General features: G+C 51.3%; 125 protein-coding genes, 1 tRNA gene and 2 riboswitches. Of the genes, 102 read left to right on the top strand and 24 right to left on the bottom strand.

The window, feature by feature from the left end; genetic code table 11:
• The first annotated feature begins 873 nt into the window (after positions 1-873).
• Entirely contained in the window at positions 874-1,326 is a 453-nt protein-coding gene (locus AN477_RS11615; RefSeq protein ID WP_245631804.1) for a GNAT family N-acetyltransferase, read from the top strand.
• Positions 1,327-1,508: 182 nt separating this feature from the next.
• Here the strand turns inward: AN477_RS11615 and AN477_RS11620 are convergent, their stop codons facing one another.
• Positions 1,509-2,459: a GNAT family N-acetyltransferase gene (locus AN477_RS11620; protein WP_157061930.1), complete on the bottom strand. Its 951-nt coding sequence runs from the start codon at positions 2,457-2,459 to the stop codon at positions 1,509-1,511.
• 682 nt (positions 2,460-3,141) lie between these two features.
• Between AN477_RS11620 and AN477_RS25245 the strand changes: the two genes are divergently transcribed.
• The 7 genes from AN477_RS25245 to AN477_RS11650 all read left to right on the top strand — a co-directional run bounded on the left by AN477_RS25245 (position 3,142) and on the right by AN477_RS11650 (position 7,477).
• Positions 3,142-3,735: a reverse transcriptase domain-containing protein gene (locus tag AN477_RS25245; protein WP_211266002.1), complete on the top strand. Its 594-nt coding sequence runs from the start codon at positions 3,142-3,144 to the stop codon at positions 3,733-3,735.
• Entirely contained in the window at positions 3,656-4,465 is an 810-nt protein-coding gene (locus AN477_RS25250; RefSeq protein WP_211266003.1) for a reverse transcriptase domain-containing protein, read from the top strand. Before AN477_RS25245 ends, AN477_RS25250 begins: the two co-directional genes overlap by 80 nt.
• Before the next feature lie 213 nt (positions 4,466-4,678).
• Positions 4,679-5,491, top strand: coding sequence for a GNAT family N-acetyltransferase (locus tag AN477_RS11635; protein ID WP_054969336.1), 813 nt, complete (start codon positions 4,679-4,681; stop codon positions 5,489-5,491).
• A 171-nt stretch (positions 5,492-5,662) separates the two neighbouring features.
• The gene (locus AN477_RS11640; protein WP_054969337.1) at positions 5,663-5,878 is read left to right on the top strand and encodes a hypothetical protein; all 216 of its coding nucleotides are present in this window, start codon (positions 5,663-5,665) and stop codon (positions 5,876-5,878) included.
• Between the two features lie 141 nt (positions 5,879-6,019).
• Entirely contained in the window at positions 6,020-6,481 is a 462-nt protein-coding gene (locus AN477_RS11645) for an NUDIX hydrolase (RefSeq protein WP_054969338.1), read from the top strand.
• Between the two features lie 156 nt (positions 6,482-6,637).
• Positions 6,638-6,793 carry a hypothetical protein gene (locus AN477_RS24510; RefSeq protein WP_157061931.1) on the top strand — a complete coding sequence of 52 codons (156 nt, stop codon included), beginning with the start codon at positions 6,638-6,640 and terminating at the stop codon, positions 6,791-6,793.
• A gap of 204 nt (positions 6,794-6,997) precedes the next feature.
• Positions 6,998-7,477, top strand: coding sequence for a DnaJ family domain-containing protein (locus AN477_RS11650; RefSeq protein ID WP_054969339.1), 480 nt, complete (start codon positions 6,998-7,000; stop codon positions 7,475-7,477).
• 194 nt (positions 7,478-7,671) lie between these two features.
• Here the strand turns inward: AN477_RS11650 and AN477_RS11655 are convergent, their stop codons facing one another.
• Positions 7,672-8,076 carry a MerR family transcriptional regulator gene (locus tag AN477_RS11655; protein WP_054969340.1) on the bottom strand — a complete coding sequence of 135 codons (405 nt, stop codon included), beginning with the start codon at positions 8,074-8,076 and terminating at the stop codon, positions 7,672-7,674.
• A gap of 103 nt (positions 8,077-8,179) precedes the next feature.
• On the opposite strand from AN477_RS11655, the gene AN477_RS11660 reads away from it, so the two are divergent.
• Complete coding sequence (locus tag AN477_RS11660; protein ID WP_054969341.1) at positions 8,180-9,004, top strand: SDR family oxidoreductase; 825 nt, start codon at positions 8,180-8,182, stop codon at positions 9,002-9,004.
• Positions 9,005-9,336: 332 nt separating this feature from the next.
• Here the strand turns inward: AN477_RS11660 and AN477_RS25895 are convergent, their stop codons facing one another.
• The 4 genes from AN477_RS25895 to AN477_RS11680 all read right to left on the bottom strand — a co-directional run bounded on the left by AN477_RS25895 (position 9,337) and on the right by AN477_RS11680 (position 15,059).
• Complete coding sequence (locus tag AN477_RS25895; RefSeq protein ID WP_054969342.1) at positions 9,337-9,594, bottom strand: hypothetical protein; 258 nt, start codon at positions 9,592-9,594, stop codon at positions 9,337-9,339.
• 258 nt (positions 9,595-9,852) lie between these two features.
• Entirely contained in the window at positions 9,853-10,320 is a 468-nt protein-coding gene (locus tag AN477_RS25900) for a tyrosine-type recombinase/integrase (RefSeq protein ID WP_425388168.1), read from the bottom strand.
• A gap of 673 nt (positions 10,321-10,993) precedes the next feature.
• Positions 10,994-13,072 carry a peptidoglycan D,D-transpeptidase FtsI family protein gene (locus AN477_RS11675; protein ID WP_083486211.1) on the bottom strand — a complete coding sequence of 693 codons (2,079 nt, stop codon included), beginning with the start codon at positions 13,070-13,072 and terminating at the stop codon, positions 10,994-10,996.
• 265 nt (positions 13,073-13,337) lie between these two features.
• Positions 13,338-15,059, bottom strand: a complete 1,722-nt coding sequence (locus tag AN477_RS11680; RefSeq protein WP_054969344.1) for an ATP-binding protein — start codon at positions 15,057-15,059, stop codon at positions 13,338-13,340.
• A gap of 157 nt (positions 15,060-15,216) precedes the next feature.
• On the opposite strand from AN477_RS11680, the gene AN477_RS11685 reads away from it, so the two are divergent.
• On the top strand, positions 15,217-15,648 hold the full coding sequence (locus AN477_RS11685) for an SRPBCC family protein (RefSeq protein ID WP_425388166.1): 432 nt from the start codon (positions 15,217-15,219) through the stop codon (positions 15,646-15,648).
• Between the two features lie 264 nt (positions 15,649-15,912).
• Here AN477_RS11685 and AN477_RS11690 read toward each other — a convergent pair whose 3' ends face one another.
• Positions 15,913-17,583: a S53 family peptidase gene (locus AN477_RS11690; RefSeq protein WP_054969345.1), complete on the bottom strand. Its 1,671-nt coding sequence runs from the start codon at positions 17,581-17,583 to the stop codon at positions 15,913-15,915.
• Positions 17,584-17,704: 121 nt separating this feature from the next.
• On the opposite strand from AN477_RS11690, the gene AN477_RS25025 reads away from it, so the two are divergent.
• Both AN477_RS25025 and AN477_RS11700 read left to right on the top strand, forming a co-directional pair.
• Positions 17,705-18,727 carry a GNAT family N-acetyltransferase gene (locus tag AN477_RS25025; RefSeq protein ID WP_169787881.1) on the top strand — a complete coding sequence of 341 codons (1,023 nt, stop codon included), beginning with the start codon at positions 17,705-17,707 and terminating at the stop codon, positions 18,725-18,727.
• A gap of 393 nt (positions 18,728-19,120) precedes the next feature.
• The gene (locus AN477_RS11700) at positions 19,121-19,738 is read left to right on the top strand and encodes a hypothetical protein (RefSeq protein ID WP_054969346.1); all 618 of its coding nucleotides are present in this window, start codon (positions 19,121-19,123) and stop codon (positions 19,736-19,738) included.
• Positions 19,739-19,876: 138 nt separating this feature from the next.
• Here the strand turns inward: AN477_RS11700 and AN477_RS11705 are convergent, their stop codons facing one another.
• From AN477_RS11705 to AN477_RS11715, 3 genes are all read right to left on the bottom strand, one after another.
• Entirely contained in the window at positions 19,877-20,494 is a 618-nt protein-coding gene (locus AN477_RS11705; protein WP_054969347.1) for a SpoIID/LytB domain-containing protein, read from the bottom strand.
• 19 nt (positions 20,495-20,513) lie between these two features.
• Positions 20,514-21,035: a hypothetical protein gene (locus AN477_RS11710; RefSeq protein WP_054969348.1), complete on the bottom strand. Its 522-nt coding sequence runs from the start codon at positions 21,033-21,035 to the stop codon at positions 20,514-20,516.
• 243 nt (positions 21,036-21,278) lie between these two features.
• On the bottom strand, positions 21,279-21,884 hold the full coding sequence (locus AN477_RS11715; RefSeq protein ID WP_054969438.1) for a class I SAM-dependent methyltransferase: 606 nt from the start codon (positions 21,882-21,884) through the stop codon (positions 21,279-21,281).
• Positions 21,885-22,057: 173 nt separating this feature from the next.
• Positions 22,058-22,138: riboswitch (cyclic di-GMP riboswitch) on the top strand.
• Positions 22,139-22,193: 55 nt separating this feature from the next.
• On the opposite strand from AN477_RS11715, the gene AN477_RS11720 reads away from it, so the two are divergent.
• From AN477_RS11720 to AN477_RS11730, 3 genes are all read left to right on the top strand, one after another.
• The gene (locus AN477_RS11720; RefSeq protein ID WP_157061933.1) at positions 22,194-22,529 is read left to right on the top strand and encodes a hypothetical protein; all 336 of its coding nucleotides are present in this window, start codon (positions 22,194-22,196) and stop codon (positions 22,527-22,529) included.
• Between the two features lie 98 nt (positions 22,530-22,627).
• On the top strand, positions 22,628-23,089 hold the full coding sequence (locus AN477_RS11725) for a GGDEF domain-containing protein (RefSeq protein ID WP_281176336.1): 462 nt from the start codon (positions 22,628-22,630) through the stop codon (positions 23,087-23,089).
• Complete coding sequence (locus AN477_RS11730; protein ID WP_054969351.1) at positions 23,086-23,985, top strand: DMT family transporter; 900 nt, start codon at positions 23,086-23,088, stop codon at positions 23,983-23,985. The genes AN477_RS11725 and AN477_RS11730 overlap by 4 nt, the downstream gene beginning before the upstream one ends.
• A 5-nt stretch (positions 23,986-23,990) precedes the next feature.
• On the opposite strand, the gene AN477_RS11735 is transcribed toward AN477_RS11730, so the two are convergent.
• Entirely contained in the window at positions 23,991-24,767 is a 777-nt protein-coding gene (locus tag AN477_RS11735) for an SDR family NAD(P)-dependent oxidoreductase (protein ID WP_083486236.1), read from the bottom strand.
• Positions 24,768-24,970: 203 nt separating this feature from the next.
• A riboswitch (ZMP/ZTP riboswitch) is annotated at positions 24,971-25,051 on the top strand.
• Between the two features lie 61 nt (positions 25,052-25,112).
• Here AN477_RS11735 and purT point away from each other — a divergent pair.
• From purT to AN477_RS11755, 4 genes are all read left to right on the top strand, one after another.
• Positions 25,113-26,285: a formate-dependent phosphoribosylglycinamide formyltransferase gene (gene purT, locus AN477_RS11740; RefSeq protein ID WP_054969353.1), complete on the top strand. Its 1,173-nt coding sequence runs from the start codon at positions 25,113-25,115 to the stop codon at positions 26,283-26,285.
• Positions 26,286-26,455: 170 nt separating this feature from the next.
• Positions 26,456-26,839, top strand: a complete 384-nt coding sequence (locus AN477_RS11745; protein ID WP_054969354.1) for a PaaI family thioesterase — start codon at positions 26,456-26,458, stop codon at positions 26,837-26,839.
• A gap of 50 nt (positions 26,840-26,889) precedes the next feature.
• Positions 26,890-27,843, top strand: coding sequence for a DMT family transporter (locus AN477_RS11750; protein WP_342668555.1), 954 nt, complete (start codon positions 26,890-26,892; stop codon positions 27,841-27,843).
• 134 nt (positions 27,844-27,977) lie between these two features.
• Positions 27,978-28,415, top strand: a complete 438-nt coding sequence (locus tag AN477_RS11755; RefSeq protein ID WP_157061934.1) for a hypothetical protein — start codon at positions 27,978-27,980, stop codon at positions 28,413-28,415.
• Here the strand turns inward: AN477_RS11755 and AN477_RS11760 are convergent.
• Entirely contained in the window at positions 28,377-29,198 is an 822-nt protein-coding gene (locus tag AN477_RS11760; RefSeq protein ID WP_083486214.1) for a Dam family site-specific DNA-(adenine-N6)-methyltransferase, read from the bottom strand. The two genes, AN477_RS11755 and AN477_RS11760, sit on opposite strands and share 39 nt — an antisense overlap.
• 282 nt (positions 29,199-29,480) lie before the next feature.
• Between AN477_RS11760 and AN477_RS11765 the strand changes: the two genes are divergently transcribed.
• The 5 genes from AN477_RS11765 (at position 29,481) to AN477_RS11785 (ending at position 35,654) form a co-directional block, all read left to right on the top strand.
• Complete coding sequence (locus AN477_RS11765; RefSeq protein ID WP_054969357.1) at positions 29,481-30,884, top strand: PAS domain-containing protein; 1,404 nt, start codon at positions 29,481-29,483, stop codon at positions 30,882-30,884.
• 80 nt (positions 30,885-30,964) lie between these two features.
• Positions 30,965-31,609 (top strand): hypothetical protein, encoded by a 645-nt coding sequence (locus tag AN477_RS11770; protein WP_157061935.1) that lies wholly within the window; start codon positions 30,965-30,967, stop codon positions 31,607-31,609.
• 168 nt (positions 31,610-31,777) lie between these two features.
• On the top strand, positions 31,778-33,568 hold the full coding sequence (locus AN477_RS11775) for a glycosyl hydrolase family 18 protein (protein WP_054969359.1): 1,791 nt from the start codon (positions 31,778-31,780) through the stop codon (positions 33,566-33,568).
• Positions 33,569-33,844: 276 nt separating this feature from the next.
• Positions 33,845-34,645, top strand: coding sequence for an SDR family NAD(P)-dependent oxidoreductase (locus AN477_RS11780; protein WP_054969360.1), 801 nt, complete (start codon positions 33,845-33,847; stop codon positions 34,643-34,645).
• 97 nt (positions 34,646-34,742) lie between these two features.
• Positions 34,743-35,654 (top strand): FAD:protein FMN transferase, encoded by a 912-nt coding sequence (locus AN477_RS11785; protein WP_054969361.1) that lies wholly within the window; start codon positions 34,743-34,745, stop codon positions 35,652-35,654.
• A 65-nt stretch (positions 35,655-35,719) separates the two neighbouring features.
• Here the strand turns inward: AN477_RS11785 and AN477_RS11790 are convergent, their stop codons facing one another.
• The gene (locus AN477_RS11790; RefSeq protein ID WP_054969440.1) at positions 35,720-35,944 is read right to left on the bottom strand and encodes an alpha/beta-type small acid-soluble spore protein; all 225 of its coding nucleotides are present in this window, start codon (positions 35,942-35,944) and stop codon (positions 35,720-35,722) included.
• Positions 35,945-36,146: 202 nt separating this feature from the next.
• Between AN477_RS11790 and AN477_RS11795 the strand changes: the two genes are divergently transcribed.
• Genes AN477_RS11795 through AN477_RS11810 form a run of 4 tightly spaced genes read left to right on the top strand, consistent with a single transcriptional unit; the run spans position 36,147 to position 37,639 of the window.
• Positions 36,147-36,590: a hypothetical protein gene (locus tag AN477_RS11795; RefSeq protein WP_054969362.1), complete on the top strand. Its 444-nt coding sequence runs from the start codon at positions 36,147-36,149 to the stop codon at positions 36,588-36,590.
• Positions 36,591-36,621: 31 nt separating this feature from the next.
• Complete coding sequence (locus AN477_RS11800; protein ID WP_054969363.1) at positions 36,622-36,939, top strand: hypothetical protein; 318 nt, start codon at positions 36,622-36,624, stop codon at positions 36,937-36,939.
• Positions 36,936-37,169 (top strand): hypothetical protein, encoded by a 234-nt coding sequence (locus AN477_RS11805; RefSeq protein ID WP_054969364.1) that lies wholly within the window; start codon positions 36,936-36,938, stop codon positions 37,167-37,169. The genes AN477_RS11800 and AN477_RS11805 overlap by 4 nt, the downstream gene beginning before the upstream one ends.
• Complete coding sequence (locus AN477_RS11810) at positions 37,145-37,639, top strand: Hsp20/alpha crystallin family protein (protein ID WP_054969365.1); 495 nt, start codon at positions 37,145-37,147, stop codon at positions 37,637-37,639. Before AN477_RS11805 ends, AN477_RS11810 begins: the two co-directional genes overlap by 25 nt.
• Positions 37,640-37,679: 40 nt before the next feature.
• Here the strand turns inward: AN477_RS11810 and AN477_RS11815 are convergent, their stop codons facing one another.
• Complete coding sequence (locus tag AN477_RS11815; RefSeq protein ID WP_211266005.1) at positions 37,680-38,417, bottom strand: endonuclease III domain-containing protein; 738 nt, start codon at positions 38,415-38,417, stop codon at positions 37,680-37,682.
• 267 nt (positions 38,418-38,684) lie between these two features.
• Between AN477_RS11815 and AN477_RS11820 the strand changes: the two genes are divergently transcribed.
• On the top strand, positions 38,685-39,257 hold the full coding sequence (locus AN477_RS11820; RefSeq protein WP_054969366.1) for an Hsp20/alpha crystallin family protein: 573 nt from the start codon (positions 38,685-38,687) through the stop codon (positions 39,255-39,257).
• Between the two features lie 44 nt (positions 39,258-39,301).
• Here AN477_RS11820 and AN477_RS11825 read toward each other — a convergent pair whose 3' ends face one another.
• Together AN477_RS11825 and AN477_RS11830 are read right to left on the bottom strand one after the other, a co-directional pair.
• Entirely contained in the window at positions 39,302-39,787 is a 486-nt protein-coding gene (locus tag AN477_RS11825; protein ID WP_054969367.1) for a permease, read from the bottom strand.
• A 30-nt stretch (positions 39,788-39,817) separates the two neighbouring features.
• Complete coding sequence (locus AN477_RS11830) at positions 39,818-41,140, bottom strand: glycosyl hydrolase family 18 protein (RefSeq protein WP_054969368.1); 1,323 nt, start codon at positions 41,138-41,140, stop codon at positions 39,818-39,820.
• A gap of 173 nt (positions 41,141-41,313) precedes the next feature.
• Here AN477_RS11830 and corA point away from each other — a divergent pair, with 173 nt between their 5' ends.
• Both corA and AN477_RS11840 read left to right on the top strand, forming a co-directional pair.
• On the top strand, positions 41,314-42,243 hold the full coding sequence (gene corA / locus AN477_RS11835; protein WP_245631805.1) for a magnesium/cobalt transporter CorA: 930 nt from the start codon (positions 41,314-41,316) through the stop codon (positions 42,241-42,243).
• Between the two features lies 1 nt (position 42,244).
• Positions 42,245-43,249 carry an MBL fold metallo-hydrolase gene (locus AN477_RS11840; protein ID WP_054969370.1) on the top strand — a complete coding sequence of 335 codons (1,005 nt, stop codon included), beginning with the start codon at positions 42,245-42,247 and terminating at the stop codon, positions 43,247-43,249.
• A gap of 20 nt (positions 43,250-43,269) precedes the next feature.
• Here the strand turns inward: AN477_RS11840 and AN477_RS11845 are convergent, their stop codons facing one another.
• On the bottom strand, positions 43,270-43,974 hold the full coding sequence (locus AN477_RS11845) for a molybdenum cofactor biosynthesis protein (RefSeq protein ID WP_157061936.1): 705 nt from the start codon (positions 43,972-43,974) through the stop codon (positions 43,270-43,272).
• Positions 43,975-44,042: 68 nt separating this feature from the next.
• Here AN477_RS11845 and moaC point away from each other — a divergent pair, with 68 nt between their 5' ends.
• Entirely contained in the window at positions 44,043-44,555 is a 513-nt protein-coding gene (moaC, locus tag AN477_RS11850) for a cyclic pyranopterin monophosphate synthase MoaC (protein WP_083486221.1), read from the top strand.
• An 8-nt stretch (positions 44,556-44,563) separates the two neighbouring features.
• Here moaC and AN477_RS11855 read toward each other — a convergent pair whose 3' ends face one another.
• Positions 44,564-44,842 carry a DUF2627 family protein gene (locus AN477_RS11855; protein ID WP_054969372.1) on the bottom strand — a complete coding sequence of 93 codons (279 nt, stop codon included), beginning with the start codon at positions 44,840-44,842 and terminating at the stop codon, positions 44,564-44,566.
• 151 nt (positions 44,843-44,993) lie between these two features.
• On the opposite strand from AN477_RS11855, the gene AN477_RS11860 reads away from it, so the two are divergent.
• The 41 genes from AN477_RS11860 to AN477_RS25035 all read left to right on the top strand — a co-directional run bounded on the left by AN477_RS11860 (position 44,994) and on the right by AN477_RS25035 (position 82,754).
• Positions 44,994-46,754, top strand: a complete 1,761-nt coding sequence (locus AN477_RS11860) for a sigma-54 interaction domain-containing protein (RefSeq protein WP_054969373.1) — start codon at positions 44,994-44,996, stop codon at positions 46,752-46,754.
• A gap of 404 nt (positions 46,755-47,158) precedes the next feature.
• Complete coding sequence (locus AN477_RS11865; RefSeq protein ID WP_281176337.1) at positions 47,159-48,241, top strand: Glu/Leu/Phe/Val family dehydrogenase; 1,083 nt, start codon at positions 47,159-47,161, stop codon at positions 48,239-48,241.
• A 146-nt stretch (positions 48,242-48,387) separates the two neighbouring features.
• Positions 48,388-49,815 (top strand): dihydrolipoyl dehydrogenase, encoded by a 1,428-nt coding sequence (gene lpdA / locus AN477_RS11870; protein ID WP_245631800.1) that lies wholly within the window; start codon positions 48,388-48,390, stop codon positions 49,813-49,815.
• A gap of 29 nt (positions 49,816-49,844) precedes the next feature.
• Positions 49,845-50,870, top strand: coding sequence for a thiamine pyrophosphate-dependent dehydrogenase E1 component subunit alpha (locus tag AN477_RS11875; protein ID WP_157061937.1), 1,026 nt, complete (start codon positions 49,845-49,847; stop codon positions 50,868-50,870).
• Positions 50,848-51,831: an alpha-ketoacid dehydrogenase subunit beta gene (locus tag AN477_RS11880; protein ID WP_054969376.1), complete on the top strand. Its 984-nt coding sequence runs from the start codon at positions 50,848-50,850 to the stop codon at positions 51,829-51,831. The genes AN477_RS11875 and AN477_RS11880 overlap by 23 nt, the downstream gene beginning before the upstream one ends.
• A gap of 74 nt (positions 51,832-51,905) precedes the next feature.
• Positions 51,906-53,261 carry a dihydrolipoamide acetyltransferase family protein gene (locus AN477_RS11885; protein ID WP_054969377.1) on the top strand — a complete coding sequence of 452 codons (1,356 nt, stop codon included), beginning with the start codon at positions 51,906-51,908 and terminating at the stop codon, positions 53,259-53,261.
• 128 nt (positions 53,262-53,389) lie between these two features.
• Positions 53,390-54,370 (top strand): lipoyl synthase, encoded by a 981-nt coding sequence (gene lipA / locus AN477_RS11890; protein ID WP_083486223.1) that lies wholly within the window; start codon positions 53,390-53,392, stop codon positions 54,368-54,370.
• A complete protein-coding gene (gene lipB / locus AN477_RS11895) occupies positions 54,367-55,071 on the top strand; it encodes a lipoyl(octanoyl) transferase LipB (protein WP_083486224.1) in 705 nt (234 codons plus the stop codon). Before lipA ends, lipB begins: the two co-directional genes overlap by 4 nt.
• 237 nt (positions 55,072-55,308) lie before the next feature.
• A complete protein-coding gene (locus tag AN477_RS11900; protein ID WP_083486225.1) occupies positions 55,309-56,967 on the top strand; it encodes an acyl-CoA mutase large subunit family protein in 1,659 nt (552 codons plus the stop codon).
• A 41-nt stretch (positions 56,968-57,008) separates the two neighbouring features.
• On the top strand, positions 57,009-57,869 hold the full coding sequence (gene mce, locus AN477_RS11905) for a methylmalonyl-CoA epimerase (RefSeq protein WP_054969380.1): 861 nt from the start codon (positions 57,009-57,011) through the stop codon (positions 57,867-57,869).
• On the top strand, positions 57,869-59,410 hold the full coding sequence (locus AN477_RS11910) for an acyl-CoA carboxylase subunit beta (protein ID WP_054969445.1): 1,542 nt from the start codon (positions 57,869-57,871) through the stop codon (positions 59,408-59,410). The genes mce and AN477_RS11910 overlap by 1 nt, the downstream gene beginning before the upstream one ends.
• A 131-nt stretch (positions 59,411-59,541) precedes the next feature.
• Complete coding sequence (locus AN477_RS11915) at positions 59,542-60,666, top strand: M20/M25/M40 family metallo-hydrolase (RefSeq protein WP_054969381.1); 1,125 nt, start codon at positions 59,542-59,544, stop codon at positions 60,664-60,666.
• Between the two features lie 125 nt (positions 60,667-60,791).
• Positions 60,792-62,207, top strand: a complete 1,416-nt coding sequence (locus AN477_RS11920) for an amino acid permease (RefSeq protein ID WP_054969382.1) — start codon at positions 60,792-60,794, stop codon at positions 62,205-62,207.
• A 94-nt stretch (positions 62,208-62,301) separates the two neighbouring features.
• Complete coding sequence (locus AN477_RS11925; protein ID WP_054969383.1) at positions 62,302-62,886, top strand: NUDIX hydrolase; 585 nt, start codon at positions 62,302-62,304, stop codon at positions 62,884-62,886.
• A 6-nt stretch (positions 62,887-62,892) separates the two neighbouring features.
• Positions 62,893-64,053: an endonuclease Q family protein gene (locus AN477_RS11930; protein ID WP_054969384.1), complete on the top strand. Its 1,161-nt coding sequence runs from the start codon at positions 62,893-62,895 to the stop codon at positions 64,051-64,053.
• A gap of 181 nt (positions 64,054-64,234) precedes the next feature.
• Positions 64,235-64,891: a stage II sporulation protein M gene (locus AN477_RS11935; protein WP_054969385.1), complete on the top strand. Its 657-nt coding sequence runs from the start codon at positions 64,235-64,237 to the stop codon at positions 64,889-64,891.
• Between the two features lie 79 nt (positions 64,892-64,970).
• The gene (locus tag AN477_RS11940; RefSeq protein WP_054969386.1) at positions 64,971-65,303 is read left to right on the top strand and encodes an RNHCP domain-containing protein; all 333 of its coding nucleotides are present in this window, start codon (positions 64,971-64,973) and stop codon (positions 65,301-65,303) included.
• A gap of 9 nt (positions 65,304-65,312) precedes the next feature.
• Positions 65,313-65,582 carry a hypothetical protein gene (locus AN477_RS11945; RefSeq protein WP_211266006.1) on the top strand — a complete coding sequence of 90 codons (270 nt, stop codon included), beginning with the start codon at positions 65,313-65,315 and terminating at the stop codon, positions 65,580-65,582.
• Between the two features lie 167 nt (positions 65,583-65,749).
• The gene (gene xerD / locus AN477_RS11950; protein WP_054969388.1) at positions 65,750-66,631 is read left to right on the top strand and encodes a site-specific tyrosine recombinase XerD; all 882 of its coding nucleotides are present in this window, start codon (positions 65,750-65,752) and stop codon (positions 66,629-66,631) included.
• A gap of 154 nt (positions 66,632-66,785) precedes the next feature.
• A complete protein-coding gene (locus AN477_RS11955) occupies positions 66,786-67,958 on the top strand; it encodes a phosphopentomutase (RefSeq protein ID WP_054969389.1) in 1,173 nt (390 codons plus the stop codon).
• A gap of 86 nt (positions 67,959-68,044) precedes the next feature.
• Positions 68,045-68,263, top strand: a complete 219-nt coding sequence (locus AN477_RS11960) for a DUF1540 domain-containing protein (RefSeq protein ID WP_054969390.1) — start codon at positions 68,045-68,047, stop codon at positions 68,261-68,263.
• A gap of 214 nt (positions 68,264-68,477) precedes the next feature.
• On the top strand, positions 68,478-69,764 hold the full coding sequence (locus AN477_RS11965; RefSeq protein WP_245631801.1) for a D-alanyl-D-alanine carboxypeptidase family protein: 1,287 nt from the start codon (positions 68,478-68,480) through the stop codon (positions 69,762-69,764).
• 211 nt (positions 69,765-69,975) lie between these two features.
• Positions 69,976-70,320, top strand: a complete 345-nt coding sequence (gene spoIIAA / locus AN477_RS11970; protein WP_054969391.1) for an anti-sigma F factor antagonist — start codon at positions 69,976-69,978, stop codon at positions 70,318-70,320.
• 3 nt (positions 70,321-70,323) lie between these two features.
• A complete protein-coding gene (gene spoIIAB, locus AN477_RS11975; RefSeq protein ID WP_054969392.1) occupies positions 70,324-70,788 on the top strand; it encodes an anti-sigma F factor in 465 nt (154 codons plus the stop codon).
• 15 nt (positions 70,789-70,803) lie between these two features.
• The gene (gene sigF / locus AN477_RS11980) at positions 70,804-71,556 is read left to right on the top strand and encodes an RNA polymerase sporulation sigma factor SigF (protein WP_054969393.1); all 753 of its coding nucleotides are present in this window, start codon (positions 70,804-70,806) and stop codon (positions 71,554-71,556) included.
• Between the two features lie 132 nt (positions 71,557-71,688).
• On the top strand, positions 71,689-72,150 hold the full coding sequence (spoVAC, locus tag AN477_RS11985) for a stage V sporulation protein AC (RefSeq protein ID WP_054969394.1): 462 nt from the start codon (positions 71,689-71,691) through the stop codon (positions 72,148-72,150).
• A 45-nt stretch (positions 72,151-72,195) separates the two neighbouring features.
• The gene (gene spoVAD / locus AN477_RS11990; protein WP_054969395.1) at positions 72,196-73,215 is read left to right on the top strand and encodes a stage V sporulation protein AD; all 1,020 of its coding nucleotides are present in this window, start codon (positions 72,196-72,198) and stop codon (positions 73,213-73,215) included.
• An 11-nt stretch (positions 73,216-73,226) separates the two neighbouring features.
• Positions 73,227-73,577 carry a stage V sporulation protein AE gene (gene spoVAE / locus AN477_RS11995; RefSeq protein ID WP_054969447.1) on the top strand — a complete coding sequence of 117 codons (351 nt, stop codon included), beginning with the start codon at positions 73,227-73,229 and terminating at the stop codon, positions 73,575-73,577.
• Between the two features lie 2 nt (positions 73,578-73,579).
• The gene (locus AN477_RS12000; RefSeq protein WP_054969396.1) at positions 73,580-74,179 is read left to right on the top strand and encodes a stage V sporulation protein AE; all 600 of its coding nucleotides are present in this window, start codon (positions 73,580-73,582) and stop codon (positions 74,177-74,179) included.
• A 46-nt stretch (positions 74,180-74,225) separates the two neighbouring features.
• Positions 74,226-74,366: a hypothetical protein gene (locus AN477_RS25030; protein WP_169787882.1), complete on the top strand. Its 141-nt coding sequence runs from the start codon at positions 74,226-74,228 to the stop codon at positions 74,364-74,366.
• Positions 74,367-74,545: 179 nt separating this feature from the next.
• On the top strand, positions 74,546-75,181 hold the full coding sequence (locus AN477_RS12005) for a site-2 protease family protein (protein WP_054969397.1): 636 nt from the start codon (positions 74,546-74,548) through the stop codon (positions 75,179-75,181).
• Between the two features lie 25 nt (positions 75,182-75,206).
• Positions 75,207-75,941, top strand: coding sequence for a segregation and condensation protein A (locus tag AN477_RS12010; RefSeq protein ID WP_054969398.1), 735 nt, complete (start codon positions 75,207-75,209; stop codon positions 75,939-75,941).
• The gene (scpB, locus tag AN477_RS12015; RefSeq protein WP_054969399.1) at positions 75,938-76,507 is read left to right on the top strand and encodes an SMC-Scp complex subunit ScpB; all 570 of its coding nucleotides are present in this window, start codon (positions 75,938-75,940) and stop codon (positions 76,505-76,507) included. The genes AN477_RS12010 and scpB overlap by 4 nt, the downstream gene beginning before the upstream one ends.
• Positions 76,508-76,610: 103 nt before the next feature.
• Entirely contained in the window at positions 76,611-77,309 is a 699-nt protein-coding gene (locus AN477_RS12020) for a DUF2953 domain-containing protein (protein ID WP_054969400.1), read from the top strand.
• On the top strand, positions 77,285-77,704 hold the full coding sequence (ytfJ, locus tag AN477_RS12025; protein WP_054969401.1) for a GerW family sporulation protein: 420 nt from the start codon (positions 77,285-77,287) through the stop codon (positions 77,702-77,704). The genes AN477_RS12020 and ytfJ overlap by 25 nt, the downstream gene beginning before the upstream one ends.
• A gap of 72 nt (positions 77,705-77,776) precedes the next feature.
• The gene (locus AN477_RS12030) at positions 77,777-78,364 is read left to right on the top strand and encodes a nucleoside recognition domain-containing protein (RefSeq protein WP_054969402.1); all 588 of its coding nucleotides are present in this window, start codon (positions 77,777-77,779) and stop codon (positions 78,362-78,364) included.
• A 2-nt stretch (positions 78,365-78,366) separates the two neighbouring features.
• On the top strand, positions 78,367-78,912 hold the full coding sequence (locus AN477_RS12035; RefSeq protein ID WP_054969403.1) for a spore maturation protein: 546 nt from the start codon (positions 78,367-78,369) through the stop codon (positions 78,910-78,912).
• Positions 78,913-79,067: 155 nt separating this feature from the next.
• Positions 79,068-79,970 carry a pseudouridine synthase gene (locus AN477_RS12040; protein ID WP_083486228.1) on the top strand — a complete coding sequence of 301 codons (903 nt, stop codon included), beginning with the start codon at positions 79,068-79,070 and terminating at the stop codon, positions 79,968-79,970.
• A gap of 119 nt (positions 79,971-80,089) precedes the next feature.
• Positions 80,090-80,797 (top strand): response regulator transcription factor, encoded by a 708-nt coding sequence (locus AN477_RS12045; protein ID WP_054969404.1) that lies wholly within the window; start codon positions 80,090-80,092, stop codon positions 80,795-80,797.
• Entirely contained in the window at positions 80,794-82,545 is a 1,752-nt protein-coding gene (locus AN477_RS12050) for an ATP-binding protein (protein ID WP_054969405.1), read from the top strand. The genes AN477_RS12045 and AN477_RS12050 overlap by 4 nt, the downstream gene beginning before the upstream one ends.
• A gap of 44 nt (positions 82,546-82,589) precedes the next feature.
• Positions 82,590-82,754: a hypothetical protein gene (locus AN477_RS25035; protein ID WP_169787883.1), complete on the top strand. Its 165-nt coding sequence runs from the start codon at positions 82,590-82,592 to the stop codon at positions 82,752-82,754.
• Here AN477_RS25035 and AN477_RS12055 read toward each other — a convergent pair.
• Positions 82,751-83,164 carry a helix-turn-helix transcriptional regulator gene (locus AN477_RS12055; RefSeq protein ID WP_054969406.1) on the bottom strand — a complete coding sequence of 138 codons (414 nt, stop codon included), beginning with the start codon at positions 83,162-83,164 and terminating at the stop codon, positions 82,751-82,753. The genes AN477_RS25035 and AN477_RS12055 overlap by 4 nt on opposite strands.
• A 124-nt stretch (positions 83,165-83,288) precedes the next feature.
• Here AN477_RS12055 and AN477_RS12060 point away from each other — a divergent pair, with 124 nt between their 5' ends.
• Positions 83,289-83,978 carry an SIR2 family NAD-dependent protein deacylase gene (locus tag AN477_RS12060; protein ID WP_169787884.1) on the top strand — a complete coding sequence of 230 codons (690 nt, stop codon included), beginning with the start codon at positions 83,289-83,291 and terminating at the stop codon, positions 83,976-83,978.
• A 15-nt stretch (positions 83,979-83,993) separates the two neighbouring features.
• Here the strand turns inward: AN477_RS12060 and AN477_RS25040 are convergent, their stop codons facing one another.
• A complete protein-coding gene (locus AN477_RS25040; RefSeq protein ID WP_169787885.1) occupies positions 83,994-84,158 on the bottom strand; it encodes a hypothetical protein in 165 nt (54 codons plus the stop codon).
• Between the two features lie 395 nt (positions 84,159-84,553).
• Between AN477_RS25040 and AN477_RS12065 the strand changes: the two genes are divergently transcribed.
• Positions 84,554-84,919, top strand: a complete 366-nt coding sequence (locus tag AN477_RS12065) for a hypothetical protein (RefSeq protein WP_054969408.1) — start codon at positions 84,554-84,556, stop codon at positions 84,917-84,919.
• On the opposite strand, the gene AN477_RS12070 is transcribed toward AN477_RS12065, so the two are convergent.
• Complete coding sequence (locus AN477_RS12070) at positions 84,904-85,581, bottom strand: PrsW family glutamic-type intramembrane protease (RefSeq protein WP_054969448.1); 678 nt, start codon at positions 85,579-85,581, stop codon at positions 84,904-84,906. The genes AN477_RS12065 and AN477_RS12070 overlap by 16 nt on opposite strands.
• A 108-nt stretch (positions 85,582-85,689) precedes the next feature.
• Between AN477_RS12070 and AN477_RS12075 the strand changes: the two genes are divergently transcribed.
• Complete coding sequence (locus AN477_RS12075) at positions 85,690-86,526, top strand: DUF2797 domain-containing protein (protein ID WP_054969409.1); 837 nt, start codon at positions 85,690-85,692, stop codon at positions 86,524-86,526.
• Here the strand turns inward: AN477_RS12075 and AN477_RS12080 are convergent.
• Positions 86,490-86,750 carry a DUF1450 domain-containing protein gene (locus tag AN477_RS12080; protein ID WP_054969410.1) on the bottom strand — a complete coding sequence of 87 codons (261 nt, stop codon included), beginning with the start codon at positions 86,748-86,750 and terminating at the stop codon, positions 86,490-86,492. The genes AN477_RS12075 and AN477_RS12080 overlap by 37 nt on opposite strands.
• A gap of 427 nt (positions 86,751-87,177) precedes the next feature.
• On the opposite strand from AN477_RS12080, the gene AN477_RS12090 reads away from it, so the two are divergent.
• The 5 genes from AN477_RS12090 to AN477_RS12110 all read left to right on the top strand — a co-directional run bounded on the left by AN477_RS12090 (position 87,178) and on the right by AN477_RS12110 (position 93,335).
• Positions 87,178-87,492, top strand: a complete 315-nt coding sequence (locus tag AN477_RS12090; RefSeq protein ID WP_245631802.1) for a DUF1450 domain-containing protein — start codon at positions 87,178-87,180, stop codon at positions 87,490-87,492.
• A gap of 142 nt (positions 87,493-87,634) precedes the next feature.
• Entirely contained in the window at positions 87,635-88,348 is a 714-nt protein-coding gene (locus AN477_RS12095; protein WP_245631803.1) for a S1C family serine protease, read from the top strand.
• Positions 88,349-88,611: 263 nt separating this feature from the next.
• Positions 88,612-91,449 (top strand): 2-oxoglutarate dehydrogenase E1 component, encoded by a 2,838-nt coding sequence (locus AN477_RS12100; RefSeq protein ID WP_054969412.1) that lies wholly within the window; start codon positions 88,612-88,614, stop codon positions 91,447-91,449.
• Positions 91,450-91,516: 67 nt separating this feature from the next.
• Complete coding sequence (gene odhB, locus AN477_RS12105) at positions 91,517-92,836, top strand: 2-oxoglutarate dehydrogenase complex dihydrolipoyllysine-residue succinyltransferase (RefSeq protein ID WP_054969413.1); 1,320 nt, start codon at positions 91,517-91,519, stop codon at positions 92,834-92,836.
• A 169-nt stretch (positions 92,837-93,005) separates the two neighbouring features.
• Positions 93,006-93,335: a rhodanese-like domain-containing protein gene (locus AN477_RS12110; protein WP_054969414.1), complete on the top strand. Its 330-nt coding sequence runs from the start codon at positions 93,006-93,008 to the stop codon at positions 93,333-93,335.
• A gap of 7 nt (positions 93,336-93,342) precedes the next feature.
• On the opposite strand, the gene AN477_RS12115 is transcribed toward AN477_RS12110, so the two are convergent.
• Entirely contained in the window at positions 93,343-93,693 is a 351-nt protein-coding gene (locus AN477_RS12115) for a hypothetical protein (protein WP_054969415.1), read from the bottom strand.
• Positions 93,694-93,824: 131 nt separating this feature from the next.
• Here AN477_RS12115 and AN477_RS12120 point away from each other — a divergent pair, with 131 nt between their 5' ends.
• Positions 93,825-94,568 carry a class I SAM-dependent methyltransferase gene (locus tag AN477_RS12120; RefSeq protein ID WP_054969416.1) on the top strand — a complete coding sequence of 248 codons (744 nt, stop codon included), beginning with the start codon at positions 93,825-93,827 and terminating at the stop codon, positions 94,566-94,568.
• An 83-nt stretch (positions 94,569-94,651) separates the two neighbouring features.
• Here AN477_RS12120 and AN477_RS12125 read toward each other — a convergent pair whose 3' ends face one another.
• Complete coding sequence (locus tag AN477_RS12125; protein WP_083486231.1) at positions 94,652-95,341, bottom strand: metallophosphoesterase; 690 nt, start codon at positions 95,339-95,341, stop codon at positions 94,652-94,654.
• A 160-nt stretch (positions 95,342-95,501) separates the two neighbouring features.
• Between AN477_RS12125 and AN477_RS12130 the strand changes: the two genes are divergently transcribed.
• The 20 genes from AN477_RS12130 to gcvH all read left to right on the top strand — a co-directional run bounded on the left by AN477_RS12130 (position 95,502) and on the right by gcvH (position 114,506).
• Entirely contained in the window at positions 95,502-96,830 is a 1,329-nt protein-coding gene (locus AN477_RS12130) for a UvrD-helicase domain-containing protein (protein WP_054969417.1), read from the top strand.
• Between the two features lie 73 nt (positions 96,831-96,903).
• Positions 96,904-96,983 (top strand) — tRNA-Leu (locus AN477_RS12135).
• A gap of 177 nt (positions 96,984-97,160) precedes the next feature.
• Positions 97,161-98,141 (top strand): substrate-binding domain-containing protein, encoded by a 981-nt coding sequence (locus AN477_RS12140; RefSeq protein ID WP_054969418.1) that lies wholly within the window; start codon positions 97,161-97,163, stop codon positions 98,139-98,141.
• A 66-nt stretch (positions 98,142-98,207) separates the two neighbouring features.
• Positions 98,208-99,587, top strand: a complete 1,380-nt coding sequence (gene pepV, locus AN477_RS12145; RefSeq protein WP_054969419.1) for a dipeptidase PepV — start codon at positions 98,208-98,210, stop codon at positions 99,585-99,587.
• Between the two features lie 86 nt (positions 99,588-99,673).
• Positions 99,674-100,273 carry an adaptor protein MecA gene (locus tag AN477_RS12150; RefSeq protein WP_054969420.1) on the top strand — a complete coding sequence of 200 codons (600 nt, stop codon included), beginning with the start codon at positions 99,674-99,676 and terminating at the stop codon, positions 100,271-100,273.
• Between the two features lie 226 nt (positions 100,274-100,499).
• Positions 100,500-101,777, top strand: a complete 1,278-nt coding sequence (locus tag AN477_RS12155) for a Glu/Leu/Phe/Val family dehydrogenase (RefSeq protein WP_054969421.1) — start codon at positions 100,500-100,502, stop codon at positions 101,775-101,777.
• A 125-nt stretch (positions 101,778-101,902) separates the two neighbouring features.
• A complete protein-coding gene (locus AN477_RS12160; protein ID WP_054969422.1) occupies positions 101,903-102,109 on the top strand; it encodes a hypothetical protein in 207 nt (68 codons plus the stop codon).
• A gap of 181 nt (positions 102,110-102,290) precedes the next feature.
• Positions 102,291-103,124: a spore cortex-lytic enzyme gene (gene sleB / locus AN477_RS12165; protein ID WP_054969423.1), complete on the top strand. Its 834-nt coding sequence runs from the start codon at positions 102,291-102,293 to the stop codon at positions 103,122-103,124.
• Between the two features lie 19 nt (positions 103,125-103,143).
• Positions 103,144-104,463 (top strand): PepSY1/2 domain-containing protein, encoded by a 1,320-nt coding sequence (locus tag AN477_RS12170; protein ID WP_054969424.1) that lies wholly within the window; start codon positions 103,144-103,146, stop codon positions 104,461-104,463.
• A gap of 113 nt (positions 104,464-104,576) precedes the next feature.
• Entirely contained in the window at positions 104,577-105,239 is a 663-nt protein-coding gene (locus AN477_RS12175) for a flagellar brake protein (protein ID WP_054969425.1), read from the top strand.
• 100 nt (positions 105,240-105,339) lie between these two features.
• Positions 105,340-105,834, top strand: coding sequence for a hypothetical protein (locus AN477_RS12180; RefSeq protein WP_054969426.1), 495 nt, complete (start codon positions 105,340-105,342; stop codon positions 105,832-105,834).
• A gap of 229 nt (positions 105,835-106,063) precedes the next feature.
• The gene (cmk, locus tag AN477_RS12185) at positions 106,064-106,744 is read left to right on the top strand and encodes a (d)CMP kinase (protein WP_054969427.1); all 681 of its coding nucleotides are present in this window, start codon (positions 106,064-106,066) and stop codon (positions 106,742-106,744) included.
• Positions 106,741-107,343 carry a lysophospholipid acyltransferase family protein gene (locus tag AN477_RS12190; RefSeq protein WP_054969428.1) on the top strand — a complete coding sequence of 201 codons (603 nt, stop codon included), beginning with the start codon at positions 106,741-106,743 and terminating at the stop codon, positions 107,341-107,343. Before cmk ends, AN477_RS12190 begins: the two co-directional genes overlap by 4 nt.
• 96 nt (positions 107,344-107,439) lie before the next feature.
• Positions 107,440-108,606, top strand: a complete 1,167-nt coding sequence (rpsA, locus tag AN477_RS12195) for a 30S ribosomal protein S1 (protein WP_054969429.1) — start codon at positions 107,440-107,442, stop codon at positions 108,604-108,606.
• Between the two features lie 431 nt (positions 108,607-109,037).
• Positions 109,038-109,355 carry a hypothetical protein gene (locus AN477_RS24515; RefSeq protein WP_157061939.1) on the top strand — a complete coding sequence of 106 codons (318 nt, stop codon included), beginning with the start codon at positions 109,038-109,040 and terminating at the stop codon, positions 109,353-109,355.
• 134 nt (positions 109,356-109,489) lie between these two features.
• Positions 109,490-110,878 (top strand): DUF512 domain-containing protein, encoded by a 1,389-nt coding sequence (locus AN477_RS12205; protein ID WP_054969431.1) that lies wholly within the window; start codon positions 109,490-109,492, stop codon positions 110,876-110,878.
• A gap of 99 nt (positions 110,879-110,977) precedes the next feature.
• Positions 110,978-112,294: a ribosome biogenesis GTPase Der gene (gene der / locus AN477_RS12210; protein WP_054969432.1), complete on the top strand. Its 1,317-nt coding sequence runs from the start codon at positions 110,978-110,980 to the stop codon at positions 112,292-112,294.
• Between the two features lie 32 nt (positions 112,295-112,326).
• The gene (gene plsY, locus AN477_RS12215; protein WP_054969433.1) at positions 112,327-112,914 is read left to right on the top strand and encodes a glycerol-3-phosphate 1-O-acyltransferase PlsY; all 588 of its coding nucleotides are present in this window, start codon (positions 112,327-112,329) and stop codon (positions 112,912-112,914) included.
• A 39-nt stretch (positions 112,915-112,953) separates the two neighbouring features.
• The gene (locus tag AN477_RS12220) at positions 112,954-113,988 is read left to right on the top strand and encodes an NAD(P)H-dependent glycerol-3-phosphate dehydrogenase (protein ID WP_054969434.1); all 1,035 of its coding nucleotides are present in this window, start codon (positions 112,954-112,956) and stop codon (positions 113,986-113,988) included.
• A gap of 134 nt (positions 113,989-114,122) precedes the next feature.
• Positions 114,123-114,506: a glycine cleavage system protein GcvH gene (gene gcvH / locus AN477_RS12225; protein ID WP_054969435.1), complete on the top strand. Its 384-nt coding sequence runs from the start codon at positions 114,123-114,125 to the stop codon at positions 114,504-114,506.
• Positions 114,507-114,683: the final 177 nt, after the last annotated feature.

Below are 114,683 nucleotides of genomic sequence, written 5' to 3' on the forward strand. Positions count from 1 at the left end.
ATCTTGTCTGTAGAAGCCATCGACGTGCCTCCTCTACTATTTGCTCGTCACCTTTAGTAGATTGCACTCGATGGCTTTCTCGTCAAGATCCAGCCTTGGAATTTACACCACTACATGAGACTCTAACTAAGGAAAAGGATGGATATACTCACGTCACATTTCGGCTTTACAAAGGTCTCACTGATCTTATTTCGCTCTTGTTCATTTTCGTTGTTTCCTTTGTAATTTTATCGGTCCGATTTTATGAATTGAATGTGTTCTCTCGGGCAGTATTATCGCTCCTGTGTACCTTTTTTGCAGCGTCAATTACATTTTGCTTTACCTGGCTTTCAGAGGATGGGCAAGACGGGGAAGTCCAACTTGTGGAGTTCGTGAAGCGGATTCTTGAGCTGCGGCGACTGAGCCAATAAAAGGTCTATATCCTGATTAGTGAACACGTGTGTATAAATATGCAGTAGGTACCAACTGCTGTCCTTGAACATCAGGGCAGAAGAACTGAGTGCGCCATGAGGCGCTATGTATTGAAGCCACCGACTCCAGTGGTTGGCGAGTACCTCATCCCGCCAAGGCTAGGATGGCATGCGTTGGGTCTGAGCAGAGCCAGGGTTTGAAGCCATCTGACAATGCACCCGTGAGGGGGAACCAACCTCCCAAGATGCGGGGCTAGCCTCGAAGAACTGCTGCGGAGGAATCGTAGTAGTGTGAGATAGGGAAAGCCTGTCACATGGCGAAGGGTTCCAGTTTAAGGTGCATGCGCGTTGACAAAGTAGGGCTCCTCGAAGAGTCCGAGCGCCAAACTGCCCCTTCGGTGGTGGGTCGGCTCGGGCTTATTCTACAGAAGGAAGAGAATATGGGGGGACTGATTTGGTAGACGTGTTTGTCACAAGGGTTAAAGATTTAAACGTCGATGACGTGTACCCCCTGGTGCTTGAAAGCGAAAAGGAAGGGTTTCGTTTTGTAAGGCGACTCTACGATGAGTATATGAGTGGAGCAAATCGGTTCGGCTGTGACGGAGAGGCACTGTTCGTTGCCCGGCAATTGAATCAGATGGTCGGTATATGCGGACTGAATCGAGATCCATATAGACCATTCGGTAACGTAGGTAGAGTTCGCAGGCTATACGTGCACACTGATTTTCGGAAATATGGTGTCGGCAGACAATTGGTTTCCAACGTTATTATGGAAGCAAGACGGTTTTATACGACCTTGAGCCTAAGAACAGATAATCCCATGGCAGACCAGTTCTATCGAGCGATAGGATTTTCCACGGATCATGCGCCTGATAATGCAACTCACTGGCTTTCACTGAATCCAGAAAGCGATTAGTAGTCGTCTCGTGTTAACAGAGGCGATACTGTGGCACAGGATCGTCTGTCGTATTGCATGGATATACAGTGGCAGTTCGGCCACTGTTCCGTCGCAATCGGGCAGGAAACACGCAATATGAAATCTAGCGGATTTAAACGTATAATCCGAATGATGTACGAGCCCCTGATGACATGCACGGTTCAGAGCCACTTTTCAAGCATGTAAAACCCAGGAGAAGGTTGATATCCAAGTCGTTGATTCAATGCAATTATGGATGTATTTGTTGCTTCATTGTTGGTAACCGCATAGGTGAACCCTGCGGATTTAGCCCAACGCAATGAGGCGATTTTCAACGCGAAGGCGATAGATTGTCCACGGTATGCTCTATCCACAACCGTGCCACCATTGTACACTGTGTTGTCTGGTCTTCCATACAAACTCGCGCTGGCCACCCATACTTCGTCATGTAATGCGAACCACATGCCCTCCGGCTCGAAAAGTCCGCGTTGCTCTAGTATCTCTTGCTTCCACACCCCGAATTCCGGTAGTGTTCCCCCTGAACTGACAGGCTCATCTTCCAACAGCTTCATCTCTAAAACATAAAAATTCTGCATATTTTCATCGGTTGTACCCCCTAGCTCCCGGAGGTTAGCGAGACGAACACCTCGTCTATTAACCTGTTCCAATGTCGCGGAAAACGATTCTGGCTGCCATGCGGACAAATCCAATCGTGACTCAAATGCATGATGCGCGACTTGGAATCCTCTATTTGTTGCGAAAGACAGGCTAGCATCATCATTATCACGTATGTTTGTGTTCACATGAATAGCGTGGTTCTGTGTTAGCCAAGCATCTAATTGTCTATACAATAAGGTACCGATTCCTCGGTGTCTCTCATGAGTCGACGATGTGATGCGCAGGTTAAAATATCCGCTCTTGCTCGCCAATTGGTCAGGAAAACATCGACCAAATCCGACCACTGACTCTGTGCCGTCTACTACCACATAATAGGTCGTCGGTCCGGCTTGGTCGTCATGAGCTATTTGTCTTCGAAACACCTCTAAGTCCACCGACTTACTTCCGCTGCGATTTAACATTGATACAACATGTGGCATATCCTCGTAATCACAAGAACGAATTGTGTAATCCATTTGCGTGTCCGCCTTTCTGAATTTAAATCCCCCAATCGCAAGCTGGAGATGTATATTGACCACTCTACCATACCACCGCTAATGTAACGTTATGTCGGAGTTATCAAACTACCAGCCACAAACGAGGGCTTACTGCATCAACGACCAGTATGGTTCCTGTGCATAAACATTCAGCGTGCCCAGCCAAGCTGGGCATGACTAGTCGGTGAAAGTCCGACCGAGGTAGGGGCCAGACCGCCTCGTAGCTAGCAGACGCCTGGTGGTGAGAGCCTAAGGGTGGAGCATCTGTGAAAAGCCCGTCAGGGTGAAGCAAACTTGCAGGCCGTAACGTGAAGTGAATCCTGCCGCATCGTTAAATCGGACCCGCAAGGGACAAGAGAGAGCCGAGCGCCGTGAATAGTTGCGAAGGCCATGGGACGCGTGAAGACTCTGGAAGTGCAGCGCGGAAGAACTCTCCGGTGTAGAGGGATCGGCATGTAAGGAAAGTTGTGTTCGGAACTGGGGAGACCCTCCTCCGCACGGCGGAAGCCGTAACGAGCGAACCTATAAGCCAAGCGGTGAAATGGCAAGCTGCGGAAAGGGAGTCGGAGGGGGCCGTAGTACCAATGAAGCGAGGACAACACAACCTCGCGGAGGAAAGGGCCCACACTTTGTTCACGGGTATCAATGGAGGTAAGAGCGAGTGAATGCAGTGAAATCTGCTAACGACACCAAAGTGAAAGTTCGAGAACTCCAAAGAACCCTCTACCTTGCAGCGAAGGCGAAACGTAGTCGCAGGTTTCATGCTCTGTACGACAAGATTTACAGGGAAGATGTCATGTGGGAGGCTTGGCGACGAGTCAAAGCAAACCGGGGCAGCGCGGGAGTAGATGGAATCACGATTCTACACATCGTGGAGATGTATGGGGAAGGGAGATTCGTTCAGGAGACCCGAGAGCAACTAGTCAGTGGGAAATACCGCCCGATGCCAGTTCGGAGGAAAGACATACCCAAGGGAGATGGCAAAAGCACGAGGCCTTTAGGTATTTCCGTTATCCGGGATAGATTAGTGCAAATGGCCACGAAAATCGTGTTGGAGTCCATCTTTGAGGCGGACTTCAAGGACTGTTCATTCGGATTTCGACCGAAGCGCAGCGCGAAGCAGGCTGTTGAGCGGATACGCCAGACTGCGAATCGCGGAGCGGTAAATTGGGTCGTTGACGTGGATATTACCGGCTACTTCAACAAACATTCCACACGACAAACTGCTCACGCTCGTGAAGCAGAGGGTCAGTGACCGGAGAACCCTTAAACTCATCAGACAGTGGCTGACAGCCGGGTACATGGAAGAAGGCCTGTTTCATGAAACGGCTATCGGGAGTCCTCAGGGTGGTGTCATTTCACCGCTACTGGCGAACATCTACCTAAACTACTTGGACACGGTGTGGGAGAAACAATATTCTCATCTCGGTACCCTGGTGCGTTATGCTGATGACTTTGTCATCTTGTGCAAAACAGAAATAGACGCTTTGGAGACCATTCAAGTGCTCAAAGCTGTCTTCAGGAAGCTAGAACTCAGTATGAACAGAGAGAAGTCTAAGCTCGTTCATCTTGATAGAGGCAAAGCGGGATTCGACTTTCTGGGGTTCCACCATCGGCGGATGCCGGTGTTGAAGAAGCGAAGGCGTGTGGACTACCCACTACGCAGTCACCCATCCATGAAAGCAATGACAAAGATGAGAGCCAGGGTGACGAAGGAGACCTCTCCACGCAACAGGCTCTACTGGAGTCCCGAGCAGATGCTAGAGAATCTAAAACCTATCATACAAGGATGGCGGAATTACTACGCCAGCGTCGATCGCTCCGTCAGCCTCAGATACTTGGCGAAGGTGGATTATCATATATACCGACGGCTGTATCTGTATTGGCGAAAGAAGCACAAGAAGAGCAAGCTCACTCCCACACAAGTCTTTGAACTGTATCGTCGTAAGGGATTAAAGAAACTCAGCCGATACGGACCGCTATAAGGCACAAGGTGAAGAACATCGGAAAGCCGTATGCGGGAAAACCGCCTGTACGGTTTGATGAGGGGGGGCTGGGCAACCAGTCCTCCACTCTACCTTGTGCCGACGGCACAGGAATGTCACTAAAGGGCAGCATTCCTGAAGAAGATAGACCCCACCGAGGACTTTAGCGCACCGTCGACATTCTGAACATAAGTAGAGCTAGGAGGAAGCAATTTGGAATTATCTTTGAACATTGAATTGGCTCGCAAACTGGAAGGAGACCTGCTTGCGGGCAACAAGGAGCTCATGCAAGTCTGGAACGAAATAGATCACAAGTCAGAGCTGAAGGTTTTAGAGTTGGAGAACATTTCCGCCGTTTATGGTGGTCCTGATTGCCCGATTAACGAAGCAGTAGGTCTAGGGATGTACGGTCCCGTTCAAGAGGAAATTATTGAAGCAATTGAGGAATTCTATCGTTCGAACAATCATGACACAGAAATTCGAGTTTGTCCCCTTGCACATGAATCCCTGGTGGAACTGACCCGGAAACGAGGGTATGTTCTTAGTGGCTTTTCCTACCGCTGGATTCTTACTTTAGAGTCATGGACATCCCCTTTAATGGTACCCGACTCCAGAACCCGTCTTGCCATGCCTCAAGATGAAGACAATTGGTCAAAGGCTGTAGCTAGCGGATTTGCTGATCAAGACAACATGTCAGAAACGACTGATTTAACTCTTGAGCATGCTTTCTTTCGGATGAAGAGTAGCATTCCGTTCATTGCTGAAGAAAAGGGTAAAGTTGCTGCCGGTGGCGTTCTTGCGCTGAGCGACGACGTCGCCTCTTTGTTCGCAACGAGCACTTTGCCTTCTTATCGCGGGAGAGGTCTTCAAACAGGCTTGTTGGATTCGCGGTTGCGGTACGCCAAGGACCGCGGAGCACGCATTGCAACGATTGAAACAGATCCAGGGTCGGGGTCACAGCGCAATGTGGAGAGGGTGGGATTTCAGTTAGCAGACGTTACGGCAGAGTTAGTAAAACACTATTAAAGATTTTTTAATCTATCTGCTACGGTGTCAATCACAAAACCGGCTCCCATCCGTACATAAATATTAACGAGGAATTTTCTGGGTTATGTCGCTCTTGGGCAGCATTCCTGAAGAAGCTTTACATGCGAATGGATGAAATTGGTATGATTCCCATGCTGGGAGGTGGCGCTCATGTCACGCACGGGTGGGTTTTTATTTTATCTTGGTACTGTTGTTATGGTCGTGGAATTAATAGCGAACATTGTGAGCATTGTGCGTCTCAGTTCCATTCACGCAGTAGGAATGAACTGGGGTTCTACCATTGTCGTGTTGTTCGGCTCTTTCTATCAAGGTGGAACGTTAATGGGGATAGGTAAAATAATCGAGCTGTTGGAACGGAAACGATGACAAGCGGTTGAACGGGGCTTGAGTTGAACAGCAATGGGGGGAATCTCCATCGCATGATTATACGGGGGAAGTCGGCGGATGCTTATGGGACATAGGAGCAGAAGAACGCAACAAGGGTCACCAGACAAAGGAGTTATGAGAATGACAGGATATATCATGGAGTTGCGCAAGGCAATCGGGACTAAGCCGATTATCCTTGCAGGTGCTGGAGTAATACTGGAGGACCAAATGGGACGAATTTTACTTCAACACAGAACTGACAACCATACTTGGGGCATCCCAGGCGGTTCAATGGAACTAGGTGAAAGTTACGAAGAAACCGCAAGAAGAGAGGTATTCGAAGAAACGGGTCTGGTTGTTGGTGAACTCGACCTTTTCTACTTGAATTCAGGTCAACACACATTTTATAAGTATCCAAATGGTGACGAGGTTTATATGGCTTGCGTGATTTTTACTACAATTGACTTCACGGGAGAAATCCAAATGCAGGACGATGAAACGGCGGATTTGAGGTGGTTTCATCTTCAGGAAATCCCAGATAACATCAATCCAAATGACTATCGTCCAATAAAGGATTTCGTCGCTACACGTTCTCGTTCTTGAACAAGCGGCTGCAGCATATCTTCAGCAACGCTGTACGTAGGTCAACGCATGAAAATGCACTGTTGATTGTCCATTCGTTGCGGGACAAACGGGCAGTAGAGCTGAAGAAGGACTGGAGATCGGACTTGACAACTCAGTTGTAAGGAGGACACGTGTTTGCACGGAAACGGAAGAAGAGCACTTTTTGCTGGTGTCATCGCCTTACTGTACACCTTAATCAGCGTTTCGGTAGGGCAGGCACAAAATTTGACTATTCCCCTCGAACTTGGAGCGATTATTGGATTGCTACTATATCTGTGCATTCGCAATTGATTCTGTGGGGATGCAGCGCCTGCGGAAACGCAACAAGGCGACGTCAAATTGTATCAATATGCAGCAAGCGAAGTTTGGCAGTTCTGGGACTCTCGGGCAGTTATCCTGAGTTACCGTTGAGAATTGTGGATTTTGAGGTGAATGAATGTATCTTAGAGGCAAACCGTTCCGAGCTAACACTAAGGTCGTGTAGGGGGAGATTGAATGTCCTTTCTGTGGAGAAGACGTAGGCGACTTCAACGTGACCAAATTGTAAAAGAGCAGCCTAACAACACTGAGGCGTCAACCGAGACACCAGAAGAGCCTACTGCTCCGACACTGCCCCGTGTCCACGGCGGGAATTGGATGGATGCAGTGATGGAACAACATGCAAAAGACGGCGGGTTCGATAACCTGCCAGGCAAAGGGAAACCTCTGAATATAGATCTGAAGTCTGATGTATTTGACGGAATTCTTAAAAATGCAGGTGCTGTCCCACCGTGGATTGCACTGCAGCAAGAAATCCGACAAGACATACAAAAGGCAGTCTTATTAAAGGAAACCGAGCTGAATGTCGATCTAGACAGTACCATCGCTGAAATCAACACCAAGATACGACGATTCAATACGCAATGTCCCACGCCACTACTTCAAAAGCGAAGCGTATCCGCAGAAAATATTGCTGAACGGCTATCGGACTGGTGATTGTCGTGTGGGAACAAATATTGGAAGAAAGCTAATGTACTAAAAGGGGTTCCTGCTCGACCAGATCGTCATCTGGGGGCATATCTCTCACACGGGTAATCCACCGATTCTGCATATACATGCGGTGAGCGGCACATAAGGTCTTGCTGCACAAACGGTATGTTGAAGACAGGTATGTTGAATAAGAGGACGACTTAATCAGAACGGCGAATCGTTAACATATCGTGAGCTCGTTGCGGATCGTTCATTAATGCCATCTTGTATTCCAACATCCAGTTAAGTGTCTCAAGGATCTGATCCAATTCGTCCTTCTTACGTTCAACCTCACTCATCTTTTGGCGAATCCATTCAATCACTTCGAGATTGGAGCTCATATTTGTATCTTGATTTTTCAAGATTTCTTTGAGTTCGGTTAATGAACAACCCAACCCCTGAAACTTCTTGACCAGTTTCAGACGTTCGATAGCCTCATCTGAATAGTTGCGGTAGTTATTTTCCTCTCTTCGGACATGCCGACTGTCCAACAAGCCTTCCTTTTCATAAAAGCGAATTGTGTAGGCTGTTAACCCTGTCTTGTCGGCTAACTCTTGAATCTTCATGTAAATCTCTCCTCAAGATGACTTGCCTTAGAGTCCACTCTATAGTTTAGACTGCAATTGTTCAAATGATAATACAACCTAACGGTTTAAGGAGGATATCAAGATGCGTGTTTTCGTAACAGGAGCAACAGGTTACATCGGTTCCGCTGTCGTTCGGGAACTCATCCATGCCGGTCATAAGGTCGTCGGACTTACCCGGTCGGACAATGGTGCCGCCATACTGAAGGAAGCTGGTGCCGAGGTACATCACGGTGCCCTTGACGACCTTGATAGCCTTCAAAGCGGAGCCGTTGCTGCGGACGGTGTCATTCACCTGGCGTTTAAAAACGACTTCTCAGACTTCGTCGGATCGCTAGCAACCGATCTACGCGTTGTCGAGACCATAGGAACGGCACTCAAGGGCTCTGGCAAGCCTTTCGTGATCACCGCTCACGCGAACGGGGAGGCTTCGGAGAACGCGGCGTTTGCGCTGGCTGGAGTGCGATCATCGGTCGTTACTCTCGCACCGTCCGTGCACGATGAGACAAAAGCTGGCCTCGTCTCATTGTTGATCAACATCGCCCGCGACAAGGGCGTCTCGGCCTATGTGGGAGACGGGTCAAACCGCTGGCCGGCCGTACATCGCCTCGATGCGGCGCGATTGTTCCGCTTGGCGCTGGAAGCCGCCCCGGCAGGGTCACGGCTTGATGGGGTCGGCGATGAGGGCGTACCATTCCGCGATATCGCCGGTGTCATAGGTAAACACCTGAACATGCCGGTGGTCAGCATTTCCCCCGAAGAGGCAGAGGCCCACTTCGGCTTTCTCGCCGCCTTCGCGTCGCTCGACACGCCGAGGTCGAGTGTACAGACTCAGGAACTCTTGGGATGGCGGCCTGTGCACCCCGGGATAATCGCGGATCTTGAACAAGGGTACCATTTCAACAGTTGATGCAAGATTTAGCGTTACTACTCGTGACAACCAAAAAGTGTGGGCAGGACAATCGTAACTGGGGCGCTGAAGTGGACACTAATCCGGCGCAACACATGTTAAATTCACTAAGCAGGTCTCGCGTATATGCCTGACCTGCTATTTTACCGACAACCTAGTTGCAAATCTACTTGAATTAACAGGGGGGGGGGAGACGCTGTGAAGAACAGTCGACGATATGTCATCAGTGGAATTACCATCATTCTTGCATTGATACTTTATTACGTGATTGATTACGCAGTTGTTGCTAATAACGTGCGAAGCCATGTCAAATCAGCATTGTCGACAACGATTCAATCAGTTGGGCAGTTGACGCCATCTCTGCTGACCATGAGGTCGTGGTCTGCCTTAGTCCAGGGCTTGTCCTTATGCTTCACGATTCCCTTGCATGCGCAATCGGTTGATGTCATTGCGTCACTGGACACTGTCACTTCGCTAACCAACTGCGGGTCGCCATTGAGGATCTCGACTATTTCCTCCACGGTGTGAGTTGCGTACAGATCAAGAATTCGCTGTTGGAAGTATGCTTTGTCCGGACGTCGCTGCGCCATGTGCAACACTCCTTTTGAGTCGAATTGTTACGCCTAAAGGTCGGATAGTACGAAAGTACCGTTAGTACAGGAGACTCAAGTTCGTTGTACTTATGCCCTGGGCGATAGCACTGACATAGGAAACTTACCGCTTGCGGATTGATATCTCGTTCCAACACGATGAACGAGTCACCGACATTCACGCCACCGGTTTGTACACCGTTGAGATCTTCAGGAAGTTGACCGAGGATGTGTTGAAGTGCAATTGGGCCCCCACCGTTACGTAAGAATTTTGTGGCAAAGTAGTGCCGAAAGGTGTGAGGTGATACACGAACGTTGTTGATCCCTGCTTTCTTGGCATAGCATTTTGGCAAATATTTCTCCTGTGTATCTCTCTCCGAACTGTGATACCCATAGAAAGTCATCTCGTTCCAAATTGCAGTACAAAATGAGTTCCCGGAGTTCTCGACTGGTAAGGGGAGAGATCTGGGCAATACGAGTGCGGCAATTGTTCGTAATGGCGCCTGGGAGAACGATTTGGTTAAGCGAAAAATCCACATCAGAGACCCGGACAGACATCAGTTCACCAATTCTGAGGCCCGTATCGGCGAGGTAGAGGGTCGCACATTGGTCCCTCATTCCGATGAAGGTTTTCCGATTCGGCTGTTGCAGTAACTTTGTGACTTGCTCGTCAGAAAACACGTTGCTATGCTCGGTATCGTCCGGCTGATAACTGATGTTGTTCATGGGTGAGACAGATAGGTAACCTTCTCGGACGCACCAATTGAAGAGGATTTTTAAGTTGCGAATGGCGTTGTTCACGGTTCGAGCCGACAACCCGACACCACCGTTCGGATTGGTAGGATGATCGTCCCATTTCACCTTTTCGTAAGGTGATGGATGTAACTCTTAATCACATGGGAATCTACCTCGGACGTTCAGGTGGAGTTTTCTGTCGAAAGGGAGAAGTTGTCACATTTGTCCGCCTCCATTGCGCTAAACTCAAGAAGCGGGATTCCAAAACTCTGCGTGGCAGTATGGGGAGAACATGATCAAGGGAAAGTTTTGAGGAGCTCCTGAAAAACCTTATGTAGCAGGGGATTTTGAGACCAACTCCTGTTGCCGTCATGCCATCCATTCAGCCATTTCATCGCCACAAACAGCGAATTCATTCCGATGATTGCAGACAAGCTGCGGATGGAACACAAGGTCGGCTGAGGATTAGCGCGGCTTCGAATTTCAGGTTTGACTCGCGAAATCACCATTGGAAACAAGGACTGAACAAGGGACTACGCCGCCCCACGGTCGTAGTCCCCTTTTCTGAGGCCTCTTTACGTTCTAAACGCCTTGCGGGTACTGAGAAGATATCGCCTTGGGAGCGTTCATCCCAGGACATTTTCCCCGACAGAGTGGGTGTTGGTCAGGGACTTTGCTCAGGCACTACGTAAGCCAACGACTTTACCCATGTATTTGGGATGTTTGGACTTTGCCATTGGCTTTTAGGAAAGAACTCATGATGTTGTTTAAAGTAGTCGTCCATCAATTTCCGCGCCAGCGGCACAGCAGTCTGAGCACCGTAACCCGCCCCAGGAATCATTACCGCAACGGCAATTTGAGGATTGTTGTACGGCGCATAACCGATGAAGACGGAATTGTATTCCGCTTTCCCATTCATGTAAATTTGAGCGGTCCCCGTTTTTCCAGCGGCTTGATAGGGGGCATTCATGAAGCTTCCTGCAGCCGTGCCGTACGGCAGGTTGCACACGCCCCACATTCCCTGTTGTGCCAAGTGCAAGTACGTAGGATTGATGTTGAGGTTTTTCTGAACCACTGGTTGGAACACCTTGATAGGTTTCACTTTTGCGTTGGTTCCCAGCTGGGCTTCCGGAGGAAATACTGCTTTTAATAAATGGGGCTGCAGGCGTTTTCCCCCATTGGCTATCGTGGCCACGTACTGTGCCAATTCGATGGGCGTGAATTCCTGGGACTGTCCGGTTGCAGCGAAAGCCAGATCCACCGGCGTACCATGGTTAACGTATCGACCTGTTTTTTGCAACGACTGCGCTGCCGTTTGAGGGTTAATGGGAACTTGAATATATTGCTTTAACGAATCTTCAATGTAGAAAATGCCCTTTTGCTCCCCAGGCAGATCGATGCCCGTCAGTTGTCCTAACCCAAAACTCTCCTCGCCTTGGAACAACCTTGTAATACCTGTTGCAAAATCTGTGTTCAACCAATGGGTGTAGCTCATACCTGCGGGAGGACTACCGCCTGTGGTTGCCGTAGATCCAACCCATTTCCCCAGGTTGAGTCCAAGGTGGTAGAAAAACGTTTCATCGGAAATTGCAACGGCCTTCAAAACACCGGTGAGCCCTGCCGCTCCATCACCGTGAAAAAAGCCGGTTCCAATCTGCGTCCAGTTCGTGTCAAAAATCGTCGTGGATGGCGTAATGGCACCGTATTTCAAAGCTGTGAGGAGGTTCGCTAGTTTCACCGTGGAACCTGGATACAGTGGTCCTTGGATGGCATAGTTCATCTGCGCCCCGGATGTCTGCAGGTATTGTGCATGTTTGACAAACGATCCATTCGTATACCAGTTGGGGTCCAGGTACGGGTAGCTCAACATCGCCAGCACGCCTCCGGTATGCACGTTTAAAACCACCGCGGCGCCTTGCTTGATTTGACTGCCGAACGCTGAAGTTTTGATTAAGTTCATCATTTGCTCTTGGGCATCTGCCTGTAACCTGCCATCCAACGTCAGCTGAAGAGTGTCCCCTGACGTTGGGGCGGGAGAGTACCCGACTGATGTGGCACCCTGATTACCTTCCATGACCTGGTATCCAACTTTTCCTTGAAGGAGGGACTCGTATTCAGCTTCGAGACCCGTCTCGCCGACTGATTGTAACGGAAGGTAGTTCGGATATTGTTTCTGGTTTTGTGGTGTAATGGGCCCCACATAACCGAGTATCTGTCCTGCGAGGTCCCCATTTGGATAAGCGCGTTGAGAGTCGACTACGACGTTGATACCGGGTAAACTGCCATGGTTCTCTTCGATTAATGCGAGTTGTTTAGGCGTAATGTCCTTAAACAATGTAATGGTTGAGTAGCCCTGCTGCGCTTGCATGAGCTGCATCACGTGGGCTGGCGTCGTGTTAAACCACGGGGCCAATTCGTTTGCCATGAATTGGTCATTTTGATTCTTCATGCGTGTCAGGTAGACACTGTAGATGGGTTGATCGTAGGCTAGCAGATCGCCGCTGCGGTCGTATATCCATCCACGGGCAGGCATGACAGGAATTTTAGTCAATGATGTCGTCGTAGCTTCTTTCCGAAACGTGCTGCCTTGGGCAATTTGAAGGTAGCCCAGACGCAGTATCAAGGTCGTGAAGGAAAGAAACACCAAGCTGTAGACAACTCCAATACGAGGAGTAAATACTCGCTTTTTCGGTTTGGCTCGCAGTTTAGACGGTTGCCTCTGCTGACGTCGTTTGTGTTTCACTGTGCTCCCTCATTTCGACACTTGCTGTGAAGGTTCGACCAAGTAGATGAAGATTAGTAGCTCATCCCGTTAAAGACATGGGGGGTTTAGCCGACACCACTCGGCAGCGGTAATCTTTCACAACCGTGATGTTACTAGGGAAATTTCAGCGTCATGTTAAGTGAACATGGAAATTCCGTGGAGTTGATATTTTTGTTTGAGAAATACTCTGTGAAAAGTGACGAAGAGCGCTGTGTTTTTATTCACGTGGCCCAATCTTTCGCAGTCAGTTCGTTGTTGCAAGTGGAAGACAGACCGTCATGCGCGTCCCGTGTCCCGGTTCGCTTTGAACATCCAAATGTCCTTGATAATCTGCAATGATCCGTTGACTTATAGTCAGTCCGAGCCCGGTTCCCTCGGCCTTTGTTGTATAAAAAGGTGAGCCCATCATAGCTAACGACTCAGACGATAGCCCTTTACCTTGGTCTTCGATCTCGACGTAAATGTTTGTTGCGTCTGCCAGCAGTCGAATCGTTAGGTCTCCTTGTTCCATCGATTCAATTCCGTTTTTCGCAATATTGATAAAAACCTGCTTCAATTGATTTTCGTCACATCTCAATAACGGAATATCCTCTGGAAAAACGGTAAGAATTTGAACGTTGCGCATGACAGCAAAGGTGCTTAACAAGTCAACGACATCGACGAGTGTCTTTCGCAAATCAACATATTTTAGATTTATGGCCTGTGGCTTTCCAAGAGCAAGCAACTCACCGGCAATATGCTCAATATGGGTTAACTCCTGTTTCATAATGCCTAAGTATTTTTGACGTTTCTCCCTTGGTGTCTCAGAGTCCATCAGTTCCACAAATCCCTGCAGTGCAGTCAGTGGATTTCGAATTTCGTGGGCGACGCCTGCAGCCAACTGTCCGACTGTACTTAATTTTTCATGCTGTCTGACATACGCCTCAGCACGTTTTTGGGGGCCGATGTCCTTAACGATGACGTACAGCCCAATTCGATGTCCCCTTACAATCATTGGAACACTGGTACATCTTGAGATGATGGTATGACCATGGTGATGCCGTAACGTCAATTCCACTTCCTGATTGATTTCCCCCGAAAGGGGGAGGCGATTTGCCGAGTCTTCGGTCCCATTGTAAATTAATTCATCAAAGTGCTTCTGGAGCAGCAACTCTTCTGGATAACCCAACAGTTTTTGAAAGGCAGGGTTCTGATCAACACACTTCCCTTTATGGTCGAGCGAACAGATCCCATCTGGATGGTGCTGTATCAGGGACCGATAACGCTCCTCACTCTCTTGAAGTAATTGATAGTATGACATCATTTTGTACAAACCTAATTGGATGCTTGCATTCAGGCAAACAGCAAACCAGACGTCTTCGAGGGATAACAATGCGGTGAAGATGAGTACCAGATAAGATGTGTAGTAGCCCCAATGCAGTTCCCTGGCTACTAACCCTAATTGTCTGCGTAACGGTACGTTGCGCTTGTTCGCTACAATGACTGCTGAGAGACTACGGTTTGCAATGAGGTGAACAAGTAAGGCCAGTATCACTGCTGCGAGAGCATGTTCAAACCATCCGAACGCGATCAGGAGAGAGGAACTAAGTACGGACTTAAAGACGATAGAGCCAAGGGAAAGCCCGATGGCCACGTGTGCAAACGTCGTAGGGTAATGACGCCAAGTCCACTGGAACCGTGGTGTTAAGACAATGAGTCCTGGAATCGCCACAAGAGGAATCGTCGAGAGTGGCAACACAAATATACTTGCGATGAGTATCAGTAATCCGGGACGCCAGTTTGCCCCGCTTGGCAGCAAAATGGAGAGTCTCGAAGACAAGGCGAAGAGAAGTGCAATAAAGACGAACAAACCAAAGTGAGTGGGAAAGTGACCCAGTGAAACACAGTGAAACAAGGACAATAAAATGAGTAAATTTCCGCCGACGGTCATCAGGCTGAGCAAAGAGCGCTGAACAATAGCGTCCATGGTACACCTCGTCCAAATAGATGGAAACAGAATTCGCTAAAATCCCCTAATATACCTCTTTTTCTGCAGCCACACCAACCCCAGGAGAGTGGCTGATAGTGTTTCAGTGTTATAATAGGCAGACAAAGAGCCGCTTTTTGAATTGGGAGGTACCATTGTGCAAGATACCCTACTGCCTGAAATTCGTAAAACTGTTGTCATCAATGCACCGGGAGAAAAAGTCTGGCAGGCTATCTCTACGTCAGAGGGCATTGCAGGATGGTGGATGGAGAACACGTTTGAACCTATACCCGGACATGAGTTCATACTTCGGGCGGGTCCTTATGGTGACTCTCGTTGCCGAGTAACAGAGTTCGAACCCATGCACAAGATCAGGTTTGATTGGGACACCGATTGGCAGCTGACGTTCCAACTTGCAGCTTTAGATAACAGTCAAACGGAGTTCACGCTCATTCATTCCGGTTTTGATGAGAAAAAATCTACACTCTTCGGACAGCAGCACACAGCGGTGCGTGAAATCATGGACGGCGGGTGGGAGAAGATTGTCAAGGAAAAGCTCCCATCATATGTCGACTCCCAAACCAGGTGAGTGAACGCAGCCTGTTAAAGCCCTCGGCGACCGACGGGGGCTGAATTTCAATCACTGGGTCAGGATTTCACCGGGCTGGTTCTGTCATAGGTTTGAGGGAATTGATCGAATTGCGAGGTGTAATGTCGCTAAACATGCCAACGTAGTGTTGAACCTCTCCTGCTTCATCTTTAATCGCTGTAATCGTCAGCCATTCAAGGTAAATATGCATGGGAGGCATCCAGTGGGTGGATGCCTCCCATAACCTGTAACATCGGGATGTCTTTACTTGCCAATGAGGTTATTCATCTGACTTACATCAAAGCTGCCGAGCCCTGTTGCGAAATCCCAACCCGGTGTGGCTGGGTACGGTCCATTGTCACCAAGTGTAATATCGTGAAATCCCGCCGTTCCATACTGTGCGTATAGGAGAGGAGCGGCAAATCCCAAATGGTTGCCGTGACTCGATTCAAGCCGGGCCCACACACCTAAGGCAAGTGGAGACGCGAGACTGGTCCCGCCGACGACGGTGGGGGTGCCATTAATATAGACGTTCGCTCCAGAGTTCGGATCAGCGTCCATCGCAATGTCGGGCACGCCCTTACCCACAGTTGAGGTCGGTACGACACCGTTTTGCCAGTAGGGGGCACTCTCCCAGTAACTCTGACCACCACCGCCAGCCAACCAAGCCAGTTCCTCATTGTAGGACCCATCACTGTTGGTAATTAAGGTCGTTCCACCAACAGCCACGACATACGGAGACGCAGCCGGATACTCTACATCTGGAATTCCTGCGGGGACGCCATTTGTCGGTGTCACAGTACTAAATCCACCTGTATCACCGCTCGATGCAAACACCGTCTGACCTTGTGCTGCAGCTTCAGCAAAGATTTCGTCGTCTACCAACATGGCGCCATCTAAATAAGGGAATGATTCATCTTCGCCGAACGAGGCACTGCCTGCCTTTGCAAGATCATCGGTAACGAATTTATTAAACTCTAGAGCGATATCCGAATCAGTCAATGATGTAGCATCATAAATGTACAGATGATTCACATTTTGCGCCATACCTGTTGAGTATTGGGTGTCCAGGTCCCACTCATCAGCTCCTGATGTATCAGAGCTCGCAATCCCAGTCTGAATGATCGAATATGGTACCTGAGGCAGACCATTTGCCTTCTCTTCCGTGCGTAAGTCCTTTACAACCCCGCTTAGGTCGCCTTCTGCAAAAATCGCGATATTTGTTTTGCCGCCAGTCGGTGTACGACCGACGTCGTAAGCCTTTTGAAAGCCTTGCGGGTTGTAACTTGTGGGGTAGTTGGGCAACGAAACTGTGCTTCCACTGCCCGAGCCGCTGCTTGACGGAGGTGAGGGTTTTTGCATTGGCGAGGCTGCTGCCACCACGTCGTTCACCCCAAGCACAGAACCTACTATGTTCGCAAGGGCAGCCGGGACCATCGCACCAGTTGTGTTGTAGTAGACGATTTGTCCATTCAACTGATATTGCTCCAGTTTCGTGTTAAAGGCACTTTCAACCTGTGCCGCAGTCCCGCTCGCGGTCACCAGCAAGTTATTTGGTGAAACCTGGATGTTTGTGAAGCCGCAATCGTTTAAGTAAGATGTTACTGCATTCACTTGTGAGGAGGACGGCCCGTACTTGGAGACGAACTCTGCAGGAGTGAGAGACTGTCCGCAAAGAGGGCTGGTACTTGACGAGATGGCTTGGATATATTGATCTAGTTGCGATTGGTTCTGCAATCTCAGCCCCAGCGTGATGTGAATTGGCGTTGTAGAGGATAGCGGTCCTAAATCTGTTGCATTCTCGAGAGATAATGCTTGTGTTGCGGTAGGCGCCCAACTCGTTGCAGTCGCAGCCAGTGAGGTTGGTGCAAAAGCCAGAGACAGTAAAGCCGCAGCAGTAATAGAAGTACCAAGTGCTTTTGACGAAAGCTTCATGACGTAACCCCCCTCAATACAAGTAAAAATCGATGTCATAATCATCGTAATGTTTCCTTTGTTTTTGACCGCCGGAATTGGGTTTGTATCCACGTTCTTTTAGTGAGGAGGAGATGATTGAATGCACATTGCTACCAAGACCCAAGTCGTATCCTCAAATGACGAACAAGCACAACTGTGGTTGACTCATCTGTGGCAATCCGAATGGGGTGGGGACATGATGGTGAGCCACGGACAGGTGTATCGACTCTCCGACCTTACACCCATCATTGCAAAGGAAAACGATACGCTTGTCGGTGCTGCAACATACCGCTTTGACGATGCGGATGGTTGCGAGCTCATGAGCATTAACGCCATCAGTCAAGGGGCGGGCATAGGAACCCTGTTGTTGAAGGCCGTGGAAGAGGAAGCCGAGAAGCACGGCTGTCGGCGTGTCTGGCTAATCACCAGTAACGATAACCTGGATGCGCTCCGGTTCTACCAAAGACGGGGATATCGGATCGCGACAATCTATCCAGGTGCTGTTGATGAGGCAAGGCGCATGAAACCGATGATTCCACTGCTTGGCCATCATGGTATTGAGATACATGATGAGATTGAGCTTGTGAAGTTTTTCAAAGGCACGTCGCAAAGACCCCGGCTTGAAACCGAGCGTTTGATACTGCGCCCTTACTCGAAGGACGATCTCGATTTCTTCACTTCGCTCTGGGCTGACCGGGAGGTTGTCAGATACATTGGCAACGGTATAACGAAAACTCCGGATGAAGCAAAGTTGAGACTGGAACAGATCATCACAGGCTACGACACGGGCTATGGCCTGCTCGCAGCGTGGCACCGGGAGAAACACCTGCTGGTGGGTCACGCCGGCTTGGTAGAGCAACACGTGGATGGTGCGAATGAGATCGAACTCGGATACTGGCTGGCTCGTGATTTTTGGGGGTATGGACTTGCCACTGAGGCCGCGGCGGCACTGCGGGATCGCGCTTTCCATGTCCTCGGCCTTGAACGAATCATCTCCATCATTCAGGCTGACAACAAGGCGTCCATTGCGGTAGCAGAACGCGTGGGTATGGAACTGGAACGGCAGACCACATTCAAGAACCAGTCCGTGTGCATTTATTCCATGCATCACAGCAACTCATAGCGACCACACTTCAGCAATGCCATCAATTGGCCTGCTTTTATCTCTTGTCAGAACCATAAAAATTCAGTGCTGTTGGTTTTAGCTGTCACCAGACAGCCTTTTTTTATCGTAAACGTTCACTGTACTAAGTAGCAGGCATGGCGTTGCCTATGTTACTTGGATGACCCGGTCTAGTTCACGATGCTCTTTTGGACCCCCATGTGGAGACAGGAGCGTGGTGGTGATGACCGGAATAGCTACTCCACTTCACTAGTTCAAGAGGAATGACAAAATACTCCAAACGTGTCTCGGAAGACCTCAGAAAATAAAGCATTATGAAAGTGCAAGAGGGGGTTACCAACAGCTTGGCAACGCAATTTTCATTATTTTCGTCGGAAAGAGGAGGGCCTCTAAATGAGCTACTTACAAGCAGTCGGCGCGGAACTTAAGAAGAGTTGGTGGAGTGCGGTCGTGGTCATCGTCTTTACAATCGGCAGATTATTCTTCGGGTGGGATTTCTTCAAGGCGGGCTTCGAAAAAGCTACTTCGGAACACTGGTTTACGGATGGAAAGTTCAATGCTGGCGGCTTAATCAGTAAAATGGTCAGTAACGTGCAACATTCTCACGGGTCTGACCCGTTACACCTGAACGGTTTGTTGGTCTGGTTCGCCAATCACTTGTTCATTCCAATGGGACACCTGACAGACATTCTCGTGATTGTTTTTGAAATGGCGATTGGGATCTTAACGTTCTTCGGTTTTGGGATACTCTGGACGATGCTTGCATCATTGTTCCTCAACCTGCAGTTTGCAACCGCTGGTTCTGCAAACAACTTCGGTTACCTCGTCACGGACATCGTATGGTTTAAATGGCCGAGTTACGCGGGTTTAATTGGCATTGACGGTTACATCCGTTACCGCCGCGGTCAGAATCTGTTGGGCCCTGCAGGACCGTCCACGCGCAAGTTCTCCGACCATGGCGATGCTGGCACACCAGTTAATACACGGCGAGGAACCGGAGCCACGATGTAGTCATAGCAATTGTTTCAAGACGTATGCAGAGAATGCCGACCCTACGCGGCCGGCATTCTCGCTTGTTGTCTGGTCTTGGATTCCAACATGTAAACCCTTTGTCGCGTCAAACCGGATTGTCTTCACACCTCCGAATGATTATATTCCGCGAATCTGTCGACCCGTATAATACATCGCCAAGATGGACGGGTATGTCAGCCTACCCACAGATCCCCAATATTGAGACCCCCACTGACTCATAATATTCGTACCTAAAAACGGCCAGTTGACCTCGTTGGCAATACCTGCACGATAGTCGAGCTCTGTAATTTCGCCTGTGGAAGGTACATATACCGTTCTCCATGTGTCACGAATCGCTGTGTCCGTAGGATACGTTCCGCTTTGGTAGTTGTATTCTTGGAAGTTCGTTGTGTTATCCACATCAAAAGTCCATCCATCCATCGTAACGGGGTGTAACGTGTGGTACCATCCAAACATTTTGACCGCAACCGCTCCGGCTCGCAAAGTTTCGGCGTCCCAGGACGGCATCCATTCGTTTGGAAGAACATCTTCACAGTAGTTCTGAAATCCAACTGTTTGTACCCACAGAATTGGACCCCTGGGGTTGTTCAGAGGACGAATGGCTACTCGGATCATGGAAGGAACCGCTGTGTTATAGATGGTATTAACGGTTTGTGCGTGTGCCCTGCCAGGCAAAAATGCAAGGGACAGGACAGGCATGCTCATCAGCAACATTGCTCGCTTGCGATTTGCCATATGTCTTTCCCCATCTCGATTAATTTTGGTATGGGCTCCAAGGAGCGTAGTCCACTTCATTTGCCACTGAAGGTTGTCGCTTGAGATTTAACTTTTTCGCGTAATGATTTATCATGCCAATCACGTCATGGCGATGGATGTTCCCCAGGGAAATTGTTGGTTCGTTGCGATGTTCAGAACTGATAGGATAGAGGATTATTGGTTGTACTGAATGGGATGAAACTGGAACCTCAAAGACCGCTTGTTCATTGTAGCCGTTGGCAATGGCGATAGCGGTAACTGTACCGATACTGCGTGCCTCCGCAAACCGCGGATCGACATGAAGCGGGAGAGCAATCGACCAGATTCCGGCTCCATTCGTGAGTCCGCTGCCGAGGACGTTACCTCGGTCATCAATAACAATGACTCGTGCATCACGAATGTTCTGCAGGTTTGCAGCCGCTACACGAAATTCTATCTGCTCTGTATGGTGTTGTTGGGCATACACCGCCGTAGGTTGGAGCAGCAACCCAAGAGTAGCGGCACTTGTAACTGAACGCAACAATACACTCCTAAGATTCAAAGCAGCAACCTCCACATGTTCCTTTTGATGCATTAATCTACCCAGAATTTTGTTTTGCTTGCAGATTTGTGTTTGCGTTGTGGGCGCGGGTGTGCGAGGGACCTATCGACAAGGGGGTTATTCGCATTCTCAAACGGCGGCACGCAAAAGAGTTGTAAACGGTCTATTACGGAGTGGATGGACGAGCCTCGCGCTCCGGGGGTACAGAGCGCGTGAATCAACTTAGGGAGCCAACCGGTAGATAGAAAACCGTTCATATGGGTCATGCACGGATAAACCTTTTAAGGCCACTTCGGTCTTGAGCTCAAATGGGGTCTCATTGTCCAAGAAAAAAACGTAGTCCTCTGACGGGTAATATAAGAGAAGCTCAAGTTCTCGGGGCGCTTTTTCGAAGGACTTCAACACGTTTCGAATGACTTTCATGAAAATCTGGACAGAGAAGGGATTGAAGAAATAAAAGCGGTCATCGAGTGATCTGACTCGGTAATCTTCCGCTAAGCAGTGATAAAACTGAATTTGGCCGTTGAGAACTCGATTTTTTTTTGAATAACTGCTCAGATTGTCCTGCGCACACTGATAAAACGTGTCGTTCATTTCAACCCCCGTAACGAAGGCATGAAACATGTGATGAGTGAAGAAATTCAGCCGTCCTTTTCCACACCCAAAATCCACCATGTGGTTCCTGTCCGTCATTTCATACACCTCAAAAAGTTGTTCCAGTGCAATGTAGGGCGTAGGTTCATAACGGTGGTAATGGAGTTCGCTTGGGAATTCCTGTTTTCCACCCGTCTTAATGTGCAGCAGTTTGTCATAGTACTGTTCCTTTATCACAACGCGATTCTCCCTGTCATTTGAGGTCTCGCCTTGTGGAAACCCCATCCTTGAATAACCATAAAGATACCGATTTAACCATTCTATCACGAGACGCACCATGCACACGAATCAAAAGGAAATCAGTTGATTGATTGGAAATAATGTGTATGATTAGACTGAAAAACTATAAACGAGAAGGGCAAACCTGTCGAAAGGCAGAGAAGCAAACCGCAGGTCTACGACAAGCTATATGACGGCTCGTTGCCGCTGATATTCTAGCGCGAGCAGAGCGCTCTTCTCTACGTGCAAGGAGTTGGGCGGCTAGTGATAAGGGAGCCCCGCGGAGTGATTGGCCACAAGTCTAACCTTGGAACTGTATATTTCCTGGGGGTAACCGTCGTGTGGCTCGCAGTGCTGGTTTCAACGGTAACTCCCCTGCATCACCAATGGCCAATGGTGATTCTGATAGCACTATTCGTCACGATTCTCGAGATCTCGCCTGCAAACGTGCACGTTGCTTCGATAACTGTTACAACAACTGTTACAACGAGCGTCGTTCTCGCATCTACCACGAATTTCGGACTATTTCCCGCGGAACTCAGTCTGCTACTTTCTCTTCCATTCCTCTTGATTTATTTTCGGCGCGGTGCAGCTCAGTGAATTACTCCAGAAGCATTGGTTTCATATTCTAGGATCTTACGTTGTAGAAATGGTTTTAGGGGTTTTGGCAGAAAGGCATTTCAGAGCAGGCTGTCCCGATATATGAAAAGAAAACGTCCGATATCCTGGTTATGATCGACGTTGATCACTTTAAACAGGTGAACGATTCCTTTGGCCATGCTTGGGGAGATAGGGTTTTGCAGGAGACGGCACAAGTCCTCCAGGACATTGTCGGTCAGTTTGGCATCATTGGACGTTATGGCGGGGAGGAATTTTGTTTGTTATTACCTGTCGACGAAGCATCTGCAATTGCCTCAAAGTTGCGCCAAGAGGTTGCACATCACACGTTTAGGACAGCAACCGACTTGCGACTCACGGTATCGATTGGCATTGCCACGTACCCCAAACACGCGACCCAGTGGACCACACTGCTGGAATGTGCCGATAAGGCGTTATACGACGCAAAACGACAGCGCAACATGGTCAAACTTTTCGCACCGAATGACGTGATTCAGGACACGAAACCATTGGGACAAAATCCAGTCCAGGCAGACGTATGATTCGCGGGTTTTTATTTCTAATCTCAGCCACGTTGCTCTGGAGTGGAAATTACATTGCAGGGCGTGTATTGGCACCTGCAATGCCTGCCCTCATGTTAAATGGTGTTCGGTGGACACTCTCTGCCATTGAACTTGCTGTCATTTTGGCCATATCAGGGAAGAGGCTCCCCGTCATACAAAAATGGCGTGAATTTACGCTCCTCGGATTTGTGGGCATGTTCATATTTTCCGGTTTGACATACCTTGGACTGCATTCCATTCCCGCTGCACAAGCGGGTATGATATCAGGCTTGATTCCGGTTGCCATCTTGATCTTTGGGGTTATCATCATCAAGGACAAGGGCTCTGCGATGGCGTGGTTTGGTACTGCGTTGTCACTCGTCGGTGTCGTAATCCTTCTCGGGCCGGGGCACAGCCGCTCGAAGAGTCCACTGTCGATCGGGGACATCGAAATGGTCATCGCAGCCGCTGCATGGGGACTTTACACGGTCCTCGGGAAACGATATGGACGAAATCTGGACCCGCTGACCTTAACTGCTGGTGCAGCTGTATATGGTGCTATTCCGAGCGATATCGCGGGACTTGTCACGTTCTCCCCGGGTTCCCTTCACATGACAGGGCAGGCTTGGTTAGCCTTGCTGTATGTTAGCACCGCAGCGTCCGTGATCGCTTACTTCGCATGGACATTTGGCGTTGAGAAGGTCGGTACCACGAGATCGGCCCCGTGGATGAATCTGCTTCCCGTATGGACCACACTGCTTGGTATTACACTGCTCGGCGAGCGAGTAAACATAACGCAGCTTGTCGGCGGAGCCGTTGTTCTGTTGGGTGCTGTCCTAGCGGGCAGACGAAAACGTACAGCAACGTCCAGGATCGGGGACCGCGAGAGCGCGTAGGCCTCTCAGCGTTTACGCCGAAGGTACATCTGCTTTGCCATTCGAGACAGGACATGTCGGGGCAGAAACCGGTGTGCTTGGGCAACAAACTGATTCGTGAATCCTGGGATCACGATCCGCTTGCGCTTCAACATGGCATCGTAGGTGATGTCAGCTACCTGTCGAGCCGTCATCAGCTGCGTCCTGTCTTTTGAACTGCGTTCGGAGCCGGCTCGCTTGTGAAAATTCGATTCAGTGCTGCCTGGGCACACAGCCATCACGTGAACTGCTGTTCCTTCAAGTTCAGAGGCAATGGCCTCAGTGAGCGAGAGCACATACGATTTTGTAGCACCATACACGTTCATCAGTGGAACAGGCTGAAACGCCGCCGTTGACGAAACGTTGATGATGGTTCCGAAGTTTCGCCGGACCATGAGCTGCAGATAGAGCTTTGTGAGGATGGTCACAGCAGAGACATTCACCGTGATCATGTCTAACTCAGTCTGCAAGTCTGTATTGTAAAAGTACCCGTACTGTCCAAACCCTGCGTTATTCACAACAACATCGATCTGCTCGCTGATTGTCTCGTCATATAACGAGTACACTTGCTCAAGGTGGGCCAAGTCTTTGACCACGACTTTGACAGCCACGTTGTGTTTCTCTTGAAGTCTGCTGGCCAACCTATGCAGCGGCAGCGGGTTTCTGCCCGTAATCACGAGGTCATATCCGTTTTCTGCAAATACCTGCGCGTAAGCATCTCCGATCCCTGATGACGCACCTGTAATCAATGCTGTGAGACCCATATTTCTTCCTTCCGCTTTGCTGACGTTACATGTAAGTTTAAGTCGAAGACCTGTATGAAACAACTCCAAGCCGAATTTCCGTGCCACGAACAAAGGGCCCTCACAATGTTTGAGATGTATGTGTGTGAGGTCCGAAGCAGATTAAGAGAACGGGTTGTGTTACAACGAAAAATTTGTTATTCTGCACTCCATACAACATCAAACTTCGATTGCATGACTGGCGGATAGTGGGTGACCACAAGGGAGTGCAATCGCTATGTCAGCCGACCGCCTGGGCATTCTATACAAGAATCCCAGGCGGTCTTTTGTGTTGCCGATGATCATCTGAAGAGGAGTGTTTATGTCATGTACGGTGCGCCGCTAGGAAAACATGCGAAGAAGATTCTGTTATTGGGTTCGGGTGAGTTGGGAAAAGAGGTGACGATTGAAGCACAGAGACTCGGCATCGAGGTCATCGCTGTAGACCGTTACGACAATGCCCCGGCCATGCAGGTAGCACATCGGTCGCACGTGATTGACATGTTGTCATCCGAACAACTTCGAACTGTGATTGAACAAGAAAAACCGGATTTGATTGTACCCGAAATTGAAGCCATTGCTACACCGACACTTGTTGAGCTTGAGCAAGACGGGTATCACGTGGTTCCGACTGCTACAGCGGCAAGATTGACCATGGATCGGGAAGGAATTCGACGACTTGCGTCAGAGGGCCTGAAACTCCCCACTGCAAAATATGAATTCGCGAACAATCTCGACGAGCTGTATGAGGCTGTCAGCAAAATTGGTACCCCTTGTGTGATTAAACCACTGATGAGTTCATCCGGAAAGGGTCAAAGTATCTGCCGCTCAGTGCAAGACGTCGAAGCGTCGTGGAACGATGCGATGACCAGTGGACGCGTAAAGAATGCCCGCGTGATTGTGGAGGAGTTCATTCAGTTTGATTCGGAGATCACACTCCTGACCGTACGGTCTGTGTCCGGAACGACGTTTTGTGAGCCCATCGGGCATGTACAAAAAGATGGAGATTACATTGAATCGTGGCAACCCCACGTATTGACGGACGAACAGCGCCTTCAAGCGCAACAAATTGCGAAGATACTGACGGATGCTCTTGGAGGATATGGTGTTTTTGGCGTGGAGCTGTTTGTCACACCGAATCAAGTATACTTCAGTGAGGTGTCTCCACGTCCTCATGATACAGGTTTGGTCACTCTGGTGACGCAGGATTTATCGGAGTTTGCACTTCATGTGCGGGCAATTCTAGGCCTGCCCATCCCTGACATCACCGTGTTGACACCTGGTGCAAGCTGCGCGCTAAAGTCACCCATCGAGTCAGCAGAATATCAGATTTCGGGGATTGATGAGGCATTGACGATGCCTCGAACACAAGTACGGCTGTTTGGAAAGCCGAACGCCACCGTTGGGCGAAGACTTGGCGTTGTGCTGTCGGCCGCAGACGAGGTCTCTACAGCACGTACCCATGCGACAGAGGCAGCGGGTAAGATTAAGTTCTCCTGAGCGAACCATAGATTTAGGGAAGAGCATGCGAACCTCCCGACTCGGGAGGTTCCTTATAAGACACCAGCTAAAAGGAATACATGTCACCCATAATGAAAAACGTTTGCCTCACATGTTTCGTATGAATATTCATGGTAAATTAAATAGGATGACAGTTCAGGAGGCTTGCGATGCGTTTCATCTTGCAACCGCTCGATCAATTCCTTGGATTCCAGTACCAGCGACTGAGTAGTGCCCGTGTTCTCATCCTTCTGCAGTTGAAGCCCATTCACTTCAACAGTGTTGGTGTGGTTCACGGCGGAATCATTTCCACGATGGTTGACGTCGCCATGTCAAACCTCGTGGAAGCCGATGAAAACGGCGTACAACGCGCGGTTACCACCGATCTTCATACCACCTTTGTCACCGGCGCGACAGGGGAGATGCTTGCGGCCGAAGCGTCCATTGTCAAACAAGGCCGTCGTCTCATGTACGCCGAGTGTGAGGTCAGAAATGACCAAGATCAACTCGTTGCTCGCTCCGTCGGCACGTTTTTTATGAAGCAAACAGAGTAGGGCTTCATCGCACTCGGACCTACGACTATGAACGAAAAGGGAGGGTCTGGATGCGGGTGCGCTCGGTGTCCCTTGGACTATTGTCCTCCATATTTTTCGCTGTCACTTTCGTCGTGAATCAGCTCATGAGTCTCGCCGGTGGGAGTTGGATTTGGAGTGCTTCACTGCGCTATTTGTACATGTTCCCGCTCCTGCTCATCATTGTCTGGTACCGTGGCACTTGGTCCGCGTTAATCCATGAGATGAAACAAGCTCCGCTGCGGTGGATCCTATGGAGCACCGTTGGGTTCGGCCTGTTTTACATTCCTCTCTGTATCGCAGCTGCATACGAACCGGCTTGGCTTGTGGCTGCGAGCTGGCAATTTACGATCATCGCAGGGTCACTGTTATCTCCCTTGTTTCCCGAGCGTCAGTCAGGCATCACTGATACAGCTAGAGTAAGGAGTCGAATCCCGGTTCGAGGACTCGCCATGTCTGCCGTGATCTTTGCAGGTATTCTGGTCGTGGAGCTCGGGCATGCGCGATCCGTTCGTCCCAACGCATTGCTGATGGGAATCCTGCTCATTGTCATCGCTGCCTTTGCGTATCCGCTTGGCAACCGAAAGATGATGGAGTTGTGCAATGGCCGACTCGGTGCCATTGAAAGAGTGTCTGGCATGACCATCGCCAGTTTGCCCCTGTGGATTGGCTTATCGTGCGTGGGTATAGGCACCATAGGTCTCCCTACGTCAGGACAGCTTGAGCAGACGGCTGTTGTTGCCCTGAGTTCAGGAATTATCGCGACCATCTTGTTTTTTCACGCAACAGATATGACAAAAGGGAACGTTCGTGAACTCGCCGCAGTCGAGGCTACCCAATCAGGCGAGGTCGTTTTTTCGCTGTTGCTGCAGATGATCTTCGTCTCGTGGCGGTTGCCGTCGAACACATCTCTAGCTGGACTGATGCTTGTGATCGTTGGCATGGTGGGTCACAGCATCTATGGCGCGAAGAGCGGCTCTTCGTAAATTCGTCGTCAGTCCTTGCAAGTATCGAGTGAGTTTCACAAGAATTTCCCCTCGATTTTGTGTAACGAATTTTAACCCCGTACGTCTTAATAAACAAAGAGAGAATTCGGATGGTACACGGGGAGGAAATTGAATTGAAAGCACCAAGAGTAGAAGAAAAGCTCAGATGGTACAAGATCACCGGACAATGTCTCGACCAACGAAGTGTGCCCGTCATTGCTTTTGTCGAAGCCACCTCGCTCGGCAAAGTGCTGCGTTATCACGGCGGACGGCGTCGACACATTACCGGCCCAAATGGGGATATTGAGGTACAGTTCGCCAAGGACAAACAGGCTGTGCAATTGCTCGGGAAGCGACTGAAGCCGGAACGGATACAACCGGATGACCCATCGTCCATCATCCAGGTTATACCCGCGACTCGCTATCGTTGCTCATGCGGCAAAGAGCTGGTGTCCGATTATTCATACCCCTCCATGTGGTGCAGCTGCGGCCTGAAGGCGTACCCTGTTCAGGACGAGAAAACAGGAATCCGCTTATACTACACTTTGGGGTTGCCCCGGAAAAAAGGCTAACAACTCTGTCGCTTTCCTCCTGTTTGCCGCATCGCTGCTGATAAATCGCTGGACGTCGAACGACGTAATTTGAGCGGAGGAATAAGCTTGCAATGTAAAGTCGTTGTGATGATTGGAAAGCAGAACGGAAATTCCCCTTCCGGACAATGCCTTCGCTAATTCCGCCAAGCGAAGTTGTTCCTTTGGACCAAATCCACCTGCACTGTATTCCGTGAAATTCGAGGTTGGTGACAACGGTACATACGGGGGGTCGCAATACACAACGTCACCAGGCTTGGCACGACTCATTACCGATTCAAAGTCCTCAGAAGTGAACTCCGTGTCTTGCGACTTATGGTAAAACATCATCATTTCCTCAAAAGGAAAATAGGGCTGTTTGTACCGCCCAAACGGCACATTAAACTGGCCGTCACGGTTATAGCGACACAGTCCGTTATATCCATGCCGATTTAGGTACAGGAACAGTGCAGCCTTGCGAACCGGATCGAGCACTTGATTAAACTCGTCGCGAAGGTTGTAGTAGGCTTCCGGCGAGTTTGTATCCGCTTGAAATAACCCTTTGCATTCGTCGATAAACGAGAGACCGTGTGTCTTCAGCACAACATAAAGGCTGATGAGGTCAGTATTCACATCGTTAACGATGTTTTCCTTGTAGTCGGTGTTCAAAAATACGGCTGCAGACCCGGCAAATGGCTCGATAAGACGCACACCCGCAGGCAGCAATCCACGAATTCTATCCACGATACGGTACTTGTTCCCTGCCCACTTCAGAAACGGTTTCACGTCGTCACTCCAAATCTGTTTAACCTGACTGAGGATTCGACAATCCTAGGCGAAAAACCTTTTCCATCATGGAACCGCTTTGCCGGCTTATCGCCCCTTGCCACGTGTGGTATAGTAAACACGAACGTACGTTCTCTGTTTGGAGGACAAAATGAAAGCAGGAAAATTCCCACGGCATGGAAAATTGTAATAATCGCGCCAACAGTTATACAAGAACGGATAATGTGTCGAATTCAGATATTTTTAGACCTTCAGTTCAGAGACAGATAACGGAGGAACTATATGACGCCAGAGCTGTTTCAGGAAAATCCGTATGGTATCTGTCAGCTTGATCCGAGCGGTGCATGTGTACGCGGAAATCCCGCCTTTGAAAAATTGACCGGGTATCCTTTTCAAGAACTGCAAGGAATGGATCTGCGAAAACTAGCACACGAAGATGACCTGGACAAGTTGATCAGACAGTGGAACGAATTTAAGGTAAATCAAGAACGATCCAGCATGAAATTCCGACTCCGCCAAAAGGACGGGGTTATTATCTTTGTGAGCGTCACCCTGATTCCAGCAAGGTCGAGTGATTTTCGAGGCACATACGTCGTCTTTGAAAATCGTACCTATGAATGGGAACTAGAAAATACTCTTAAGAAGACGCAGGAATTACTGAACCGGTCGCAAAGCATTACTCAGCTCGGTACGTGGGAATTTGACCCGTCGAGGCAGGGGTCGTTTTGGTCCGACGAGATGTTTCGGATGTTCGGTATTGCAAATACGGGCTTTATTAAGTACGAAAAAATGATCGAGCGCATTCATCCGGAGGATAGAGAACCGTTTGTTGAAGTAAAACGAAAGCTGCTCGCCGGAGAGCCGTGGGATACCGAGTTTCGAGTTGTGCACCCGGATGGCGAAGTCAGAACCCTTCACACAAGACGGACGCGGTTCATCGACCAAAACGGGCAGCTTCGTATGATTGGTACCACACAGGACATTACCGAACAAAAGCGCCTACAGGATTTGACGCTCCAAAGTGAGAAACTGCGTGTTGTTGGAGAACTCGCGGCGGGGCTTGCGCACGAAATCAGAAACCCTTTAACAGTGGTTCAAGGCTTTCTTCAAGTTCTACACACCAACACTGAGAATAAGGATCGGTACCATAACCTGATCCGTGAGAGCCTGCAACAGATAGAGTTTATCACCGAGCAGCTACTGGCTGTATGTCGACCGCTCGCCATGCAGTTTCAACGTCGAAACCTTGTGACGGTTGTCCAAAAGGCTGCGTCATTTATCTCATCTGAGGCGAGTGCTCGGAATGTGACGATACATGTCGATGCCAATCCATCTCATTACATCCTTTGCAATGAGAAGCAACTTCAACAAGCCTTCCTCAATCTCTTTAAAAATGCGATTGAAGCCATGCCTCAGGGCGGAGAGATCTCAGTAAACTTCAACTCAGATGAAAGAAACGTTACAATCCAGTTTGCGGATGACGGAGAAGGGATTCCTACAGCAATTTTGCCGAGAGTCTTTGATCCGTTTTACACAACCAAGGCGACAGGTACTGGCCTCGGTCTTTTAATCACCGAGCGGATTATTGAGAACCATGGCGGAAGTATCGAAATCGACAGTAACGTTGGTTGCGGCACCACGGTACGCTGTACCCTGCCTCTCGACGTCGAATACTCCCTTCAATAATGTGATGGGCCCAGCCACGTCAGGGTACACCATATACAATTTGACGAGCCCTGCCAGATCCAGTGTACGGCATGTACTTGGTGTCCCTGAAACGCGACTGGACGGGCACGATATGGAACTTAAAAACAAATCTAAACTACGTCGGGAACTCCCAGGCCAACATCGCACAATACGTTGAGCAGGTTACGACGGACCTGTCTAGCACGAACGATGTAGTCGCCTTGACCGAGCAGTTGTACCACGAAGGCTACGTCACCCATAACTTCGTCAATGACATAACACAGTATTTCACGCCGACGTCATGGAAAGACATCAGCCAACAGGACCAGATCCAGAGTCTCAAACTGCTCTTGTTTCATGTCGTCACACAAGACACGACTTCCACGCCGGGCCAGGACGACCTCATTACGACTGAAGTAGATACTATAACGTACACCAATGCACACTATTATTGGTCGAGCCAAACCAACGATTGGACCCTTCTCCAAGACAGCGGGACCGGTATCTGGCAAGTCGATAACCTCCAGAACCTGGACAATCAGAGCCGTAGCTCATCCTCAGGTTCAAGCTCTTCCAGCAGCATAGGAGCCACTGGAAGCCCCTCTGGATCCAGCGTAAACGGATCGACGGGCCCAACCGGCAGCACGAACTCTACCGTGAGTAGTGGAAGCTCCTCTATAGCTAGCGGCAGCGGGACAACAGGGGAAACAGTACGCCTTCTGTGAACTAAGGCTAACAATGTCTGATAGAACAACACCGAGCAGAATCAGCAGAATCAATGCATAAGTGAGTACCAAGGCGCCTGCTTTCTCAAGGCGCCGTTTTATTGTCACTTTACAAGCTTCCATTGGCCTTGGCAGAATGAGCTGTGGGATGATAGGGAGGTAGACTTTTTGGAATACGGTGTACGCCGCAGTACAAGGCGGGATCGAACTTACGATCGGAAACGGCGCTTTTCGAAACGTTGGTTTGCAGGGCTCGTGGCACTGGTTGCGTGCGGAGCAGGCACTGTCATATATGAGGTGTTCTTTCATGTCTATGACGCAGGTCCGAAGGACCTGCTCGTGAATGGACAAGTTGTAGACGAGATAGCGGGTCTTTCCGTACGTTCACAGGTCTGGTTGTCGAAAAACGAAGTAGAGACCCTGCTAAGCCGGATTGAGGTCAACCGGCCTGTCCCATTTACGACGACAAAGACATATCACGGTACCGAATATGTGCAAGCCAATACTCTTGTATCATCGTTAACCGAAGACGGTGACGTGAGCGAAGTGAGTCATCACCAAATCGCGATTGAACTGAAACCTAACCAGCACTACACATACGTACGAAGCGGGGACGTCATTCGACAGGAAACCATCGAAGTCAACGGACGCACGGCAGGGAGTGTCTTGGCAGTATTTCATAATGAAGCCACCTATGTACCTGCTCAGGCGATAGCCAAAACCCTGTCGAGTGGGGGACTGCCCAGTTCGTGGACGGGGAGGGAACTGACCCTCGGGCTGACGTCGCCTGCATCACCTGGGTTGATTGAAGATCCAAAAACCAGCACTGTGATTGCGTTTGGTCCGGGTCATGCCCTCTACGCACCAGTTTACGCCTGGGACGGGGCGGTGTACGTACCCATTAGCAGCTTGAACGCAGCTCTGTCACAATTAGGATGGACATCCTCAGGCGGCGACTTCAAGCTGAGCTTGAACGCAAAACGGCATGCAGTGAAATCTGCCGTCCACAGCAAGCCCTTGGTGATGGCGTTTGTTCCTTTTTACTCAGAGAATATGGGGCCGTTCAACGATGTCACGAGCCACAGGACGGTGTTTCACGGACTCGCATTAGACACATGGACTATCGACAGTGCCGGGAACCTCCTAGGGAGCGCACCGGCTGGTACAGCTGAAGAGGCTTCAAAGGAAGGCGACGCTGTGACGGCGATGGTGACAAACCTCGGCAGCAGCGGGTTTGATACAAAGGTCATGACGTCCATACTAACTGACAAATCCCGAAGTACTCATTTGACGAACCAATTGGTCGGGGCGGTTCTATCAGAGGGTTACGATGGAGTGACGCTGGACTTCGAAGCCATCCCCGCCGCGGATCGTAACGGGTATACCACATTTATAGCGGGGCTTGCGAGTATCCTTCACGACCACGGGAAGATACTCAATGTAGTGGTGCCTGCCGACACCAGCACGCATGGTGAGCCGTGGAATCAAGGCTATGACATAACCAGGATTGGCCAGTCCGCCGATGCGGTCATCATCATGGCTTATGACTACTCCTACCCGGGTGGGCCAGCGGGGCCCATTGCTCCTCTCCCATGGGTGCAACAGACGCTGTCTTATACGGTATCGCGCATCCCGGCGCAAAAGGTAATCCTCGGCATTGACGCATATGGTTACGACTGGTCAGGCAAGCACACAACCTCCTTCAGCCTGCCGACGATAGATTCCTTTGTCGCGGCTCACCACATCCAAGTGAAGTGGGATGCGACGGCTGAAGCGCCTTGGTACACATGGACCGATGCGAAAGGCATGAACCATACTACCTACTACGAAAACGGTCAGAGTACGGCAGCAAAACTCGCATTGGCGCAGTCTTACGGCATCGCGGGCGTTGCACTGTGGCGGGCAGGACTGGAGGATGACGCCATTCTGAATGCCCTGGCCAGCTACGCCAAGCAATAATTAAAGCGGAGAGGACTGTAGGCAGAACATCTTGCGGTTCTGTCCAGCCAGGTTGATTGACTCTTCAATATATCGGATACCAATGATGAACCGATTATGGATCACAGAAACAGGTAATGAACCGGTGTCCCGAGAATAGGAACAACAATGACTGAGAAACAACAATGACTGAGAAACAACGATGACTGAGAAACAACGATGACTGAGAACCGCAACGACTGAGAAACCACAATGACTGAAGGAGTCTTGAGGTACGCACTGCTGGAGGTGGCTATGATGCAAGAAGACAGTTTGAACCAAATCTCTCTCGCTGGTGTGAAGGCTGTGGTAACAGGGGCGTCGAGCGGACTGGGCCTAGCAATGTCCGAGGCTTTAGGGAGGGCTGGAGCGTCTGTCGCGATGGCCGCGCGCGGAGAGGAACAACTGAATCACCAAGCAGCTAGACTTCAGGCGCTCGGTTACCATGTACATTCACTCGTCATGGATGTCCGGTCTGAGGCATCAATTGCTTCAGCCGTTCAGTGGGTCGAATCGACATGGGGCAGAATTGACCTGCTTGTAAACAATGCCGGGATCGGCATGCGTACTGTGAACCGGCGGTTCATGCTTGAACCGCAGCCTTTTTATGAGGTGACTGCGGAAGGGTTTCGGGATGTCATTGACACCAATTTGACTGGATACTTTCTCGTTGCCAAGGGGTTTGCAAGAATGATGGTGAAGCAACGAGAGGGTAAGATTGTGAACATATCGATGAACCATTCTACAATGCGTCGGCGAGGTTTTGTACCCTACGGACCCTCTCGAGCGGGCGCAGAGTCCCTGTCCTACATTATGGCTGAGGACCTGCAGCCGTATGGGGTCACAGTGAACATGTTGTTGCCGGGCGGCGCCACGGAAACCGGAATGATTCCGGAAGAATTAAAATCTCAGCTGGCAGGGCCCATGTTGCAGCCGGAGATCATGGCGGTGCCGATCGTATTTCTTGCATCGAAAGCGTCAGATGGCATCACGGGGGAACGGATTACAGCAACAGAATTTGATGCTTGGTACCGCGCACGGTTTGAACAAAGCGTTTAGATTACTGGTAACCGTAATACAAAGCCGGGATGCGCAGAGCCAGGACTACGAAGGATAAACTCGGTGAAACAGAGGTATCGGACGGTGATTAGCAATCGTGAAGAGATCTTGGCTAGCACTCGGGACTGTAATCGAGATACAGCTTATTGCCAGCGAACACGATGACAGAGTCGAACCTGCCATGAGCCAGGCAATGATGGCGATGAGAGCAGTGGAAAACGCATGCAGCCGATTCGATGGAGACAGCGAACTGTCCGCGTTGGTCAACGCACCAGCGGGAAAACCGGTGTCCGTGAGTCCCATCCTTTTTCAAAGCATACAGTTCGCTTGCGAGGTGGCCGATTGGACAGATGGACGATTTGATCCAACGGTCGGTCATCGTATGGAAGAACTCGGATTCAAACGGCACTATCTTACAGGCGATACAGTCTCGTCGCCTGTTCACGTCTCGAAAGATGCGACATATCGGGACATTGAACTGGACCCAAACAATCAGACCGTATGTCTTCATCGGCCAATGAAACTGGACCTCGGCGCCGTGGCGAAAGGTTTGGCAGTGGACTTGGCTGTTAAAGAGCTGAACAATTACGGATTTCCCGGATTCGTCGTTGATGCAGGCGGAGATGTTTTTGCGTCAGGTATGAACGAACTAGCGGAACCATGGCGCATCGGTATTCGTCATCCAGTCCAACATGCGGACACGATTCTCAGCCTGTGTGTAAAGGATGCAGCGGTTTGCACATCTGGTACCTATGAGCGGAGAAGCCCTATTGATGCGGGATCTCACCATATTCTAAATGCCCGCACTAAGCACTCTGCAGGCGGCATTCTGAGCTTGACTGCGATGGGGCCATATACAATGATGGCAGATGCTCTGTCCACTGCCGCGTTTTTATACCCGTGGAGTGAAGCACTCGAGATGCTTGCTTCAGCGGGGCTCGAGGGCGTCATCGTCACGGAAGACTTACAGTCTCACTTGACACCCGGAATGGGAAGGTATGTCAGATAAATCCTTGGTATCTTTGTTCCGAGGGGCAACGGAGGGTTTCCCGTTGTCCCTCGGACATTTTTCTATTAGTGTGTCAAGCGGTTTGGTGAGCCGCCCATGCTGGTTTCCGCGAATGCAACCAACCGCTTGGTCATTTCTCCGCCTACGGATCCGTTTTCTCTCGATGTTGTTTCCGCTCCAAGAACAACCCCAAACTCTGAAGCAATTTCATACTTCATTTGCTCCAATGCGGAGTCGGCAAATGGAACCAGGTGGTTATTACTGCCTTGATTGCTTCGTTGTTGCTGCATTGGCATAAGCTTCATCCTCCTGAAAAATCATGGAATGGTTTCATGAAGGTAGCATTTTCGGAGTCTACCCCGATTATTCATAAAAGCGTAAACAACGATTCTTGCAGCAGGTTTCACTTCTATTGCCCAAACGAAGGACATATCCTGAATAGAAACCGTTGGACAAAGTGTGGCGATATCAATGTTATGGAGAAACCGCTCAGTGCAGAAAGAAATGATGCAACAGTTATCCGAATTGACACAGACCCTTCGTGAAGTGTCTGACAAACTGCACGACAAAAACGTTCAGATCACCGTGGAATCTTTACACGTCGATCGCGCAACGCTTGAAAGTCTAGTCTTTCGCTTAGACAGTCTAGACATCCATGATTTGAGCGGCTCGCTCAACCTAGGGAACAATTTCGGACAGTTCCCTGGCAATACAAAGAAATCGACAAGCAACGTTCGGTTGCAAGGCGGAAAATCGCAGGGTCCCCGAGTGGAGACAGCGATGGACTCTGGCAATCGTGAGACGACAGCGCTTAAAAGCCGGTTGCCAGCGCAAACAGCAAACAATCAACTCCACAAAGACCGATTGCCACCGCAAACTGCAGACGGCTCAAGTAACCTCGAAGAGACCGACCGTGGCTTTGCAATTCGGTTTTAGTACACCGATTCATCAGAAGGGTGGGGAGCCCATGCGACATATTCTGTCTCCTGTGTTCGCCATCGGTACCATCCACATCGAACAGGTGGAGGGTGCTTCGTGCGTGAATCTAGGTAACAATTGGCCAACAAACTTCCAGAGTTACAAGAAACACAATCAAGGATTTGGTTCTGTTTCCGGAAACAACAACGTCATGAGCAGTCTGCGCTCACTCCTGAACGACCCAGATACGTTCGATATGATGAGCGTGCCTGACAACCAGGTCCCTGAATGGGCCGAACAGTTCCTTCAGGACGACGATGACGAAAAACCGGATGATACGGAACCGACTGTGAGGTCGATACCATGACGATGTTTCAATATGGAAAAATCGTGATCGACAGTGTCAGCAGTTCGAGTGTCATCTCCTGTGGTGAGAATCGACAGACCGGATTTCGGAGGACAGCCAAAGTAAACGAAGGCTTTGGGGGTGTTTCAGGAAAATCTAACATGCACCTCAACAATATCCACATTGTGCATGACGCAGACGAAACTGATGCTTGGAGGAGTCACCTATGGGGCCGAAGGGACGAGATGTAAACAATCCCTTTGAGATATTGAAGAATCTCGGGGACATGAAGGACATGAAAAAAATCCTCGGGGATGATTTCTTCAAAAACATCCCTTTTCCTCAGTGGCAGCAGATGTCCATGACGGACAGTGATGAAACGAGTATTTATCCACGGATAGACCTGTTTGAACGCGGACAAGAATTGATTGCGGCCATTGAAATACCTGGTGTCGAATCACCATCGGATATTGCTTTATCTGTAGGGCCACACTCCCTGTATGTCAAAGGCTCTGTCCCCGCGTTGCCGGTGCGTGAGGAGAGTATCCATCTCACTGAGCGTCATCACGGAAGTTTTGAGCGTGAGATTGATCTGCCGATGCGCGTGGACGAATCGAGTGTCAAGGCATCTTACGCCAATGGGATTCTGACCGTACGCGTGACGAAATACGTCTCGCCGCAAGGCGAAGTTGAGCAGTTCATTCCCATCAGTTTCGAGTAACTATGGCTGTCGTAAGGCCGTAAAGCGTCTGTCACGATGGTCAATCACGCTCTGCTGCACGGCGTTCGTCACTTGCAAATTGGCAGATCTCCTGTAGAGCGCAGTCTAGGCAACGCGGTTTTTTGGCCAAACAGCAACGGTTGCCTGTTCTGTCGAGCAGGGCGTGAAACTGGTTGAACATGGCCGGGTCAGCCGGCAGATGTTTCATAAACCACTGGCGCAGTTCCTCATAGTCCACCCTTTCCGGAATCACGCCGCAACGAAACAGGATACGTTTTGTGTATGCGTCGACAACAAACGACGGCAAGCCGGCACCGTACAACACAATATCGTCCGCGGTTTCAGGGCCGATTCCAGGAATACTGAGTAACTCCTCGCGAAGTGTGTCGAGCGGCTGGCTGAGCATGTCTGTCAGTTCACCGTCGTACTTGTTGATCAAGTGTTCTGCAAAAGACTTGAGGCGTTTCGCTTTCATATTATAAAACCGCGTTGGAACAACTTGTTCGGCAACAGATTCAATGTTGGCCGCATAGATCGCGCTAAAGCTCATCAGGCCGGCATCATCCAGGTTGGACAGGGCCTTCTGCGTATTCTTCCAAGCTACGTTTTGGACAAGGATGGCCCCAATCACCATTTCCTCTACCGTTTGTGCTGGCCACCAGTGCAGGTCTCCGTAGTGCGTCTCAAGGCGTTTGTACGCATCAAGGAGCCAAGCGGTAACCCTTGCACCAGAGAAGAGCCCATCTTCAGCCTTCAAACCGGTTTTTCGTATCGGCAAGGGAACACACTCCAATCGGTTTGTCATCAGTAAGGCTGGTCTGTCATTATTTCTTCGATGAAAATTTCCCCTTGGACCTTACCCCGTTGTTTGTCAGTACCTTCCCATTTTATCGAACCCGTCAAGAAACGAACTTATGCTGGGCGGACATCCGGAGCCGGGCCTGCGTAGAGTATACCGAGAGATGTCATGTGCGGTCGCGTGCCGGAACAACGGTCTAGTTTGCACGGATGCGTGGACCATGACACAACGCAGGAGGAATTCGAGATGCCCTTTCAAAACATGTTTTCGAGCCTTCGGACAATGCAAGAGCAGATGCAGCAAATGTTCGGTGGGATGGTGAACAACCCAGGCGGACCTGGAGCAGGAGCTGGCACTGGCCGATCCGGTCCCCTGAATGGTTGGCCTTTTTCAGGCATGAACGGTGATTGGGGGAGTTGGCTCCAGAATATGGGTATGAACCCAGGAGGCATGGGGGGCATTCCGTCGCAATCGCAGTCCAGCGGTTCAATCCCCGTCGATGTTTACGAAACAGGGGAAGAGGTCATCGTGATCGCTGAAATACCCGGCCTGAACAGTGCCCGCGATGTCACACTGTCAGTGTTTGCAGAGGAGATTATCATTTCGGGAAAGATTGACCGTCCCTACTCGCAATCGGGAACGATGCGGGCAACAGAACGGTTTTCGGGTTCTTTTGAACGGCGTGTAGACCTGCCGGTGCGTGTCAAACGTTCAGGAGCTCGCGCACGCTATCAAAGCGGCTTACTCGAGATCAGACTTGCGAAGAGCGGATACCAATCGGGTGATAAGAGTGCGAGTGTACCGATTGATTTCCGGTGATTAGATCGTCTCGTACACGGGATGCCATTGCTGAGCATAAGCTCCTACGCCAACCATCGATTGACGACAATCCCGCCAATCAGTGCGATAACCACGGAAACGATGGCACGCACAACGGTGAAGTTTACTCCATAAAACGGAATCTCGGCAGGGAGCCTCGGCAGAGAAACTAACTGCCAAGTGGTGACGAAGGCAAACACGGCGCCTGGACTGGCATCGGCTGCGAACATGCCTGCAGCGAGTGGATACATTGCCCAGCGCGATCCGGTGCCGAACAAACCGAGCAGGGTGCCAAGTAAAATCCCTCCGAACCCTGCTTCTCTTCCGAGCCACCGGGCAATAAGCTGCGGTTGAAGCCACTGTGCAATCAGTCCGGCTGCAAACATCGAAACGACAATCCATGGAACAGCTTGCACAAACATTTCGGTTGACGCATCCAACCCTGAGAGGGCCGTTTGCGGCCGTATAATCGCCATCACGACATAGCCTAGCAGAGTCAGAAACCCCATTGCAATCAGGACAATGTCCACCGTTGTTCACCCCTCAGTCCGACTCGGGCATTAGGACAGCATCTGTGTCAGGCCATGAATAACAGACGACCAGCTGGTTGGATCGGACAATCCGAGCGACCAGATAGATACCCCAGCAAGGTTGTCATTTTGGACAAGCTGCAGTTCGCGGTTCAGTGTCTCTTGCGTGGAAAACCAGACTTCTTCGTATCCATCCGGCTTCGAATAGCGTGCATATGCCACCCCGAGTTGCTGATTGAATGAGCTTGTGGCTTGATGTTGTTTCAAGATACTGTCCACCTCTGAGAGCGGAACTGCGATGCTGTCCACACTGCCATCCTGATGTACGTGCCAAAACCTCGCGTAAAACGGTACACCAAGCACAAGTTTGTCCGCGGGTACGCCCGTGTCGAGCAGGTCTTCTATAGATGTGGTCACCCAAGGTAAGTCCGCGACGGGGCCAGGCGTTTGGTCTGTACTCCAGTGCTCGTCGTACGCCATTAGGACAACGTAATCAGCATATCCGGCGAGGGCTGCATGGAAATACGCCGCAGAATCCTGCAGAAATTGGATGTCGGGTGTGATGTCAACAGAAAGAACGATATGCTTTCCGACAAGGGCTTGATGCAAAGATTTGATAAAGTCTGTGAACCCTTGCTGGTCTTGCGATTGCATGTTTTCAAAGTCGATATTTAGTCCATCAAGATGATTCTTCGTTGCGAGGGACACGAGATTCGAGACTAAGTTGTTACGTGCATTCGGGTTGCTGAGCACCTGGTGCGAGAGCCCTGCGTTAAACTGGTTGTCGACAAGAGCCCATACCTGGACATGGTGCTGATGTGCATACTGCACCACTGACGGTTCGATTTTACTGCTCACGCTGCCGTCGCTTGATTTCAGAGACAGCCAAAGCGGACTTGCCACGTTGAGGCCTGCGTTGGCTTGAATCAGATGAATCGTCTGGACGGGGTTGGCATAGGGAATCCACCCCATGACAATACGCTGATTGGTTTGTCCGAATTGCTGTACAGACGAGAACAAGCTGCCTTGCTGAGAGGTGCTGAGCGTGCCCTGGTACGCCACTGGCAAAAGCTGTCCCTGAAGCATGGAGAGAGGCTGCTCAAAGGAAGTGAGCCCTCGCCACTTGGACAGGCGAGAAGTTAGACTTGAAGACGGACTCGTATTTTGATAGCTCGTTGTTCCAAACAGCTCTGTGGTCGCAATCGTTGAAAACTGTGCGGCTTCAAGCTGGGATAAAGTATTCCATGAACCGCCGCCGAAGATATACGAAAAACTGGCAATACAGCCTGCGATCAGGATGGCGGCGCCAATGACGCCGCGCCACCAACTGGAACGGCTTTGAAGGTCAGTCAAGATGTGTTCCTCCCAGCGTAATGCTATGAGCAAAATGTATGACAATCCCTAAACCTGCTTGTTTTGTTGCAATCATCTATAGAAGTCTATGAAGCAATTGAGTAGTTTAGAAGAATTGGATATACGGAACGAATCCGGTATGATGATTTTGAAGTGGGGGATGGATTTTGCTGGTGCAGACGGGCACTGGAGTATTTAGAACGAATCCGCGAGCTCCTCTGCCAGGGGAGACCTGTTGGATCCACCTTGCTCAACCAGAAGCAGAAGAAGTGGAAAACCTACTCGGAGATATACTTGAACTGCACCCTCTGGCTGTCGAGGATGTACAGCACTTCGGGCAGCGGGCGAAAGTCGATGTATACGATCACTGGGCAAGACCTCATGCGCTGGTGAGCTTTTATTCACTCACTGAAAAGCTGGACACCGTAGAACTGAGTCTGATTATCGGCACCAACTTTATCGTCAGTGTGACGGAACAGCCTGTCTCATGGCTGGAGGAAATGTACCGGCGTGCCGAGGCTGCGGGATTTTCGTTTGAGAACCCTACGAGTGTCTTGTACCGAATTCTGGATGGGTGCGTAGATATCTTTGGGGATCAGCTTGACGACTTAGACGGCCGGTTGGAACGCATGCAGCGTCGAGTTTTTCGCCGCCCGGATGAAGAAATTGCATCCACGGTGTTTCAGATCAAGCGCAGACTGCATCAGTTGCGAAAGATTGCCCTGGATGAATTGGCGACCGTCAGCAGTTTCAAGGCAGAAACGATGCCCTTTGTCGACCGGCACTTTGAAGTGTATTTCCAGGACATCAATGACCACATTGCACGAACCATCGACAATATTGAACTCGTGAGGGACGGATTCGGAGCATTACTTGACTTCCAAGCCATGCAACGGTCTGCGAAAATGAACGAGGTCATGAAGACACTCACCATCATCAGCACCATTTTTCTCCCGTTATCTTTCATCGTGGGACTATACGGGATGAATTTTCATGATATGCCTGAGCTTTCATGGAGGTTTGGCTACCTTTATGTCTGGATTCTCATGATTGCCGTAACGGTATTTTTCATTATCTATTTTAAGTGGAAGAAGTGGTGGTAAATTGACGTCATCGACTCGTGGAACTCTTCTCACCATTCGACGTTTGGAACTCCCGACACCTTTTCCAGTCGGTCCCGTCAATGCCTATCTCATCAAGGATGCCAATCAGGCAGTCCTTATCGACTGTGGACCAGGTACAAAAGCCGCTCGCGACGTTCTCATCCGCGGGCTTTCTGAGGAGGGGCTTGTGCCGGAGGACCTCACTGCAGTCGTGTTGACACACGGTCATGTGGACCACGTTGGACAAGCGGCATGGTTGCAAAGCCTCGGGGTTACGGTGTGTGCCCCACCAGAGGTTGAAACATGGCTGCAGCCGGGGAGTCGTTGGGACAGCTATCGGCAGGAGTTCTTTACCACCCTGTACACCATGCAGGGCGTGCCAGAGGACGTTATTCATCATGCCAACAAAGACTTAGGTATGTTGCAGAAACTAAACACGAAAGCCACTGTCGACGTGACTCTTTCATACAATCAGACTTGTCCTGTGCTGCCGATGTTCCAAGTGCTTCATGTACCGGGTCATGCTCAGCATGCATTGGCACTGTGGAATGCAGAGACGGGAGAAATCATCGTTGGCGATCAGCTTCTGCCAGAAATCAGCAGCAATGCCCTCGTTGAGCCAGAATTGACTGCCAAGACGGGCAGTGAGGCGAAACGAACGCTGAGCCTCATGCAATACCGTGAGAATCTTCGCTCGCTGCTTGAGCTCGAAATTTCAGTCGTGTATCCAGGCCACGGCCCCGTTTTCGAAGATGCCCACACCTTAATCCGGTCGCGGTTGGCAGCCCAAGAGAAAAGAAGGCAGCAATTTTACGAACGCGTGGTTGAGAGCGGTGGCACGTCAGCATATCAACTGGCCACTTCGTATTTTGCGAGACACAAAAATCAGACATCTCTCATCATGTCTGAAACCCTCGGTTACTTAGATTGGTTGAGTGCAATCGGGGAAATCGACGAGGTGAATCTCGCTTCGGGGCAAATCGAGTGGAAGCAACGCCGAGGATAAGGGGGGCAACGCCCCCTTACTTATCGTTCATTTGCCTGCCAAATTGACTTTCCGTCAACATAAAATTCTTTCTTCCAAATCGGAGCTTCTTTCTTCAGGCGTTCAATCAGCGTTCTTGCTGCCGCAAAAGCATCATCTCGATGAGGAGAAGCCGCAGCACAGATCACCGCGATATCGGTCGGCAAAAGTTCGCCCACGCGATGCCACTGCAGTGTATGAATCCCTGGATGATCACGCTCGACGTCCGCGGCAATTCGCTGCATTTGTTCGATGGCCATCGATTCGTAAGCCTCGTAAGACAGGTGTGTGGTCTGCTTGTCTCCCGTGAACTCACGAACCGTACCCACGAACAAAACTGTACCGCCACAGTACACGTCTTCAAGCAGTTCATACGCTGCCTTCATATCGAGCGGTTCGGCACTGATTCGGCAGGAATGTCGTGCAGATGGTGCACCGCCGCCAACGGGTGGGATCAAAGCAATCTCAGCTTCGGGACGAACTACTGCAGTGTCCTGTGCGTATTCTTGGTTCACGGCAACAAGTGCGCCCTGAATCTGAGTAGCAAGTTGAGGAAACTGCTTGCAAAGGAGAACCTTCAAACGGTTGACAGTCATCGGTTCCGTGTCTTCCACGGAAACCAGCCGAAGGCCTGTCCTTTCAGCAAGACCAGCAAATAATTGAATGGTATAGGTTGAAATCGCCGACACCTCCATATATACCAGCATGTTTAGTCATGCGGGTGAATGTATGCTGCACTGCAGCATCGTACATACCTTGAAAGGACTGATCAAGAGTGAGCGAGCACGGCTTTACGCATTTTGACGAAACCGGTAAGAGTCATATGGTGGACGTGTCAGAAAAGGAGGACTCTGACCGAACCGCGATTGCAGAAGCAATCGTCCGCATGCAAGCACATACGCGTGAACAAATTGAACAACAGGCGATGAAAAAAGGTGACGTATTGGCGGTCAGTGAACTCGCCGGAATCATGGCAGCAAAGAAGACCTCCGACCTGATTCCTCTGTGCCATCAGCTGCCACTCACGAAAGTGTCCGTAGACTGCGATTGGACTCCTTCCGATACACTCGAAGACGGAGCAAGTAATACTGCATGCCTGCGTATCCGTTCCACGGTGAAAACCACCTATCGAACCGGCGTCGAAATGGAGGCTTTAACAGCCTGTTCCGTTGCCGCCCTGACCGTCTACGACATGTGCAAGGCCATTGACAAAGCCATGACAATTGAGTCCATTCGACTCGTATTTAAGTCGGGCGGCAAGAGCGGCACTTTTGGGAGTCTCGATTGAGACGTCCTTCAGGATTCCCGTCGTACACTTTTTTGCTTTCGTGAGACCGGGCGACCGCGCCACCCTTCACGCTTCAATTTTCCGCGTTTCTTGTCACGGTAGTAAACATATCCGCCGAGAAAAGCGGTACCGAGAAATGCAAGGATGAGTCCAAGGATCGAGATAATGCCATCTGTGACATGACCGTATGCAAGCCAGTCTACAATGTGTATCCTGAATAAATTGAGCCCTTCTCCGGCAATTACGAACACAACCAGAAGAATCACCCAGGCAATGAGATTGCGCAATCGTAAGCGCCTCTTTTCTTGTGATGGAGCTTCTCTGACTCTCTGAGAATACCACGTCACAGACCGTTCAGACCAGATTTCACAAATAACAGACCGCATCTTCACTGAGAAAGTGTAAAATGTCGGGTGATTGCCATAACGAGGTGAGAGAATGGACGTTGTGATTGTCGGTGCTGGGGTTGGCGGACGAAAACTGATTGAAGCTGTTTATGGTCACCCCGAGGTTACCATTCAATGTGTTGTTGACACGAATCCCAACGCTTCAGGAATCAAGTTGGCCGAAGAACTCGGAATCCCTACACGTGAAGACTACCAGCAAGCCGTTCTTGAGTATCCTGCAGATGCAGTACTTGAAGCTACTGGTGAGGAAGACGTGCTTCATTGTCTTCAACAACTGGTGTCCAACGACACAGCCGTCATTTCCGGCGCTGCTTTGCGCTTTGTTGTGCTGCTCGTCGAGGATAAAGTTCGTTTGATTCAAGCCCTTCAATCACGACAGCAACTCGCCTCAGAAGTGACCAACCTGAAGGACGTTCAAACCTTGCTCGAGGCGATCATCCAATCGACTCAAGACGCCATATCCGTCGTCGATGCAGATGGGCGCGGTATCCTGATTAATCCGGCATACACAAGGTTAACCGGCTTGCGTCCTGAAGCGGTGATTGGTCAACCGGCCAACGTAGACATTGCCGAAGGCGAAAGTATGCACCTTCAAGTCCTTCGCACCCGCCGACCCGTCAAAAATGTTCCACTCAAAGTGGGTCCAACAAAACGCGAGGTTGTCGTGGATGTGGCCCCAATCATCGTCGGCAACGAGCTTCGAGGCAGTGTCGGCGTGATCCATGACGTCTCCGAAATTAAGCGTCTGACGGAAGAATTAAACCGCGCCAACCACCTGATTCGAACCGTTCAAGCCAAATATACATTTGACGATATCATCGGAACGAGTCCAGCCATTACACTGGCCGTGGAGCAGGCGAGGCGTGCCGCCGAGACGCCGGCAACTGTACTCTTGCGCGGCGAATCCGGGACAGGAAAGGAACTGTTCGCCCACGCCATCCATCGCCAAAGTGACCGGCACAGTCATCCATTTGTGCGGGTAAACTGCGCCGCACTGTCAGAGTCTCTGCTTGAGAGCGAATTATTCGGCTATGAAGAAGGGGCGTTTACAGGAGCAAAGCGCGGCGGAAAACGCGGGCTGTTCGAAGAAGCGTCACAAGGTACGCTGTTCCTTGACGAAATCGGAGAGATGAGCACTGCCACGCAAGCAAAACTGCTGCGGGCCCTTCAGGAGCAAGAGATAGTTCGGGTGGGAGGGACCAATCCAATCCTCATCGACGTAAGACTGATTGCGGCAACCCACGTCAACCTTGAACAAGCCGTCGCAAAAGGGCGGTTTCGGGAAGACTTGTATTATCGCTTGAACGTTGTTCCGATTGTCATTCCACCGCTTCGATACCGAAAGCAGGACATCCCTCCAATTGCAGAGTACATTGTATACCGACACAATCAAACCTATGGCCGAAACGTTGAGCGCATCTCCGACACTGCCGTGGCTCGGCTGATGGATTATGACTGGCCAGGCAACGTCAGGGAACTCGAAAATACGATTGGCCGTGCAATGATCCACATGTCGTTTCACGAAACGGTACTCGACGCACATCACTTACCACCCGTTCAAAGAGTCGACCCACTGTCCGTCTCCGTTTCCGATGACAGATTCACCGCCCTCTCGAATGTTGCGGTGGCTCCTCATTTGAAGCGTCTTCCGGAGATGGTACGCGAGATTGAGCGACAAATTATCATCAACACACTCCAGAAGAACGGGGGCAACAAAACGGACGCAGCCAGACAACTCGGTATCTCACTACGGAGCCTCTATAACAAGTTGGACAGCAGCGAAAATGACTGATCAAAAGACACCGCAAGCAACCTTCCTTTTCAGATTTACATTTTTCTCTTCAGAGGCAAATGTAAACGCTTGCTTGCAAAATATTGCACGACGCGCAAATTACTGCATGGTAACTGCAGAAAATTTCACACCACATTCAACAAAAGCGATTCGAAGACCATAAGGTTTACCCTTTGCAATACCGCCTGAACAGAAGTTTCGAATGTAAAATGACCAATTTCGCATTGATATGACACATGTTTTACAGCTGATCGATGAAAAGGAACCCACCGAAGCAGTATGTTGGCACGATTTTTGCTGGTCATACACCTTGGTTAACGTTTTCTCGTTCAACACCAACACGAGGCACTCGTTTGGCCTGTACAAGATTCGTGGTATGCTATGGGAGACACGTGAGGAGGCACATCTCGATGGACTTATTCAACTACCTAGAGAAATACGACTACGAGCAGGTTGTTTTCTGTCACGACGAAGCATCTGGGCTCAAAGCCATCATTGCGATTCATGACACAACGCTCGGTCCGGCACTCGGCGGATGCCGCATGTGGACTTATGCGACCGAAGAAGAGGCGATTACGGACGCACTGCGGTTAGCACGTGGCATGACGTACAAAGCCGCGGCTGCAGGATTAAATCTAGGAGGCGGAAAAACCGTCGTCATCGGTGATCCGAAAAAAGACAAGAGCGAAGCGCTATTTCGCTCACTAGGCCGTTACATCCAAAGCTTGAACGGCCGTTACATCACTGCTGAAGATGTTGGAACAAGTGTCCATGATATGGACCTTATCCATATGGAAACGAGCTACGTGACCGGTGTTTCCAGCGCCTACGGTTCGAGCGGCAATCCGAGTCCAATGACAGCCCTTGGGGTCTTCCGCGGGTTACAGGCAACAGCGAAAGTGGCTCTTGGGACAGACGACATGGCTGGGAAAAAAGTCGCTATTCAAGGGCTTGGGAGTGTAGGCTACGCATTGGCTGAGTTTTTGAAGCAAGCAGGTGCAGAGCTCGTTGTAACAGACATCAACGAAGAAGCACTTCGACGGGCGACCAATGAACTCGGGGCAAAGGTGGTACAACCTGGGGACATATTTGCACAAGATGTTGATATCTTCGCTCCGTGTGCGCTTGGAGCTATCATCAACAACGATACAATTGATCGCTTGCGTTGCAAGGTTGTTGCCGGTTCAGCCAACAATCAGCTTGCCGAAGAGCGGCACGGCGACATGTTGCACGAACGCGGGATTCTCTACGCCCCGGACTATGTGATTAACTCAGGCGGCCTCATCAATGTTGCGGATGAATTGGAAGGATATCATCCGGAGCGCGCGAAGGCAAAAGTCGAGAACATCTACAAAATTATGCTTGAACTCTACCGGGTGGCTGATGAACAAGGCATACCGAGCTATCAAGCCGCAGACCATATGGCAGAAAGCCGCATTGCACAACTAAAACAAGTTCGCAGTACTTTCGTTCGGAACGGAAAGTAAACATGAGCTGTGAACGCGCAGGACATCCCCTGCGCGTTCTTTCGAAATCCAGCAGAAGTGGCTGTATGATGAGGTTTCGAAGACACCAAACCCACCTACGATTACATATATCGTTCATATCCATGGAATGAATGGGAGGCCAAAGCGTGCCAGAATCGGAACTTGATCTCGTTGTACTCGGCGGAGGCACAGGCGGCTATGTGTCGGCAATTCGTGCTGCGCAGATCGGAATGAAGGTGGCTGTCGTTGAGCGTGGGAAGCTTGGCGGAACCTGTCTTCATCGAGGGTGTATTCCTAGCAAAGCATTGCTTCGTTCTGCAGAAGTGTTTGCCCTTGCCAAGGAAGCAGCGAAGTTCGGTGTCAATATCGGTGAACCACAACTGAATCTCGCACAGGCAATGGTGCGCAAAGAAAAGGTCGTCGAACAACTCTATCAGGGTGTGCAGTTCCTGATGAAAAAATACAATATCCCGGTCTACAGCGGCATTGGACGTATCATGGGTCCGTCTATCTTTTCACCGCAGGCTGGTTCCGTCATGGTGGAGTACCCAGATGGTGATACAGAGATCCTTGCACCGCGCTATACGCTGATCGCCACCGGATCGCAGCCGCGCGCCTTACCTGGCCTGCCTTTTGATGGCGTGCGTGTTCTTTCCAGTGACGATGCACTCCAACTTCACCAAGTGCCAGAGTCTATGTTGATTGTCGGCGGCGGCGCGATTGGCATTGAATGGGCCTCGATGTTATCTGACATGGGCACAGACGTGACCCTCGTAGAATTTCTTCCGCGGATACTTGCGCTCGAAGACGAGGACATCTCGCGTGAAGCGACGAGGGTCCTCAAGAAGCGAGGCGTCAAAATTCACACAAACGCGAAACTCATGCCGGAAACGCTCGAGTCCACAGAATCTGGCGTTTCTGTAGCGGTCGATGTGAAAGGCGATATCAAAACTTTCTCTGCGGCTTCGGTCTTGGTTGCCGTCGGCCGCGCTCCCGTCATCGATGACATTGGTCTTGAAGCGACTGAAATTGCGGTGGAGCGGGGGGCCATCGTGGTCGACAAGGACTATCGGACCAAAGAGAAAAACATCTTTGCCATCGGTGATGTTATCGGTGGGATACAGTTAGCCCATGTGGCCGCTCACGAGGGCATCCATGCCGTCGAAGTGATGGCAGGCCTTCACCCGCATCCGCTAGACTATACAATGGTTCCAAAATGCACGTACAGCCGTCCTGAAGTTGCGAGTGTTGGTCTCACGGAAGCAGAGGCAAAAGACAAAGGCTTCAAAGTGAAAACCGGAAAGTTTCAGTTCCGTGCAAATGGTAAAGCCTTGGTGTATGGAGATGCAGACGGCTTTGTAAAAGTGATCGCGGACGAACAGACAAACGACGTACTTGGTGTTCATATGATTGGACCGCATGTAACGGACCAGATTTCTGAAGCCAGCCTGGCACGCGTACTGAACGCAACACCGTGGGAAATCGGACACACCATTCATCCGCATCCCACATTGACCGAAGCGCTTGGAGAAGCAGCCCTTGCTGTAGACGGAGTCGCTATCCACGGCGGTTGATCGGTGAAGAACTGAAAGGAGGCATTGGATTGGCTGATCTCAAACATCGTGAACTTGGATTGACCGATGAACAGGTCAAAGAGATGTATCGGTACATGGTCTTGGCCCGAAGTGTCGACGAGCGGATGTGGTTGCTCAACCGAAGCGGGAAGATCCCATTCGTGATTTCATGCCAAGGTCAGGAGGGTGCCCAGGCAGGTGCAGGATTCGCACTTGACCGAACACGGGACTACATCGCACCCTACTATCGCGATCTTTGCCTTGTACTTATATATGGACATACTGCAAAGACTGAGCTATTGTCGGCGTTTGGAAAACCAGAAGACCCGAACAGCGGCGGACGCCAAATGCCGGGGCACTTTGGGGACCGCCAGCACCGCATTATCAGCGGATCCAGCCCTGTCGGCACACAAATTCCACACGCTGTCGGGGCTGCACTGGCAGCTAAAATGCGTGGAGAAGATAGTGTGGCCTATGTATCTTTTGGTGAAGGGACGAGCAACCAGGGCGACTTTCATGAGGCTGCCAACTTCGCGGGCATTCATAAACTTCCCGTTATATTCTTCTGTGAAAACAACCAATATGCGATCTCCGTTCCGACCAAAAAGCAACTCGGGTGCGAAAATGTCGCCGATCGTGCACAAGGCTACGGTTTCGAAGGCGTAGTCGTCGACGGTATGGACCCGCTTGAGGTCTATCGGGTGATGAAGCAGGCTGTCGAGAAAGCCAGAACCGGGGGGGGACCCACGCTGGTCGAAGCAAAGACATACCGGCTGGTCCCGCACTCGAGTGATGATGATGACCGAACATACCGTTCACGCGAAGAAGTTGAAGAGGCCAAACGGACAGATTCCCTCGTCCGGATGAAAAACTACCTCTTGGAGGTGGGGTTACTTGACGAAGAGGCGGATGCAGCGATTCGCAAGGACGTTATGAATGAAGTGAATGCTGCGACGGCCTATGCGGAGTCAGCCGCTCAGGCAGATCCGTCTACTTTGATGAAGTACGTCTATGCAGAGGAGGAGAGTCGGAATGGCGACAAAACTGTACATTGAGGCCATCCACGATGCCCTGTATGACGAAATGAAACGTGATGATCGCGTTTTTGTGCTTGGAGAAGACGTTGGCGTCCGCGGCGGCGTATTCCGGGTGACGACAGGGTTGCAGGAAGAATTTGGTGAATATCGTTGTCTTGATTTCCCGTTGACTGAGTCCGCGATTGTGGGTGTCGCGATTGGAGCGGCAGCAGCAGGCATGATTCCTGTTGCTGAGATTCAATTTGCAGACTTTATCATGCCTGCTGTGAATCAAATCATTTCAGAAGCCGCAAAGATGCGCTATCGTTCCAACAATGACTGGAGCAGCCCAATCGTGGTCCGTGCTCCATACGGCGGGGGGGTCCACGGCGCACTCTATCATTCTCAGAGTGTCGAGGCCATTTTTGCACACGTCCCAGGGCTAAAGATTATCACCCCGTCCACACCATACGACGCGAAAGGCCTGTTAAGATCGGCGATTCGCGATCCAGACCCAGTGCTCTTCTTTGAGCACAAAAAACTGTATCGTTCCATCAAGGGAGAAGTCCCGGACGGGGACTACACTGTTGAAATCGGAAAAGCGAATGTCGTGCGCGAAGGCGACGACATCACGGTCATTTCCTATGGATATGCACTGCACCTAGTGCTTGAAGCCGCAGAGGAACTCGAAAAGCAAGGATACCAAGCTCATGTACTCGACCTTCGTACACTTCGTCCACTGGATGAGGAAGGCATTCTTGATGCTGCCAGGAAGACCGGCAAGGTTTTGATTGTCCATGAAGACAATAAAGTATCCGGCATTGGCGCTGAGGTATCCGCCATTATTGCGGAGCACGCGATGTTTGACCTTGACGCACCGATTGGCCGTCTGGCAGGGCCAGAGGTTCCAGCCATGCCGTTTAACCCCGTGCTTGAAAAAGCGTACATGTTGTCTGCTGACAAGGTGTTTCAGGCCATGCATCGACTTGCCCGGTTCTAATCCGAACGAGGGCTCAACTTGTCCTCTTGCAGACCAAACCGATAGACCAGTAAGTTGCTGAAAGGGTGAAGTGAATGCCAGACATCAAGATGCCACAACTCGGAGAGAGTGTCACTGAAGGCACGATTGGGAAATGGCTGAAAGCCGTTGGCGATCCAGTAAGCAAATATGAGCCAATTGCTGAGGTGATCACCGATAAGGTCACCGCAGAGGTGCCGTCAGATTTTGACGGGATTATGGCTGAACTACTGATCGCTGAAGGGGACACGGTTAAAGTTGGCACGGTCATCTGCCGCATTGAGACCGAAGTGGATGCATCGGGTAATCATGCTGCAGAAGCAGACCAAGTGACACCAGGTCATCCGAAGGAAGCATCCAGCGATGAAGCAACTCGAAGTAACGGTTCTCTTGTCAAACAACGAATGGCGGAAGTTCCAACTGACACAGGCGAACGGCCAATAGGACGCTTTTCACCCGCTGTACTACGGATTGCGGAAGAGAAAGGAATCGACCTCAGTCGAGTGACCGGAACCGGTGAAGGTGGGCGGATTACCCGTAAGGACGTTCTCGCGTACGCAGAGGCATCTGCAGGTGCCGCAGCCTCTGCTGCCAGCCAAGGCGTGGATTCGACTGCGCTTTCAGCAACAGAGGTCCGTTCTGACGCTGCCATATCCATTCCCGCAACCGAGGTTCCGTCTTCCGGCGCAGGAACAAGAACTGCTCCTCATGACGATGAGGAGTGGGTCACACCGTCACCCATCCGCAAAACGATTGCCAAGCGGATGGTTGAGAGCAAGCACAATGCCCCGCATGCCTGGACGATGGTGGAAGCGGATGTCACGTCTTTATCCCATTTCCGTACCCGTATGAAGGCAGACTTCAAGCGTCGCGAAGGCATTGATCTGACATATTTACCGTTTTTCATCAAAGCAGTTGTCGAAGCCGTCAAACGTTATCCCATCATGAACGCCTCATGGATAGATGACAAAATCGTGATGCACAAACGCATCAATATCTCGATTGCGGTGGCAACAGACGACGCACTGGTGGTCCCTGTGATTCACGATGCGGACAGGCTGAGTATCGCAGGGTTAGCGCACAAGGTGAACGAGTTGGCAGCGAAGGCACGGTCCGGACGACTCACCATGGCTGATATTGAGGGCGGTACGTTTACCGTGAACAATACCGGAGCATTCGGTTCGGTTTTATCGCAGCCGATTTTGAACTCACCTCAGGCTGGCATCCTGTCTGTCGAATCGATTGTTAAACGCCCCGTCGTCGTTGAGGGAGATGCCATCGCCGTTCGAAGTATGGTGAATCTTTGCTTATCGCTCGACCATCGGGTACTCGACGGTTGGGTAGCAGGACAGTTTCTACGGGCAGTTCGTGAGCGTCTGAGCGCCTTTGACGATAACACGGTGTTGTACTAATCAATCAATTTACAGGTTGGATTGACGAGACAAGGATGGCACTGTTTGCCATCCTTTGATTTCGTGGAGGGATGTTTTACACTAGAAAAGAGCCTCGGCAAGCGGTCACGCAGAAAGGAAGGGTACATATGGTTGAATCCAAACTCATCGAGAAGCAGCGTACCAAAGAAGCCAAGATGAGAGAGCAAGCTGCGAATCGGCCGGAGTGGTTAAAAGTCCACTTAAAAACAGGTCCAAACTACAGGGACCTGAAAGGTCTCATGCGCGGACAGGCGCTGCATACGGTCTGTGAGGAAGCGCGGTGTCCGAACATATACGACTGCTGGGAGCATCGAACGGCGACGTTCATGATTCTTGGAGATATCTGCACAAGAGCCTGCCGATTTTGTGCCGTCACGAGTGGACGGCCGACACACCTCGATCTTGAAGAGCCTGCACGCGTGGCAGATACGGTTGTCAATATGGGCCTGCAGCATGCCGTTATCACGAGTGTAGCCCGGGATGACCTTGAAGACGGGGGAGCTTCCGTGTTTGCCGCCACCATCCGTGCAATTCGCGAACGGTCCCCAGAGTGTGGAGTGGAAGTCTTGATTCCCGATTTCATGGGACGCCTGGAAGACCTGCAAACAGTGTTGGATGCATCGCCTGATATTTTGAATCACAATATCGAGACCGTTCGCCGTCTTTCCGACTCTGTGCGCTCGAAGGCCAAGTACGACAGGACCCTTGAACTTTTGCGCCGGTCCAAAGAACTGCGACCGGACATCAGAACCAAGTCCAGCATCATGGTAGGCCTCGGAGAAACTGTTGAAGAAGTGCTCGAGGCCATGGATGATTTACGTTCAGCAGGCGTAGACATATTGACGGTCGGCCAGTATTTACAGCCGACGAAAAAGCACTTGTTGGTGGAAAAATTCTACACCCCAACGGAGTTTCTGAAGTTCCGGGGTGAAGGATTGCAGCGAGGATTTGCACATGTAGAGTCAGGGCCACTGGTTCGCAGCTCGTACCATGCTCATGAGCAAGTTCAGCGGGCGGGTGGACTGCCAATTCAGTCCCTGTCACAGGAAGCAAAAGACAGAGCACTGGAAGCTGGCGGCATGGCATGAGTCTAGACAAGGAGGAGCGCAATCAGATGGTTAACGTCGACGTTGTGTCCCTCGGGCGTCTTGATTATCAACAGGCGCTCTCCATACAGGAAGGACAGGCTGCAAAGCTGTTGGCCGGAGAGACTGAAGATCAGGTTGTCTATACGGTTGAACACCCTCCGACGATTACTGTAGGAAAGAATGGAACCAGAGACCACATTGTTGCCCCGGAAGCAACACTTGATGAACTCGGCTTTGCGGTGTACGACGTCGACCGCGGGGGAGATGTCACGTATCATGGACCAGGACAGTTGGTCCTCTACCCAGTGCTTCACCTTGGTCCGTGGAATAATGACGTCAGCCGCTACGTTCGCATGCTGGAGCAGGTCGTGATCAACGCGCTCAAACACGTCGACGTTGAAAGCCGAAGGTTAGACGGATATCCCGGGGTCTGGGTCGGGAACGCAAAGGTATGTGCAATCGGAGCCAGGGTCAAAAAGCGAAAGAATGGTGAATTTGTAACGTCGCATGGCCTTGCACTCAATGTGACCACCGATCTGAGCCATTTTCAAACAATCGTTCCTTGTGGCATAGTGGACAAGGGAGTCACTTCTGTGCGTGAGTTGTTGACAACCGAAGAAGTATCCTTATTTGAATGGGAACACCGGCTTTTGGACTCATTTGCTGATGTATTTCAGGTGTCACTCAACGAGAAGAGGTGAGTGAAATGGGATTGGCTGTGACGTCTACCATCATGGTCGTTATCATGTTTGTCGTCATGGGCGGTATCTGGGCCGCTGGCGGAATTGTCGGACGAGGTCGGAAATGATGCACGGATAGCCAGGCACAATTGAGGAGGTACGCGCTTTCGGGGAATCTTGTCCGCATCACAAGCTCCTTTTGGCGCGCACCCCTCATCTGCTTGATGGGGCGATCCTATGGAAGGGGGCGTATCTACGATGTCTTTCGAAGAAAAATTGAATGATTGGCAGCGACGGACTGCAGCAGCTACCGACAAGCGGCCTGAACGAAAGTCAGAGTTCCTGAACCACTCAGACATTCCGATTCAGCGACTTTATACATCTCAAGATTCAGTTCAATCGGAAGAAGATTACCTTCAAAGACTTGGCTTTCCGGGTGAGTACCCATACACACGAGGTATCCAACCAACCATGTATCGTACGCGGTACTGGACCATGCGACAATATGCAGGGTTCGGGTCTGCTGAGGAGACCAATACCCGATTTCGTTACCTGCTAGAGCAGGGGCAGACCGGACTCAGCACCGCCTTTGATTTGCCCACGCAGATTGGTTACGATGCCGACCACCCGATGTCGGTCGGTGAAGTGGGTAAAGTCGGCGTATCCATCTCTTCCATTGTGGATATGGATACATTATTGAACCAAATTCCGCTCGACAGAGTCAGCACGTCCATGACGATAAATGCACCGGCCTCGGTTTTGCTGGCGATGTATCTGGTCGTTGCAGAGCGTCAGGGTGTACCTTGGCAAAAAGTATCCGGGACCATCCAGAATGATATTTTGAAAGAATACGTTGCTCGTGGAACGTATATTTTTCCTCCGAAGCCTTCAATGCGTTTGATTACAGATATCTTTGACTTTTGTGCGCGCGAAGTACCGAACTGGAATACGATCTCAATCAGCGGCTATCACATTCGTGAAGCAGGGTCAACAGCGGTGCAAGAAGTTGCTTTTACGCTCGCAAACGCAATTGCGTATGTTGAAGCTGCCACAAAGGCTGGCCTCCAGATTGACAATTTTGCGCCTCGACTGTCCTTTTTCTTCAACGCACACAACGACTTCTTTGAAGAGATAGCGAAATTTAGGGCTGCGCGCAGGATGTGGGCGAAAATCATGAAAGAGCGGTTTGGCGCAAAGAATCCGCGCTCGCTGCAGCTTCGTTTTCATACTCAGACAGCGGGTAGTACGCTCACCGCCCAACAACCGGACAACAATGTGGTCCGCGTGACCGTCCAAGCTATGGCTGCAGTGCTCGGCGGGACTCAGAGCCTTCATACGAATTCGAGAGACGAAGCTCTTGCCTTGCCAACCGAAGCGTCGGCAAGGCTGGCTCTGCGTACGCAGCAGATTCTTGCTCATGAAAGCGGACTCACGGACACCATTGATCCACTCGGTGGCAGTTATTACGTGGAAGCTTTAACAGATGCGTTGGAGGCAAAGGCATGGCAATACATCGAATACATTGATGGACTCGGAGGTGCCGTCGAGGCCATCACTGAGGGATATATGCAACAGGAGATACACAGAGCGGCCTACGACACACAACAGGCGATTGAACGCGGTCAGCAAGTTGTTGTTGGGGTCAATCAATTTACCACGGCTCGCGAGCCTGAACCTGAGCTTTTACGTGTGGATCCACAACTTGGCAGGAAGCAGACTGAGAGCCTTGCCAAGCTCCGCAGCGAGCGTCCTGTTGAACCGCACCGCAGAGCACTGGCCAAACTTAAAGAGACCGCTGAGGGGACGGGCAACTTGATGCCAGTCGTGATTGACGCAGTACGCGCCTACGCGACCATCGGCGAAATTTGTGATGTCCTGCGAGATGTGTTCGGAGAATATCGCCCGAGCGTATTTTGACGGCTGGAAAGCGGGCATGCGGGAAACAAGGAGGGAGCTTCATGGGTCATCCGATTCGCGTTTTGGTCGCGAAACCTGGCCTTGACGGGCACGACAGGGGTGCCCTCGTGATTGCACAAGGTTTGCGGGACCAAGGGATGGAAGTCATTTATACCGGATTGCGTCAAACCCCTGCACAGATTGTTTCTACAGCCCTTCAGGAAGACGTTGCATGCATCGGATTGTCAAGTCTAAGCGGTGCGCACATGCAACTGTTTCCCGAGGTGGCACGACTCCTCAAGGAACAAGGGGCAGAAGACATTCTGCTTGTTGGAGGCGGCGTTATCCCGGAATCAGACATCCCCGATTTGATAGATGCCGGTATAACCGGGATTTTTACACCAGGGACGCGTATTGAAGACGTGGCACGTTTTATCCGAGAGCACGTCCGTGAGTCTGATGCAAAGCTCAGCGCTGTCGACGGCATCTTGCCCGGTATCTTAGGCATTGATCACATCGGGATCGCTGTGGCTGACGTTTCGAGCGCGCTTTTATTTTATACACGAGGTCTGGGCCTTGTGACCAGTCACGAAGAGATTGTCGCTGACCAAGGCGTTCGGACAGTATTTTTACCTGTGGGAGAGACTCACATCGAACTCTTGGAACCAACGAGCGACGAGAGTCCGATTGCCAGGTTTCTTGCAAAACACGGTCCAGGGCTCCATCATATCGCGTATCGTGTTGCGTCCGTGGAAGCGGCGCTGGAACATGCACGAGAATTGGGGTACCGCTTGATCGATGAAAAGCCTCGCCTAGGCGGACGCGGTAAACTCATCGCATTCTTGCATCCGAAATCATCCGGCGGGGTTCTAACGGAACTTTGCCAGCACACCGACGAGTCAGAGGAGGGTGGCAGCTCATGATGGAAGATAAGCTGTACGATTTGCAGGACAGGCGCCGTAAAGCAGAACTCGGAGGCGGCGACCAGCGCATTCTGGCCCAGCACGAGAAGGGAAAATACACAGCCAGAGAACGGATCGAACTGCTTCTCGATGAAGGGAGTTTCCGCGAACTGAACGCCTTTTCAGCGACGCGGACCCGCTACTTTGGCATGGACACAGTGGATGCTCCTGGTGAAGGAGTTGTCACTGGTTATGGGACAGTCGATGGACGCACCGTCTACGTATTCGCACAAGACTTTACGGTCTTTGGCGGTGCCCTTGGAGAAGTACATGCTGAAAAAATCGTAAAAGTGATGGATCTCGCTGCAAAAAATGGAGCACCTATCATCGGGCTGAACGATTCTGGCGGTGCCAGAATCCAGGAGGGCGTCGTTTCACTCGATGGATATGGACACATTTTCTACAGAAACTCGATTTATTCCGGGGTTATTCCACAAATATCCGTCATCATGGGGCCGTGCGCGGGCGGGGCCGTCTATTCGCCTGCTATCACGGATTTTATCTTCATGGTTGAAGGGACAAGCCAGATGTTTATCACCGGCCCCAAAGTGATAGAAACTGTGACTGGAGAGAAGATTACCAGTGAAGGACTCGGCGGTGCACGTGTCCAGGAGAGCGTCAGCGGCGTAGCACACTTCACCGGACAGTCGGAAGAGGAAGTTCTTCAAGAAGTCAGACGGCTGCTCAGCTTCCTGCCGTCCTCACATACGGAAAATGCGCCCCGTCTCGAGTCCAGCGCTGAGTTGACGTTAGACGAAACGCTGCTAGAGATTGTGCCGGTGGACGGAACGAAAGTCTACGACGTCAAGGACGTCATCGTACGGCTGGTTGACGAAGGAGACTTTCTGGAAGTCCAACCGTTGTTTGCGCGCAACGCCGTTGTCGGTTTCGGACGCATCGGCGGACACACCGTCGGCATGATTGCGAACCAGCCGAAGTTCCTCGCCGGGGGACTCGACATCGATTCGTCGGACAAGATCGCGCGTTTCATTCGATTTTGCGACTCGTTTAACATCCCGCTCATCACGCTGGAAGATGTGACAGGGTTCATCCCAGGCGTGAAGCAGGAACACGGTGGCATCATTCGCCACGGCGCAAAAATCCTGTACGCCTATTCAGAAGCGACGGTGCCGAAAATTACCGTGATTCTGCGCAAAGCTTACGGCGGTGCGTACGTGGCACTGAACAGCAAGGCGATTGGCGCTGACCTCGTCTACGCCTGGCCGGCATCAGAGATCGCGGTGATGGGACCGGAGGGCGCTGCAAATATCATCTACGCCAGAGAAATCGCCCAATCAACCGATCCCGTTGCAGCCCGCAACGCACGTATCACCGAGTACCGGGAACAGTTTGCAAATCCGTATGTTGCTGCGGGTGCAGGAATGGTCGATGACGTCATCGACCCGAGAGAGACAAGGATCAAACTGTTTGAAGCCATTGAGTTACTTCAAAACAAGTGGGAGACACGACCACCTAAGAAGCACGGAAACATCCCTTTGTAGAACAGTGAAAAGTGATAGAAAAGGCCTCGGATATGCGAGGTGCATCATCCATCAAACTCAAACTCAATCAAACTCAAACTCAATCAAACCCAAACCGAATCTGGAAACGGTTGTAATGGAGCGAAGACAACATGAACACAGAGCGGATACGAGAGCTATTTTTTGAACTGGTGCAGATTCCAAGTTTGTCCCGTTCCGAAGGGAAAATGGCAGCTAAGTGCAAATCATTGTTGGAGGCACTAGGTTGTGAAGTCCATGTTGACGAGGCCGGTGACAAATTAAAAGGTGAGACAGGCAACCTCATCGCCAGGTTTCCCGGTGATCCAACCCGGCCAACTGTTTTGCTGACGTCACATATGGATACGGTGGTGCCCGGTGAAGGGATTACCCCACACCTGGATGAAAACGGTGTTGCATGGAGCGATGGTTCGACGGTCCTCGGCGCAGATGACAAGGCAGGAATCACTGCCATCCTGCTCGCACTGGAAACCCTCGCAACTGAAGGCGCTCCACATTGCCCGGTTGAGGTTGTATTTACAGTCGCTGAAGAACAAGGACTGCAGGGCTCACGGTGTGTCGATTATGCCAAGCTTACAAGCCGCATTGGCCTGTGCCTCGATTCAGGTGGACAGCCCGGAACTCTCGTGATTGCAGGACCGACGCAGGTGAAATGGTCTGCTACGTTTCATGGACGAGCAGCGCACGCTGGTGTAGCGCCGGAACGGGGCGTCAGCGCCATCAAAATGGCGGCAACAGCTGTCTCCCGGATGCCGCATGGACGTCTGAGTCCCAACACAACAGTTAACGTTGGCAGCTTTGTCGGGGAGGGCCCTACAAATGTGGTGCGAGAAACCGTGAGTTTGATCGGAGAAGCGAGAGGGATTGACGAAGCCGAGCTCTGGCCGGTCATTCAGAAAATGGAGGCGGTATTCAACGAAACAGCTGCCGAATTCGGCGGTACCGCAGAATTTGAAGCCCAGAAGATGTACAGCGGTTTCTCCTTTGAACCGTCTGACCCTGTGCGTCAGACGGTCGAGCGCGTGATGGCGGGGCTTCAAGTCGAGCCTTTACCCGTGAAAAGCGGCGGTGGAAGCGATGCCAACATCTTCACACAAAACGGGATCGCCACACTCAATATTGGCATCGGGTACGAAGACATTCACTCGACTTCAGAACACATTGCCTTAGCAGACATTGCAAAAGCGTCACAAATCGCAGCACGCTTTTGTCAGCAATACAACCACCAAGCAAACTGAAGACAACCATTCGACGGCCTGTTCCCACCCTGTATCTCAAGGTCACGGCTTGGTGTTTCACAGGATGACCCCGACATCGTCCGCACATACTACTCCCCGACGAAACATGGAGATGGGGGATACGTGTGGAGGCTCAAAAGACCAACAGAACCACAGCAAAGCAGACAGAGAGCCATCACTCGGGCTCTCTGTCTGTGCGTGGACTTGTACTCGTCGGGATCGGCGGAATCATCGGTGCCGGTTTCTTTTTGGGATGTGGACTACCCATTCGAAGTGCCGGACCTGCTGTTTTGCTGGCATTCTTGCTTGGGGGGGTAATTACCGCACAAGTGAGTGGAGCGCTGACGTCGATCGCGGTGAATCACCCTGTTCAAGGCGGCTTTCAGGCCTTTGCCGAGATGTATTTGGGCCGCTTTGCGGGTTACCTGCAAGGGTGGACCTACTACCTAGCCAGTATTTTGACCATTTCCAGTGAAGCGGTGGCGATGGCTGTCTTCACGAAACTTTGGTTCCCTCACGTGCCAACAATCCTTCTCGCTGGCGTGTTTTCATTCCTCATCATTTTGATCAATGCCTTCGGTGTGAAGAGCTTTGAACGCATCGAATCCATCATGAGTGCCCTGAAGATTGGCGTGTTGGTCGGTTTCATCGTTTACGCATTAATTCTCGTGATTGCCTACTTGACACACGGCACAATCTGGCCCGGTTCCTGGCATCAGGTGTTCGCACAGCCAGGGTCGAGCCGCGGTTGGTTTCCTAATGGCTTCTCAGGCTTTGCTCAAAGCATGCTTGTTGTGATTTTTGCGTTCGCCGGGATTGGTGTTTTTGCGTCTGCGGCGGCGGAGGTTAAAGATCCCAAAGGAATTGACAAAGCTGCAATCTGGACCGTCTTGATGCTCACGGTGCTTTATATTGCCTCGATTGCGCTCGTGCTGTGGTTTGTATCGTGGAATACCGTCAGTACGTCCCAGAGTCCGTTTGTATATGCGCTGCGAGTCAGTGGGGCCGGACCGTTTGCTGCTGTTTTAAACGGGATTATCTTGGTTGCTGCGTTCAGCGTCATGACTGGTTCCTTGTTTTCGGCCAATCAGGTCTTGCAATCGCTCGCGCATAGTGGGGAAGCCCCCAAACGGGTGGCGCGGGAGACAAAACGAGGCACTCCGATGACAGCACTGATTGTAAGCACGGTCGCGATTGCCGCGGCGCTCACGATTTCGGTGCTGTTGCCAGCCAATGTTTACAGTTTTCTCGTCAGCGCATCCAGTTACTTTAACTTTCTCAACTGGTTCGTCATGTTGCTGGCCTTCCTTGCTTGGAGGCGCAAAACCACAGAAGACGACCACTTTGTCTCACGGTTGGCCTTTGGGCAACCCGTCTCGACCTATATTACCATGATTCTGTTGGTGGGACTTGGCGGCTACGGACTGTTGCAACGCGATCAGCGCATGGGCTTTTATGTATCGGTTGTAATTGGGGTTGCACTGGTCATCGCGTACTGGTTCTCCATCCGCAGGCGCCATGTGTCTCAAGACACCGATTGACGAGTCACACGGAAAGCCCGTCCACGAATCGTTTCAACGGACGCTTGATTCAGATTCCGGAGTGCGTCAGGATAGGAGTGAGGTGAGGGATTCTATGAGTCAAGAGCATTTGCACGAACATCAACAACACGAACATCTGGTCGAAACCAAACTGGCAAGCCGTGAAATATACAAGGGGCGCGTGGTAAAACTCGAGGAGTGTGACGTGCGTCTCCCGAACAACCGGACGTCCATAAGAGAGGTCGTTCGGCACCCCGGCGCTGTGGCCGTATTGGCTGAATCTGCAGACGGTGAGCTGCTTCTTGTGCGTCAGTACCGATTTGCGCCCGCAGAGGTCCTGCTCGAGTTACCTGCCGGAAAGCTCGAAGAAGGAGAAGACTCGAAAGTGTGTGCGTACCGTGAACTCCAAGAAGAGACCGGTTACGACGCAAAAGACATGCAACCCGTCTTTCAGTTCTACACTAGTCCCGGGTTCGCAGATGAACGCATCGACCTGTTTTACGCAACAGAGTTGACGGCCGGAGACACCCATCTTGACGACGATGAATTCGTCGACGTCGAGGCGTACGGAAGAGATGAGCTGGCAGAGAAGCTCCAGAACGGCTCGATCCGGGATGCAAAGACATTGATTGGCGTCATGTGGTGGCTGCAACAATCGGCACCAACAGGCAGAGGTTAACGGCACATGGAGAGATTCTTTGCCGACTTTCACATTCACGTCGGGCGGGCCCGAAACAAACCAGTCAAGATGGCCGCTGCTCGCACTCTGACGGTCGAAGCAGTCCTTCACGAAGCACGTGTCCGCAAAGGTCTAGATGTCATTACTCTGATTGACGGGGTGTGTACCAACGTCCTTTCTGAGCTTGACGATCTCGTTCGCTCCGATCGGTTGCACCAGCTGCCGGGCGGCGGCTATGCATATGAGAATGGCCTTGTCGTCTTGCTCGGCGGAGAAATTGAAGTCTCCGGACCCGTTGGTGGAGCAGCTCATTTTGGATGTTGGTTTCCGACGCTGTCAGCTGCAAAGGATTTTCACGATTGGTTAGGCACGGTCGAAAAAAACCCAAGCCTCTCGTCTCAACGAGCGCGGACCAATGCACACACCCTTCAAGCTGAGACCAAGTCAAGGGGTGGGCTTTTTATCGTCCACCATGCGTTTACTCCACATAAGGGATTGTACGGAAACTGTGTCTCCAGTCTGGCTGAGATGGTTGACCCGAACAAAGCGGATGCGCTTGAGCTTGGTCTGTCGGCAGATTCCCACATGGCAGACTGTTTGCCTGAGCTTGCCGACGTTACCTTTCTGTCGAACTCTGATGCCCACTCGCTGCCAAAAATCGCCCGCGAGTACAACGCACTGATGATGGAAGAGGCATCTTTCGCAGAAGTGGAATTGGCACTTCACCGTCAGGCGGGGCGAAGAGTGACGGGAAACTACGGGTTGCATCCGAAACTCGGAAAATACCATCGTACGCGCTGTGCAAAATGCGGCAATCCAGTCGATGAACTGTCGGGCGAGTGCAGTTGCGGCAGCAGCCGGAGGGTTATGGGTGTGTATGATCGCTTGATGGAGATAAGGCACACAGACTGCCCGCTGCACCCGGCTCATCGTCCGCCCTACACGTATCAAGTGCCACTCGAATTCATACCCGGATTAGGTCCAAAAGCACTCGGCAAACTGCTGAAGCAGTTCGGCACAGAGATGGCCGTTTTGCATCAGGGTGAATTCGCAGACATCTCTGCTGTGGTCGGGGAGGACTTGGCAAGGGCGATTGAGCGAGCGCGGACCGGTGACGTCAACTTTGACGAGGGCGGTGGAGGAGTGTACGGCAAGATAGTTCTCTGATTCTAGTAATGCCAGCGGTTCATAGAACCTGCTGTTTGACGGAAAGCACCTGACCGCTTCGCTGAAGCGGTCATTTTCACGCAGTTCAATTTCTACTATCGTGATAATGTCCAATAGACGCGCATAGAATCAATCAAAACCTCGATTCTTAACCGACTTCGAGATGAGGTGGAGATTGATCATGGAACTGGTTCAAATTCCGCTCGTACAATCGCTGTTCGACAACATTCACAACAGCATACAAACCTGGAAACGCGATGTTCTTCCTACAGGTGTTTTCCTGTTTGCGGTCATGATCTGCGGATTGTTATTTGGGGGCGTGGTCGCCGGGCAACTGAGTCCATCCACAACCACCTCCTTATCTCAGACAATGAGTCAGTTTGTGATGGCACTTCGAGACAATCAACTTGCCAACCCGAGTATCACCTTCTGGCAGCGGGCGTTCTCGGAAACAAAGTTGTTTGCTCTGGTCTGGTTAAGCGGTGTCTCTCTTCTTGGATTACCTTTGGTGACCCTGGTTCTGTTTTTTCGTACCTTCAGCATTGGCTTCAGCGTGGCCTATTCGGTCTTACAGTTTGGTTGGCACGGCTTTCTCGTCGCAACTCTGGTGATATTTTTCCACCAGTTGATTGCCCTCTCTTGTCTCTGGTTTGCGGGTGTTACAGCGATTCGTCTGTCCTCGTCGATTGTTCACCGTGCTTTCTCATTTCACGAATTGCCCTCGGTTCTGATCCGATACACGGGCATTATGGTGCTTTGCATCCTTGGCGCGTACGTAGGGGCTTTGTATCAAGCCTACGTGGCGCCTCCGATACTAAGAGCAATACTCGGTCACTAGGTTCTCGCTGTCGCCCCTGTATCACTATTGTCCCAACCAGAGGCGCCAACCGATGCAGCTATCAAAGGAGAAGAAAAATATGGGAAGACGTTTTACGGATAGAAACGAGTCTTTTATCTGTGTGCACTGTGGGACTGAGGTTTTGCCCGCGGCAAAGACCTGCCGCAACCACTGTCCAAACTGCCTGCACTCGGTACATCTGGACGTTTTTCCGGGCGACAGAGCCGCTGACTGCGGCGGGCTGATGGTACCTGTCGAGGTGGTCTATAACCCGCAAAAGGGATATCAAATCCTCCATCGATGTGATCGATGCGGGCAAGAAACGAGAAACATCGCTGCTCTCGAAGACCCGATCCAAGCGGACTCACTCGAGGCGATCCTTGAACTGATGCGAGAGTCCGGAAAGAGGTGATGCACAGTGATGAAGCAAGCTGACCCGTCATTTCAAGAGTTTCTGCGAATTGTCCGTCGCGTTAGTATGGTCGTGCTGCTGGCTTGGGTCATTCTGTCAGTGGGAAAACTGGTGAAGTTAGAGCCTTCGCGGGATCCCTTCGCGCCGCCGAATCCGCCATTTCAGGCCGTTGCATCGACGGGCTGGTCCGCACACAACCCTGCACGATCCAAAATTGAACTGGTTGCGCAGCAACTTGTAAGCGGTGTATGGCAAACCGTTTTGTATGGCGCAAAATGAGTGAATTCGTCACCGACTGAGCCAAACTTGCCAAGGTTGTCGAATCCTGATGCAGGAGATTGTCTGCTGATGAAGAAATACGAGAGCAGACGCATAGGCCGAGCGTGCCAAGACCTACGGCTTGGTATTTTGGGCCGGTGAGTTTTGGAACTGTGAAGGGGACGGTTATGGAGCAACGAATTGAGCCTTTTGTAGAATACCTTGCTGTAGAGCGAGGACTGTCACTGAACACACTGGACTCTTACCGGAGAGATTTGGAAAGTTTTTTTCGTTATCTAGGTCCTGAAATTCGCGCTGTCGATGTCCGGCAGATCCAGGTCATTGGGTACCTCGCCCATCTGCGCAAGTTAGGTCGTGCCAACACCACGGTCTCTCGGAACTTGGCGAGTATTCGGTCTTTTTATCATTTTCTGGTCCGGGAAGAAATTCTGGAAGTGGATCCGACCGTCAATGTCGAAACACCCAAAGTCGAAAAACGGCTTCCGAAGGTGTTGACCGTCCACCAGGTCGAGCAGTTGCTGAATGCACCGGACAACCTGACTCCTGCTGGCGCCAGGGACAAAGCCATGTTGGAATTGCTGTACGCCACTGGCATCCGCGTCAGCGAACTCGTCTCCATCCAAGTTGATGATCTCAACCTGTCCGCAGGATTCCTCCGCTGTCTCGGAAAAGGCGGGAAAGAGCGGATCATTCCGTTCGGTGAAATCGCTCAACAGGCATTGTTGTATTACATAAACATGGGACGTCCCAAACTGGCGCGATCGAAGGGTTCTCGAGCCGTGTTTTTAAATCACCTCGGAGATCAAATGTCTCGACAGGGATTCTGGAAACTGCTTAAAAAGTACACCCAGTCGGCAGGGATTATGGTAGACATCACACCCCATACCCTGCGTCACTCATTTGCCACGCACCTGCTTGAACGCGGGGCAGATCTGCGGGCCGTGCAAGAGATGCTTGGACACGCTGATATCTCCACCACACAAATTTATACGCACGTAACGAGAACGAGACTCAAAGAGGCATACGCCGCTGCTCACCCGCGTGCTTGACCTTGTGTGTTGGGTTCGTCGTGTTCCACGGGTCGAAGAAGCAACACTGTGGCATCCTAAAACCCATTGGTGAGCTCGCAAGTGGTTACGCCGCCATTGGGTTTCCTTGTGCATGCTATCCATCGTTCATGCTATCCATCAAGAGGTGAGTCACGTGAGCAAACGTCTAATCTGGATTGTTCTCGACAGCGTCGGCATTGGAGCAGCGCCTGATGCGCAGCACTACGGGCACGCTGATGAAGTCAGTCATACACTTTTGCACATTGCCCAAAGTGTCGGGGGATTGAAGGTGCCGAACCTGGCGCGTCTCGGACTGGGGTGTATTGACGAAATTCCAGGAGTTGAATGTGCGGGCGCAAAGGGAGCATATGGAAAAATGCAAGAACGCTCTTTTGGTAAGGACACCACCAATGGACACTGGGAATTCGTCGGAGTGGTTCTTGATCAACCGATGCCCGTCTATCCGGAAGGCTTCCCGGCACACATTATCGAACGGTTTGAAGAGCATGTAGGCAAAAGGGTTCTCGGCAACCGGCCCTCGTCAGGTACCGTCATTCTCGATGAACTTGGAGAAGAGCATATGAAGACAGGCAGGCCCATCGTCTATACATCAGCCGACAGCGTATTTCAGATTGCGGCTCATGAGGATATCGTGCCCATTGAAACACTGTACGAGTGGTGCCGTTATGCGAGAGCGATCTTAACCGGCCCTGACGGTGTGGGCCGAGTCATTGCGCGGCCGTTCATCGGATCGCCCGGCCACTTCAAGCGCACCGGGAACCGCAAAGACTTCTCACTTACGTTTGGCGAGACCGTTCTGACGAGAATCGCTCATGCCGGCTATCCGGTGGTTGGGATTGGAAAAATACACGACATTTACGGCGGAGAAGGGATCACGGAAGCCGTCCACACAGAAGGTAATGAGGACGGCATGAATCAGTTGGCGGAGGTCATGGACAGAGTCCACGAAGGAGTCATCTACATCAACCTGGTCGATTTTGACGCCCTGTACGGGCACCGCAACGACCCTGTCGGATTTGCCAAGGCTGTCGAATCATTCGATGCCCGCTTGCCCGAGGTGCTCACGAGGCTGACAAAGGACGATCTCCTTTGCATTACGGCCGATCACGGTTGCGATCCCACAGCACCTGGGACGGATCACACCCGTGAATGGGTTCCATTGTTATTGTATTCGACTCGTATGTCCGGAGTGGTGAATCTTGGTGAACGAGATACCTTCGCAGACATTGGTGCAACTGTAGCCGAATACTTCCAGGTCGAAGGTCCCCCAGTCGGAAAAAGCGCCCTCAGTGCGTTACACGTTTAACTGGAGATGAGTAGCTGCACCGGTCGTAAGCACCAGCATGTCTCTGATTTCGGACGGGGACCATACCTCACAGGAGGTGGTCAGTCATGCTGGAAGGCGTACGCTGCGTTGTTGAAGAGTGCATTTACCACGAACCAGGTCACAAGTGCTCTGCGCAATCCATTGAGGTTCGTTCAAACGGCAATGATATTGTTGGGACCTTCAAAGGTACGATGTGCAGTACGTTCCGCTACCAGAACGACCCTCAGGTTCACACGGGCAGATATGACGGTAAAGACGTCCGACCGCATCACCCCGAACAATGAAAGCCGACCTCGCGTGATGCGGGGTATGACTCGGCTTACCCGGTAACTGTGCACACAACCGAAAGAGATGTTTTCAACGTTCGTGTCAGGCCCAGGGGCCGTATCCCCTGGGCTCTTTCGTATGCTGTGGTCTTTCTTGTGATAGAAGCCAAGCTGTCAGCGCAAACTACTTCCAATGGAATGTGATTCTGCAGACTGGAAAGGAGTGACGTTTGTGCGAACAGCTGCACGATTGTCAGCTTTGTTAGCCATACCGTTTGCGATGAATTTACCGACTGCGAGCGCCGCCACAATCTTTGCACCCTCGCACTTGCAGGTACAGTCTAGTGCGGTTCTAGCCAATGGTACACCGCTGCCGAATGTAGAGTTCCACGTCACCACAGACAAGCCCGACTCTGACGATGGGGAATCCACTCCGGAGTTGGCGAGCCAAGCTCGTTCAGCAGTGGTCATGGATTTTTCAACGGGCAATGTCTTGTTTGAAAAAGACGCCCATGAAAAGCTTCCACTTGCGAGTGTCACAAAAGTGATGACGATGCTGCTGATCATGGAAGCTTTAGACAGCGGCCAGATTCGCCTGACTGACAAGGTGAAAACCAGTGAGCACGCAGCAAAAATGGGCGGCTCCCAGGTTTTCCTTGAACCAGGGGAAACCATGACTGTCAACGATATGCTGAAGGCTATTGCAATGGCTTCCGCAAACGACGCCTGCGCCGCAATGGCGGAACACCTGGCGGGGACAGAGTCTCGGTTCGTCCAGAAAATGAATCAGCGAGCGAAGGAACTCGGCATGGACGACACGCACTTCGTCAACAGCAACGGTTTGCCGGAACCGAACCACTACAGCTCTGCACACGATATCGCCATTATGTCGCGTGAGTTGCTGAAGCACTCCGAAATCACGAAGTATACATCAAAATACAGTGACTATTTGCGCCAAGACACTGAACATCCCTTCTGGCTTGTGAACACAAACAAGTTGGTTCGCTATTACGACGGTGTTGACGGGCTGAAAACGGGCTACACCTCAGAATCAAAGTACTGTCTCTCAGCGACAGCAAAGCGCGACGGGTTCCGCGTGATTGCCGTTGTGATGGGTGAACCGAAGTCCACCATCCGCAACCATGAGGTCTCGGAACTGCTGAACTGGTCGTTCGCGGAATACCAGTCACGGGTCCTCTACCCGGCAGGAGCAACTGTTAAAGAAGTGGAGATCTCGCACGGGGTCCCGGAGCAGGTTCCATTGCAAACCAAAGATACACTTGGAGTGGTCATTCATAAAGGGGAAAAGCCTGAGTTTCATACATCGATTCAACTGAACGACAAGAAACTACATCCACCGCTTAAAAAGGGAGAAGTGGTCGGCCAGATTTCTGTCACCAGAGACGGAGAGGCTGTTGCCTCCGTACCTTTGGTGGTCACACAGGATGTCGCCAAGGCCGGCTTTTTACAAAGTTTCGGCCGTACGGTGCGTAAGATCATCACGTTTGGACAGGCTTAAGACTTACTCGTGTGCGGCTGCCAAGAGGGGTACTTGTCCTTCAGGGCAGCCGGACATGTTGAGGCATGTTTGAGCAATGAATTTCTTCTTTTGATAGCGAATACTGACGCATCCCGTCTAGTTTTGTCAACCAGCAGGAAATCTGAAATCGAGCACTGAATTAGAAGTCTCGAGAAGTCAGCTATGTTTCTCTGAAAGGAGCGCTATCCTGGTGCAGATTGACAAAGAGGTAGTCGGCGGGGTGCTGGTGGTTCGTTTACGGGGCGAACTTGACCACCACGCAGTTGAGCCCCTGCGAGATGAGATTGAACAATCACTTGAAAACACCCACTATCGCGGGTTAGTGCTGTCGTTTCAAGGCATCGATTTCATGGACAGTTCCGGACTCGGACTGATACTTGGACGATATCGTACGCTGTCGTCACGTGGCGGCAAAATGGTTCTCTGTGAGGTTAATGCAAACTTACGGAAAATCTTCGAGCTATCCGGGATTTTTAAAGTGGTTCCGGTGTTTGAATCAGAAGACTCCGCACTGAGAGCCATCAAGGAGGCGTAGGGAATGGAGCAAAAAGTTCAAAGCAAAGTGATTGCTGCAAATTACATGCACCTTCAGTTTCCCAGCCGTTCCGAAAACGAGTCCTTGGCTCGGGTAGCGGTTGCAGCATTCGTGACGGTACTCGATCCAACCATGGAACAACTGACAGAGCTCAAAACGGCGGTGTCAGAAGCCGTAACCAACGCGATCATCCACGGCTACGACGGCGGAGAAGGAGAGGTAAGGCTTCATTGTGCGCTCAAGGACGGCACAGTCGAAGTGGTCGTAGAAGATGACGGGATCGGCATCGAAGATATCGACCAGGCTAGGCAACCCCTGTTCACCTCTCGTCCAGAACTGGAGCGGTCCGGGATGGGACTCACTATCATTGAGAATTTTGTGGATGAATTCTTCATTTCATCTGAACCCGGTCGCGGGACCCGCGTCACCATGCGAAAAGTTCTCGCGTCGAGCGAGACCCTGAACTGAGTGGGGTCGGTGCCGATGGATCACGCAAACAGTGCTGAAACGAGGAAGTTTACCGACGAAGAGATTCGACAGCTGATTATTGACAGTCAGTCAGGCGACAGTCAGGCGAGGGATACGCTGGTCCTGTGCAATCAACGACTGGTTTGGGCTGTGGTGCAACGCTTCCTTGGCCGTGGGTACGACCCGGAAGACCTGTTCCAGATTGGCTGCATCGGTTTGATGAAAGCTGTGGACAAGTTTGATCTCAGCTATGACGTGAAGTTTTCGACCTATGCTGTGCCTATGATAATCGGCGAAATCCAACGTTTCTTACGGGATGACAGCACCATTAAAGTCAGTCGCAGCCTGAAGGAGACAGCCAAGCACATTCGACGGACGAGAGACGACTTGGCGAAGAAACTTGGGCGTCAGCCCCGGATCCACGAGATCGCAGAAGAACTGGGCATCGAACCCTCGGAAGTTGTGTTTGCTCAGGAAGCGTTACGTACGCCAGCCTCAATCCATGAGACTGTCTTCGAGAACGACGGCGACCCAATTTATTTAATGGATCAAATTGCTGAAGACGAAAACGTTGGCTGGTTTGACAAAATTGCTCTTCACGAGGTCCTAAACAGGTTACCTGAGCGGGAGCGGTTGATTGTTTATCTGCGCTTTTTCAAAGATAAGACGCAGTCAGATGTTGCCAAGGTGCTCGGCATTTCTCAGGTACAGGTATCTCGGCTGGAGAAGAAGATCTTGCGTACCATTCGAGGCGAATTAAACCTGTGACGAACCACTAAAAAATGAAAGCATGGAGACCACGGGTATGGCGAATGTAGCCATACCCGTTTTTGGTTTCGAATCTCACTGTTCCAACGTGGGCACACTAAGTGGGAACCTGATGCAGGGGAGGAGTGGCCTATGAACACAAAGGTTAAAGACGAGAAACTCAGCTACCGACAACTGGTCGACCGTCATCGCCCGGCACGGCCCATGCTCAAGAACACCGTGCGCGCATTTTTGGTCGGCGGCGGAATTTGTGTCATCGGTCAAGCAGTCCAAACATTGTTTGTTCGATACGGCGGCTTCTCGGTTACCGATGCGGGAAACCCGACCGTGGCCGTGATGATACTCTTGTCCGTCATAATGACAGCGTTCGGGGTGTATGACCGGTTCGGGCAGTGGGCGGGCGCAGGATCGGCTGTTCCGGTCACCGGATTTGCCAACACAATGGCATCTGCTGCCATGGAAAGCCGGAGTGAGGGATGGGTCGCGGGTATCGGTGGAAACCTTTTTAAACTTGCCGGTCCAGTAATTGTCTACGGCGTAGTCAGCGCTTTTTTTGTGTCTTTAATCCGTTACATCGTAACCCACATCACATAACGACCTCCGACAGCGTGAACAACCATACAAAGGGGAGGCGAAGTGATGAAGACAGCAGGCCGACAAACATGGCTCTTCGAAACGGAGCCGGCTGTACTTGCCACCGGGACCGTTGCTGGCAAGCTTGAAAGTGAGGGACCACTCAGCCAGTGGTTTGACGTACGCATCACGAAAGACGGAATGCTAGGGAAATCATGGGAGGTGGACGAACAGGGTCTGATCCGCCAGGCAACCGAGACTGCGCTTGAGAAGGCCAAGTTGACACCGGAAGCGATTGACTATGCTATCGGTGGAGATTTAAATGCACAGCTCACCGGGTTTTATTTTGGCTTGCGGGACTTTGGATTTCGTCAACTCGGCCTCTACAGCGCATGTTCCACGATGACCGAGTCCGTTGCCCTCGGGGGCCTGTTGGTCGATACGGGTGCAGCTAAAACTGTCATCGCGGGGACTTGCAGTCATACAAGCACCGCTGAGCGACAGTTCCGGTTCCCCACTGAGTATGGAGCTCAAAAGCCCGAAACGGCGCAACGCACTGTGACGGGCGCGGGCATGGCAGTCATTGGAAATACTGGTTCAAATGTTGTCGTGACTGCAGCGACGATTGGAGAAGTCGTTGATTTCGGCATAAAAAATCCCTGGGAATACGGTGCGGCGATGGCACCTGCCGCCTTCCGGACCATTCAGGCGCATCTTCATGACACCGGTCAGCACTTGGAGGATTTCGACTGTATCGCGACTGGAGACTTGGGTCGGATCGGACATGCTATCTTAAGAGACCTATTTGCACAGCAAGGGCAAGACCCAGGTGATCGCCTGACGGACTGCGGAATGCTTATCTATGCACCTGAGCAATCAGAGGTATTTTCAGGCGGCAGTGGAGCTGCCTGCAGTTCCCTTGTAACTTTCGGATACCTGTTGGAAAAAATTCGCAACGGAACATGGAAGCGCATTATGGTTGCTGCCACCGGTGCCCTGTTGTCGACAGTGACATCGCAACAGCAAGAGTCCATCCCATCTATTTCGCATGCCGTAGTCTTTGAGCGAAGGGGGCGTGTTCAGTGACGATTACGTGGATGACATTCGTTTGGGCCTTTGTTGTCGGCGGAATCATCTGTGCCATTGGCCAGTTGATTATGGACGGCTTTAAACTTCCGCCAGGCAACGTTATGGTAATCCTTGTCGTTGCAGGAGCTGTACTGGATGGTCTAGGGTGGTACGATCCGCTGATCCGTTTTGCCGGCGCCGGAGCGACTGTACCCATCACCAGCTTCGGTAACGCACTGGTTCACGGAGCCCTGGATGAGGCGAAGACACATGGCCTGATTGGGATCATCACCGGGATCTTTGAAGTAACCAGTGCTGGTATTTCAGCTGCCATTATCTTCGCATTCCTGGCTTCCGTGGTCGCAAGACCGCGAGGGTAATCATGGAAAACGTGCATCGTAAAAAGCGCGTTATTCTCGTCACTGACGGTGACACTTTTGCACGACGGGCACTGGAAATCGCAGCGAAACAGCTGAAAATGCGGGTGATTTCACGAACAGCGGGGAATCCGACACGTTTGTCTGGTACCGAGATTGTACACTTCGTAAAGCAAGCCGCTTACGACCCAGTGCTTGTCATGTTTGATGACAACGGCGACGGAAACCAGGCGGGCGGCGAACAAGCTCTGCATGTCATCTGTAACCACCCGGATATCGAGGTCATGGGAGCACTGGCAGTCGCGTCCAACACGTCCCTTGTCAAGGGAGTCGGGATTGATTTCTCCATTGACGCAGACGGACACACAGTATCAACAGGCGTTGATAAAGACGGCCACCCAATTCACCGTTACATGGTATTTGGAGACACTGTTGATGCCCTCCGTGATTTGAATCTGCCTGTGATCATCGGGATCGGAGACCTCGGAAAGATGTCTGGCAGTGACTCCCCGGAACGAGCGGCACCGGTTACAACTGCTGCCCTGCGCCAACTCATGGAAGCCTATGAGGCAAGGACAAGGCAAGGGGCCCACTCCAACCACTGACAAAGTGCATAGAGTTGAGTATTCTACGCGAAAAGGGGTGAGCAGCGTGCTGAGTGTTTTGCTGTTCTTACCACGTCTGTTCCGTTACTTTGGCATGTTTCAGACCTTCATCGGCTTTGTCCGCCCCGTATGGCCTCACCTTGCTCGATTGTGGCAGCGTCCTCAAGTGTCGGGTGCCGCTGCCTGATGCGACGTTTTATAAAATGAATCCGTCCCTGCGCAGTCCAAAGGACGGCCGAGCCATCTCGCCGCGACTGGCGGGGTGGACTCCCGCCTTCGACGGATTCTGTCAACTCCATGTGCTATAATGGGCGCATCCGCCTTTCGATTCTGTGTTGCGGGACAGAGTAAAGGAGTAGAGCCCATTTGGTACAGAGCCTTGTCGATCCGTCTTTTTTGTTCCGATTTCTTGCCGTATTAATTGGACTCGTCCTGCACGAGTTTGCCCACGCACTGACAGCTGACCTGCTTGGCGATAAAACCGCGCGTATGGCTGGGCGAGTCACCCTCAATCCGCTTGCCCACCTTGACGTTCTCGGACTCGTCATGATCCTGTTTGCCCCGATTGGCTGGGCCAAGCCTACCCCTGTTGATCCGCGTCGCCTGAAGCACCCGCGGACTGGCATGATCTTAGTTGCGCTTGCCGGACCCGTGTCTAACCTATTGATTGCACTTGTGTGCCTCACTCTGTTGTCCGTGTTGTATCCTGCTACGTACCCCGGCTTTGTTGCACAACTCTTATGGTGGGGAGCTCTTGTCAACCTGAGTTTGTTTGTGTTTAATCTCATTCCGTTACAGCCGCTCGACGGGTCTCGGATCGTCTCAAATCTACTGCCGTACCGGCTGGAAGTTCGGTATCGCAAGTTGGATCTCTATGGGCCGTTCATTCTCTTATTGCTGGTGATTATTCCACCTTTTCGCAACCACGTGTTATATCCGATCTTAACTGGGCTGTTGGCGTTCTTTCTACACATTTTCGGAATCAGCGGCATCTTGTTCTAATCTTGCCGTTTGGAGGATGCGAGAAGTGAGTTACGAAGTATCATTGGAAAAATTCAATGGTCCGCTGGACCTTTTGCTCCATTTGATTCGAAAACAGGAGATTGACATTCACGATATCCCAATTGCACTGGTGACAAGTCAGTTTCTGAACTACATACGAGCCATGGAGGAGTTGTCGCTGGAAATCGCCAGTGAATTTCTTGTCATGGCGGCTACGCTCTTGGCCATTAAAAGCCGAATGTTGCTGCCGAGAAAAGCCGCGGCGGCATCGGACGAAGAGACTGACAACATCGACCCACGGGAGGAACTCGTTCTCCAACTGCTTGAGTATCAGCGCTGTAAGTGGGCAGCTGGCGAGCTCAAATCGAGGGAACACCTGCAAAGCCTCATCTATACAAGACCCCCTCTGGACCTCCGGCCGTATCATCGGGACGACCCGTTGCCAGTGGAAGGTGTCTCGCTCTGGGATATGGTAGATGCCTATCGTAAGTTGTTGTTGCGGGTCCCCAAAGAGGACCGGGTGGCCGAAATCAAAGGTCACGAGCTTTCAGTGGAAGACACCATGTCCTCCATTCTCACGCGTCTTCGCAGGTGGACCAAGGCGACATTTCGGGAGTTGCTCGGCACTGTGCGGACCAGACACGACTTGGTTGCATCGTTTCTGGCGTTGCTTGAGCTCGTCAAAATTGGTGCCATTCACTGTACGCAAGCGTCGCCGTTTGACGATATTGAGATCATCTTGCGGGAGGAATACGCGTGATTGTTCCGTTGCTGGCCCCCCTCGAAGCAGTATTGTTTGCGGCGGGCAGTGAAGGTCTGTCCACACAGGCTATCTCAGAAGTCCTCGAAGTCTCCGTGGACACGGTGTTCGAGCTCTTGACACGGCTCAAATCTGAGTACGAACTGCGCGAGGCAGGCCTTGAGGTGGTTGAACTTGCCGGAGCGTGGCAGATTGTGACCCGCGCTGACTGTGCGCCGTACCTCGAGCGGATGGCGACGGCGCCATCCGCCCCTGGGCTGAGTCAAGCAGCCCTCGAAGTTCTTGCCATCGTTGCATATCGACAACCTATCACGCGTGGACAAGTGGAGTCGATTCGCGGTGTGCAGTCCGATCGCGTTTTGCAAACCCTGCTTCACCGTCAACTCGTCTGTGAAGTCGGTCGACAGGATTCACCAGGCCGTCCAATCCTTTATGGAACGACACCGTATTTTTTGCAGACGTTTGGTTTGTCTTCTCTTGAACACCTTCCGCCTCTGCCTGTACTTGATGAAACGTCGGAGGACATTTCACTGTTCGACTTGACACCAGCATTGCCGCGAGATTGAAAAACGCACAACTTATGCAGACCGATGTCGTAAGGAAGAGGTATGATGCCCTGCGATTGTGGCATCATAAGACCGTTCCAAATAAAGGTGGGACGGTCTTTTTATGCATATGACAGCCTACATCTGGTTGGCCATCATCCTTCTGGCGGTGGTGGTACTGTCGTTATCTGTTGTGACCGTAACGGTGGAACTCACACAACACGGGGCAACTGTACAAGGATCCGTGCGGATCCGAGCACTTTTCGGTCTCTTGAAGGTTCGTCGTGAGTTGAAGGAACTGCACCCCAAATTGACCAAGGAAGGCCCTGCGGTCAAATCCGTGCATCAGGCAGCAACGAAACAGCATCAGGAATCAACCCTCACTTCTTCTGAAGTGTGGGGGTTTGTGAAGAACTGGCGGAGCTACGCTTCGGTGTTGCCAAAGGCCTGGCACCCCTTGAAACGGTTTCTTCGCAGTGTTCAAGTATCTGAAGTGACGGTGAATGCTGTCGTCGGTACTGGAGACGTGGTTTCGACAGGCTGTCTGGTTGGTGCTGCATGGGGGGGAGTTGGTATGATTATCGGCCAAGTTTCCCGCCTGACCCGGTTTACGGCAAAGCCACAACTATCCATCACACCGAACTTCCAGGGAACTCTGTTCGATGCTGCTGTGCACTGTATAGCTCGTGTCACGCTAGGACACGCTATCGTTGGAGTATTAAGGATGTCTCTGACGTGGGTGAGCATACAGAAAACCCTGCAACGTCTGACAAGCCGGCCACGCAAGGAGGAGAAAACATGGAACACCCCATCCAGGGGCTGATGAAAACAGCCATGGAAAACATCAGAGAGATGGTGGACGTCAACACTATCATCGGCGATCCGGTAGAGACCCCAGACGGTACAGTCATCCTGCCTGTATCCCGGGTCGGATTTGGATTTGCAGCCGGTGGAAGTGAGTTTCAGGCATCTGACGGCAAGAGCCAACAGTCGGGCGAGACCCCTTTTGGCGGCGGATCCGGAGGCGGGGTATCCATCATTCCGATTGGATTTCTGATTGTGAAAGGCGAAAACGTTCGGCTCTTGTCTGCTGATAACCAGAATCAGTTGTATGATCGGTTGATTGACATGGCGCCTGCTGCGATCGAAAAACTACAGTCGATGTTCAAGGGCGGCAGTCAACACAAACCAGGTGAAGGCCCAACCCCAGTCCAATAAGTTTGTCCTAATCCCGTACAAGCTGGCATACCCATGGTAGAAGAAGACTCTTTCTACCGTGGGGGTGCCAGCTTGATTGATTTCATCTGGCTTTTGCTGTTCTGTGCTGGGCTTGTAACGGCTGTGTTTACGGGAAAAGTAGGCGCTGTGTCGGAGGCTGTTCTGGGCGGCGCTGAATCTGGTGTTGAGCTCGCTATCGGGCTTGTCAGCGTCATTGCTTTTTGGCTGGGCATCATGAATATTGCTGAAAAGGCTGGCCTCGTTGAAATTCTCGCACGGTGGCTTCGACCTATCGGCAGGTTTCTGTATCCATCCGTTCCTCCTGACCACCCCGCCATGGGCAGCATTTTGGCCAATATGAGTGCAAACATTCTCGGGCTTGGAAATGCCGCAACACCGCTCGGTCTCAAGGCCATGCAAGAACTGCAAACGCTGAACGAAGACAAGGAGACTGCCAGCGACGCGATGTGTACATTACTCGCCATAAACACGGCGAGCATCACCTTAATTCCCACTACCGTGATCGCAGTCCGCATGCAGTATGGGTCAGCACATCCAACCTCAGTGGTGAGTACAACGCTGCTTGCAACAACCATCGGAACCATTGCGGCTGTCATTCTAGACAGACTGTTTCGCCGCTGGTCGAAACGGAGGCGATAAGCATGCAGGAAATTCTCGCCGCCGTCTCGGAATGGTTGTTGCCCCTGCTCATTGCCGGCATTATGATAACTGGCTTCGCTAAGCGGATTCCAATTTACAACACGTTTGTGGACGGTGCCAAGAGCGGGTTTGGAACTGCCATCAGACTGATCCCGCATCTCATCGCGATGATGGTTGCAGTTTCTGTATTTCGAGCTTCAGGGGCAATGGGGTACCTCATTCAGTGGCTGGAACCCGTATTGCACTTCTTACACATTCCACCGGAAGTGGCTCCGATGGGCTTGCTCCGTCCAATTAGCGGGATGGGGAGTCTGGCGCTGATGACGGACATATTTAAGACTCATGGACCCGACTCATGGCTCGGCCAGCTGGCGTCGACGATGCAGGCAGCGTCCGATACGACACTTTACGTGGTCACAGTCTATTTTGGCAGTGTCGGCATCCGTAAGATGCGGTATGCGCTGAAAGTCGGACTTTTGGCAGACTTGGCCAGCGTCATTGGAAGTGTACTCGCCGTCTATATACTCCTCGGCCCCATGCCCAAATAGTCTGTCAATCGAAAGCTCATGTTCAGTTCTCGGCAAGCGGGCCATTTTGACCGAACCTGGTTAAAATGGCCCGTTTTCATTGCATGATTCGCGTCATGCCGACACATTCGTTATAATGGGAAGGCTTTTAGAAGTTCGGAGCAAGGAGCGATTACATGGCGGAGCGGTTGCAAAAATTTCTGGCGAGGGCAGGGGTTGCGTCCCGTCGCAAGTCTGAAGAACTGATTGTCGCAGGAGAAGTGGAGGTTGACGGTCGAGTCGTGCAAGAACTTGGGACCGTGATTGACCCCGAACGCCAGAAAGTCAAGGTACGGGGACAGTTGGTGTCTGCCGAGCAAACACAGTGCGTTCTGTTACATAAACCCGTTTCCTATGTCACGACGGTAAGTGACCCTGAAGGCCGACGCACCGTGCTCGACTTGGTTCAAGATGTCGATGTTCGACTTTACCCAGTTGGCCGGCTGGACTACGACACCAGCGGGCTCCTTTTGTTATCAAACGATGGTGAACTGACCTATCGGTTGTTACACCCGAAGCATGATGTCGACAAAGTGTACCGTGCTACGGTCCTTGGGATGCCTTCGACAGAGGTCATCCGACAATTGATTTCGGGTGTGAAATTGGACGACGGGATGACCAGTCCTGCATTCGTTCGGGTGCTGCGAAACCATCCAAAGGAATCTGTCGTAGAACTCACCATCCACGAGGGGCGTAACCGGCAGGTTCGCCGTATGTTTGAGGCTGTAGGACATCCGGTCAAACGGTTGAAACGCATTCAATTCGGCCCCTTGCAGCTCGGAAACCTGCCGAGCGGACAATGGCGTTATTTGAACGCGGAAGAACTTTCAGCGTTGTATGAGTTGGTTGGGATGACGACGCCTGCCACGACGACGCCTGCCAAGGATACAAAAAGGGAAGTGCCTGGCACCCGCCAGCCTGCCCGACAACGCGGACGGCAAGGAAGTTCGGGTCGTTCAAACCACGATGGCGGGAAACAGCACCAGACTCGAGAACGGTTCGACCGAAAAGGTACAGTGCGTTCTCATAAAAACAAATAACTCATGCAACAAAAAAGTGAAAAGACATGAACGGATCTTGAAAATGCTCTGAACAGGAGACTTGCTGCCTGTTTAAATCATGGGCATAATGGTAGCGAGAGGGATTGGAGGGACTCGGGATGGACCATCAGCCTTACATCCTCGTGGTCGATGATGAGGAGCGCATTCGCAGACTGGTGCGGATGTATCTTGAGCGCAGCGGGTTTCGAGTAGATGAAGCAGAAGACGGAAATGAGGCACTCCAAATGGCGTTGGCCAAGCCGTATTCGTTGCTGATTCTAGACCTGATGCTGCCTGGATTGGATGGTCGTGATGTCTGCAATCAAGTCCGGCAGTCCTCCAACGTACCCATCATTATGTTGACGGCAGCAGGAGACGAAACACAGCGAATTCACGGTTTTGAGCTTGGTGCTGATGATTACGTGGTGAAGCCATTCAGCCCTCGCGAACTGGTGATGCGCGTCAAAGCGCTTTTGAAACGGTCGGGAGAACCGGAAATGCAAAAACCCGATCTTCAGCAGATGTTAAGCTTTCGCGACCTTGCCATCCACCTGGATGCGAGACGCGTTGAAGTGGCAGGTCAGGAAATCAGTCTGACACCGAAAGAGTTCGATTTACTGGTCTACATGGCACAACGGCCAGACAAGGTATTCAGTCGTGAAGAACTCTTACGAGATGTATGGAACTACCAGTTTTATGGAGATCAAAGAACGGTTGACACGCACATCAAGCGTCTGCGTGAAAAGCTGGGACAAGCTTCCGAACGCGTAAGTCTGTATATTGGTACCGTCTGGGGCGTTGGCTATAAATTTGAGGTCAATCCGTGATTAGAAACAGCATTGTCGCCAAACTATGGCTTACCATCGTTGCGATGGTCGGCCTTGTTTTATTGTTGTTGTCGTTTTTGCTGCAACAGTTTTTTGACAACTACGTGTATCAACAGCAGGGAGCAGAACTGCGGCGGCTTGCATACAGCGTACAGACTTTGATGGCCCAAAATCCTGTCAGCGTGTCACGCAACATTACGCTTGCAAAACAGATGGCGGAAAACTTTGACAACGCTTCAATCACCGTGGAAACGTCACTCCAGGCACACGGCGCTCTCGAGCAAGTGTTTCAGGCGTTTAACACGGACGACAAGCAGTTGTTCCTAGCCGGGTCACCCGTTGTGCGCGAAGGCGGGTACGGTGACAAGGGCCGGTTGTCTGTGTATCTGTTGCTCAAGAGTTCAAATGCGCACACCGGTATGATTCGCGTGACCCAGCAGATGAGCGCGCTTGACGCACCACTCACCCGGATGCGCAACCTGATTGTCTTTGCTGTCGTTCTTGGGGTCTTGCTAACGACAGGATTAGCGTTTGTCGTCTCCAAAAATCTGTCCCGGCCACTTGTGCAAATGAATGAGGCAGCAGAAGACATGGCTCGCGGAAACTTCCATCACCGGGTAGAAGTCGTGACGAGTGACGAAGTCGGCAGACTCGGCAGAACGTTCAATGCACTGACGAGTGAACTTGAGCGCACCATCGCGGCTCTCTCTGTGGAAAAGGATCAATTGAGCAGTATCCTTTCGTCACTCATTGACGGTGTCGTGGCAGCAGACGGGGACGGGAGGATTACCTTGGCAAACCCTCCTGCGTTAAGGCGCTTGGCTGCGTTGCAACCGGACCAGGAAGCAACGGAGGGAGACCGGAAACTGCCAGGTCCCTTGTTGTCTATGATGGAGAATGTACGCCGGGTCAATCAGCCGCAGACGAGAGAACTGAGTTGGCAGGGGCGGGATTATTTTTTCGTTATGACGCCCCTGTACGAATCCGATGGTGCCACCCCGCGGGGGGTCGTGTGTGTATTCCGGGACGTAACTGAAGAGAAAAAACTCGATAGACTGCGCAAGGACTTTATCGCCAATGTCTCTCATGAACTTCGAACCCCTTTGTCGATGATGCAAGGATACAGTGAAGCCTTGCTTGATGAATTTGGCGACGATCCGGTATCTCGGAGAGAACTTACCAGTATTATTCATGATGAGTCACTGCGTATGAAGCGTTTGGTCAACGACCTCCTGGACTTGGCTCAACTCGAGTCTGGGCATTTTCAAATGGATTATCAACGCGTGGACCTCGCAGAGCTTGCCCGCAGAGTTCACCGCAAGTTCGCACAGTTGGCGTTCGAACGGAGTGTCACTTTGACGATCAGGGTGCCTGACGAACCTTTACTCGTGCTTGCCGACGAGGACCGGATGGAACAGGTCTGTACGAACCTTGTCGACAACGCCATTCGTCACACGGGCAAAGACGGAAGCGTGTCTCTGGTGCTGACACGTTCAGAGCGGTTTGCGAGGATCAGCGTTGCAGATACGGGTTCAGGGATTCCAAAGGACGATTTACCTTACATCTGGGAGCGGTTTTACAAAGCCGACAAAGCACGCACGCGCGGTGTTTCAGGTGGTATCGGATTGGGGCTTGCTATCAGCAGGCATATCGTGCTCGAACACGGCGGGGACATCATGGTAAACAGCGAGGAAGGGCAAGGAACGACGTTTACATTGTCACTGCCGCTGACAGGTACGGAGAGATAGCAATTGCACCGTGACAACCTGGAGTGACAGCAGGAGGGATTACGTTGGGCTGGGTCTATTACTGGCGTTTGGTTGATACTGAGTTCCAAGCTTCGTGCCTGAAGGCTCGTTTTGAGGATGCAGAAGGGTGGTTGTACCGCCGGACACCCAGATATATCGGCGTCTTCCGAACACCCGGCGGCAAATATGGCATCAAAGCGCTGTTTTAATGAGTGGCCATGGGAGCGGGAATAACATGACGAGTTTGTGACAACAAGTCAATCATCAGCGTAAGCAGGTCACGGTCCTCTCTCGGCAAAGTACTCAGCCGATGCGCAGTTTGCAGGTAGGGAGTGGCCGATTCGTTTAAGACAAAGTTTTGCAGGTATAGAGGCAACTCGTAGGGTGAACTCTTCATCTTAGGTGGTTGGAACGTACTGCTCTCGTCACACAAGGCGCTAAGCGGAACGCCGAGTGATTCCGCAAGTCGAAGTGCATACTCTAACGATGGAAACCGTTTACCTCGCTCGATGGAAGAAATGTGAGGTGTAGAGATACCCGATCGTAAGGAAAGTTCCTGCTGGGACCAACTTCGCTCTTGCCTCAGACGCCGAACACGTGTTCCAAATGACGGATTCAATACAAATTCCTCCTAGCTGGAAATGGATTACTTTCCCTGTCACAATAGACTGCCCGCATTGATTTGTAAATCGCTGTTGTTGAATTTGGTTCATTTTTTGTACAGAAAGGACGAATTCGAGGAGTTGCATGTAAGTCTGAAGGATCCAAAGGACGTTTTTCACTACCATATTGGAGAAGTGGCACAACAAGCCCACTTTAAAGTAGCTGTCACGGGGGCGGGCATCAGCAAGCCGAGTGGACTCCCATTGCTGTCAGACAGCATCGATGGCATTCCCTTACAACGTTTTTTCGATGGGTCCCTGTTTGAATACGATACAGAACAGTTTTACTCGTCATACCGGAAAATCCTCAGACGTTTCCTCCAAGCCGCTCCGAACCCTGCGCACCTGTCGCTCGCCACAAGCGACACCTGGGTGATCACGCAAAACATTGACGGATTACATCGTCTGGCCGGCTCCAAGCACGTTCTCGAGATGCACGGAAACATTCGTGAGTTATTATGCACAGGATGCGGACTGGTGGAATCAAGTGAACGAGCACTGCACTACGGGGTCCCAAGGTGTCCCAACTGTACCGCCGTCCTCCATCCAGGAATCGTCTTGGCGGGCGAAACCGTGCGTCATGTCAGTCGGGCCGTAGATTGGGCCGGCCGTGCAGAGCTTCTGTTCATTATTGGAACACGTTTAACTGCTGACCCGGTACGACAAATCCCAGACATAGTGGAAGACACAGTTCCGGTTGTCGAAATCAACCAGAATGCAGAAGTGCTCCTGCCGATGATACTCGGACAGGAGCACTGTGAAGCAAATTGAATCTGAGTCGATGCACTACCAGCGGGAAGACCGACCCGAGGTAACGAATCCCAAAGCAACGAAAGCGCCCGCCATCGCAAGGAAAATCGTCGTTAAGGTCTGACCGCTTTCTGAGAAGAACGCAGCCATTACAGAAAATATGACACACATAATTGCAATACCCAAATAATACTTAAACATGGCGCAACCTCCCTGCACTGAAGCGAGCATTCAGATTCGTTTCTTATGTTACCATCGTGGGCACTGCTGTGCAATCACACTAAAAGGGCCCTGCATGCAGAAAAAACAACAAAATTACAACTGATTCTTCAAAATGCGCAATCTAGGATTTACCTATTTCTTTCCGCAATCGCCTTCGTTATAATAAGGTCAGACTTTCCCATATCCTTTTTGAGAGCGCCCCCTAATCCGGTTGGTTTACCAAAGGGGGCGCTCCTCTCATTTCTATCGAAAACCAGTGAAGTTTGTCAGAACAGCACCGGTCCTGGGATGCGTTTTGCGAAACTTGTTGTACGTACATACTGTGATACAATCATATACGATTCACGCAGATTCATTTTGAAGAGGGGTTTTCTATGGTTCGACACTGGTATGTTTCAGAACACAGTCGAAAAGCCAAACCGCTTCGGCAAATCTATGAACAGCTCCGTCAAAAAGTTGATAAGCAGCTTTGGCAGGCTGATATCCAGTGGGAGAACATTTCTGCTCACGACGGGATTGTAGTACCGAAGACCGAGAAACACCGATTACTAAACTTAAAAATCCAGGATGAACATTTAAGTCCATACAGCAAAACAGATATGAACCTATTCCAGATGCACATGCTGAACGATGAAGTCGAGATCACGGTGTTCAAAGCCCCACACGGGTGGATTCTGATGTACAACGGAGTCAGCGAAGGTCCTCAGCCGTTTGGTCAGATGGGCTATGACACCAGATGACCGTTTATCGATGTGAGTCGTTCCGCCTTATGAATGCGCCGAAGCGACTGTTCGAGCAGAATCAGTAAGTAAACTCCGAGTAGTGCGTCACTCCACCAACCGCTTGAAAGCGCGAACGTATCGTACAAGCCGTGTGCGAGTGCGGGAACGATGTAAGCCAAAGCTTTCGGACGTCCAGCAAAGGCAGCTTGAGCGAAATACGTCCCCATTAAAATGCCGAACATCAAGTGAGCCGGCACGGCGGTTACAGCCCGAAGGATGGCTGTCGATATTCCAGAGTGCGTGACATACAGAATGTTCTCAACACAGGCAAACCCAAGGGCGGTGGCGCCGGAATACACGATGCTGTCAATCGGAGTTTGAATCCACCCTTTCTGTAAGGCACCCCTGTCAATGACGCCGGCTTTGAGAAATTCTTCGACCATACCCGCGACAAAGAAGGCGGTAACAAAAACAGATGGCAGCAAAACGCCTGTGCGTGCGCCAGGCCAGTGGCTTTCCATCAGTACACGCTCTAACAGCCCGGCTGGGAGTACAACGCCAGCACCGCGGAGAAACAGGGAGAAGACACGCCGCTTCGGTTCTGGATGCAGCCGATCCCGCGTGTACAGCCAAACAAGTAACAAGCATACTGGCAGAACGGCAAGCAGCACATATAACATCGGCATGCCCCTTTCATCTCTTCGATGAAGTCAGTATCACACAAGCTCTTCAACTTCATCCGAATGAGGACCGCCGGCCAATTTCCGTATGAGGGAGCATTTTCACATATGAAAGAATTGCGTGGACAGCTGCAAGAATTGAAAAACCGCACAACGCCGAGTGAGTCAGGCCCCCTTGTCGTCGAATATGAACTCGCAGCGGGTCAAAACACATTGCCTCTCTCTTCACTCCTTGGAGAACACATAGAACTCAAATTTACTGGTGACAAAACCTGCATTCACTGTGGACGACGTGTCAAAAAATTATACCAAAGCGGCTACTGCTATCCCTGCGTGACAACCCTTGCAGAATGCGACCTGTGTATTGTCAAGCCGCATGACTGTCATTACCACTTGGGCACTTGTAGAGACAGTGCCTTTGGCGACACGCACTGCATGATCCCGCACTACGTATATCTGGCTGATAGCAGTTCCGTCAAAGTGGGACTGACGCGCAAAGGGAGGCAACTCAAGCGCTGGATGGACCAAGGTGCAACATCTGCCATTCTCCTAGCCGAAACGCCCACCAGGAAGGCGGCTGGGGAGTTGGAGATGCACATTGCAGAGCACCTTCCTGACAAAACAGACTGGCGTAAAATGCTGAAGGATACGGGGGACTCTGATGCAGATTTGGTACAGATACGGCGGCAGGTGATTGAACAGCTCGACGACAACTATCAAAATTACGTTCTCGAAGAACCCGGACCCGTAGCGACCTTTGGCTATCCGAGGTTAGCAGGCTTTGAGCCAAAACTGAAGTCTTTGTCGTTTGATAAGGAGCCGGTAGTCAAGGGTGCCTTGTGTGGAATCAAAGGGCAGTATCTGCTTTTCGAAGAGGGGGTCCTCAACATCCGCAAACATGCCGGATTTCACATCGAGGTCTCTGTATCATCGGCAAACAACTGATTTAAGCGCGATCGAATCAGCAACATTAAGTCTTCGACCGGAGACGCCGCAAGCAGTTCTCCGTTCAAAAATACGTAGGGCCTTGCCGCACAAAGTTCACACTCACTCATGCAGGAATTTTCCATTACAGAGAGCCCAGGGTACTCGTTTTCGAGCCCATACAATTCGGATGTCGCCGCCGGATTGGCATCACAGACTTCAAGTAAAATGAATCCACCATACATGTCTTTCCCTCCACTTGGTGTAGTGTACCACGCCCGACGCGCCTGGGCACGCTTCGTCGAGTTCCACTCGAATCGTGCGCAAAGACAGTCGGGGTGCGATATGCAAGGCAAGAGCGAAATCGGCATGACAATGCGCCTTCCCGGGCACAATACGACGGAATCTGTTGCCGGGGAGGGAGTAGTACAAATGTCGTGGGTCTACGAAGCACGTCTGTATGATTCCAAGTCTGTAGCTTCCTACGTGGCGATGTGCGTCCGCGATGATCATTTGTTACGTGGTTCGAATGAGGTAAAAGTGCAAGTATATAAGACCAGAAAAGGGAATTACGGAGTTCGCTATCGACATTAGAAAAAAAGATACCCTTAACAAGCGTGCCAGCCGAGAGTACAATAGGTCTAGACTCGAATGTGAAAGGACTGGCACGCATTGGCAAACTCGATGAGCCTGAAATGGTGCAAGAAGAACCTCAATTTATACTCTCAGGCAGTCTACGACCTGATTGTAGAGGAACATCCTGAAATCGAGCACGAGGTTGTTGACTGTGCTGACAAGTGCGGCTTGTGTACAGACGTCCCATTCGTTGTAAGAAATAACGCCACGGTTGGTGCGAGGGATGCACAGGGGTTGTACCGGAAGTTAACTCGGGGATTCAGTTTTGTTACAAAACCCGTGTTGCCGGGCACATACGAAGATGCTGCAAAAAAAGCAGCTGAAGAGGAACAAGCACCTGTAACCAACTGAGAAATGAGGGTTACAGACCGGGGGGCAGCCAAGAAGAGATAGGCGTATGTGGAATCCAAGCGGCTAACATCACCGTGCGGGGAAACTGAGAATAGGATTGAAGGAACGACTTCTCAGTCTTCTACCTGTGAGGTGACGGTGAGTGGCGACGAACCCAAAAGCCGGGATCAGAGGGCGGCAACGCGCGACGTTTGATGTGGGCCTGCCGAACTTCGTGAGCTTGGTAAACCGTTATAAGAAAGCTGTTGTTGGCATTGAGGTAACTCAAGAACGCCATGTCACACCGCGGTTACTTCCGTTTGGCATGCCATGGGAGCGACCGGAGGCTGACAGCTTCCGGTCTATCAATATAGGTACGGGCTTTATCTTTGATCACAAAGGCTATATACTCACGAACGAGCACGTGGTCCACGGTGCAAGCAAAGTGATGTTGCGGCAGTACGGCAAAAAGGACCCCATTGAGGCGACCGTTGTCGCGTCCGACTATACGCACGACATTGCAATCTTGAGAGCGCCCATCGTGTTGCCAAAGACAATTTTGCGCGTCAGCAGTCAAAAGTCAGCCAGACCAGGAGAGTGGGTTGTGGCAATTGGCTCTCCTCTTGGGCTTGATCATACCGTGACTGTTGGAATCGTCAGTGCCGTCGGGAGACCTTTGAAGATTGGCGAACGAGATTACCCGAATCTCCTGCAGACGGATGCGGCCATCAACCGCGGAAACAGCGGCGGGCCACTCATTAACCTGAGCGGTCAAGTCATCGGAATGAACACTGCCGTCAGTCAGAGTTCTCAAGGAATCGGTTTTGCGATTGCAGCGGAAGTGTTGCATAACACAGTCCATCGGATTTTACGCTGAAGGTATCGCCCGGGCTTCGTTTCAAGCGATTCTATTAACCAACCTGAGCGACCATGAAATTCGTTCAGGTTGGTGCTTTGTGGCGTTCGGCCTCCGCGTCTTTCCCCGGACATTACCGATTTACGTAAAGGTGCATTCCAATTCAGTTCCCTGTGCACAATCTAGGGTAATCTGCCTCATACTAGAGACCCACCGTGGCTAGTTTGACTCGCCATGTCGGTGAGCTATGCGCGCGGTTTGTTTATGTAAGGAGATGAACGTCAATGGCGAATCAACCCTTGTTCAGTGGAGCATCATGGAGTGAATTTTTTGGCCCCAACTACGGTTATGTACTCGAACTTTACGAGCAATATCTGCAGGATCCTGCGTCTGTTGATGCCACAGTGCGTGATTACTTTGATCATGCAGGGGCACCTGAGCAAAGTGGACAACCCTATGTGGAGCATTCGTCACAGGCATCTGCCATCAATGCTGACGACATACGCATTGTGGTGGCAGCGGTCGATCTCGCTCGCAATATCCGTGAATTTGGTCACCGGGGTGCACGTGTCAATGCGCTGGCTCAGTCCCCTTCGGACAGCCCGCTTTTGCAAACAGAATCCTATGGAATTACAGAGGCAGATCTGAAGACCATTCCGGCACAGTGGGTTTGGCGCAAAGCACCAAGTCACTTACATACAGCGGCTGATGTGATTGCTCATCTGCGCAAGCTCTACTCGGGTACACTCGCTTATGACTTTGGCCATGTCAACAACGCAGCTGAACTCAATTGGCTGACCAACTACGTGGAATCTGAGACACCTGCTGTGCACCTGACGAGTGAGGAGAAACGTTCACTCTGGTATCGGCTCCTCGAGGTCGAACAGTTTGAAAAGTTCCTGCACCGGACTTTCGTCGGTCAGAAACGCTTCTCGATTGAAGGCTTGGACGTGCTTGTGCCGATGCTGGACTGGCTGATTGAGCGGGCTGTGGCACGGGGCACCCGATACGTGTCCATGGGTATGGCCCATCGGGGCCGACTGAATGTTCTGGCTCACGTGCTTAGGAAACCGTACGACGTGATTTTTTCAGAGTTCCACGCATCTCCCAACAAGGACCTTGTCCCTTCCGAAGGTTCTATGGGGATTAACTATGGCTGGACCGGTGATGTGAAGTACCACCTTGGCGCTCACCGAACAGTGGATGAAGGGGACCTCGTTGAAGCGCGGCTGATGCTAGCCAACAATCCAAGTCATCTTGAGTTTGTCGATCCGGTCGTCGTAGGATCCACCCGTGCCGCGCAGGACGACAGAACGCAACGAGGCACACCTCACACGGACCCTAAAAAGGCGCTGGCTGTTCTCGTCCACGGAGATGCTGCGTTCCCGGGTGAAGGCGTGGTTGCAGAAACATTAAACATGTCACAGCTGCCTGGTTATCAAGTGGGTGGTGTGATTCACATCATCGCCAACAATCAGCTCGGTTTCACTGCAGAGTCCCACGAGAGCCGCTCAACGCGTTACGCCAGTGATCTCGCCAAGGGCTTTGAGATTCCCGTGGTTCATGTCTCAGCCGACGATCCGGAATCCTGTGTAGCTGCGGTCCTGATGGCATACAAATACCGCGAACAGTTCCATAAGGATTTCTTGATTGACCTCATCGGATATCGGCGATGGGGACACAACGAGATGGACGACCCTGCTGCAACACAACCTGTGCTGTATGGTGCAATCAATTCGCACAGAGGCGTTCGGGAGTTGTATCAGGACGAGTTGACAGATCAAGGTGTATTGACAAAAGAAGAAGGGCAGCAAGGTGAGGCACGTGTTCAGAAGCACTTGCAGGACGCTTACAGCCGTGTGCAAAAGGGCGAGGTTAAGCCTACGCAGCCGCAACTCTCTCCGGTGACCATGACGGAGGGATTTGAAACAGGCGTCAGTGCAGACCTGTTGCGAGACATCAACCAGCAACTGCTCGAGTGGCCTAGCTCGTTTACGGTATACCCGAAACTGCAGCGCATTCTTGAACGTCGAGCCCAAAGTTTGGCAGACAACGGAAAAGTGGATTGGGCCACGGCGGAGACCCTTGCATTTGCGTCCATTCTCAGTGACGGAACTGCCATTCGACTGACAGGTCAGGACACAGAACGGGGAACCTTCGGCCATCGCCACCTTGTGCTGCATGACTACAAGACTGGCGAAAGGCACATTCCCATCGCGCATGTGAAGTCAAATCGCGCGTCGTTTGATGTTCACAACAGCCCGCTCTCGGAAACGGGACCGCTCGGGTTTGAGTATGGCTACGATATTCAAGCCAAAGACACTTTGGTGTTGTGGGAGGCACAGTTTGGCGACTTCGCCAACGTTGCACAGGTTATCATCGATCAGTTCATCGTGTCCGGGCGGTCCAAATGGGGGCAGGAGTCGGGAATCGTACTGCTCTTGCCGCATGGCTACGAAGGACAAGGACCGGAGCATTCCAGTGGACGCCTCGAGCGATTCCTGCAACTATCAGCGGAAAACAGCTGGGTGGTGGCCAACGTCACGTCGGCGGCACAATATTTTCATTTACTGCGTGTTCAGGCCATGCGATTGCAGGGTCAGCCATGCCCGCTCGTCGTCATGACGCCAAAGAGCTTGCTCAGAAACCCACATGCTGCATCACCGTGGCAGCAGCTGGTGGAAGGGCGTTTTCACCGAGTACTTAGTGAGACTCCTTCAGACCCCTATCAGGTGTCAAGGGTCATCTTCTGCAGCGGAAAAATCGCTATCGACTTGGAACACGACAGCACCCGAGGCGAAGTGGAGAACCAAGTTCAGATCTGTCGCATCGAACAGCTCTACCCATTCCCCAAAGAATCTGTACAAGCCATTTTGCAGGCCTTGCCAAGCGTCAAGGAAGTGGTCTGGGTCCAGGAGGAGCCGAAAAACATGGGGGCGTGGGGATACATTGAACCCCATTTGAGGGCTGTTACCAACGGCCAATACACGCTTCGCTACGTAGGCCGCGCTGCACATGCGAGTCCAGCGGAAGGCGTGGCAGATGTTCACCAGCATGTCCAGAATGAGTTGATCCAAACGGCACTCGGACGAGACTTGACTCAAGAGATCACGGAGTTCTAACCAACTCCCATTTTCGATTCTGATTCGCCCATTTGATGGGTTGTGGAAACTGAAGGAGGTTTCATTGGTGGCAGAATTACGCGTACCAGAGCTTGGTGAGTCCATTGTTGAGGCAACCGTTGGCACCTGGTTGAAGAATGTCGGAGATTCAGTGACGGCTGGTGAAGCAGTCGTCGAATTGGAAACAGACAAAGTGAATGTTGAAGTGATGTCAGAGGTCGATGGAGTGCTCTCAGCCGTTCATCATGCCGCGGGCGCCACAGTGGCCCCCGGAGATGTGCTTGGAGAAGTAGGCAATGAGGCTGTGGCACAGGCATCAACATCAACTGAAGTATCGACGCCCGCTTCAGCGGCACAAAGTGTTACAGAAGCGGCGATTGCAAAGACGGAGGCTGCACAGAAGCAGCAACCTGTCCCTGCAGCAGCACCCATGAATCTCACGGAGCAGCAAGCTGCTTCGTCGCGAAACTTACCCCCAAGGGCGACTCCAGCAGTTCGCCGTATGGCCTCTGAACATGGCGTGGCACTGAGTGGGGTAGCTGGGAGCGGCGGTCAAGGGAGAATCACGCCTGTTGACATCGTTCAACAGACAGGCACGGTGCAATCTGCGCCAAACCCGGCGTCGAAAGCTGCACCTGCTGTACCGGTTCAACAGGAACCATCACGGAATGTTGCGACCGTCACCGATCGCCCGGAGGAACACGTCCGTCTTTCAAGAAGGCGCCTGACCATCGCGAAGCGATTGGTTGAAGCGCAACACACGGCGGCGATGTTAACGACATTCAACGAGATCGACATGACTGCAGTGATGGATGTCAGGAAGCGTCGTAAAGATGCATTTCGAGACAAACACGGTGTTGGACTTGGGTTTATGTCCTTCTTCACAAAGGCGGTTGTCGGTGCATTGAAAAGTCAGCCGGCACTGAACGCAGAGATCCGCGGAGAAGAGATGATCGTGAAGCACTACTACGACATCGGCATTGCAGTTGCCACGGAAGCAGGCCTGGTCGTTCCTGTTGTTCGGGATGCCGACCGCAAAAGCTTCGCCGAGATTGAACAAGAGATCGCTTCTCTCGCGGCGCGGGCAAGAAACAACGCGCTCAGCCTCGAGGACCTGCGTGGCGGCACCTTCACCATTACAAATGGAGGAACGTTTGGTTCTCTGCTGTCCACACCCATTCTAAACCCGCCGCAAGTGGGTATTCTGGGCATGCACAAGATTCAGGAGCGGCCTGTTGGGGTCAATGGAAACATTGAGTTGCGTCCTATGATGTACGTCGCACTCTCATATGACCATCGCATTGTCGACGGTGCAGAGGCAGTGCGTTTTCTGGTGCGCGTTAAGGAACTGCTTGAAGACCCGGAACAACTGTTACTGGAAGGCTGATGAGAACAGGCAGCAGTCGATGCAGTTAACAGGATGATAATGGTCCTGTTTTCGGGTTGCATCGATGCTGTCCAATACCGGTCACATCTCTTTGCGGATTGTTTGACATCAAAACCGATTTGATGGCAAGATATTCCTGTGAACAAGAATAGACGAGGTGGTAGAGAGGATGCCGTTTGAAACAGATGGAATTCCGCAATACACCAAAGAGGAACTCAAACAGATTCTGCAAGAGGGCAAGAAGACCGTGATCGACGTAAGAACTCCTGAGGAATATGAAAGCGGGCATATCCCGAATGTACCTCTCAAGCCCATGCAGGAAGTCGAACAATGGTCACAAGATCTGCCGAAGGCCGCGGAGTACCTTTTTATTTGCCGCAGCGGAGGCCGCTCACAGAAGGTGGCTCAGTTCCTCAAACAACAAGGATTTGACGTTGCAAACTTCAATGGCGGCATGCTCAGCTGGGATGGCGAGTTGACGAGCGGGAAGTCAGAGTAACAACTTCTCAGAGTAATGCTTGAATCTGTTGATCGAGGAAAAACAGATGGCGTGGATACAATTCTCGCAGCCACGAAAGGATTTCAGGGATGGCCTCCAGTGAGGTCCATCCCTTTTCTATAATATCCGACGTACGGGCTTGCAGACGGTAATGGGTTCCTGCCGCTTGAATGCCCGCTTCGAGGTCGGCCCAGTTATGACGGTTCATGACTGACCTCAGGCGATTGTGTTCTGCGCGAACGGAATACACCCGAAATTGACTGTTTCCCAGGACAATTACAACGGCCCTCGGTTCCATGGTAAAATCGCCAGGTTCCTCAACAAGCAGGACGTAGACACTTTGGACTCGATTCTTCACCGAACCTTCACCTCACTGTTTGTCCACTCTACAACCCCACACAAACAAATGCAACGCCAACAGTAGGCATATGCCGTTAAGCCACTTGCCTGGTCAACATAACGTGATTACGCAGAGGGGGCGAGGTAGGTATGGATTATCAAGATGCACTAGCTGAAATTGGTGCGGCAAACGCTCATCCCGGCGGCTGGTCTGTCACGAAATTATGGCGGGACGCGCTCGATTGGACCGGTGTTAAGGACGTGCTGGAAATCGGTTGCGGTACGGGTTCCACGCTCGCCGAACTGTGTGCATGGGCTGGGTGTTCAGGGACAGGTGTTGACATCCGTCGTGCAATGATTCAAAAGGCGCGCAAACGAGCGCATACACTCGGGTTGCATCACATTCACTTTGAGGTGGCTGATGCAGAACATCTCCCATTTCCTGACGAAACTGTTGACCTTGTGTTTACCGAATCGGTCAATGTGTTTAGTGCCAATCCTTTGCCAGCGATTCGTGAATACGCGCGGGTCTTAAAACCAAACGGCGTCTATGTGGACGTTGAAATGCTCGTGATGCAACCCGTTGACGACGCCTGGAGACAAGGCGTGCAAAATGTATATGGTGCAAGGTTTGTACCCGATCAAAAAGGTTGGAAACGACTCTACCGAAACGCGGGTTTTACGAACATCGAGGTCTTGACGACGCGCCGGGTTGATCCATTGGCCATGGCGCAGGCCAACAGCAATGCCTATCCGAACGCAGCCATGATGGACCTATCAAATCCCGGGGTATATCAAAGGAAGGAGATCCTTGAAGTGCTCCAGTCAAACTCTGAGTGGATGGAGCGAAATTCTCGCCCGCTTGGTTACGGTGTATTCCTATGTCGTAAATAACGCCTGTTTCCGCCCGTTGGCGGGAGCACCTAGGACGGACCCCACAAAAGGATGGGGCAGGGACGAAAGGAATTTAGTCCAGTTTAGTCCAGGCTAACGATAACAGGGTCAAAATGGATATAGTCTGCACTGGTTAACTGGTATCGTACCCCACCTTTAACCCCTGAAAAGGCAAACCTGTGCGTATGTCCATGCAAATGTCCATATACACAGACTGACACTCCAAATGTCTCCAATAGATCCGTAAAAACGGTAGACTCTCCATCCGGCCCAAGCGGGGGATAATGAATCATGCAAATTTTCGGCAGTCCGGTTAGGTCTGCGTGACGAAGTGACATTTTCAAGCGCTCTGCCTCGCGCGCTAACAGTCGCCCGTCGTCTTCGCCAAACTGGGGATGTGATGGCAGCATCCACCCTCGCGTTCCGCAGATTACAACGCCATCGAGAGAAAAGCTGTCATTCTGAATGGCGAACAAGTTATGGGGAAGTTGCGACCTTACCTTTGAAATACCGCTCCACCAGTAATCGTGATTGCCACGAATCATGACCTTCTTTCCAGGGAGTCCGGCGATAAACTGCAGGTCAAGGGCTGCCTCCTGCAGAGTCATGGCCCACGAAATATCACCCGGCAACAGCACGGTGTCTTCCGGTGTAACCCGTTGTGCCCAGTTTTTTGCGATACGAAGATGATGGTTGGTCCATGCGTCCCCAAACACATCCATCGGTTTGTCACTGGCTTCAGACAAATGTAAATCACCGATTGCATAGATCACGAAAGCGGCCTCTCTTCTCACTTGGAGACTTGAAATGCTGCGTTAACAAAACGAAGTATCCGTTTTAGGAAAGTCACTCATTGTTATGGAATTATCCTGTGCCTTATCGACGGGTGCCGTCGTCTGTTGCAAACTCCACGTGAAGGAGAGTGCGGCTGTCATGTGGACAAGTATGCAACAGGAAATCATCGATCGAGATTCGGGAAACACCGTTGTCGTTGCATCCCCCGGAAGTGGGAAAACCACGGTCCTAACCCAACATATTGTACACCAACTCAATCGTCAAACTATCACGGCAAAACATGCGATGTTGATTACGTACACCCGTCAGGCTGCAAAAGAAATGAGGGATCGGCTGAGTCCATCCCTTTGTGCCATACCGCGAAACTTCCAAGCACTGCGCATCGGTACCTTTCACTCGGAAGCGTTTCATATGCTTCTTGAGCAACACATCAAAGTACCACCGATCCTCGGGACACAAGAACAGTACCAACTGTTCCGGCAAATCCTGCGTGAAGAGGGGCTTGCGCAACCGCACCACGTCACGCAATTGGGCCAAGCGTTGACGTTGGCCAAATCCACTTGGCCAATTGGAACTCTCGAAAAACGGTACCGCAGTGCGGCAGCCCGCTATGAAGTTATGAAACGCCGACTTAACAGATGGGATTACGACGACATTCTAATCGTTTTCTGTGAGCATTTGATGAGGGGAGTTCCCCAGTCCGAGGCTGTTCAGTATCTCTTGGTCGACGAGTTTCAAGATACAAACCAGATTCAATGGACCATTATCCAAGCATTTCGAGCACTTTGGAACACCCGGTTGTTCGTCGTGGGTGATGACGACCAGTCGATCTATTCGTTTCGCGGTGGGAATCCGAAGTGGCTGCACGCGGCAAGCATGTCAGCGGATGACACGGAAACATTTATGCTGACCCGTAATTTTCGCTCCGACCGACTGATTGTACGAACGGCAGCCAATCTTATTGGGCTGAACCGACAACGGATTGGAAAAGTCTTTGAAGTAAACAGTGAACGTGAGGGGAGTGCCGTGTGTACCCTGTGGAAGAGCGAATCAGCTGAGGCGTCGGGCGTCAGCAGCCTCTTAGGTTCACTCACCCGAAAAGAGCCAGAATGGTCAGTTGGGGTTCTGGCGAGGACGCGTCAACAGCTCCTGGCTGCATGGGCAGCTTATGGGCAGGAATCTGCGAGGGGGCGAATCGAATGGCAGACCTTCCACGGTGCCAAAGGCAAGGAATGGGATGCAGTTATTGTCATCGGTGCGCTGGCTGACAACCCATATCTGAGAGACAGTATTCTTGATCTTGAAGAGGAGCGTCGTCTGTTCTATGTCGCTATGACAAGGGCTCGACATGCACTGTGGGTGTCTTGTTCCTCACAAACCAAATATGGCAGGTCATCGATGACGCCGTTTGTTGCTGAAAGTGCACTGCAAGTAGAAGCGCCAGACAACTGGTGTCTGGCGCCCTGATTGACTTGGCTTTTCAACTCGTGCTATATTACTTGTCGACTCGATCATTGTATCAAGTCAATTGGTTTTTCTTGCGGGTGTGGCGGAATTGGCAGACGCACCAGATTTAGGTTCTGGCGGGAGACCGTGGGGGTTCGAGTCCCTTCACCCGCACTCGTCCGGATGGACTGGGCTCAGACCCATGTCCATCTTTTTTATTCGTCTCGCATCAAGACAACTTTCACCCTGGGCAGTTAATTTCTTCGCTGGTTTGTAACTTAATTGCGTTTTATGGACGGCACGCTGGAAAATGATATGATAGTGGAAAATGGACGAAAGGGGTGGCAGGACGTGACAGTCACCATATACGACGTAGCTCGAGAAGCGAAAGTATCCATGGCCACCGTGTCGCGAGTTTTAAATGGTACGGCCGTGGTTAAGGAAGATACAAAGAAACGCGTCCAGGATGCCATCGCAAGACTTGGATATCGACCAAATGCTGTGGCGAGAGGATTAGCGAGTAAAAAGACCCGTACTATCGGCGTTATCGTTCCGGACGTCTCGGCTGCGTTTGTCGCTGAGGTCGTTAGAGGCATTGAGGACATTGCTACGATGTACGACTACCATATCATCTTGACAAACTCAGACGGTGAAACGGATCGCGAAGTCGATTTAATCGGCACCATGTGGGAGAAACAGGTCGATGGCATCATCTACATGACAAACAAGCTGAGCCAAGAGCACATTTCGGCCTTTGAGGCTGCCCAAATTCCGGTTGTACTATGCGCTACGGAAGACTTGGAACGCCGCATTCCATCTGTGAATATCGACAATCGTCAATCCGGATACGATGCAGGGGAGTATTTGCTGACCCGCGGCTGTCAGACGCTCGCATACGTCACAACTGAAACTGGTTACTCGGTTTTGGCCGATCGTCGTGGAGACGGACTGGCTCGCTGTGTCCCCGCAGAGCAGCTCAACCGCATTGAGATTCCTGACGGTCGGTATCATACAGCGTTACCAGTTATCAAGGAAATGCTGTCGACCTCAAACATTGACGGGATTATCGCGGCTTCCGACGAACTCGGACTGGCTGCCATCCATGCTGCGCAAGACATTGGCAAAAACGTCCCGCGCGACATCAAGGTAATGGCGTTTGATAATACACGGCTTGCTGAGATGGTTCGCCCGGAGATGACGGTGATTGCCCAACCGATGTACGATTTTGGTGCCGTCTCTATGCGACTGTTGACCAAACTTTTAAAAGACGAACCTGTGGAAAACTATTCTGTGACCTTGTTGCATAACATCGTTGAACGTCAGTCCACTTAATCTTGCTGGTAGGCGAGAATAAGCTGACACAAGGATGGGGCAGAGAAGGCAAGGGGGAACGAAGTCGTGCTGGAAGGATTTATTGCGGAGCACCGCACACGTATGGTATCAACACTGCAGGAGCTGCTTCAAATTCCAAGTGTCGAAGGTGCATACGTTCCCGGTCAGCCGTTTGGTAAAGACGCTGCTGATGCACTGAAATATGTACTCAACTTAGCTTCTGAATTTGGATTCATCGTTGCCAACGTCGACGGTTACGCAGGTCACGTGGAGTTTGGCAGCGGAGATGAATACGTTGCGGTACTCTCGCATCTCGATGTTGTTCCCGCAGGTACAAACTGGACATCCCCTGCGTTTGCAGCCGAGATTCGCGATGGGAGAATTTACGCACGAGGTGCCATAGATGACAAAGGTCCGGCGCTCAGTACACTGTGGGCGTTGATTGGCCTGAAACAAATGGGGTATACCCCGAAGCGCAAAATTCGATTGGTCTTTGGACTCGACGAAGAAAGCGGTTGGAAGTGTGTAGAACACTATTTTGCAAAGCAGCCATTGCCGCTCGGAGGATTTACTCCGGACGCTGATTTCCCTTTAATTCACGCAGAAAAAGGAGCCGCTACCGTTCGCATTGAAGTCCCGGCGGACGACAAGTCGATGAACCCGAGGGTTCTTTCATTTGACGGCGGCGAACGCAGCAACATGGTCCCTGACCTCGCAACAGCGATTGTCGATTGTCATTCAGAAACTGCTGCGTCTGAATGGGAGCAAAAGTTGCACAAGGAAGCCAGGACACGGGATTATAATGTCCGCCTCAACGTTTCCGGCGCTCACATCGAAATTGCTGTTTCGGGGACTTCTGCGCACGGCAGTACACCAGATCTTGGAGTCAATGCCATCACAAGGCTCGCAGTACTCTTGGCAAGTCAGTCCGTGTCTAACGCGTCGATGTGGCGTGCCATTTCCATGCTTGATACCCGTGGGAAAAGTCTCGGAATTGATTCATCTGACGAAGTGACGGGACATCTGACGAGTAACCTTGGCCGAGCCTATCTCGACGAGGGAAAGTATGTATTCTTAATCAATATTCGCTATCCGATTCACAAGACCAGCACGGAACTGCTCAGCAGCATTCAGCAGACCATGTCCGATAAGTGGTCCATCGAGATTGCAGGCGACAAAGCACCATTGTACGTGCCACTTGACCACCCGGTTGTCAGTGTACTGTCCGATGTATATCAAAAACTGACAGGCCAGCCTGCAGTTCCTCTTGCCATCGGCGGAGCAACATATGCGCGAGCGATCCCAAATGCGGTTGCCTTTGGTCCTCTGTTTCCGAATCAGGCAGACCTCGCTCACCAAGCTGATGAAAATTGGGCCCTTGACGATTATTTGCGGTGTATTGAGATATACGCGCACGCGATGTTAGAATTAGCGAATACCTTATAGCAATATATTCTGATAAGAGGATCATTCGCCGGTATGCGGCTTTCGGATTCAGAAAGCCGAATGCAGCGAGAAAGGGAGGGGTACCGATGCGAATTGAACGGATCGCCCGAGATAAGGTGCGCATCTTCATAAGTTACGAGGACCTCGAACGACGCGGCATCGACCGGGATGAAATATGGCATAACGGCAAAAAGGTGCAAGAGCTTTTTTGGGATATGATGGAGACAGCCTACGAAGAAGTCGGCTTTGAAGTAGCCGGTCCGATTTCCATCGAGGCCTTCACGATGCCCCAGGAAGGCGTTGTCGTCATCGTGACTCGAGTACCCAGCCTGCCCGCTCGCAAGGATGAGGAAGACGAGAGCGAGGAAACCATGGACTTCGAGCTCCCGGATCCACTGGATTCAAACTTCGTATTTAAAATTCGCGACTTCGAGGATGTTGTGTTGATTGCACATGCCTTGGTTGAATACGCAATCGTAACGCGCCTCTTTATGTATAATGAAGCGTACTATCTGACCGTTGATGAGAACAGTATGAGCGACGATGAGTATGATTCCATTTGGGCTATCCTCCAAGAATACGGGGAGTTTTCGGGCCTCACGCCGACCTGGCTGGAGGAATACGCAAAAACAATTCTGGCTCGGGATGCGATTCAGACCATTGCAGATCGCTTTTCTCTTCGTTAAAGTTGCAACGAGACAACCCTATTGTGACTATCCAGAGGGACTATGCAGGCGGACAAGCTGAACACTCGTTCGCCGGCGTCCCTGGATGAACAACCAACGATATTAACCACACCGGATTGACGTCGTCCGTACAAGAGGTATACTTGTTTGCGATTTGAATGAACTTCTTAGGATGAAAATCAAGCGTACGCAAACGAAAAGGTAGCTAAAAGGTGGGTATTATTTCATGACAAACCTGCAGTCTGTCTCTGCCGGCACCACGGCTGAAGATCTGGACGTGTTCACAAGTACACAATCCATCATTCAGGAAGCGCTTTCAAAACTTGGGTTTTCCAATGAAATGTATGAACTGCTTAAAGAACCCCTGCGTGTTCTGACCGTTCGCTTTCCTGTGCGGATGGATGATGGTTCTGTTCAGGTCTTCACTGGTTATCGGGCACAGCATAACGACGCTGTCGGTCCTACGAAGGGTGGGATCCGGTTGCATCCAGACGTCACTGAGGACGAAATCAAAGCCCTGTCGATTTGGATGTCAATCAAGTGTGGGATTGCAGACCTGCCGTACGGCGGAGGCAAAGGCGGCATCGTTTGCGATCCGCGCCAGATGTCTTTTGCAGAGATTGAACGGCTGAGTCGTGCGTACGTGCGAGCCATCAGTCAGATTGTGGGGCCCGCGAAGGATATTCCCGCTCCGGATGTATTCAGCAATTCACAAAATATGGCCTGGATGTTGGATGAGTATTCGAGAATACGCGAGTTCGATTCGCCTGGATTTATCACAGGAAAGCCTATCGTACTTGGCGGCAGTAAGGGTCGGGAGAAGGCAACTGCGCGTGGCGTTGTGATCTGCATTGAACAGGCTGCAGCGGCTCGCGGAATTGAGATCCAGAATGCCAGAGTCATCGTTCAAGGGTTTGGCAACGCCGGCAGTTACGTGGCACAGTTTATGCATGAATCGGGTGCGAAAGTCGTTGGCATCTCTGACGCCTATGGTGCACTGTATAACCCCGATGGCTTGGATATTCCGGAGTTGCTCGAGCAGCGGGACTCTTTTGGCACGGTGACCAAGCTGTTTAAAAATACGATCACGAATAAAGAGCTGCTCGAACAAGAGTGCGATATACTGGTCCCGGCAGCGATTGAAAACCAGATCACGCAGGAGAACGCACATCGGATTCGGGCGAGGGTCCTTGTCGAAGCCGCCAATGGACCAACGACAACCGCAGCCACCAAGATTCTGGACGAAAACAACGTCTTGATTGTACCCGATGTTCTCGGAAATTCGGGCGGGGTTGTTGTATCGTATTTTGAATGGGTACAAAACAACCAGGGCTTCTATTGGACTGAAGATGAGGTGGACGCCCGCCTTGTCGAACTCATGCGTCGCAGCTTTGATTCTGTATACCAAACCGCTCGACGGTACAAGGTTGATATGCGACTCGCTGCATACATGGTCGGGGTGCGCAGGGTTGCAGAATCTGCCCGCTGGCGAGGGTGGGTATAATCCGCGAAGCAGGAGTTTTCATCAGCAATGGCGAAGGAATAATTCACTGGCTGGAAAGTTTATGATCAGCACCGCTGGAACATAATATACTTGTTTGGGATTTGGGATTAGGGGGTACACACTGCATGCGCTCCGAAACGCTCTTAACTGAAGGAGTGACTGACGACGTGGCGCTGGCAAACCAACGGGTGAAGGTGCACATCCGGTGCCGGAAATGCGGCGAAACGTTTATTCTTCGCGGAGTACGAGACGCGAAGGGACATATTGAAACTGGATTTAAAAAATGCCTGTGCGACAACGAAGATGACTTTGAAATTGAGTCGCTTGCCTGAGCTAGATTCGCTATTCGTTGCAATTGCAGTGCAAGGTAAAGTCTTATAAACGAAATACGCAGAATGTCTGATATGCCTGTCCATGGTGGACAGGCATATTTTGTGTTGGTTGAACCACACTATGAGCACCCCCGTTTCCGAGGGACATTTTCGCATGACCTGGAAGGAGCTCGACAGACACATGGGCAAGCATACTAGGATTTGGCGAAGAGCCTTCGTGATTGCATCACTGTCAGTTGCCCCAATCCTGGCTGCAGGTATACAGGGAACTCAGCCGTTTCGTTCAACCACGGTCAACCCCTTTGTTCAAGTTGCCAATGCATTTACCATGCGCAACCTGATGTTGGGCAGTCAAGGGAATGATGTATACGAGCTTCAAAATCGGCTCAAGTTTTTAGGCTACTACAAAGGGAAAATTGACGGAAAATTTGGCTGGATGACGTATTTTTCAGTTCGGCGGTTTCAGCAACAGTTCGGTATGCCGGTCAACGGTCGGGTAACGCTGAAAACCAAGCAAGTCCTCGTCAAGGCAACCCAAGCATGGAAGTATCATTCAGGCGGAACAAGTTCACCGCAGACGTCGACTCCGTCGAGCCCATCAACCGCAGCGTCTGCTGGACAACCGTCAAACTCGCTCAATGCCCAACCTGTTCCTGGCATCACGCAATCGGACATCAATTTGCTCGATCACGTTGTCAGCGGGGAGGCGCGCGGAGAACCATATGAGGGGCAAGTGGCTGTGGCTGCAGTCATTTTAAACCGGTTGAAGAGCCCTAAATTTCCGCACAGCATTCCTGGCATTATTTACGCTCCAGGAGCGTTCACGTGCGTTTCAGACGGGCAAATTAACGTTCCTCCGGACGCAAGCGTCAAGAAGGCAGTCTTGGCTGCGATTCATGGATGGGATCCGACCATGGGCGCATTGTACTACTTCGACCCTGCAACCGCGACAAACAAATGGATTTGGTCTCGTCCGGAGATACTCCAAATTGGCCATCATATCTTCTGCCGCTAGAAAGGAAGGGGGGATTTGAATGCATCGAATCACATGGTTTGCAATTCCAATTGTAGGTCTCGCTGTACTCAGTTCCGGTCTCGGTGTTTGGAACTACCGACTTCACAACGACCGCCAAGCCCTCGTTGCGCAAACAGATGCCCAGTACTCGTCCGCCTTTCACTCCCTCGTCAGTGATGTAGGGAACATTGAGAAACGACTCGGCGAGTCCGAAGTATCCGCCGACAAAGCCGGGTTTGCGGCCTGTTCAAGAGACATCTGGAGGATTTCGTTCGCCGCACAAAACGAGATCGCAAAGCTTCCCGTTGAACTCATGCCCATGCACAACACACAAGCCTTCTTGACGGCGCTCTCGAATCAGTCAGATGCCTGGTTGAATGAAGGTGCTACGAGTAAAGACCCGACAGTGCTGAAACAGGTTGAGACATATTACAAGAAAGCGGAACAAGCAAGCACGGAACTTGAAGATGTGCAAAACAAGATCCTAAATGGAGGACTCGGCTGGGTTGGCATCAATCGGGCCATGAATCAAAAAAACGGCTATCATACAGGGGACAATCAGGTTGTCGATGGGTTTCGTAATCTCGATAATGGTCTGTCGGGTTTTTCTGAAGCAGCAGCGCTTGGCGGACAAGTGGAAGGTCCCGCTTCACCAGGAAAGACTCAGCAAGGTCCCATCGTTTCTCCATCTGCAGCCATGCAGAGGGTTGCTGCTTTACTCAACGTGCAGTCCGGCAAAGACTGGCGTACCAAAACCTCGAACCTTGGCGGAGTCGAACAGGTTTACATGATCTCAGGCTCAACTTCACATGGACCAATGTCCGCAGTTGTCACCAGAGCAGGTGGCAAAGTATTGGTTCTCCATGGCAGCAGGACAGTAAGGAGCAGTCAGCTTGGTTTGGCCGGAGCTGCAGACAAAGCAGAGTCATGGTTGCAAAAGAACGGTTTCGGTGAAGTGACCACGGAGATCGCCAACGAATACGACCATGTCGCTTACTTTGTCCTTGTTCCTAAGACCAAGAACGGCTTAGCGATAGATTCCCCAATCAGCGTGCACGTTGCACTGGATAACGGGGATATTCTCGCGCTCGACACGCAAGCGTACTACCGCACCCCAATCCCGCAAGTGGCGCCAAAACGAGTCTACACAGCCGATGAGTTACGGAATCGGTTGAACAAGCAACTCAACGTAGAACAGGTACGCAATGTTGTGATGCACGACAATATGGGTAGTGTCCGAAGCGGCGTACAATTTATCGGTACACACGGAGGACAGACCTACTCCGTCGTCATGGATGCAACGACTGGAAAACAGATATCCGTCCGGCAGTTGTCATAGATTTCTTCCTGAACAACCAATAGACGGAAATTCATGCGCCATGGCTCGGTTAATGTTTATAATATAGAGACACTGACATTACTCTTGCATGGCGCATGAAAAGGAGATACTCAATGCAATTGCCGCTTATTGGACAGCCCCTGCGAATCCGCATGCATCGCAATGACGAGTCCTATTTTAGGACTCGATTACTGGATGTTCATGCAAATGGTCTAGTCATTGATGTTCCGATATTACAGCAACCCATTACTGGTCTAACACCTGGCCACAACTTTTGGGTCGAATTTCATGGGACGGGTGGCTTATGTCGATTTCCATCAACATTGCTTGCCGTTAACCAATCTAACGGCACTTCAGTCAGCTGGGTTATCAAACGCCCTGAAGAGACCCAATTAGAGCGAGACCAACGTCGCGAATTCGTAAGAGTTGAAACCGATCTCCCTGTACGCATAGAGTTCACACATAACGGGGTGGTCCACACCCTAGATGTGCGTTCGCGGGACTTAAGCGGTGGAGGGATTAGTCTGTCTTTGCCAAAACATAGTCCACTCCAAATTGGATATAGCTTGATCTGCCGGTTTATTTTACCTCGAGACCAATTTCCGGTAGAGACGCAAGGAGTGCTGTTACGACTAGAGGAACGAGAGGACAATGCATCTCTAATTGGTTCGATCCATTTCGAGAACATACAACCGGCGATTCAGAAAAAAATCATTCAATATACGTTCTGGCGGCAACGCTTTTTGTTAGAGGTTATGAAGGGAAAGCGCAGCTGATTCTGAACCTCAAACGCAACGATCCCATGCCGGAGCGATACATCCTTGACATGATTAAGGGTTTGTCCGCATACGATACGTTGCAGGAGGAGATGAGCGGATGCATCGCGAGAGAGCAGCGGCGGACGACCCGTATCGCAGTTTCGCAGAACGAATTGACAGTCTGACTGTCCCCATCGCCCTTGGTTTCGTAACCATGTTGATAGTGGTTCAGGCTGTCATGCAAGTGCCCTCGGTGCACCAGACACTGGACAAATGGCGGTCTGGCTTTGCGGCTGTACCGACAGGACAGGTTACGTCACACCAGCAAGCCAGTGTAGAACTGTATCTCTCTCCGTCACAGACCAGTTCGAACATTGTTGTTCTCGTCAACGGTAAACAGGTGGCAGACTTTTCACATCAACCATTTGTGAACATTTCCGTACAACCGTCAGACGTCATTACGGTTGTCAACGACAGCGGGCACGTCGTTTATGCAACAGTGAACCAAAATGACCCTAGCTTAGTTGTTCCTGCACCCGGTCAAAGGGTTGTAGTAGAGCCAAATACACAAGCAGATTTCCCAAGTGCACGCTTCCAAATTCCCGCTTCCTAAGCGGTTTTGATAGTTCTGAGCCGGGGTGAACGACGGTCTGCTTTGGTTGCGATGGGGGAGGGGCTGTGCTATCATAAAAATTGAAATTTGCTACGCAGACCGCTGCTTTCTTTTGTTGGCTTGCACTCGTAAATCATTCGGGTGAATCGCGCAGGAGACGTCATGGTTTTGAAAGCGGGCTCTGTCGGCCTGCTTTTCGTTTTTTATCCGGTGTTGTGGGGGAACGTCTGTGGAGGAACACATCAGTATCGCAGTTGATGGTCCAGCAGGAGCTGGCAAGAGTACCGTTGCACGCGCAGTTGCCAAGCGGTTGGGCCTGTTATACGTCGATACAGGAGCAATGTACAGAACAGTCGCGTGGTTGGCTGTCCGATTTGGAGTGAAAGCCACGGATGAAAACGGACTTGTACGACTGCTCGACGAATATCCTGTGGAATTTCGACGCGATGCGACTGAAGGCACCTTGGCTGTGTTTTTTCAGGGTCGTGATATCACCCCAGAGCTCCGGTCTCCCGATGTATCTGCGATAGTTTCACCCCTGTCCGTACACCCACGAGTACGTGAGCGGCTTACATCCATCCAACGAGATTTGCGAAAGAATACAGGCGTTGTTATGGATGGACGCGATATTGGGACAGTAGTAATGCCGGATGCAGACGTGAAAGTCTTCTTAACTGCAAGCCTGAACGAACGAGCGCGGAGGCGTGCTGAGGAATTTGCACTGAAAGGCCACACGGTTGAAGAATCTGAGATTCGAGACTCAATGGCCGAGCGTGACGAACGTGATTCGTCTCGTGATATCGCACCACTGCGTCCAGCTATGGATGCTCACATCCTTGACTCCACCGGAAAGTCGATAGACGAGGTGGTTGCGCAAATTCTCAACTGGGTTCGGGAGTGCGCAAAATGAGTGACATTGGCCGCAGATACCAATCACCGTTGTACAAAGTAATGCGAGCTGTTGCGGTGGGCCTTCTTCATGGCATGTTCCGCCTGCGGGCGCATGGCAGAAGCAATTTGCCTGTGGAGGGACCGTTTCTCATCGCAAGCAATCACATCAACATTCTTGATCCGTTTGTGATCGGTGCTTGCGTTCCGAGATTTGTGGAATTCATGGCAAAGGACGAGTTGTTTCACATCCCGCTCGTGTCCGGCGTGATACGGTATCTAGGAGCTTTTCCTGTTCGCCGCGGCGCAAATGACAAGGCTGCATTAAAGAGGGCTCTCGAAGTGCCAAAACGGGGGGGCTGTCTCGTCATCTTTCCGGAAGGACACCGTTCGCGAGATTGTAAAGTCGGCAAAGGCTTACCTGGTATCGCGTTGGTGGCGCGTCGGTCGATGTGCCCAGTTGTACCCTGTGCGATTGTCGGTACATATGGTTTTCGACGCTCGGTCACGGTCCGGTTTGGGGAAGCCATTATTCCTTCTCATGACGACACAAATGAGTCGTTATTGGACAAACTGATGACACAGATTCAAGCGTTGCATAGCGTTTCAAACCTTGGGTGAATTACCGGCAGCAAGCTTCCGGTTCGCGTTACCGTTTGGTGATGTGAGACTTCAAGGTAGTGATAAAAATGATGGTGTGTGATAGGAGGGCATTGTATGTCAGAGGAAATTCGCGAAGCCGTAACTGAAACGACGCTTAACCCCGGTGACGTTGTAACTGGACGTGTGACCGAAGTCGACGACAAGAAGGTTGTTGTTGACATCGGATATGCATTTCAGGGGATTATTCCTATCCGGGAACTCTCAGCACTTCGCATTGACCACCCGTCTGAGGTCTGTGCAGTCGGCGACGAAGTAACAACCAGAGTTGTGAAGATTGATAACGAAGACCAAGTTGTTGTGCTGTCTAAGCGTGAAGCAGCGGCACAAGGTGCTTGGTCGGAGCTTCAGGATAAGTTTGAAAACGGCGATACATTTGAAGTGACCGTTCAGGATGTCGTAAAGGGCGGACTCGTTACGGATGTAGGCGTTCGAGGATTTATCCCTGCCTCCCTCGTTGATCGCAAGTTTGTCGAGAACCTTGAAGAATTTAAAGGTCAGAGCATTCGCGTCAAGGTCGTTGAACTCGACGCTGAAAACAACAAACTCATTCTCTCTCGCAAGGCTGTCCTCGATGACGAATACGAGCAAGGCGTATCCCAGACACTGCATTCTCTCCCGGTCGGTTCAGTTGTGACAGGTACTGTTCAACGCCTGACCAATTTCGGTGCATTCGTCGATGTTGGCGGTGTGGACGGGTTGGTTCATATTTCTGAACTGGCATGGCACCACGTCGACCACCCGGAAGACGTTGTGAAGCCTGGGGACACGGTCAAAGTGAAGATCCTCAAGGTTGATCCGGATGCAGGCCGCGTTTCCCTCTCCGTTCGTGAAGCAATGCCGAGCCCATGGGAACAAGGCGTACAGGAGTTTACACCAGGCAGCGTGGTTACAGGTATTGTACGACGTATCGTAGACTTCGGTGCTTTCGTAGAGTTGAAGCCTGGTCTGGAAGGTCTGGTTCATATCTCTCAGATCGCACATCAGCATGTTGCACAAGCTTCAGATGTGCTTGAGGAGGGCCAGGAGGTCAAGGTGAAAATTCTCTCCATTGACCCAGAACGGCAACGCATCTCGTTGTCTATTAAAGACGCCTCGGAAGAGCGCCCAGCACGCCGTGAACCGCAACAACAACAGCAACGCTACCAGAGTGCGCCGCAGGATGACAGTGGGACAGGCGCCACGATTGGCGACCTCTTCCGCGATCTGTTCAAGAAGCAATAATCATCGCAACAGACAATATGACATCGGGTCAAGCTGCACAAGGACACTTGTGCAGCTTTTTTGATGCTGATGCACATCGAGGTGACGCATAGAATATACGTCCCCGGGAAAACTTCCCGCAGTGCGCAGGAAGGTGTTGCTAATTGACAACAGACGCTTTACTACTCCCCTTTCGAACCACATTCATCCTTATCCTTCTCATGCTTTTGCTGACGCGAGAGACTCGAGAACACATCACAGCTGTCTCATGCCGCTGGATCTGGTTCGCATTCTCTTGCAGCACTCTAACCATGCTGATTCATTTCATATCTCCAACAGTCTCCTTGTTTGGATTTGCTTTGTTCGCAGTGACAGGCCTTTACTTGTATATGGCACCCTCGCCACGCTGGAGTCGGACGTACCCAAATATTGTAGGTCTCGGCGTCCTCTTCATGGTTGTACAATGGAGGGTGGGCCGTACAGCCGGACACGTCGAGTGGTTTCATGTCTCGACTGAAGTCTGGCTCGCTTTGGTGCTGTCAGTTGCAGTCGTGTTAGATTTAAACCGCGTTGACCGTTTTCTGTCCATTAACGCGCTTTTCTTGCTGTCCACAGTCACACAGTGCGTCTTTTCACTGGCTGTTCCTGGAACAACATTCGAGTCAATTGCTCGTGCTCTATTTTGCGAGTATTGGCTGTCAGTCTTGTTTGTGACTCTTGTCAACCTGTTACAACTCCTTTTTGTCGCGAGAACGGCCAGACATCCATAGACAACACGGATTGCGAGACCGTTTGTCGTACTCAGAAAACCCGGCCATGCTCGTCGAATCGCTTCTATTTGACGGAATTCGTTCAATCAAGCATAATGAGAAATTGACAAGTTTTTAGGTGGGAGTGCTTCGAATTGCCAAAAATCGCTCAAGTACATCCAGGTTCACTTGCTGAAGAATTGGAGTTGCAATCTGGAGACGAACTTTTGTCCATAAATGGTGTTGCCATCCGTGATATTGTCGACCTGCAGTTCGCCCTTGCGACTGAAGAGCTTGAACTCGAAATCAAGAAAGCAGACGGAGAGCAGTGGGTGCTCGAAGTTGAAAAAGGTTACGATGAAGGTTTAGGGGTCGATTGGGAGAATCCTACCGTAGATAGGGTAAAACTCTGCCATAATAAGTGTGTGTTTTGTTTTGTTGATCAGATTCCACAAAACATGCGCCAGACGCTGAACGTCCGCGATGACGATTATCGACTCTCATTCCTGCACGGAAACTTTGTCACTTTGACGAACGTCAAGGACGACGAGTTGCAGCGGATCGTCGACCTAAAAATGTCTCCGCTCAACATCTCTGTGCATACAACAAACCCGGAGTTACGTGTTCGAATGCTGGCGAATAAACGTTCCGGTGAAATCCTTCGCCAGATTGAGTTGCTCTCTGCCGGCGGCATCGAGATGAACACTCAGATTGTGCTATGCCCGGAGTGGAATGACGGGGCGGAGCTGGACAGAACCATTCAAGACTTAGTGAAATACTACCCTGCCGTGCGTACACTGTCCGTTGTCCCGGTCGGACTCACGAAACATCGACGTGGACTGCACTCTCTCCGTTCTTGCACGGAAGAAGAAGCGCAACGTGTCATCGAACAGGTTGCACACTGGCAGGCTGTTTTCCGTCAGCAAATTGGAGCTTCGTTTGTCCACGCAGCCGATGAGTTTTACGTCCTTGCGAGCAGAGACGTTCCGCCTGGGGATCATTACGACGATTTTGCTCAAACGGAAAATGGTGTAGGTGTGATTCGCACTTTCCTGGATGAACTGGAAGACTCTTGGTTGCGCGTGCCTCGCTTTGTCTCCGGTCAGAGAAGGCGCGTTGCTGTTGTAACGGGGACATCGGCAGAGAGGACGATTCGACACTCTTTGCAACGCCTGAAGGAGTTCGATGGCTTGAAATACGGTGTATTTCCAATCGTCAACGACTTTTACGGGCATCATGTGACTGTTACGGGTTTGCTCACCGGCCGCGACATTGTTGCGCAGATGGCGGGGAAACTGGACGGTTATGACACCGTGCTGCTTCCTGATATCATGCTCAAAGACGACGCGGACGTGTTTCTCGACGACTACACCGTAGAACGCGTACAGAGTGAGCTTGGCGTCAACGTAACCGTCGTGCCAGCCTCTGGTACAGGGCTTTTGTACGGAACGCTCGGGCATACGCATGCCCTTCCGCCGCGTCGACGCTATGAGGCAACCTTACGCGAGGACTACCCGTCAACTAACATAAGTCAAGCAAACTGACATGGATGACGTACCCGCGTGCCTTGTCAGCTGTTACAATGCGGGTGCAGACAAGCTTTCCGCCTGCGGAAAGACACCATCAAGACAGGACTGAGGACTATGGCATTACCGGTTGTTGCCATCGTAGGCCGAGCCAACGTTGGAAAATCGACATTGTTTAACCGGATCGTCGGAGAACGAATTTCGATTGTAGAAGACATTCCCGGTGTGACTCGGGATCGCCTGTATGCACAGGCAGACTGGAACGGACAAAACTTTCTCCTGATTGATACCGGTGGGATAGAGTTGGCCGATGCGGATGAGGTTGCGAACCTCATCCGCGTTCAAGCTGAGCTCGCCATCGACGAGGCACAGGTGATTATCTTTTTGGTAGATGGCCGCAGTGGTCTCACGTCATCGGACCATGAAGTTGCCCGCATGTTGCGCAAGTCCGGAAAACCTGTTGTTCTTGGGGTCAACAAAATAGACCACCCAAATCATCTTGCGGCAGTGTATGATTTTTATGAACTGGGATTTGACGAGCCAATTGGCATCTCCTCTGAGCATGGTCACGGAACAGGGGATCTCCTTGATGCCGTTGTGCGTCAACTGCCGCGCACAGACGAAGATACATACGACGAAGACGTCATCAAAATTGCGTTGATAGGCCGTCCAAACGTCGGCAAGTCGTCGCTCGTCAACGCTTTGCTTGGCAATCAGCGTGTCATGGTGAGCCCTGTTGCTGGAACGACACGAGACGCCGTAGACTCCCCGCTTGAGATGGATGGCCAACGATTTGTGCTCATCGATACAGCCGGAATTCGTCGAAGAGGAAAAGTCTATGAACGAATCGAAAAATACAGTGTACTGCGTGCCCTGCGAGCCATCGAACGTGCTGATGTTGTGTTTGTTGTACTTGACGGTGAGAGCGGCATTGCTGAGCAGGATAAAAAGATTGCCGGATACGCTGTGGAAGCAGGCCGCGCGGTCGGAATCGTCGTCAACAAGTGGGATGCTGTCGAAAAAGACGACAAGACGTCTCAACGGTTCATTGAGGAAATTCATGAACAGTTTCCGTTCATGCGTTGGGCACCCATACAATTTGTGTCTGCAATCACGGGTCAGCGCGTTCATAAGATCCTCCCGCTCGCAATGGAAGTCGCGAACAATCATGCCATGCGCATCTCAACATCAACCCTGAATACCGTGATTGAAGAAGCGACAACCAGCGTCACCCCGCCGTCTGACAAAGGGGTGCGGTTACGAATCTACTATGCAACCCAAGTCGGTACGAAACCGCCGGTCTTTGTTCTGTTTGTGAACCGTTCGGAATTGATGCACTTCTCGTACCAGCGATACATAGAGAACCAACTTCGCAAATCATTTGAACTGACGGGGACACCGATTCGCATTGTGGCCCGAAATCGGTCAAGCTAAATCTGTCCAGTTCTGGAAGGGGAGCACCACCTGTGTTGATTCTTTGCGTGATAATAGGGTACGCACTCGGGTCTATCTCATTTAGCACACTGGTTGGAAGATGGTTTGGCAAAATCGACATCCGGGAGCACGGCAGCGGAAATGCTGGTGCGACGAATACCTTGCGCATCCTCGGTGCCCGTTACGCAATCCTAGTCTTGTTGGCCGACATTGCAAAAGGTGTTGTTGCAGTTGGCATCGGCATTGGTCTCGGTCACGGAAATCCGTGGGTCACATACCTCAGTGGTCTCGCAGCCATCGTCGGCCACAACTGGCCCGTCTTTTTCGGATTTCGAGGCGGCAAGGGGATCGCGACTACCATCGGGGTGCTGCTTGTTGTGATGCCGCGGTCTGTGCTGTTGGCTGGCTTGGTAGCTGTCGTCTTGATTGCCTTGACGCGCTACGTTTCACTTGGTGCTTTGGTTCTGACGATTCTCACGCCAATTCTCGGTATTGTCTTGCACAGTGGGACAGGCAAGGTCTGGTTGGCCGTGGCAGTTGCAGTGTTGTCCATCTGGCGGCACCGCAAAAATATCGGTCGGCTAATGCGGGGCAAGGAACACCGAGTGTTTAGCAAGTAGAAGAGCAAGTGTCACTGCTGCTAAGGGGGATACAAACACATGAGAGTTGCCGTTCTCGGCGCTGGCAGTTGGGGAACTGCTCTGGCAAGTGCCTTGGCAGAAAACAGGTGTGAGGTAACCATCTGGGCACGAGATGCGCGCATCACACAGCAAATTCAGTCAGAGCATATCAATACTCGGTACTTACCGAACGCGAAGCTCCCCGCTTCGTTACGCGCAACAACGGATCTGAAAACTGCCTTGATGGATGCAGAAGTCGTAATTTACGTTGTACCGTCAGCTGCAATGCGCGAGGTGGTTGAGCTTTCGCGCCCGCTGTTGTCGGGTGCACCAATCCTCTGTCACGCAGTGAAGGGTTTTGATCCGACAACAGGGTCTACGATGACCGACTTGTTGCTCGAGTACCATCCTGATGCCAGAGACCGTTTCTGTGTCATAGCAGGGCCAAGTCATGCAGAGGAAGTCGTAGAAGGACTCCCCACGACAATTGTCGCCGCTGCATATACACGGGCCACAGCAGAAGCCATACAGGACCTCCTGATGAGTAAAGTCCTGCGGGTGTACACGAATCCTGACGTCAAGGGGGCTGAACTCGGGGGAGCTCTCAAGAATATCATCGCGCTCGGGGTCGGTATTGCCGACGGGCTTGGGTTCGGGGACAACGCCAAGGCGGCACTGATGACGCGCGGTTTGACCGAGATCGCACGCATTGGCTTAAAACTTGGTGCATCCGTTCTGACGTTTGCCGGCTTATCGGGCGTGGGCGACCTGATTGTGACCTGTACAAGCTTGCACAGCCGCAATTATCGAACCGGGAAACTGCTCGGACAGGGCAAATCGCTTGAGGAAGCCCTGGCGGAAGTCGGAATGGCTGTCGAAGGTGTGAATGCAACGCGAATTGCCATTCAACTTGCGTCGAGTCACGGTGTTGAAATGCCGATTGCAAACGCCTTGAGCGACGTCCTGTTTCATGGGAAACCTCCGCGTGCAGCTGTGGAGGACCTGATGGGGAGAGCGCGCGTTCACGAAATTGAAGAGGTTGCCAGGGACCAGATTTCCGCGAGTTGGAACTAGTTTCTGTCTTTCAGCCATTTGCAGGTTCAAGATGTGGATCTTGGTAGTTTACTTTGCTACACTTTGTAGCGAGATTGCGGTTGTCCGCGACATTCATTATGAGCGGTTCTTCCGCACGTTAGGGAGGGTTGTTAATGAGCAACACACCACAGGACTTAAAATATTCTAAAGAACACGAGTGGGTCCGAGTCGATGGCACCAAAGCGTACATCGGCATCACGGACTTTGCTCAAGACGAGCTTGGTGACATTGTGTTTGTGGAACTTCCCGAAGCGGGGTCAACGCTCACAGTGAATTCGACGTTCGGAACTGTCGAATCTGTCAAAACGGTGTCTGATTTGTTTGCACCAGTCAGTGGAACAGTCGTTGAGGTAAACGACGCGCTCGGGGATAGTCCGGAAGTCGTGAACAGTGATCCATACGGTAAGGGATGGATGATTGTTGTCGAGATGTCTAACTCGGCCGATCTAGATGACCTGCTGGATGCTTCAAGTTACGAGGCCCACGTTTCCGAATAACCCAAACCAATCCTGTTTCTCCGAGAATGCAGTCCGTACAACGGACTGCATTTTTTGTTTGTGCGCCCGGCATGGGCGTTGTCTATACGGTGGAAGTCCGGAGTGGTGAAGGTAGCAGTAGCCATTAGCTCAAGCCAAGGGTGTCCACCGCGAGGTGGAATCTGAAGGAAGGCGGCG

Origin of the sequence: Paenalicyclobacillus ferrooxydans (genome assembly GCF_001399675.1) — a bacterium.
In the GTDB taxonomy this organism is placed as follows: Bacteria; Bacillota; Bacilli; order Alicyclobacillales; family Alicyclobacillaceae; genus Alicyclobacillus_B; species Alicyclobacillus_B ferrooxydans.

Coding starts and splice junctions, on each gene's coding strand:
- lipA (WP_083486223.1), top strand. CDS start 53,390: ATGGTTGAATCCAAACTCATCGAGAAGCAGCGTACCAAAGAAGCCAAG.
- AN477_RS11700 (WP_054969346.1), top strand. CDS start 19,121: ATGAGCTACTTACAAGCAGTCGGCGCGGAACTTAAGAAGAGTTGGTGG.
- AN477_RS11730 (WP_054969351.1), top strand. CDS start 23,086: ATGATTCGCGGGTTTTTATTTCTAATCTCAGCCACGTTGCTCTGGAGT.
- spoVAC (WP_054969394.1), top strand. CDS start 71,689: ATGAACACAAAGGTTAAAGACGAGAAACTCAGCTACCGACAACTGGTC.
- AN477_RS12040 (WP_083486228.1), top strand. CDS start 79,068: ATGGCGGAGCGGTTGCAAAAATTTCTGGCGAGGGCAGGGGTTGCGTCC.
- AN477_RS25895 (WP_054969342.1), bottom strand. CDS start 9,594: ATGGCGCAGCGACGTCCGGACAAAGCATACTTCCAACAGCGAATTCTT.
- spoVAD (WP_054969395.1), top strand. CDS start 72,196: ATGAAGACAGCAGGCCGACAAACATGGCTCTTCGAAACGGAGCCGGCT.
- AN477_RS11820 (WP_054969366.1), top strand. CDS start 38,685: ATGCCCTTTCAAAACATGTTTTCGAGCCTTCGGACAATGCAAGAGCAG.
- gcvH (WP_054969435.1), top strand. CDS start 114,123: ATGAGCAACACACCACAGGACTTAAAATATTCTAAAGAACACGAGTGG.
- AN477_RS11805 (WP_054969364.1), top strand. CDS start 36,936: ATGACGATGTTTCAATATGGAAAAATCGTGATCGACAGTGTCAGCAGT.
- AN477_RS12180 (WP_054969426.1), top strand. CDS start 105,340: ATGCATCGCGAGAGAGCAGCGGCGGACGACCCGTATCGCAGTTTCGCA.
- xerD (WP_054969388.1), top strand. CDS start 65,750: ATGGAGCAACGAATTGAGCCTTTTGTAGAATACCTTGCTGTAGAGCGA.
- rpsA (WP_054969429.1), top strand. CDS start 107,440: ATGTCAGAGGAAATTCGCGAAGCCGTAACTGAAACGACGCTTAACCCC.
- AN477_RS12175 (WP_054969425.1), top strand. CDS start 104,577: ATGCAATTGCCGCTTATTGGACAGCCCCTGCGAATCCGCATGCATCGC.
- AN477_RS11790 (WP_054969440.1), bottom strand. CDS start 35,944: ATGCAGCAACAACGAAGCAATCAAGGCAGTAATAACCACCTGGTTCCA.
- AN477_RS12190 (WP_054969428.1), top strand. CDS start 106,741: ATGAGTGACATTGGCCGCAGATACCAATCACCGTTGTACAAAGTAATG.
- AN477_RS11910 (WP_054969445.1), top strand. CDS start 57,869: ATGGAAGATAAGCTGTACGATTTGCAGGACAGGCGCCGTAAAGCAGAA.
- AN477_RS11940 (WP_054969386.1), top strand. CDS start 64,971: ATGGGAAGACGTTTTACGGATAGAAACGAGTCTTTTATCTGTGTGCAC.
- AN477_RS11750 (WP_342668555.1), top strand. CDS start 26,890: ATGCGGGTGCGCTCGGTGTCCCTTGGACTATTGTCCTCCATATTTTTC.
- AN477_RS12020 (WP_054969400.1), top strand. CDS start 76,611: ATGCATATGACAGCCTACATCTGGTTGGCCATCATCCTTCTGGCGGTG.
- AN477_RS24515 (WP_157061939.1), top strand. CDS start 109,038: ATGGTTGTACAATGGAGGGTGGGCCGTACAGCCGGACACGTCGAGTGG.
- AN477_RS12110 (WP_054969414.1), top strand. CDS start 93,006: ATGCCGTTTGAAACAGATGGAATTCCGCAATACACCAAAGAGGAACTC.
- AN477_RS12035 (WP_054969403.1), top strand. CDS start 78,367: ATGCAGGAAATTCTCGCCGCCGTCTCGGAATGGTTGTTGCCCCTGCTC.
- AN477_RS12155 (WP_054969421.1), top strand. CDS start 100,500: ATGACAAACCTGCAGTCTGTCTCTGCCGGCACCACGGCTGAAGATCTG.
- AN477_RS25025 (WP_169787881.1), top strand. CDS start 17,705: ATGCACATTGCTACCAAGACCCAAGTCGTATCCTCAAATGACGAACAA.
- lipB (WP_083486224.1), top strand. CDS start 54,367: ATGAGTCTAGACAAGGAGGAGCGCAATCAGATGGTTAACGTCGACGTT.
- spoIIAB (WP_054969392.1), top strand. CDS start 70,324: ATGGAGCAAAAAGTTCAAAGCAAAGTGATTGCTGCAAATTACATGCAC.
- sigF (WP_054969393.1), top strand. CDS start 70,804: ATGGATCACGCAAACAGTGCTGAAACGAGGAAGTTTACCGACGAAGAG.
- AN477_RS12080 (WP_054969410.1), bottom strand. CDS start 86,750: ATGTATGGTGGATTCATTTTACTTGAAGTCTGTGATGCCAATCCGGCG.
- AN477_RS11645 (WP_054969338.1), top strand. CDS start 6,020: ATGACAGGATATATCATGGAGTTGCGCAAGGCAATCGGGACTAAGCCG.
- AN477_RS11620 (WP_157061930.1), bottom strand. CDS start 2,459: ATGGATTACACAATTCGTTCTTGTGATTACGAGGATATGCCACATGTT.
- AN477_RS12075 (WP_054969409.1), top strand. CDS start 85,690: ATGAAAGAATTGCGTGGACAGCTGCAAGAATTGAAAAACCGCACAACG.
- AN477_RS12160 (WP_054969422.1), top strand. CDS start 101,903: ATGCGCTCCGAAACGCTCTTAACTGAAGGAGTGACTGACGACGTGGCG.
- AN477_RS11880 (WP_054969376.1), top strand. CDS start 50,848: ATGGCGACAAAACTGTACATTGAGGCCATCCACGATGCCCTGTATGAC.
- AN477_RS11705 (WP_054969347.1), bottom strand. CDS start 20,494: ATGGCAAATCGCAAGCGAGCAATGTTGCTGATGAGCATGCCTGTCCTG.
- der (WP_054969432.1), top strand. CDS start 110,978: ATGGCATTACCGGTTGTTGCCATCGTAGGCCGAGCCAACGTTGGAAAA.
- AN477_RS11690 (WP_054969345.1), bottom strand. CDS start 17,583: ATGAAGCTTTCGTCAAAAGCACTTGGTACTTCTATTACTGCTGCGGCT.
- AN477_RS11915 (WP_054969381.1), top strand. CDS start 59,542: ATGAACACAGAGCGGATACGAGAGCTATTTTTTGAACTGGTGCAGATT.
- AN477_RS11845 (WP_157061936.1), bottom strand. CDS start 43,974: ATGCTGGTATATATGGAGGTGTCGGCGATTTCAACCTATACCATTCAA.
- AN477_RS11655 (WP_054969340.1), bottom strand. CDS start 8,076: ATGAAGATTCAAGAGTTAGCCGACAAGACAGGGTTAACAGCCTACACA.
- AN477_RS11860 (WP_054969373.1), top strand. CDS start 44,994: ATGGACGTTGTGATTGTCGGTGCTGGGGTTGGCGGACGAAAACTGATT.
- AN477_RS12120 (WP_054969416.1), top strand. CDS start 93,825: ATGGATTATCAAGATGCACTAGCTGAAATTGGTGCGGCAAACGCTCAT.
- AN477_RS11745 (WP_054969354.1), top strand. CDS start 26,456: ATGCGTTTCATCTTGCAACCGCTCGATCAATTCCTTGGATTCCAGTAC.
- AN477_RS11735 (WP_083486236.1), bottom strand. CDS start 24,767: ATGGGTCTCACAGCATTGATTACAGGTGCGTCATCAGGGATCGGAGAT.
- AN477_RS11800 (WP_054969363.1), top strand. CDS start 36,622: ATGCGACATATTCTGTCTCCTGTGTTCGCCATCGGTACCATCCACATC.
- AN477_RS12045 (WP_054969404.1), top strand. CDS start 80,090: ATGGACCATCAGCCTTACATCCTCGTGGTCGATGATGAGGAGCGCATT.
- AN477_RS11765 (WP_054969357.1), top strand. CDS start 29,481: ATGACGCCAGAGCTGTTTCAGGAAAATCCGTATGGTATCTGTCAGCTT.
- AN477_RS11680 (WP_054969344.1), bottom strand. CDS start 15,059: ATGGACGCTATTGTTCAGCGCTCTTTGCTCAGCCTGATGACCGTCGGC.
- AN477_RS12150 (WP_054969420.1), top strand. CDS start 99,674: ATGCGAATTGAACGGATCGCCCGAGATAAGGTGCGCATCTTCATAAGT.
- AN477_RS11900 (WP_083486225.1), top strand. CDS start 55,309: ATGTCTTTCGAAGAAAAATTGAATGATTGGCAGCGACGGACTGCAGCA.
- AN477_RS12000 (WP_054969396.1), top strand. CDS start 73,580: ATGGAAAACGTGCATCGTAAAAAGCGCGTTATTCTCGTCACTGACGGT.
- AN477_RS12100 (WP_054969412.1), top strand. CDS start 88,612: ATGGCGAATCAACCCTTGTTCAGTGGAGCATCATGGAGTGAATTTTTT.
- AN477_RS12070 (WP_054969448.1), bottom strand. CDS start 85,581: ATGTTATATGTGCTGCTTGCCGTTCTGCCAGTATGCTTGTTACTTGTT.
- AN477_RS25040 (WP_169787885.1), bottom strand. CDS start 84,158: ATGTTTAAGTATTATTTGGGTATTGCAATTATGTGTGTCATATTTTCT.
- AN477_RS12170 (WP_054969424.1), top strand. CDS start 103,144: ATGCATCGAATCACATGGTTTGCAATTCCAATTGTAGGTCTCGCTGTA.
- AN477_RS12130 (WP_054969417.1), top strand. CDS start 95,502: ATGTGGACAAGTATGCAACAGGAAATCATCGATCGAGATTCGGGAAAC.
- AN477_RS11650 (WP_054969339.1), top strand. CDS start 6,998: ATGTCCTTTCTGTGGAGAAGACGTAGGCGACTTCAACGTGACCAAATT.
- AN477_RS12065 (WP_054969408.1), top strand. CDS start 84,554: ATGGTTCGACACTGGTATGTTTCAGAACACAGTCGAAAAGCCAAACCG.
- spoVAE (WP_054969447.1), top strand. CDS start 73,227: ATGACATTCGTTTGGGCCTTTGTTGTCGGCGGAATCATCTGTGCCATT.
- AN477_RS11925 (WP_054969383.1), top strand. CDS start 62,302: ATGAGTCAAGAGCATTTGCACGAACATCAACAACACGAACATCTGGTC.
- AN477_RS11660 (WP_054969341.1), top strand. CDS start 8,180: ATGCGTGTTTTCGTAACAGGAGCAACAGGTTACATCGGTTCCGCTGTC.
- mce (WP_054969380.1), top strand. CDS start 57,009: ATGGGTCATCCGATTCGCGTTTTGGTCGCGAAACCTGGCCTTGACGGG.
- AN477_RS11960 (WP_054969390.1), top strand. CDS start 68,045: ATGCTGGAAGGCGTACGCTGCGTTGTTGAAGAGTGCATTTACCACGAA.
- AN477_RS11810 (WP_054969365.1), top strand. CDS start 37,145: ATGGGGCCGAAGGGACGAGATGTAAACAATCCCTTTGAGATATTGAAG.
- AN477_RS11885 (WP_054969377.1), top strand. CDS start 51,906: ATGCCAGACATCAAGATGCCACAACTCGGAGAGAGTGTCACTGAAGGC.
- AN477_RS11945 (WP_211266006.1), top strand. CDS start 65,313: ATGAAGCAAGCTGACCCGTCATTTCAAGAGTTTCTGCGAATTGTCCGT.
- purT (WP_054969353.1), top strand. CDS start 25,113: ATGTACGGTGCGCCGCTAGGAAAACATGCGAAGAAGATTCTGTTATTG.
- AN477_RS11935 (WP_054969385.1), top strand. CDS start 64,235: ATGGAACTGGTTCAAATTCCGCTCGTACAATCGCTGTTCGACAACATT.
- sleB (WP_054969423.1), top strand. CDS start 102,291: ATGGGCAAGCATACTAGGATTTGGCGAAGAGCCTTCGTGATTGCATCA.
- AN477_RS12220 (WP_054969434.1), top strand. CDS start 112,954: ATGAGAGTTGCCGTTCTCGGCGCTGGCAGTTGGGGAACTGCTCTGGCA.
- AN477_RS11640 (WP_054969337.1), top strand. CDS start 5,663: ATGTCACGCACGGGTGGGTTTTTATTTTATCTTGGTACTGTTGTTATG.
- ytfJ (WP_054969401.1), top strand. CDS start 77,285: ATGGAACACCCCATCCAGGGGCTGATGAAAACAGCCATGGAAAACATC.
- AN477_RS11930 (WP_054969384.1), top strand. CDS start 62,893: ATGGAGAGATTCTTTGCCGACTTTCACATTCACGTCGGGCGGGCCCGA.
- AN477_RS25900 (WP_425388168.1), bottom strand. CDS start 10,320: ATGAACAACATCAGTTATCAGCCGGACGATACCGAGCATAGCAACGTG.
- AN477_RS11780 (WP_054969360.1), top strand. CDS start 33,845: ATGCAAGAAGACAGTTTGAACCAAATCTCTCTCGCTGGTGTGAAGGCT.